This window comes from Bradyrhizobium sp. PUT101 (genome assembly GCF_052043945.1).
Taxonomy (GTDB): domain Bacteria; phylum Pseudomonadota; class Alphaproteobacteria; order Rhizobiales; family Xanthobacteraceae; genus Bradyrhizobium.
The window spans coordinates 3,736,532-3,847,149 of the sequence record NZ_CP197207.1 but is presented as its reverse complement, the minus strand read 5'-3'; the positions used below and the strand labels follow the sequence as shown (position 1 = coordinate 3,847,149).

General features: G+C 65.3%; 107 protein-coding genes, 1 tRNA gene, 1 other RNA gene, 1 pseudogene and 1 riboswitch (2 of these 111 running past the window's edge). Of the genes and pseudogenes, 66 read left to right on the top strand and 44 right to left on the bottom strand.

Annotation, left to right across the window (positions count from 1 at the left end; all coding sequences use genetic code 11):
* The 3 genes from ACSHT2_RS18800 to ACSHT2_RS18790 form a co-directional block, all read right to left on the bottom strand.
* Window positions 1–328, bottom strand: partial view of a hypothetical protein gene (locus ACSHT2_RS18800; protein ID WP_440635669.1) — the 5' portion only. It extends 62 nt beyond the left edge of the window; 328 of the gene's 390 nt are visible here — the first part of the coding sequence; the start codon lies at window positions 326–328; its stop codon lies off the left edge, out of view.
* A 348-nt stretch (window positions 329–676) separates the two neighbouring features.
* Window positions 677–2,113 (bottom strand): glutamine synthetase family protein, encoded by a 1,437-nt coding sequence (locus tag ACSHT2_RS18795; RefSeq protein ID WP_440635667.1) that lies wholly within the window; start codon window positions 2,111–2,113, stop codon window positions 677–679.
* A gap of 136 nt (window positions 2,114–2,249) precedes the next feature.
* Window positions 2,250–3,608 carry an aromatic ring-hydroxylating dioxygenase subunit alpha gene (locus tag ACSHT2_RS18790; protein WP_440635666.1) on the bottom strand — a complete coding sequence of 453 codons (1,359 nt, stop codon included), beginning with the start codon at window positions 3,606–3,608 and terminating at the stop codon, window positions 2,250–2,252.
* 111 nt (window positions 3,609–3,719) lie between these two features.
* Between ACSHT2_RS18790 and ACSHT2_RS18785 the strand changes: the two genes are divergently transcribed.
* Both ACSHT2_RS18785 and ACSHT2_RS18780 read left to right on the top strand, forming a co-directional pair.
* A complete protein-coding gene (locus ACSHT2_RS18785) occupies window positions 3,720–4,505 on the top strand; it encodes an IclR family transcriptional regulator domain-containing protein (RefSeq protein ID WP_440635664.1) in 786 nt (261 codons plus the stop codon).
* A gap of 67 nt (window positions 4,506–4,572) precedes the next feature.
* Complete coding sequence (locus ACSHT2_RS18780; protein ID WP_440635662.1) at window positions 4,573–4,905, top strand: PRC-barrel domain-containing protein; 333 nt, start codon at window positions 4,573–4,575, stop codon at window positions 4,903–4,905.
* 91 nt (window positions 4,906–4,996) lie between these two features.
* Here the strand turns inward: ACSHT2_RS18780 and ACSHT2_RS18775 are convergent, their stop codons facing one another.
* The 5 genes from ACSHT2_RS18775 to ACSHT2_RS18755 all read right to left on the bottom strand — a co-directional run bounded on the left by ACSHT2_RS18775 (window position 4,997) and on the right by ACSHT2_RS18755 (window position 8,570).
* The gene (locus tag ACSHT2_RS18775) at window positions 4,997–5,431 is read right to left on the bottom strand and encodes a VOC family protein (RefSeq protein ID WP_440635661.1); all 435 of its coding nucleotides are present in this window, start codon (window positions 5,429–5,431) and stop codon (window positions 4,997–4,999) included.
* Between the two features lie 130 nt (window positions 5,432–5,561).
* The gene (locus ACSHT2_RS18770; RefSeq protein ID WP_440635659.1) at window positions 5,562–6,389 is read right to left on the bottom strand and encodes a helix-turn-helix domain-containing protein; all 828 of its coding nucleotides are present in this window, start codon (window positions 6,387–6,389) and stop codon (window positions 5,562–5,564) included.
* A gap of 61 nt (window positions 6,390–6,450) precedes the next feature.
* Entirely contained in the window at window positions 6,451–7,146 is a 696-nt protein-coding gene (locus ACSHT2_RS18765; RefSeq protein WP_440635657.1) for a transglutaminase-like domain-containing protein, read from the bottom strand.
* A 106-nt stretch (window positions 7,147–7,252) separates the two neighbouring features.
* Window positions 7,253–7,648: a group II truncated hemoglobin gene (locus tag ACSHT2_RS18760; protein ID WP_440635655.1), complete on the bottom strand. Its 396-nt coding sequence runs from the start codon at window positions 7,646–7,648 to the stop codon at window positions 7,253–7,255.
* Between the two features lie 13 nt (window positions 7,649–7,661).
* A complete protein-coding gene (locus tag ACSHT2_RS18755; protein WP_028179034.1) occupies window positions 7,662–8,570 on the bottom strand; it encodes a helix-turn-helix transcriptional regulator in 909 nt (302 codons plus the stop codon).
* A 121-nt stretch (window positions 8,571–8,691) separates the two neighbouring features.
* Here ACSHT2_RS18755 and ACSHT2_RS18750 point away from each other — a divergent pair, with 121 nt between their 5' ends.
* The 4 genes from ACSHT2_RS18750 (at window position 8,692) to boxB (ending at window position 14,585) form a co-directional block, all read left to right on the top strand.
* Window positions 8,692–10,233 (top strand): benzoate-CoA ligase family protein, encoded by a 1,542-nt coding sequence (locus ACSHT2_RS18750; RefSeq protein WP_440635653.1) that lies wholly within the window; start codon window positions 8,692–8,694, stop codon window positions 10,231–10,233.
* A gap of 108 nt (window positions 10,234–10,341) precedes the next feature.
* A complete protein-coding gene (locus tag ACSHT2_RS18745) occupies window positions 10,342–11,163 on the top strand; it encodes an alpha/beta fold hydrolase (protein WP_440635651.1) in 822 nt (273 codons plus the stop codon).
* Between the two features lie 132 nt (window positions 11,164–11,295).
* Window positions 11,296–12,984, top strand: coding sequence for a 2,3-epoxybenzoyl-CoA dihydrolase (gene boxC / locus ACSHT2_RS18740; RefSeq protein WP_440635649.1), 1,689 nt, complete (start codon window positions 11,296–11,298; stop codon window positions 12,982–12,984).
* Window positions 12,985–13,133: 149 nt separating this feature from the next.
* Window positions 13,134–14,585: a benzoyl-CoA 2,3-epoxidase subunit BoxB gene (gene boxB, locus ACSHT2_RS18735; protein WP_440635647.1), complete on the top strand. Its 1,452-nt coding sequence runs from the start codon at window positions 13,134–13,136 to the stop codon at window positions 14,583–14,585.
* Between the two features lie 194 nt (window positions 14,586–14,779).
* On the opposite strand, the gene ACSHT2_RS18730 is transcribed toward boxB, so the two are convergent.
* Together ACSHT2_RS18730 and ACSHT2_RS18725 are read right to left on the bottom strand one after the other, a co-directional pair.
* Window positions 14,780–15,592, bottom strand: a complete 813-nt coding sequence (locus tag ACSHT2_RS18730; protein WP_440635645.1) for an SDR family oxidoreductase — start codon at window positions 15,590–15,592, stop codon at window positions 14,780–14,782.
* 92 nt (window positions 15,593–15,684) lie between these two features.
* Window positions 15,685–16,743, bottom strand: coding sequence for a polysaccharide deacetylase family protein (locus ACSHT2_RS18725; protein WP_440635643.1), 1,059 nt, complete (start codon window positions 16,741–16,743; stop codon window positions 15,685–15,687).
* 164 nt (window positions 16,744–16,907) lie between these two features.
* Here ACSHT2_RS18725 and ACSHT2_RS18720 point away from each other — a divergent pair, with 164 nt between their 5' ends.
* The 10 genes from ACSHT2_RS18720 (at window position 16,908) to phoB (ending at window position 26,906) form a co-directional block, all read left to right on the top strand.
* Window positions 16,908–18,302: an OmpA family protein gene (locus ACSHT2_RS18720; RefSeq protein WP_440635641.1), complete on the top strand. Its 1,395-nt coding sequence runs from the start codon at window positions 16,908–16,910 to the stop codon at window positions 18,300–18,302.
* A gap of 2 nt (window positions 18,303–18,304) precedes the next feature.
* Complete coding sequence (locus ACSHT2_RS18715; RefSeq protein ID WP_028179026.1) at window positions 18,305–18,607, top strand: hypothetical protein; 303 nt, start codon at window positions 18,305–18,307, stop codon at window positions 18,605–18,607.
* Window positions 18,608–19,062: 455 nt separating this feature from the next.
* The gene (locus ACSHT2_RS18710) at window positions 19,063–20,118 is read left to right on the top strand and encodes a lysylphosphatidylglycerol synthase domain-containing protein (protein WP_440635639.1); all 1,056 of its coding nucleotides are present in this window, start codon (window positions 19,063–19,065) and stop codon (window positions 20,116–20,118) included.
* Between the two features lie 46 nt (window positions 20,119–20,164).
* The gene (locus ACSHT2_RS18705) at window positions 20,165–21,457 is read left to right on the top strand and encodes an ATP-binding protein (protein ID WP_440635637.1); all 1,293 of its coding nucleotides are present in this window, start codon (window positions 20,165–20,167) and stop codon (window positions 21,455–21,457) included.
* A gap of 149 nt (window positions 21,458–21,606) precedes the next feature.
* Window positions 21,607–22,620: a phosphate ABC transporter substrate-binding protein PstS gene (gene pstS / locus ACSHT2_RS18700; protein WP_440635635.1), complete on the top strand. Its 1,014-nt coding sequence runs from the start codon at window positions 21,607–21,609 to the stop codon at window positions 22,618–22,620.
* A gap of 178 nt (window positions 22,621–22,798) precedes the next feature.
* Entirely contained in the window at window positions 22,799–23,788 is a 990-nt protein-coding gene (pstC, locus tag ACSHT2_RS18695) for a phosphate ABC transporter permease subunit PstC (RefSeq protein ID WP_271527466.1), read from the top strand.
* A gap of 4 nt (window positions 23,789–23,792) precedes the next feature.
* On the top strand, window positions 23,793–24,638 hold the full coding sequence (gene pstA, locus ACSHT2_RS18690) for a phosphate ABC transporter permease PstA (RefSeq protein WP_271527300.1): 846 nt from the start codon (window positions 23,793–23,795) through the stop codon (window positions 24,636–24,638).
* Window positions 24,635–25,456: a phosphate ABC transporter ATP-binding protein PstB gene (gene pstB, locus ACSHT2_RS18685; protein WP_440635632.1), complete on the top strand. Its 822-nt coding sequence runs from the start codon at window positions 24,635–24,637 to the stop codon at window positions 25,454–25,456. Before pstA ends, pstB begins: the two co-directional genes overlap by 4 nt.
* 11 nt (window positions 25,457–25,467) lie before the next feature.
* Window positions 25,468–26,184, top strand: coding sequence for a phosphate signaling complex protein PhoU (gene phoU, locus ACSHT2_RS18680; protein WP_124161718.1), 717 nt, complete (start codon window positions 25,468–25,470; stop codon window positions 26,182–26,184).
* Between the two features lie 14 nt (window positions 26,185–26,198).
* Window positions 26,199–26,906 (top strand): phosphate regulon transcriptional regulator PhoB, encoded by a 708-nt coding sequence (gene phoB, locus ACSHT2_RS18675; protein ID WP_008143479.1) that lies wholly within the window; start codon window positions 26,199–26,201, stop codon window positions 26,904–26,906.
* Window positions 26,907–27,140: 234 nt separating this feature from the next.
* On the opposite strand, the gene ACSHT2_RS18670 is transcribed toward phoB, so the two are convergent.
* The gene (locus ACSHT2_RS18670; RefSeq protein ID WP_024337097.1) at window positions 27,141–27,653 is read right to left on the bottom strand and encodes a GcrA family cell cycle regulator; all 513 of its coding nucleotides are present in this window, start codon (window positions 27,651–27,653) and stop codon (window positions 27,141–27,143) included.
* Between the two features lie 458 nt (window positions 27,654–28,111).
* On the opposite strand from ACSHT2_RS18670, the gene ACSHT2_RS18665 reads away from it, so the two are divergent.
* The 3 genes from ACSHT2_RS18665 (at window position 28,112) to ACSHT2_RS18655 (ending at window position 31,547) form a co-directional block, all read left to right on the top strand.
* Complete coding sequence (locus ACSHT2_RS18665) at window positions 28,112–29,320, top strand: aspartate aminotransferase family protein (protein WP_440635629.1); 1,209 nt, start codon at window positions 28,112–28,114, stop codon at window positions 29,318–29,320.
* Window positions 29,320–30,255: an ornithine carbamoyltransferase gene (gene argF, locus ACSHT2_RS18660; RefSeq protein ID WP_319326686.1), complete on the top strand. Its 936-nt coding sequence runs from the start codon at window positions 29,320–29,322 to the stop codon at window positions 30,253–30,255. Before ACSHT2_RS18665 ends, argF begins: the two co-directional genes overlap by 1 nt.
* Window positions 30,256–30,539: 284 nt before the next feature.
* Window positions 30,540–31,547, top strand: a complete 1,008-nt coding sequence (locus ACSHT2_RS18655; RefSeq protein WP_440635626.1) for an Hsp33 family molecular chaperone — start codon at window positions 30,540–30,542, stop codon at window positions 31,545–31,547.
* Between the two features lie 23 nt (window positions 31,548–31,570).
* Here ACSHT2_RS18655 and apaG read toward each other — a convergent pair whose 3' ends face one another.
* Window positions 31,571–31,963 (bottom strand): Co2+/Mg2+ efflux protein ApaG, encoded by a 393-nt coding sequence (gene apaG, locus ACSHT2_RS18650; protein WP_440642874.1) that lies wholly within the window; start codon window positions 31,961–31,963, stop codon window positions 31,571–31,573.
* Window positions 31,964–32,159: 196 nt separating this feature from the next.
* Here apaG and ACSHT2_RS18645 point away from each other — a divergent pair, with 196 nt between their 5' ends.
* The 3 genes from ACSHT2_RS18645 to ACSHT2_RS18635 are packed head-to-tail and all read left to right on the top strand — an operon-like array spanning window position 32,160 to window position 35,200.
* Window positions 32,160–33,416: an OpgC domain-containing protein gene (locus ACSHT2_RS18645; RefSeq protein ID WP_440635624.1), complete on the top strand. Its 1,257-nt coding sequence runs from the start codon at window positions 32,160–32,162 to the stop codon at window positions 33,414–33,416.
* Window positions 33,416–34,195 carry an SGNH/GDSL hydrolase family protein gene (locus tag ACSHT2_RS18640; protein ID WP_440635622.1) on the top strand — a complete coding sequence of 260 codons (780 nt, stop codon included), beginning with the start codon at window positions 33,416–33,418 and terminating at the stop codon, window positions 34,193–34,195. Before ACSHT2_RS18645 ends, ACSHT2_RS18640 begins: the two co-directional genes overlap by 1 nt.
* A gap of 12 nt (window positions 34,196–34,207) precedes the next feature.
* A complete protein-coding gene (locus tag ACSHT2_RS18635) occupies window positions 34,208–35,200 on the top strand; it encodes an SGNH/GDSL hydrolase family protein (protein ID WP_440635620.1) in 993 nt (330 codons plus the stop codon).
* A 50-nt stretch (window positions 35,201–35,250) separates the two neighbouring features.
* On the opposite strand, the gene ACSHT2_RS18630 is transcribed toward ACSHT2_RS18635, so the two are convergent.
* Window positions 35,251–36,438, bottom strand: a complete 1,188-nt coding sequence (locus ACSHT2_RS18630) for an O-succinylhomoserine sulfhydrylase (protein ID WP_440635618.1) — start codon at window positions 36,436–36,438, stop codon at window positions 35,251–35,253.
* Window positions 36,439–36,513: 75 nt separating this feature from the next.
* Window positions 36,514–36,593: riboswitch (SAM riboswitch) on the bottom strand.
* 80 nt (window positions 36,594–36,673) lie between these two features.
* Here ACSHT2_RS18630 and ACSHT2_RS18625 point away from each other — a divergent pair.
* Entirely contained in the window at window positions 36,674–37,810 is a 1,137-nt protein-coding gene (locus ACSHT2_RS18625; RefSeq protein WP_440635616.1) for a 2'-deoxycytidine 5'-triphosphate deaminase, read from the top strand.
* A 31-nt stretch (window positions 37,811–37,841) separates the two neighbouring features.
* On the opposite strand, the gene ACSHT2_RS18620 is transcribed toward ACSHT2_RS18625, so the two are convergent.
* Window positions 37,842–39,146 (bottom strand): cytochrome-c peroxidase, encoded by a 1,305-nt coding sequence (locus ACSHT2_RS18620; RefSeq protein WP_440635614.1) that lies wholly within the window; start codon window positions 39,144–39,146, stop codon window positions 37,842–37,844.
* Window positions 39,147–39,427: 281 nt separating this feature from the next.
* Here ACSHT2_RS18620 and ACSHT2_RS18615 point away from each other — a divergent pair, with 281 nt between their 5' ends.
* Both ACSHT2_RS18615 and ACSHT2_RS18610 read left to right on the top strand, forming a co-directional pair.
* Window positions 39,428–40,480 carry a hypothetical protein gene (locus tag ACSHT2_RS18615; protein WP_440635613.1) on the top strand — a complete coding sequence of 351 codons (1,053 nt, stop codon included), beginning with the start codon at window positions 39,428–39,430 and terminating at the stop codon, window positions 40,478–40,480.
* Between the two features lie 166 nt (window positions 40,481–40,646).
* Window positions 40,647–42,089: an MATE family efflux transporter gene (locus ACSHT2_RS18610; RefSeq protein WP_440635612.1), complete on the top strand. Its 1,443-nt coding sequence runs from the start codon at window positions 40,647–40,649 to the stop codon at window positions 42,087–42,089.
* On the opposite strand, the gene ACSHT2_RS18605 is transcribed toward ACSHT2_RS18610, so the two are convergent.
* The 5 genes from ACSHT2_RS18605 to ACSHT2_RS18585 all read right to left on the bottom strand — a co-directional run bounded on the left by ACSHT2_RS18605 (window position 42,086) and on the right by ACSHT2_RS18585 (window position 45,052).
* The gene (locus ACSHT2_RS18605; RefSeq protein ID WP_440635610.1) at window positions 42,086–42,559 is read right to left on the bottom strand and encodes a hypothetical protein; all 474 of its coding nucleotides are present in this window, start codon (window positions 42,557–42,559) and stop codon (window positions 42,086–42,088) included. The two genes, ACSHT2_RS18610 and ACSHT2_RS18605, sit on opposite strands and share 4 nt — an antisense overlap.
* 100 nt (window positions 42,560–42,659) lie before the next feature.
* Window positions 42,660–43,061: an SRPBCC family protein gene (locus ACSHT2_RS18600; protein ID WP_440635608.1), complete on the bottom strand. Its 402-nt coding sequence runs from the start codon at window positions 43,059–43,061 to the stop codon at window positions 42,660–42,662.
* Window positions 43,062–43,208: 147 nt separating this feature from the next.
* A complete protein-coding gene (locus ACSHT2_RS18595) occupies window positions 43,209–43,568 on the bottom strand; it encodes a VOC family protein (protein ID WP_440635607.1) in 360 nt (119 codons plus the stop codon).
* 56 nt (window positions 43,569–43,624) lie between these two features.
* On the bottom strand, window positions 43,625–44,464 hold the full coding sequence (locus tag ACSHT2_RS18590) for a helix-turn-helix transcriptional regulator (RefSeq protein ID WP_440635606.1): 840 nt from the start codon (window positions 44,462–44,464) through the stop codon (window positions 43,625–43,627).
* Between the two features lie 9 nt (window positions 44,465–44,473).
* Window positions 44,474–45,052: a methylated-DNA--[protein]-cysteine S-methyltransferase gene (locus ACSHT2_RS18585; protein WP_440635604.1), complete on the bottom strand. Its 579-nt coding sequence runs from the start codon at window positions 45,050–45,052 to the stop codon at window positions 44,474–44,476.
* Between the two features lie 172 nt (window positions 45,053–45,224).
* On the opposite strand from ACSHT2_RS18585, the gene ACSHT2_RS18580 reads away from it, so the two are divergent.
* Window positions 45,225–45,298, top strand: a tRNA-Gly gene (locus tag ACSHT2_RS18580).
* Between the two features lie 5 nt (window positions 45,299–45,303).
* On the opposite strand, the gene ACSHT2_RS18575 is transcribed toward ACSHT2_RS18580, so the two are convergent.
* Window positions 45,304–46,296 (bottom strand): alpha/beta fold hydrolase, encoded by a 993-nt coding sequence (locus tag ACSHT2_RS18575; protein WP_440635603.1) that lies wholly within the window; start codon window positions 46,294–46,296, stop codon window positions 45,304–45,306.
* Window positions 46,297–46,470: 174 nt separating this feature from the next.
* Here ACSHT2_RS18575 and ACSHT2_RS18570 point away from each other — a divergent pair, with 174 nt between their 5' ends.
* The 10 genes from ACSHT2_RS18570 (at window position 46,471) to ACSHT2_RS18525 (ending at window position 56,406) form a co-directional block, all read left to right on the top strand.
* On the top strand, window positions 46,471–47,052 hold the full coding sequence (locus ACSHT2_RS18570) for a helix-turn-helix domain-containing protein (RefSeq protein ID WP_239627932.1): 582 nt from the start codon (window positions 46,471–46,473) through the stop codon (window positions 47,050–47,052).
* 24 nt (window positions 47,053–47,076) lie between these two features.
* The gene (locus ACSHT2_RS18565; protein ID WP_440642873.1) at window positions 47,077–47,550 is read left to right on the top strand and encodes a GNAT family N-acetyltransferase; all 474 of its coding nucleotides are present in this window, start codon (window positions 47,077–47,079) and stop codon (window positions 47,548–47,550) included.
* A 93-nt stretch (window positions 47,551–47,643) separates the two neighbouring features.
* Window positions 47,644–48,717, top strand: coding sequence for a LacI family DNA-binding transcriptional regulator (locus ACSHT2_RS18560; protein ID WP_440635602.1), 1,074 nt, complete (start codon window positions 47,644–47,646; stop codon window positions 48,715–48,717).
* 81 nt (window positions 48,718–48,798) lie between these two features.
* Window positions 48,799–50,256 (top strand): xylulokinase, encoded by a 1,458-nt coding sequence (xylB, locus tag ACSHT2_RS18555; RefSeq protein WP_440635600.1) that lies wholly within the window; start codon window positions 48,799–48,801, stop codon window positions 50,254–50,256.
* Complete coding sequence (gene xylA / locus ACSHT2_RS18550) at window positions 50,253–51,575, top strand: xylose isomerase (protein WP_440635598.1); 1,323 nt, start codon at window positions 50,253–50,255, stop codon at window positions 51,573–51,575. The genes xylB and xylA overlap by 4 nt, the downstream gene beginning before the upstream one ends.
* Window positions 51,576–51,587: 12 nt before the next feature.
* Window positions 51,588–52,346, top strand: a complete 759-nt coding sequence (locus ACSHT2_RS18545) for an ATP-binding cassette domain-containing protein (protein ID WP_440635596.1) — start codon at window positions 51,588–51,590, stop codon at window positions 52,344–52,346.
* A complete protein-coding gene (locus ACSHT2_RS18540) occupies window positions 52,346–53,428 on the top strand; it encodes an ABC transporter permease (protein ID WP_440635595.1) in 1,083 nt (360 codons plus the stop codon). The genes ACSHT2_RS18545 and ACSHT2_RS18540 overlap by 1 nt, the downstream gene beginning before the upstream one ends.
* Before the next feature lie 94 nt (window positions 53,429–53,522).
* Window positions 53,523–54,455 (top strand): sugar-binding protein, encoded by a 933-nt coding sequence (locus ACSHT2_RS18535; protein WP_440635594.1) that lies wholly within the window; start codon window positions 53,523–53,525, stop codon window positions 54,453–54,455.
* Window positions 54,456–54,573: 118 nt separating this feature from the next.
* Window positions 54,574–55,551, top strand: coding sequence for an aldo/keto reductase (locus ACSHT2_RS18530; RefSeq protein WP_440635592.1), 978 nt, complete (start codon window positions 54,574–54,576; stop codon window positions 55,549–55,551).
* 3 nt (window positions 55,552–55,554) lie between these two features.
* A complete protein-coding gene (locus ACSHT2_RS18525) occupies window positions 55,555–56,406 on the top strand; it encodes an amidohydrolase family protein (protein ID WP_440635590.1) in 852 nt (283 codons plus the stop codon).
* Window positions 56,407–56,481: 75 nt separating this feature from the next.
* Here ACSHT2_RS18525 and ACSHT2_RS18520 read toward each other — a convergent pair whose 3' ends face one another.
* Together ACSHT2_RS18520 and ACSHT2_RS18515 are read right to left on the bottom strand one after the other, a co-directional pair.
* Window positions 56,482–57,711 carry an ABC transporter substrate-binding protein gene (locus tag ACSHT2_RS18520; protein ID WP_440635589.1) on the bottom strand — a complete coding sequence of 410 codons (1,230 nt, stop codon included), beginning with the start codon at window positions 57,709–57,711 and terminating at the stop codon, window positions 56,482–56,484.
* Window positions 57,712–57,827: 116 nt separating this feature from the next.
* The gene (locus ACSHT2_RS18515; protein ID WP_440635588.1) at window positions 57,828–58,754 is read right to left on the bottom strand and encodes a methyltransferase domain-containing protein; all 927 of its coding nucleotides are present in this window, start codon (window positions 58,752–58,754) and stop codon (window positions 57,828–57,830) included.
* 190 nt (window positions 58,755–58,944) lie between these two features.
* On the opposite strand from ACSHT2_RS18515, the gene ACSHT2_RS18510 reads away from it, so the two are divergent.
* The 5 genes from ACSHT2_RS18510 to ACSHT2_RS18490 all read left to right on the top strand — a co-directional run bounded on the left by ACSHT2_RS18510 (window position 58,945) and on the right by ACSHT2_RS18490 (window position 64,242).
* Window positions 58,945–59,982, top strand: coding sequence for a ligase-associated DNA damage response exonuclease (locus ACSHT2_RS18510; protein ID WP_440635587.1), 1,038 nt, complete (start codon window positions 58,945–58,947; stop codon window positions 59,980–59,982).
* A complete protein-coding gene (locus ACSHT2_RS18505; RefSeq protein WP_440635586.1) occupies window positions 59,979–61,640 on the top strand; it encodes an ATP-dependent DNA ligase in 1,662 nt (553 codons plus the stop codon). Before ACSHT2_RS18510 ends, ACSHT2_RS18505 begins: the two co-directional genes overlap by 4 nt.
* Window positions 61,641–61,853: 213 nt before the next feature.
* Entirely contained in the window at window positions 61,854–62,159 is a 306-nt protein-coding gene (locus tag ACSHT2_RS18500) for a DUF6460 domain-containing protein (protein ID WP_440635585.1), read from the top strand.
* A gap of 21 nt (window positions 62,160–62,180) precedes the next feature.
* On the top strand, window positions 62,181–62,915 hold the full coding sequence (locus ACSHT2_RS18495; RefSeq protein ID WP_440635584.1) for an MBL fold metallo-hydrolase: 735 nt from the start codon (window positions 62,181–62,183) through the stop codon (window positions 62,913–62,915).
* A gap of 1 nt (window position 62,916) precedes the next feature.
* Complete coding sequence (locus ACSHT2_RS18490; RefSeq protein ID WP_440635583.1) at window positions 62,917–64,242, top strand: MATE family efflux transporter; 1,326 nt, start codon at window positions 62,917–62,919, stop codon at window positions 64,240–64,242.
* Window positions 64,243–64,382: 140 nt separating this feature from the next.
* Here ACSHT2_RS18490 and ACSHT2_RS18485 read toward each other — a convergent pair whose 3' ends face one another.
* Both ACSHT2_RS18485 and ACSHT2_RS18480 read right to left on the bottom strand, forming a co-directional pair.
* Complete coding sequence (locus ACSHT2_RS18485; protein WP_271527265.1) at window positions 64,383–65,480, bottom strand: quinone-dependent dihydroorotate dehydrogenase; 1,098 nt, start codon at window positions 65,478–65,480, stop codon at window positions 64,383–64,385.
* A complete protein-coding gene (locus tag ACSHT2_RS18480) occupies window positions 65,477–65,821 on the bottom strand; it encodes a DUF952 domain-containing protein (protein ID WP_440635581.1) in 345 nt (114 codons plus the stop codon). The genes ACSHT2_RS18485 and ACSHT2_RS18480 overlap by 4 nt, the downstream gene beginning before the upstream one ends.
* Before the next feature lie 294 nt (window positions 65,822–66,115).
* Here ACSHT2_RS18480 and ACSHT2_RS18475 point away from each other — a divergent pair, with 294 nt between their 5' ends.
* On the top strand, window positions 66,116–66,772 hold the full coding sequence (locus tag ACSHT2_RS18475) for a S24 family peptidase (RefSeq protein WP_440635579.1): 657 nt from the start codon (window positions 66,116–66,118) through the stop codon (window positions 66,770–66,772).
* A gap of 140 nt (window positions 66,773–66,912) precedes the next feature.
* Window positions 66,913–67,665 (top strand): carbonic anhydrase, encoded by a 753-nt coding sequence (locus tag ACSHT2_RS18470; protein WP_440635578.1) that lies wholly within the window; start codon window positions 66,913–66,915, stop codon window positions 67,663–67,665.
* A gap of 63 nt (window positions 67,666–67,728) precedes the next feature.
* Here the strand turns inward: ACSHT2_RS18470 and ACSHT2_RS18465 are convergent, their stop codons facing one another.
* The 5 genes from ACSHT2_RS18465 to ACSHT2_RS18445 form a co-directional block, all read right to left on the bottom strand.
* On the bottom strand, window positions 67,729–69,369 hold the full coding sequence (locus ACSHT2_RS18465) for a lysine--tRNA ligase (protein ID WP_440635577.1): 1,641 nt from the start codon (window positions 69,367–69,369) through the stop codon (window positions 67,729–67,731).
* 227 nt (window positions 69,370–69,596) lie between these two features.
* On the bottom strand, window positions 69,597–70,532 hold the full coding sequence (locus ACSHT2_RS18460; RefSeq protein ID WP_319326613.1) for a transporter substrate-binding domain-containing protein: 936 nt from the start codon (window positions 70,530–70,532) through the stop codon (window positions 69,597–69,599).
* Window positions 70,533–70,746: 214 nt separating this feature from the next.
* Window positions 70,747–71,337 (bottom strand): SCO family protein, encoded by a 591-nt coding sequence (locus tag ACSHT2_RS18455; protein ID WP_440635575.1) that lies wholly within the window; start codon window positions 71,335–71,337, stop codon window positions 70,747–70,749.
* A gap of 24 nt (window positions 71,338–71,361) precedes the next feature.
* Window positions 71,362–71,556 carry a hypothetical protein gene (locus ACSHT2_RS18450; protein ID WP_319326610.1) on the bottom strand — a complete coding sequence of 65 codons (195 nt, stop codon included), beginning with the start codon at window positions 71,554–71,556 and terminating at the stop codon, window positions 71,362–71,364.
* A 111-nt stretch (window positions 71,557–71,667) separates the two neighbouring features.
* The gene (locus ACSHT2_RS18445) at window positions 71,668–72,189 is read right to left on the bottom strand and encodes a hypothetical protein (RefSeq protein ID WP_440635574.1); all 522 of its coding nucleotides are present in this window, start codon (window positions 72,187–72,189) and stop codon (window positions 71,668–71,670) included.
* A gap of 263 nt (window positions 72,190–72,452) precedes the next feature.
* Between ACSHT2_RS18445 and ACSHT2_RS18440 the strand changes: the two genes are divergently transcribed.
* The 7 genes from ACSHT2_RS18440 to ACSHT2_RS18410 all read left to right on the top strand — a co-directional run bounded on the left by ACSHT2_RS18440 (window position 72,453) and on the right by ACSHT2_RS18410 (window position 80,245).
* Window positions 72,453–74,111, top strand: coding sequence for an FAD-binding dehydrogenase (locus ACSHT2_RS18440; RefSeq protein WP_440635573.1), 1,659 nt, complete (start codon window positions 72,453–72,455; stop codon window positions 74,109–74,111).
* 3 nt (window positions 74,112–74,114) lie between these two features.
* Window positions 74,115–75,032 (top strand): alpha/beta hydrolase family esterase, encoded by a 918-nt coding sequence (locus tag ACSHT2_RS18435; protein ID WP_440635572.1) that lies wholly within the window; start codon window positions 74,115–74,117, stop codon window positions 75,030–75,032.
* 133 nt (window positions 75,033–75,165) lie between these two features.
* A complete protein-coding gene (locus tag ACSHT2_RS18430; protein ID WP_027575148.1) occupies window positions 75,166–75,516 on the top strand; it encodes a RidA family protein in 351 nt (116 codons plus the stop codon).
* Between the two features lie 154 nt (window positions 75,517–75,670).
* Window positions 75,671–76,036 carry a nuclear transport factor 2 family protein gene (locus ACSHT2_RS18425; protein ID WP_440635570.1) on the top strand — a complete coding sequence of 122 codons (366 nt, stop codon included), beginning with the start codon at window positions 75,671–75,673 and terminating at the stop codon, window positions 76,034–76,036.
* Between the two features lie 254 nt (window positions 76,037–76,290).
* Window positions 76,291–78,879 (top strand): ligase-associated DNA damage response DEXH box helicase, encoded by a 2,589-nt coding sequence (locus ACSHT2_RS18420; protein ID WP_440635569.1) that lies wholly within the window; start codon window positions 76,291–76,293, stop codon window positions 78,877–78,879.
* A 119-nt stretch (window positions 78,880–78,998) separates the two neighbouring features.
* Complete coding sequence (gene pdeM, locus ACSHT2_RS18415; RefSeq protein ID WP_440635567.1) at window positions 78,999–79,697, top strand: ligase-associated DNA damage response endonuclease PdeM; 699 nt, start codon at window positions 78,999–79,001, stop codon at window positions 79,695–79,697.
* A gap of 116 nt (window positions 79,698–79,813) precedes the next feature.
* Window positions 79,814–80,245 (top strand): hypothetical protein, encoded by a 432-nt coding sequence (locus ACSHT2_RS18410; protein ID WP_440635565.1) that lies wholly within the window; start codon window positions 79,814–79,816, stop codon window positions 80,243–80,245.
* A gap of 130 nt (window positions 80,246–80,375) precedes the next feature.
* Here ACSHT2_RS18410 and ACSHT2_RS18405 read toward each other — a convergent pair whose 3' ends face one another.
* Window positions 80,376–81,125 (bottom strand): DUF2865 domain-containing protein, encoded by a 750-nt coding sequence (locus ACSHT2_RS18405; RefSeq protein ID WP_440642872.1) that lies wholly within the window; start codon window positions 81,123–81,125, stop codon window positions 80,376–80,378.
* A 245-nt stretch (window positions 81,126–81,370) separates the two neighbouring features.
* The gene (gene pyrE, locus ACSHT2_RS18400) at window positions 81,371–81,934 is read right to left on the bottom strand and encodes an orotate phosphoribosyltransferase (RefSeq protein WP_100234702.1); all 564 of its coding nucleotides are present in this window, start codon (window positions 81,932–81,934) and stop codon (window positions 81,371–81,373) included.
* A 171-nt stretch (window positions 81,935–82,105) separates the two neighbouring features.
* Here pyrE and ACSHT2_RS18395 point away from each other — a divergent pair, with 171 nt between their 5' ends.
* Window positions 82,106–82,732, top strand: coding sequence for a glutathione S-transferase family protein (locus tag ACSHT2_RS18395; RefSeq protein WP_440635562.1), 627 nt, complete (start codon window positions 82,106–82,108; stop codon window positions 82,730–82,732).
* Between the two features lie 53 nt (window positions 82,733–82,785).
* On the opposite strand, the gene ACSHT2_RS18390 is transcribed toward ACSHT2_RS18395, so the two are convergent.
* The 3 genes from ACSHT2_RS18390 to ACSHT2_RS18380 all read right to left on the bottom strand — a co-directional run bounded on the left by ACSHT2_RS18390 (window position 82,786) and on the right by ACSHT2_RS18380 (window position 87,831).
* A complete protein-coding gene (locus ACSHT2_RS18390) occupies window positions 82,786–83,421 on the bottom strand; it encodes a LysE family translocator (protein WP_440635561.1) in 636 nt (211 codons plus the stop codon).
* A gap of 104 nt (window positions 83,422–83,525) precedes the next feature.
* Window positions 83,526–86,606 (bottom strand): DNA polymerase I, encoded by a 3,081-nt coding sequence (gene polA, locus ACSHT2_RS18385; protein ID WP_440635560.1) that lies wholly within the window; start codon window positions 86,604–86,606, stop codon window positions 83,526–83,528.
* A 157-nt stretch (window positions 86,607–86,763) separates the two neighbouring features.
* A complete protein-coding gene (locus ACSHT2_RS18380) occupies window positions 86,764–87,831 on the bottom strand; it encodes an acyltransferase family protein (RefSeq protein WP_440635559.1) in 1,068 nt (355 codons plus the stop codon).
* A gap of 192 nt (window positions 87,832–88,023) precedes the next feature.
* On the opposite strand from ACSHT2_RS18380, the gene ACSHT2_RS18375 reads away from it, so the two are divergent.
* From ACSHT2_RS18375 to ACSHT2_RS18360, 4 genes are all read left to right on the top strand, one after another.
* Window positions 88,024–89,340, top strand: a complete 1,317-nt coding sequence (locus tag ACSHT2_RS18375) for a UDP-glucose dehydrogenase family protein (RefSeq protein WP_440635557.1) — start codon at window positions 88,024–88,026, stop codon at window positions 89,338–89,340.
* Between the two features lie 184 nt (window positions 89,341–89,524).
* Entirely contained in the window at window positions 89,525–91,999 is a 2,475-nt protein-coding gene (gene hrpB / locus ACSHT2_RS18370) for an ATP-dependent helicase HrpB (protein WP_440635556.1), read from the top strand.
* A 160-nt stretch (window positions 92,000–92,159) separates the two neighbouring features.
* On the top strand, window positions 92,160–92,672 hold the full coding sequence (locus ACSHT2_RS18365) for a TIGR02281 family clan AA aspartic protease (RefSeq protein WP_440635555.1): 513 nt from the start codon (window positions 92,160–92,162) through the stop codon (window positions 92,670–92,672).
* Between the two features lie 192 nt (window positions 92,673–92,864).
* Window positions 92,865–94,364 (top strand): phosphomannomutase/phosphoglucomutase, encoded by a 1,500-nt coding sequence (locus ACSHT2_RS18360; RefSeq protein ID WP_440635554.1) that lies wholly within the window; start codon window positions 92,865–92,867, stop codon window positions 94,362–94,364.
* Window positions 94,365–94,378: 14 nt separating this feature from the next.
* Here ACSHT2_RS18360 and ACSHT2_RS18355 read toward each other — a convergent pair whose 3' ends face one another.
* The 3 genes from ACSHT2_RS18355 to ACSHT2_RS18345 form a co-directional block, all read right to left on the bottom strand.
* Window positions 94,379–95,218 (bottom strand): sterol desaturase family protein, encoded by an 840-nt coding sequence (locus ACSHT2_RS18355; protein ID WP_440635552.1) that lies wholly within the window; start codon window positions 95,216–95,218, stop codon window positions 94,379–94,381.
* 9 nt (window positions 95,219–95,227) lie between these two features.
* Complete coding sequence (locus tag ACSHT2_RS18350) at window positions 95,228–95,536, bottom strand: cysteine rich repeat-containing protein (protein WP_440635550.1); 309 nt, start codon at window positions 95,534–95,536, stop codon at window positions 95,228–95,230.
* Between the two features lie 73 nt (window positions 95,537–95,609).
* Window positions 95,610–95,831, bottom strand: a complete 222-nt coding sequence (locus tag ACSHT2_RS18345) for a hypothetical protein (protein WP_440635548.1) — start codon at window positions 95,829–95,831, stop codon at window positions 95,610–95,612.
* Between the two features lie 184 nt (window positions 95,832–96,015).
* Between ACSHT2_RS18345 and ACSHT2_RS18340 the strand changes: the two genes are divergently transcribed.
* Together ACSHT2_RS18340 and ACSHT2_RS18335 are read left to right on the top strand one after the other, a co-directional pair.
* Window positions 96,016–96,738: a response regulator gene (locus tag ACSHT2_RS18340; protein ID WP_440635547.1), complete on the top strand. Its 723-nt coding sequence runs from the start codon at window positions 96,016–96,018 to the stop codon at window positions 96,736–96,738.
* Complete coding sequence (locus tag ACSHT2_RS18335; protein ID WP_440635545.1) at window positions 96,738–98,087, top strand: sensor histidine kinase; 1,350 nt, start codon at window positions 96,738–96,740, stop codon at window positions 98,085–98,087. The genes ACSHT2_RS18340 and ACSHT2_RS18335 overlap by 1 nt, the downstream gene beginning before the upstream one ends.
* 64 nt (window positions 98,088–98,151) lie before the next feature.
* Here the strand turns inward: ACSHT2_RS18335 and ACSHT2_RS18330 are convergent, their stop codons facing one another.
* From ACSHT2_RS18330 to ACSHT2_RS18315, 4 genes are all read right to left on the bottom strand, one after another.
* On the bottom strand, window positions 98,152–98,661 hold the full coding sequence (locus tag ACSHT2_RS18330) for an Lrp/AsnC family transcriptional regulator (RefSeq protein ID WP_370135990.1): 510 nt from the start codon (window positions 98,659–98,661) through the stop codon (window positions 98,152–98,154).
* Between the two features lie 67 nt (window positions 98,662–98,728).
* Window positions 98,729–99,676: a sugar kinase gene (locus tag ACSHT2_RS18325; RefSeq protein WP_440635544.1), complete on the bottom strand. Its 948-nt coding sequence runs from the start codon at window positions 99,674–99,676 to the stop codon at window positions 98,729–98,731.
* Window positions 99,677–99,689: 13 nt separating this feature from the next.
* Window positions 99,690–100,634 (bottom strand): NAD(+) diphosphatase, encoded by a 945-nt coding sequence (gene nudC, locus ACSHT2_RS18320; RefSeq protein ID WP_440635543.1) that lies wholly within the window; start codon window positions 100,632–100,634, stop codon window positions 99,690–99,692.
* Between the two features lie 11 nt (window positions 100,635–100,645).
* Window positions 100,646–101,065 carry an HIT domain-containing protein gene (locus ACSHT2_RS18315; protein ID WP_440635541.1) on the bottom strand — a complete coding sequence of 140 codons (420 nt, stop codon included), beginning with the start codon at window positions 101,063–101,065 and terminating at the stop codon, window positions 100,646–100,648.
* Between the two features lie 200 nt (window positions 101,066–101,265).
* On the opposite strand from ACSHT2_RS18315, the gene ffs reads away from it, so the two are divergent.
* The 6 genes from ffs (at window position 101,266) to ACSHT2_RS18285 (ending at window position 105,252) form a co-directional block, all read left to right on the top strand.
* Window positions 101,266–101,362, top strand: an RNA gene (ffs, locus tag ACSHT2_RS18310) — signal recognition particle sRNA small type.
* 94 nt (window positions 101,363–101,456) lie between these two features.
* A complete protein-coding gene (locus ACSHT2_RS18305) occupies window positions 101,457–103,277 on the top strand; it encodes a DNA polymerase III subunit gamma/tau (protein ID WP_440635540.1) in 1,821 nt (606 codons plus the stop codon).
* A gap of 112 nt (window positions 103,278–103,389) precedes the next feature.
* A complete protein-coding gene (locus ACSHT2_RS18300) occupies window positions 103,390–103,710 on the top strand; it encodes a YbaB/EbfC family nucleoid-associated protein (protein ID WP_028176358.1) in 321 nt (106 codons plus the stop codon).
* Between the two features lies 1 nt (window position 103,711).
* On the top strand, window positions 103,712–104,314 hold the full coding sequence (gene recR / locus ACSHT2_RS18295; RefSeq protein WP_271527231.1) for a recombination mediator RecR: 603 nt from the start codon (window positions 103,712–103,714) through the stop codon (window positions 104,312–104,314).
* A 27-nt stretch (window positions 104,315–104,341) separates the two neighbouring features.
* Window positions 104,342–104,776: a hypothetical protein gene (locus tag ACSHT2_RS18290; RefSeq protein WP_440635538.1), complete on the top strand. Its 435-nt coding sequence runs from the start codon at window positions 104,342–104,344 to the stop codon at window positions 104,774–104,776.
* Window positions 104,752–105,252 (top strand): hypothetical protein, encoded by a 501-nt coding sequence (locus tag ACSHT2_RS18285; RefSeq protein WP_440635536.1) that lies wholly within the window; start codon window positions 104,752–104,754, stop codon window positions 105,250–105,252. Before ACSHT2_RS18290 ends, ACSHT2_RS18285 begins: the two co-directional genes overlap by 25 nt.
* Window position 105,253: 1 nt before the next feature.
* Here the strand turns inward: ACSHT2_RS18285 and ACSHT2_RS18280 are convergent, their stop codons facing one another.
* From ACSHT2_RS18280 to ACSHT2_RS18270, 3 genes and pseudogenes are all read right to left on the bottom strand, one after another.
* The gene (locus ACSHT2_RS18280) at window positions 105,254–106,609 is read right to left on the bottom strand and encodes an AmpG family muropeptide MFS transporter (RefSeq protein WP_440635535.1); all 1,356 of its coding nucleotides are present in this window, start codon (window positions 106,607–106,609) and stop codon (window positions 105,254–105,256) included.
* A 180-nt stretch (window positions 106,610–106,789) separates the two neighbouring features.
* A pseudogene (locus ACSHT2_RS18275) lies at window positions 106,790–107,023 on the bottom strand (GIY-YIG nuclease family protein); the annotation flags it as partial.
* Between the two features lie 71 nt (window positions 107,024–107,094).
* A complete protein-coding gene (locus tag ACSHT2_RS18270) occupies window positions 107,095–108,294 on the bottom strand; it encodes a DNA recombination protein RmuC (protein ID WP_440635534.1) in 1,200 nt (399 codons plus the stop codon).
* 173 nt (window positions 108,295–108,467) lie between these two features.
* Here ACSHT2_RS18270 and def point away from each other — a divergent pair, with 173 nt between their 5' ends.
* The 3 genes from def to truA all read left to right on the top strand — a co-directional run.
* On the top strand, window positions 108,468–108,995 hold the full coding sequence (def, locus tag ACSHT2_RS18265; RefSeq protein ID WP_440635533.1) for a peptide deformylase: 528 nt from the start codon (window positions 108,468–108,470) through the stop codon (window positions 108,993–108,995).
* Between the two features lie 136 nt (window positions 108,996–109,131).
* A complete protein-coding gene (fmt, locus tag ACSHT2_RS18260) occupies window positions 109,132–110,067 on the top strand; it encodes a methionyl-tRNA formyltransferase (protein ID WP_440635532.1) in 936 nt (311 codons plus the stop codon).
* A gap of 114 nt (window positions 110,068–110,181) precedes the next feature.
* Window positions 110,182–110,618, top strand: the 5' portion of a protein-coding gene (gene truA / locus ACSHT2_RS18255) for a tRNA pseudouridine(38-40) synthase TruA (protein WP_440642871.1). It continues 301 nt past the right edge of the window; 437 of the gene's 738 nt are visible here — the first part of the coding sequence; its start codon is at window positions 110,182–110,184; its stop codon lies beyond the right edge, outside the window.

The window sequence follows — 110,618 nt, the reverse complement described above, 5'->3', positions numbered from 1 at the left end:
GGCGCTTCGGCTTGGCGATCTCGGTCTTGGTTGCTTCCCGTGTGGCGGCGGGCCGGGCGGGCGATATAGAGGCGGGAGCTGCTGCGACCGGCGCGGTCGATGCCGCCGGAGCCGTCGTGGCAGTCGCTGCTGACGTTGGCGCTGTCGCCGCCGTCTGCACATTCGTCGATTGCGGGGCCGGCGGGGCTTGGGTGGTCTGTGGCGTCGTCGCCGGCTGCTCCGCCTGTTGGCTCGTGCCGCTCGCCGCCAGGCTCAGGCCCCGCGGACCGCCGGCATGAACCTCCGTTGCGAGCAGCAGCAACGCAGCGATCAGGATCAGCTTGCGCATGACAATCCCCGTCATCCGGTCAATTTATCTTACCCAATTCGCCTGCAGCGCCGACTAACGTGGGAGGCGGTGCATGCCGATCTCGATCAGGGTGGTCCGACAGGACAAGCGATAGATCAGGCTGAAAAATTGATCCCACATGACCTAACTCCGCTGTTGATCATGGAACGCAGTTATAGGCCGCGTGTCTTTCCGGCGGTTTTCGCGGGATGAGGAAAATGGCTTCGTCCGGAATGGCGCGATGTCGTCGGAACATTCCGGAAGAAGTCGCCTCACGGGAGCGTGAAGCAATGCACCGGTTCGAGCTGGCTGAAGTAGGCCATCGGTGCCGGATCGAGCCGGACTTGCTCAGAACACCTCGAAATACTCGCGATGCTCCCAGTCGGTCACCTCGGACAGGAAGCGATCGATCTCGGCGTTCTTGATGTGGGTGTAGTAGTCGACGAATTCGGCCCCGAGCTTCTCGCGGAAGAAAGGGTCATCCTTCAGCGCGGTCACCGCATCGCGCAGCGATTTCGGCAATGGCGGCGCTTTGGTCTCGTAGGGCGTGTCGGCCGAGGGGCCGGGATCGAGCTTGCGGTCGACGCCGTCGAGCCCTGAGAGAATCTGCGAGGCCATGTAGAGATAGGGATTGGCGGCGGGCTCGCCGATGCGGTTCTCAAGGCGCGTTGCGGCATCATTGGGCCCGCCCAGCACGCGGATCATCACGCCGCGATTGTCGCGGCCCCAGATCGCACGGTCCGGGGCCAGCGAATAGGAGCGGTAACGCTTGTAGCCGTTGATGGTCGGGGTGGTGAACACGGTCGATGCGCGGGCGTGATCGAGCAGGCCGGCGAGATAGGCCCTGCCAAACGCGCTGAGGGGTTCGCCGCCGTCTTTCGCCATGAACAGGTTGTCACCGCTCGCACGCGAGACGATCGACTGATGCAGGTGCCAGCCGCTCGCGAACATGTTCGGCAGTTTCGGTCGGCACATGAAGGTGGCGTGATAGCCGTGGCGGCGCGCGATCTGCTTCACGGCGCTACGAAACAGCACCATGTTGTCGGCGGCCTCCAGCCCCTTCTTCGGCGCGAAGGTGAACTCGCACTGACTCGGGCCGAACTCGACCTCGACCGACCGCAAGGGAAGCCCGAGCGCTACGATGTCACGCCGCAAAATCTCCAGCACCGGCTCCATCTGATCGAAACGCTGCTCGGTGAGATATTGATAGCCGTGGCTGAGCAGGCTGACCGAGGGCGGCGTGCCGGGCTGGCCGGCATCCTCGGCACGCATATGCGGGTCGTCGAGCTTGAAGATGTGGAACTCCACTTCGAGGCCCGCAATGAAGTCGCAACCGCGTGCGCCGAGTTCATCGAGTACGCGCTTGTACAGCCCGCGCGTCGCGAACGGCACCGGGCGGCCATCGTTGAAGTAGAGATCGCACAGCACCCAGCCCGTCGTGGGCGCCCAGGGCAAGACGCGAAAGGTGGCGGGATCGGCGACCATCAGCACGTCGGCGGCGCCCTCCATCTCCTTCATGCCGAAGCCGCCGCCCGCCGTGAACACGGGGAATACGGTGCGGTGCGAGGTGTCCTTGGCGAGCATGGTCGTGGTGATGGAGCAGCCGCTCTCCAGCGAGGCGATCGCCTCGGAGGCGACGATCGTCTTGCCGCGCAAGATGCCGTGCTGGTCGGGGAAGGCGAGGCGGATGACCTCGAGGCTCCTCTCCTCGACGATGCGGCGCATGCGCTGAGCTGCGTCCCTCTGCTCATCCGACCACAGCCTATGACGCGCGACGAAAGTCACTCGACTACTCCCCCGATAGCTGGCGTTCCGGGATGGTCCGAAGGACCGGGCCCGGAACCTCGAGATTCCCAGGTGCGCAAGTGCGCCCCATAGTTCGATCCTATTGCATCGCCCCGGAATGACGATGCTTCAAAAATCACTCTGCCGCAGTCAGCCGATGCACCTTGCCAGCGATCTCCTTCGGCACCGGTGCGGTCCAGGGCGCGCCGCGGCGGCGCTTGACGTCGACCTCCATCCAATAGGTCTCCCAGCCCCGCGTCGGCCCGATGCCGTCCATGGTCGCCGGCCCCTGGATGCTGCGCGCATTGGCCTCGTCCAGGAACAGCATCGGCTTCTCGCCGCCGGAGACCTTCTCGATCTCCTGGCGGAGCAGGCGGCGGTATTGCACGATCGCCTTGTCGCTCTGGCCGAGATGCTCCTTGGTGCGGTCCTGGATCGCGCCCATCGATTCAACCGCCCACTGGTCATGGACGTTGATGTCGTTGCCCATGCCGGTATAGGTCGCGGTCTGCTGCTCGTGCGGATCGAAACCGTAATCGTTGCTGCGGTTCTTGCGCGATTTGTAGTCCGGCAGCTCATAGAGCTCGAGCCGCTGGTCGCGCATCTTCTGCTTGTCGACCGGGCTCGTGTAGCTGGTGAAGATCGCGTACCAATAGCAGTTCTCGTCGTCGACCGGCACGTGCCATTGCGTGATCGTCATCTCCGTGCTCATGGGGATGACGAAGCCGTGCGGGAAGAGCTGGTTGGTGACGCGCACATGCGTCCGCTCCTCGTCGATCTCGCGCAGCGCGATCAGCCTGAGACCATATTCGGTGTGCTCGACATTGATGATCGGGCGGTCGTATTCGCGCAGGATTTTCGTCATCGGCAGATCGCTGCCGGCGGAGGCACCGCGGAATTGCTTGCCGTACGCCGTGGACGTGTCCTCGTCCTCGAAGAAGCGGTGCAGATAGGAAGCGTGCGCCGGATCGATGCCGACCTCCAGCGCCTGCAGCCAGTTGCACGCCATGTGGCCCTTGAACGCAAAGGTATGCGTGCCGGGCGCGACGAAACAGTCGATCTCGGGGAATGCCGGCGGTTCGCCTTCGCCGAGATAGGCCCACAGGATTCCGCTCTTCTCGACCACGGGGTAGGAGCGCTGGCGGATATTCTGGCAGAGCTTCGAATCCTTCGGCTCGGCCGGCGTATCGATGCACTGGCCGGTGGCGTCGAACAGCCAGCCGTGAAAGGCGCAGCGCAGGCCGCCGTGCTCGAGCCGTCCGAAGGCGAGGTCGGCGCCGCGATGCGCGCACTGGCGGTCGATCAGGCCGTAACGTCCAGCCTCGTCGCGGAACAACACCAGATTCTCACCGAGCAGTTTTACGGGACGGATCGGCCGCGCCCCCTCCAACTCGTCGACCAGTGCCGCCGGCTGCCAATAGCTCCGCATCAGCTTGCCGCAGGGGTCCTTCGGCCCGGTGCGGGTGATCAGGTCGTTCTGCTCCTGGCTCATCATGGCGCGTGCATCCTTGTGGAGTGGCGTTTGTTCGCCTATTGAACGAATGGGCGAATTATGACATGTCTTGGAACGGCAGCAAGCACTATTTTGCAGGATTGTCCCTCACCCATGCCCAAGCTGAAGCGAAACGAGAGCGAGGAGCGCGCGACGGACTTTGTCGAGAGCCTCGATCGCGGGCTGCGCCTGCTTCAGTGCTTCGGCACGACGGCCGGGCCGATGACGTTGAGCGATCTCGCCCGGGCTGCGGAGCTTCCGCGCGCCACAGCGCGGCGCATGCTGTTCACGCTCCAGCGCGGCGGCTTCGTCGCCGGTGACGGAAAGCTGTTCTCGCTGACGCCGCACGTGCTGACGCTGGCAGCGTCTTACCTGCGCTCAAACCAGCTCGTTGCGGTGCTGCAACCCGTGCTCGACCGCATCGCAACCGCCGCGCAGGAGATCTCCTCGCTTGCCGTGCTCGACGGCGACGACGTCGTGTTCATCGCCCGCGGCGGTCCGACGCGGGTCTTCTCGGGTGGCCTGGAGATCGGCTATCGCCTGCCGGCCTTCTGTACCTCGGTTGGCCGCGCCATGCTCGGTCAGCATGACGATGCCGAGCTCGCCGCGCGGCTGAACGCGATGACGCGCGAGGCGCTGACGCCGCAGACGGTGACGGATCCCAAGGCGCTGCTCGCGCGCATCAGCGCCGACCGCGCGCAGGGCTATTCGCTGGTCGATCGGGAGGCCGAACCGCATTTCCGCTCGATCTCGGTTCCGGTGCGCCGCTATGACGGCGTCATCGTCGCCGCCGTCAACATGGGCGCCCATGTCGATCGCGTGCCGGCGCAGGAATTGATCGATCGTTTCCTGCCGTTGCTGCAGGAGGGGGCGACGTCGCTGCGGTCGCAACTTCTGTAGTTGCATTCCCGTTGTCTCGAAGCCGGTGCTATAGTGGATCGAGGCATGAGAGAACAGGGAGGACGCCATGCATCATACCATGGTTCCCAGTGATCGCGTGGAGCGTGTCGCCGTCTATGGACGCGACGGTACGAAGCTCGGCACGATCGAACGGCTGATGCTCGACAAGATCAGTGGAATGGTTGCCTATGCCGTGATCAAGACCGGTGGACTGCTTGGCACCCATCATCACTACCCTCTCCAGTGGAGCGCGCTGAAATACGACCCAAGGCGCGAGGCGTTCCAGATCGAGTTGACGCTGGACGAACTCAGTAGCGGCCCGTGCGAGTTCGACGGCGATGCGTTCGACTGGGGCGACCGTTCGCGGTCCTACCCGCATCCGCACTACTGGTCGGTCTAGCGAGTAAGCCGGCCTGGCAGCCCGCTCTCGGCACCGGACTGGCCTGGGCCCGAGCCGCGGCCGCCGAGCCGCGTCTGACGTGATCGTCCGGCTATCCGGCGAGCGGCTGTTCGCCGACTTTGGGCCAATAGGTGCCAAAGCTCCAGAGGCCGCCCTCCGGATCGCGCGCGGCGAAATCGCGGCTGCCATAATCGGTCGTGTAGGGCTCCATTTCGATCTTTGCGCCAGCGGCTTTCACCTTCTCGTAGAGCGCGTCTGGATCATCAACGGCCAGATAGACGGCATCTGTCCGCCGGCCGCTGATGTCACCAACCCGCTTGGCGTAGGCGTCGTCGCGATGCGCGCCCAGCATGAGGATCGACGATCCGAACGCCAGCTCGGCGTGAATGATCGTGCCCTCCTTGCGGTACACCAAGTGTTCAGCGAAGCCGAGAACGTCCTTCAGCCAGGCGATCATCGCCTCCGCATCCTTGCAGCGCATCGTGTGGTAGAGGCGCGGCGCTTCGTAGCCGTTCGGCTGGTTCATGAAACCCTCCAAGTCCGGTGCAAGTTCGGCGCAAGTCCTGGCAAGCTTGTTGCGACGCCGACCCTAGTTCGAATCATGGCGGCCGGCTTGAACAAATGGGACTTGACCGTTGCCTCGCGCTGTCCTGGCGCTAGCCCCCGCCGTCCCGCATCAGGCGTAGATCGACGACATCGAGCCGCGCGGCCCATCCGGTCGGCGTCTCGCCGCTGAATATCCGGAAATCGCGAGCAAGATGCGCCTGGTCGGCATAGCCGGCGTCTGCTGCAATTGCGGCCCAGCCGCCTGTGCCGTCCGTCCGGGCAAGCGCACAGGCCCGATGAAAGCGCAGCATCTGGGCCAGCGTCTTCGGCGGAACGCCGATCTCGTTGTGGAAGCGACGCGTGAGATGCTTGCGGCTCCAGCCGATGTCGGAGGCGATGTCGGCGATCCTGATCGCGCCTGCGCGTCCCCAGAGCGTCTCCAGGGCGAAAGCTACCGCTGGCGAAGGCTCGTGGACGGCGCGGCGAAGCACGAAGTCTTCCACGATCTCGAATCGTCGCTGCCAGCCGACCGCCTCGGCCACCCTGGCGCGGAGGTTCTCACCATCGCGTCCCAGAATGTCGTCAAGGCCGACCATGCGGGCGGTCAGATCGGGCACGGCTCCTCCGAAGAAGCGATACGCCCCGAGCGGCGTGAAATCGACCTGAACGCATTCGGCGCGGCCGTCGGATTCGATCAGGACCGGCCCGGGAAAGAGTCCCGCCGCGAAACTCGGTCGAGCGTCGGCAGCATCCGGTTGGTACCCGAGCGCGATACGGAAGGGCGTTCCCAAGTTCACCAGCAGAGGAAGCGCAAGCGGCGCGGCGTGGCGGAAGGCGGCCAGGCCGAGGCCGCGCTCGCGGTAGAACGAGATGCTGGAGACCAGCCGCGCAAGGCGCGGGGAGGCAGATCGACGGATGACATCGGCAGGTGCGTCCATCGCGCGTCTCGCTCGTTCGCGCGCAGCATAGCGTCGCGACGGCGCCCGTCCAGGTGTATCGCTACGGCACCGTGCTCTGCCGCGCTTCCGCCTCACGCTCCATGTCGCGGCCGGACAGATCCTCGCCCTGCATGTTGGCATAGTCACGTGCCATCTCGCGCATCAGGAACTTTGCCGGGACGTCGTGATAGCTGCCGCGGTCGTTGACGTATTGCATGTAGGCACGGCCTTCGCCGTCGAAGGGGTGCAGCAGCGCGTCGGTGTGGCCGTCGAAATCGAGCGGCGCCACGCCGACCTTGGCGCAGAGCGTGTCGTTGAACGTCGGCGTCGCCTTGCGCCAGGCGCCGTCGACGAACACTTCCGTGAAGCCGTGCCAGGTGAAGATGTCGGTGCCCATGCTCGCGCGCAGCTTCTCGGTGGTGAGATGGTTCTTCACGTCGGCAAAGCCGACACGGGCGGGAATGCCGTGGACGCGGCAGGCGGCCGCATAGAGCGCAGCCTTGCCGACGCAATAGCCTTGACCGGCGGCGAGGACGCTCGATGCGCGAAAAGTCTCGGCGACGCGCATGCTGACATAGGGGTTATAGCGAATGCCGTCGCGCACCGCCTTGTAGAGCACGCTGGCCTTTTCGCGCGCGCTCGCATCCGCGCGCACCGCGTCTTTCGCGAATTGTTGCACCGTGGGATGATCGCTGTCGATGTACTCACCGGGATCGGTGTAGAGACGGCGGATGGTATCGGGGAGGGTGTCGGTCATCTCGATAGCTTAGCAGGCGATTTGTCCGGAATTCAATTCAAGCAATGCATGGCGCATTGCGCGAGAGCATGGGCGCATCCTCGATTTGCGTCGAGGCGCTGCCGTATCAAGGCCGGTTGCGCATCCAGTCGGCGAGGCCCGACATTGCGCGATCGAGATCCTGGCGCGCGGCGATATCAATCACCGTCTCCTCCAGCGCTCCACGCATGCAGAGCATCCACGCATCGCGCTCGGCATCGCCGATGGCAAAGCCGATGTGCCGCTGCCGCAATCGCGGATGGCCCTTCTCGGGGGAATAGAGCTTCGGGCCGCCCGTCCATTCGGTGAGATAGCGCTTCAAGACGTCCCGGATCAGGCCGAGATCGTCCGCATGCATGGCGCGGATGACTTTCGCTTCCGGCAGCGTGTCCATGCGCTCGTAGAAGCGGTCGACCAGACGATCGATCGTGGCGCTGCCGCCGATCCGATCGAACAGGGAGACGGTCGCGTCGATATTGGTCATACGAGGACGGAGCTCAAAGCGCGACGCTGCGCAGGCCGAAGCTGCGGGCTTCGTTCTGCAGCACGGGCCGCACCGCGTCGATCAAGCGCGCGGCAGCGGCATCGACGCTCAGTCCTGCCGTGTCCACGACCGCAGTGGCGCGCGAATACAGCGGCTCGCGGCTGAGCAGGATGTTGCGCAGCTCCGCCATTGCGGAGCGATCGTCCGCCATCGGGCGCAGATCGCCCTGGCGGCGGACGCGAGCCATGTGCTCCTCGGGCTCGGCCTTCAGCCAGATCGTGTAGAACGAGGTCAGGACCTGGTCGAAGGTCAACGGCTCGGAGACGATGCCGCCGCCGGTTGCCAGCACCATCAGCTCGTTGCGCGCAAGCAGCTGTTGCAGCGCCGCCTGCTCCATGCGGCGAAAGCCTTCCTGGCCGTAGAGCGCGATGATCTCGGCGACCGAGAGGCCGTTCTGCTGCTCGACCTCCTTGTTGAGCTCGACGAAACTCCAGCCGATCTTTTTCGCCAGGATCTTGCCGAGCGTGGACTTGCCGGCGCCGCGCAGGCCGATCAGCGCGATGCCGCAGAATGGCGCGCGCCGCGGCGCGGAGGCGCTGCCGCCGGCGAGCAGATCCTTGGCCTGCGCGATCTGCGCCGGCGTCGCCTTGCGCAAGAGGTCGCGAAACATCTGCCAGTCCGGCGTCGGATCGGCCGAGGGGAGCAAATCTTCGAGGTGTGCGCCCATCGCGTCCGAGACGCGGCGCAGCAGCACGATGGAGACATTGCCCTTGCCGCTTTCGAGCTGCGCGATGTAGCGCTCCGAAATCCCCGATACCTTGGCGAGCACCTTGCGCGACATGCCGCGCAGTGCGCGCATGGTGCGCACGCGCTGACCGAGCTGTTCAAGAAATCGGGATTCGGCGTCGGGACTTTCGGTCATGTTCCTTCTTTACGGATGTCCTGCGGCGCGTTTTAATGAAACATAATGCCTGATGGCATTGACAGCAAGCCGCCGCGGTGTCTTTCTATGAATTATAATTCTAAATTCGGGGGAGATGTCTGTGAGCGAGGGATCCTACAACGCGGTGACCTGGCTGCTCGACCGTAACGTCGAGGAAGGCCGCGCCAGCAAGCTCGCCTTCGACGACACCGTCTCGCGGCTCACCTATGGCGAGCTCTCGCGCGAGACCCGGCGCGCCGCCAACATGCTGCGCCGGCTTGGCGTTCGCCGCGAGGAGCGCGTGGCAATGATCATGCTGGATACGGTCGATTTCCCGATCGTGTTTCTGGGCGCGATCCGCGCCGGCGTCGTGCCGGTGCCGCTCAACACGCTTTTGACCGCCGACCAATACGCCTACATCCTCGCCGACTGCCGCGCACGCGTGCTGTTCGTGTCCGAAGCGCTCTATCCCGTCATCAAGGACGTCGTCGGCCGCATGCCCGATCTCGAGCATGTCGTGGTCTCCGGCGCCAAGCAGAACGGCCACAGGCAGCTCGCCGAGGAGCTCGCTGGCGAGAGCGACCGGTTCACAACCGCGGCGACGCATCCGGACGAGCCGGCGTTCTGGCTGTACTCGTCCGGCTCGACCGGCATGCCAAAGGGCGTGCGCCATCTGCATTCGAACTTGCAGGCGACCGCCGATACCTATGCGAAGCAGGTGCTCGGCATCCGCGAGAGCGATGTCTGTCTGTCCGCGGCAAAACTGTTCTTCGCCTATGGTCTCGGCAACGCGCTGACCTTCCCGATGTCGGTCGGCGCCAGCGTCGTCCTCAACAGCGAGCGTCCGACGCCGGCGCGCATGTTCGACCTGATGAACCGCTACAATCCTTCGATCTTCTACGGCGTGCCGACGCTGTTCGCAGCGATGCTCAACGACGAGGCGATGAAAGGCGAGCGCTGCGGCAAGAGTTTGCGCATCTGCACCTCCGCCGGAGAGGCGCTGCCGGAATCGGTCGGCAACAGCTGGAAGGCGCGCTTCGGCGTCGACATCCTCGACGGCGTCGGCTCGACCGAACTCTTGCACATCTTTCTCTCGAATGCGCCCGGCGACATCAAATACGGCTCCTCCGGCAAGCCGGTGCCGGGCTATGCGGTGCGGCTCGTCAACGAGGCCGGGCAGGACGTCGCCGACGGCGAGGTCGGCGAGCTCCTGGTCGACGCGCCGTCCGCCGGCGAAGGCTATTGGAACCAGCGTCACAAAAGCCGCCGCACGTTCGAGGGACCATGGACCCGCACCGGCGACAAATATGTCCGCGACTCGGAGGGCCGCTATACCTTCTGCGGCCGCGCCGACGACATGTTCAAGGTCTCCGGTATCTGGGTCTCACCGTTCGAGGTCGAGAGCGCACTGATCACGCATCCGGCCGTGCTGGAAGCCGCCGTGGTGCCCGAGGCCGATCCGGAGGGGCTGTTGAAGCCGAAGGCCTTCGTCGTGCTGCGGCCGGGCGCGACAACGACGGACTTGCAGGAGACGCTCAAGGAACACGTCAAGCAGAAGATCGGCCCATGGAAATACCCGCGCTGGATCGACGTGGTGGAGTCCTTGCCCAAGACCGCGACGGGGAAGATCCAGCGGTTCAAATTGCGGGAGGGCGCAAACTAGCAATAGGTCATCATGGCCGGGTTTGACCCGGCCATCCACGCGCAGCCGAGATTGACGACCGACATGGATGCCCGGGTCAAGCCCGGGCATGACGACCGAGAAGGACGAATGAACATGACCCTCACCCCCACCGGCTTCCTCAGCATCGACGGCGCCAGCCTCGAATACAAATGGCTCGCTCCGCAGGCCGCCGACGCGCCGACCATCGTGATGCTGCACGAAGGTCTCGGCTCGGTCGGCCTCTGGGGCGACTTCCCGGAGAAGCTCCAGCAAGCCACCGGCGCCGGCATTTTCGCCTATTCACGCGCGGGTTACGGCCAGTCCAGCCCGGTCGCGCTGCCGCGGCCGCTCGACTACATGCAGCGCGAGGCGCTGGACGTGCTGCCGAAGCTGCTTGATGCGATCGGCTTCAAACGGGGCCTCCTGCTCGGCCATTCTGACGGCGCCTCGATCGCGACGATCTATGCCGGGGCACATCAGGATCATCGCCTGAACGGTCTCGTGCTGATCGCGCCGCATTTCATCGTCGAGGACATCTCGATCAAATCCATCGCCGCGATCAAGACGACGTTCGAGACCACGGACCTCAAGGCAAAACTGGCGCGCTGGCACAAGAACATCGACAACGCCTTCTATGGCTGGAACGGCGCCTGGCTCGATCCGAAGTTCCGCGACTGGGACATCTCGGAATACCTGGCTTATATCCGCGTCCCCATCATGGTCCTGCAAGGCGCGGACGACCAATACGGCACCCTGCGTCAGGTCGAGATCGCGCAGGAAGAGTGCTACTGCCCGGTCGATCCGAAGATCATTCCAGGCGCGGGACATTCTCCGCATCGTGAAGCGCCCGGGCCGACGCTCGAGGCGATCGAGCAATTCGCACGAGCGACCCTTCGCGACGATCAGGGCCTGCAAGGACGCGCCGCGTGATGGCGGCCGAGAGTGGCGGCCATGAAACAAAGTGCATGCTATAGCTGCTGAGGGCTAGACTCATCCAAAAAGATGCACTATTGTGCATCCAACGCTCAAGCCAGAACGCATAATCAAACTCAGGGATGACCCATGGCCGGGGAAGATCGGCGCCTTGCAGGCGGCGCGACATTCATCGATTTCCAGACCGAACCGTCCCGGTACAAGCACTGGAAGCTCGCGGTCGAAGGCGACGTTGCGACGCTGACCATGGATGTCGACGAGAACGGCGGCCTGTTCGAGGGCTACCTGCTCAAGCTCAACTCCTATGACCTCGGCGTCGACATCGAGCTTGCCGACGCGCTCCAGCGCCTGCGCTTCGAGCATCCCGAGGTGAAGGTCGTGGTGATGCGCTCGGCCAAGAACCGCGTGTTCTGCGCCGGCGCCAATATCCGCATGCTGGCGGGCTCGACCCACGCTCACAAGGTCAATTTCTGCAAGTTCACCAACGAGACCCGCAACGGCATGGAAGACTCCTCGGAGAATTCCGGCCAGCGCTTCATCACCGTGGTGAACGGCTCCGCCGCCGGCGGCGGCTATGAGCTGGCGCTTGCGACCGATCACATCATTCTCGCCGATGACGGATCGTCCGCCGTTGCACTGCCCGAAGTGCCGCTGCTCGCGGTGCTGCCAGGCACCGGCGGTCTCACGCGTGTGGTCGACAAGCGCAAGGTGCGCCGCGACCACGCCGATTTTTTCTGCACCATCGAGGAGGGTGTGAAGGGCAAGCGCGCGGTGCAGTGGCGTCTCGTCGATGAGATCGCGCCGAATTCCAAATTGGAAGCCAAAATCGCCGAGCGCGCCAAGGAATTCGCGGCAGCCTCGAAACGCACCGGCAGCGGCAAGGGCATCGCATTGGCGCCGCTCAAGCGCGTCATCGACGAAAACAGCATCCGCTACGGCTTCGTCACCGTCGATATCGATCGCGCTGCCCGCATCGCCACCATCTCGATCAAGGCGCCGGAGGCCGCGCCGCCGGCCGACATCGACGGCATGATGGCGCAGGGCGCGTCGTTCTGGCCGCTCCAGGTCGCGCGCGAGCTCGATGACGCCATCCTGCATCTGCGCATCAACGAGCTCGAGATCGCCATGCTGGTGTTCAAGAGCCACGGCGATCGTGCCCATGTGCTCGCTTGCGATGCTTTCCTCGAAGCCAACAAGGCGCACTGGCTGGTCAACGAAATCCGCCACTACTGGAAGCGCGTGCTCAAGCGTATCGACGTCACCTCGCGCACGCTGGTGACGCTGGTCGAGCCCGGCTCCTGCTTTGCCGGCACGCTGGCCGAGCTCGTCTTCGCCGCCGACCGCTCCTACATGCTGATCGGCACGCGCCAGGGCGACAACCGTCCGCCGCCGTCGATCGAGCTGTCCGCGATGAATTTCGGCCCGTATCCGATGAGCCACGGCCTGACGCGGCTGCAGTCGCGCTTCCAGGCCGATCCGTCCGATGTGGAGCGCGCGGAAGCCACTCTCGGCACCGCGCTCGACGCGGAGCAGGCCGAAGAGCTCGGCCTCGTCACCTTCGCGCTCGACGACATCGACTGGGACGACGAGGTCCGCGTGTTCCTCGAGGAGCGCGCCAGCTTTTCGCCCGACAGCCTCACCGGCATGGAAGCGAGCCTGCGCTTCGCCGGCCCCGAGACGATGGAATCAAAGATCTTCTCGCGTCTCACCGCATGGCAGAACTGGATCTTCCAGCGTCCGAACGCCGTCGGCGAGGAAGGCGCGCTGCGCCGCTACGGCAGCGGCCAGAAGCCGAAATTCGATATGACGCGGGTGTGATGATTTTCGTGTCCCGGGCGCGGCGCAGCGCGAAGCGATGCGACGCAGAACCGGGACCCAGACGGACCAGACAATAGGTCCCGGCTCAGCAGTGCAGCACTTCGCGCTGCACTGCGTCCGGGACACGAGACCGATCAAGGAGCACGGCCATGAACATGAACATCATGAACGTCGACTACTCGACCAAGATTCCGAACAACGTCAACCTCGCCGAAGACCGCCAGGTTCTGAAGGCGCTGGAAGGCTGGCATCCCGGCTACATGGATTGGTGGAGCGACATGGGTCCGGAAGGCTTTCAGGAGTCGCTGGTGTATTTGCGCACCGCCTACTCGGTCGATCCGCGCGGCTGGGCCAAGTTCGATTACGTCCGCATGCCCGAATATCGCTGGGGCATTCTCCTTGCGCCGCAGGAAGAGAACCGCGTCGTGCCGTTCGGTGAGCACTACGGCGAGCCGGCCTGGCAGGAGGTCCCGGGCGAGCATCGCGCCATGCTGCGGCGCCTGATCGTGATCCAGGGCGACACCGAACCGGCCTCGGTCGAACAGCAGCGCCATCTCGGCAAGACCGCGCCCTCGCTCTACGACATGCGCAACCTGTTCCAGGTCAATGTCGAGGAAGGCCGTCACCTCTGGGCGATGGTGTACCTGCTGCAGAAATATTTCGGCCGCGACGGCCGTGAAGAAGCCGACGATCTCCTGCGCCGTCGCTCCGGCGATGCCGACGCGCCGCGCATGCTGGGCGCATTCAACGAGGCGACGCCGGACTGGCTGTCATTCTTCATGTTCACGTATTTCACGGACCGCGACGGCAAGATGCAGTTGCACTCACTGGCGCAGTCCGGCTTCGATCCGCTGTCGCGCACTTGCCGCTTCATGCTGACGGAAGAAGCCCACCACATGTTCGTCGGCGAGACCGGCATCACCCGCGTCGTGCAGCGCACCTGCGATGCGATGAAGGCGGCCGGCATCACCGACCCGACCGACATCGCCAAGGTCCGCGCGTTGGGGGTGATCGACCTGCCGACCATCCAGAAGAAGCTGAACCTGCACTATACGCTGTCGCTCGACCTGTTCGGCTCGGAAGTCTCGACCAACGCGGCCAACGCCTTCAACGCCGGCATCAAGGGCCGCTATCACGAGACCCAGATCGAGGACGACCACCAGCTCAAGAACTCCACCTATCCGGTGCTCAAGCTGATCAACGGCGAGATCAAGCTGGTCGATGAACCGGCGCTGACTGCGCTCAACATGCGCCTGCGCGATGATTACAGCCAGGATTGCGTCAAGGGCATGCTGCGCTGGAACAAGGTGATCTCGAGCGCGGGCTACGATTTCAAGCTCGCTCTGCCCAACGTCGCCTTCCACCGCCACATCGGCGAGTTCAAGGACGTTCACGCGACTCCCGACGGCATCCTGATCGACGATGCCACCTGGGCGAAACGACGCGACGAATGGCTGCCCTCGGCGAGCGACGGCGACTTCATCACCTCCCTGATGCAGCCCGTCACCGAGATCGGCCAGTTCGCCTCCTGGATCTCGCCGCCCAAGGTCGGCATCGACAACAAGCCCGGCGATTTCGAGTATGTGAAGATCGAGTCCTAAGCAACGGGAGCCGCTCCCGCAACACAAATGGCGTCATCACCCGCCCCGGTGCGCAATGGCGCAGCGGGGCGGGTGATCCTGTCTTCCAGAGGCGTAAAAAAATCCCTTATTAATCAAGGGGCATTCTACTGTGCATGGGGTTGTTTTCGACATTTTGTTTGGAGCCCCCCTGCGGGTGACGTGAGATCGCCCGATCAATCACTGTCCCACCCGCTGCCCTTGATCCCCGGATTCGCATACACGATGCCGCCATCCACCGCGATGGTGGCCCCCACCACATAGTCGCCGGCGCGCGAGGCGAGATAGATCGCGGCGCCCGCCATGTCCTCGTCGGTGCCGATGCGGCCTACGGGGACACGCGTCGCGACCTCGTCGGCGTGGTCGCGGGCGGCGCGGTTCATGTCGGACTTGAACGGGCCCGGCGCGATCGCCGTGACCACGATGTGGTCGGGGATCAGCTTCACCGCCATGCGCCGGGTCAGGTGGATGAGCGCGGCCTTGCTGGCCGCGTAGGAATAGGTCTCGCCCGGATTGACGAAGATGCCGTCGATCGAGGCGATGTTGATCACTTTTGCCAGCCGCTCGACAGTTGCCGATGCGCGTAGCGTGGGCGCCAGCGCCTTGGTCAGGAAGAACGGCGCCTTGACGTTGAGGTTCATCACCTTGTCCCAGCCGCTCTCCGGAAATTCGTCGAACTCCGCGCCCCAGGCCGCGCCTGCATTGTTGACGAGGATGTCGAGCCTGGATTCGCGTTTCTTAAATTCGCTCGCCAGCAGCTCGCAGCCGGCGAGCGTGGACATATCGATCGGCAGCGCGATGCATTCGCCGCCAGATTGCGCGGTGAGCTCTTTCGCGGTGGCTTCGCACGGTCCGGCCTTGCGCGCGGTGATGTAGACCTTGGCCGCGCCGGCGCTGAGAAATCCCGCCGCTATCATCTTGCCGATGCCGCGCGAGCCGCCGGTCACCAGCGCGATGCGGCCTTTGAGCGAGAACAGATCGTTGAACATGGTGCCTCCCTTGGTTGGGAGGCTGTGTGAGCCGGGGGAGGGGTGGGAGTCAAGGAATGTGCCCGGCTTGGCGCGACAGCCGACGGCGAGGCCTACGCCGCCGCGATCCGGCGAAAGCCGTTCCACATCGCGGTCGCGGCGCCCGAGGTCAGCACCGGCAGGATGCGCGCGTCCTGGTAGTTGCCGTTGAGCGAGACGCGGGGCAGTGCCGTCATGTGGCCGGCATTCTCCGCGAACAGCATGCCGGGCCGTGTCGTCACCGCGGTCTTGAAGCCGGCGGATGCGGCAAGGGCGAATTCGCGCATCCCCGCGGCCTCGCGATCGCCATAGGGATAGGCGAGGTGCAGCACGGGGCGCTCCAGCACCCGCTCGATCCGTGTGCGGCTGGCGGCCATCTCCTGCGCGGCGATGTTTTCCGCCTGCTTGGCGAGGTTGCAATGGCTGACGCTATGCGCGCCGATCGTGACCAGCGGATCGGCGGCAAATGTCTTCACCTCGGCCCAGGACAGGCACAGGCTCCGGCACAGCGCTTCCATGTCGATGTCGTATGTCGTGCAGAGCGCTTCGATCTCGCGTTTGAGGTCGTGCTCGCCCGGCAGTGCGCGCAGCCAGTCGTGCAGGCGGTCGAACGCCGCCTGCTTGGCCGCGGGCGTCGTCGCATCGAGCCGCAGAGCGGAATTGCCGATTCTGACGTCGATCTGCTCGGCTTTGGCGATCACGGCCTCCAGCGCCGCCCACCACAATCGTCCGGTGCCCTCGGCAAAATCGCTCGCGACATAGACCGCCAAAGGCGCGTCAAATTCGCGCAGCACCGGCAGAGCATAGTCGAGATTGTCGCGATAGCCGTCGTCGAGGGTGAAGGCGGCGAAGCGGCGGTCGAACCGGCCCTGCACCAGCCGCTCATGCAGCTCGTCCATGCTGACGATGTCGATGTCGCGCGAACGCAAATGGCGCAGCGTCGCGCGCAGGAATTCGGGCGTGACTTCGAGATGCCGGTTCGGCTGAAACGCGGCCTCACGGGCCGGCCGCACGTGGTGCAGCATGAAAATGGCGCCGACGCCCGACAAAAGTGGGCGCAGCAGGTGGTGCGCTCCGCTGAAATAGAGTGCTCCCAGCCCGGCGCGGATGACGTTGTTACGCAGTTGTTTCATGACCGGCTGGGGGACTCTGGCATTCCGCATTCAACTTACGGAAGAACCCTTGAAGAAAAAGTTATTCCGATTGTCCAGGCGGGGCCGTCGGAACGGCCGCATTTCCGGTTTGACAGCCTGCCAAGGGTTTGTTTTGTCTCCGTTTCCAGAGTTCGGGTCGTCGAATGCAGAAACTTTACAGGTGGGCCAGCAAATGGTGGCTAGGGCTGATCCCCCTGGCCGTCATGTGGGGATTTGCGGCCTGGAATAACACCTTACCGGTCGAGGCCGATCTGTCGGCCCGCAGCTCGGCTGCGCTGAAGGATACTGTTCTGGACAAGACACGGATCGTGGTCGATGGCCGCGATGTCAGCCTGGCCGCGGACGCCTTCTCCGAGGCGGGGCGCCGCGACGCCGTGGTGGCGGTCGAGACCGTCCCCGGCGTGCGGCTGGTCGACGACCGGACCCGCCTTGTTCCTGAGGCCAAACCCTTCGTCTGGACCGCCGAGCGCGACGTCGTGCGGGTGACTCTGTCAGGCTCGGCGCCCCTGCCCTCGATGAAGGGCCGGCTGACCGAGGCCGCCCGCAAGGAGGTCGGGGGCGTCGAGGTGGCCGACCAGATGGGGCTCGCGCGCGGCGCGCCGCCGCGGTTCGAGGCTGTTGCGATGCTGTTGCTGGATCAGATCGGCAAGCTCAAGGATGGCAAGATCACGATAACGGACACCAAGGTCAATCTGTCGGGCATGGCGCGCGAGCTCGGCGGCCGCGAGGCGATCGCGGCCGCGCTCAAGAACCTGCCTGAGGGTTTTTCTATTGCCGCCAACGAGATCAAGGCGCCGCCCTACATCTTCCAGGCCTACAAGGATCCGGTGGCCGCGACGGTGACGCTGACCGGCTATGTTCCCGACAACAATGTCCATGCGGCGATCGCCACCAGCGCCTCGCGAAAGTTCTTCACCGAGAAGGTCGTCGACAATCTCAAGGCCAGCGTCGGCGCACCCGGCTCCTTCAGCGCGGCCGTGGTCGCAGCGCTTGGCGCGCTGTCGCGGCTGTCGACCGGTACGCTCGTCGTCTCCGACCGCGAGGTGAAGCTGTCGGGCGATGCGCTGTACGAGGGTGCCGCCAACGACATCCGCGCAGGCCTCGGCAAGGACTTCCCGAAAAACTGGCAGTACAAGCCGGAGATCACGGTAAAGCCCGCGGCAGGCCCCGTCGATGGCACCGTGTGCCAGCAATTGTTCTCGGAGCTCCTGACCAAGAGCAAGATTCGCTTCGCGACCAGGCGTGCCGACATCGATCCTGACTCCGCCGGCATCCTCGATCGTCTCATCGAGACGGCGCTGCGCTGCCCCACCACCAATATCGAGGTTGTCGGGCATACCGACGCCGACGGCGAGGACTCCTTCAATCAGGCTCTCTCGGAAAAGCGCGCGCAGGCGGTGATCGACTATCTCGTCAAGGCCGGCCTGCCCGCCAGCCGCTTCGCCGCGGTCGGCCATGGCAGCACGCAGCCCGTCGCCGGCAACGACACCGACGAAGGCAAGGCGCAGAACCGCCGCATTGAGTTTCTGGTGAGGTGACGATGCCCTATCTCGTCTCGTTCCATCTGGGCTGGCTGATCGGCTCGCTGCTGCTGGGCTTCTGCATGGGCTGGATCTCGGTGGTCCAGCGCGGCAACGGCACCTCGAAGGTGACGGCGCGCTGGCTCGCCGCGCTCGCCGCAGCGCTGGTCGCGGCCTCGCTCGCCCATGTGGTCCCCGGCCGCTTCGGCTACTGGCTCGATCTCGGCCTGATCATGTTCGCCTGCTACCTCGTCGGCTGCACCATCGGTGCGTGGCTGCGCGACCGCGTGGTCTCGCGCACCGCACCTCCAGCCGCTCTGTGATGTTGCCGTGCCCCCTCACTGAAGGGACGGGGTGCGCGCGTCCGCCGCGGCCTTCCGGCGCGCCAGCATCCCGTCAACTGGCCGCTTCGATCGCCCTCTTTCAACAGGCAGGCCTGCCCCATAGATTGACGTCGGCTTAAGGCGTGACGGAACATTGTGCGGCCGAAATCATCAAAACTTCATGGCGTCTGCGCAGGATTGCCATGGAGATTCGCGTCGAGCCCTTGCCGCCGAAAGCGCCAAATTGCGCACCAGGAGCCGCAACCCTGCCTAAAATATTGAACGCACGTGTTTTTGTTCGAATTGGCGAATTCCACTCCGCCCGAAAACGCGCTAGTGGAGGGGCGGGGGGCATCCGCGATGCCGGAGCCGGCGGCGAGGATTCGTTGATTGCCTGTGCGTCGTCCGCCTGTCCGCCGGCCACCCTGGCCGCCGAAGTGTTGTTCGAGGTCTAGATGCTGGAAGCCATACGCAGGGCGATGTCGTTTCTGCGCCAGAAGCAAGTCCTGCATAAGCTTGGAGTTGTGATCAGCATCGCGGTCATCGGCATCGCTTGCTATGTGCTCTACCACATGCTGCGAGGCATCGATTTCAACGAGGTCCTCGAGGCGATCAAGAGCACCGAGCCGAGTCAGATTGCGATGTCGGCGCTGTTCGTCGCTGCGGGCTATTTCACCCTGACCTTCTACGACCTCTTCGCCACGCGCGCGATCGGCCATGCCCAGGTGCCCTATCGCATCAACGCGCTCGCGGCCTTCACCAGCTATTCCATCGGCCACAATGTCGGAGCCAGCGTCTTCACGGGCGGTGCGGTGCGCTACCGCATCTATTCGGCTTATGGGCTGAACGCGATCGACGTCGCAAAAATCTGCTTTCTCGCCGGCCTGACTTTCTGGCTGGGCAATGCCGCCGTGCTCGGTCTCGGCATCGCCTATCACCCGGAGGCCGCCGCCTCGATCGACCAGCTTCCGCCCTGGCTGAACCGGACGCTGGCGCTGATGATCATCGCGGCACTGGTCGGCTACGTGGTCTGGGTCTGGACCCAGCCGCGGGTGGTCGGCCGCGGCCCCTGGACCGTGGTGTTGCCGGGCGGCCCGCTGACGCTGCTCCAGATTGCGATCGGCATCATCGATCTCGGCTTCTGCGCGCTGGCGATGTATGTCCTGGTCCCGGACGAGCCCAATGTCGGCTTCGTCGTGGTCGCGGTCATCTTCGTCTCGGCCACCCTGCTCGGCTTCGCCAGCCATTCGCCCGGAGGCCTCGGCGTGTTCGACGCCGCCATGCTGGTCGGTCTCTGGCAGATGGACCGGGAGGAGCTTCTGGGCGGCATGCTGCTGTTCCGCGTCCTCTATTATCTGTCTCCCTTCGTCTTATCTGTAATCTTGCTGACGCTTCGCGAAGTTATCATCGGCGCGCGATCGAAGCGCTTGCAACAGGCGGCGCTCAAGCTGGATCCCGGCCCGGTGCGTGAAGCCGCCTATGTGAGAGAGCGCAGCGACGGCGGCGCCTGACCGGTGCCAGAGTCCTTAGGACAGTCCCCAGGAGAAGCCCGTCCCGATGGCGATCGACGCCCCATCTTCTCCCCCCGCCCAGCCCTGGTCCGACCGGCTCCGGCACTCGACCATCATCCTGATTGCCGCGGCGCTGGCGCTGTCCGTCGTGGCCTCGCTCGGCGAATTGTCGGCGCTGCACGCCGCGATCGTGTTCCTCTGCATCGCCGCGGCTGCCCTGATCCCCTGGCGGCTGCATGATCGCGCCGCTTCGCGCGACGACGTCAGGCGCATCAACCCGGTCGAGAGCGCGGCGGTGGCTGCGGTGGTCGCCGGCATGCCGGATCCGGCGGTGCTGCTCGACCGCGCCGGCCGCGTCATCCACCTCAACGCCGCGGCCGCCCAGCTCGCGCCGGCGCTACGCAGGAACGAGCTCGCCCAGTTCGCGCTGCGCTCGCCGGAGATCATCACGGCGCTGCGCGAGGCGATCGCCACCACCGAGCCGCGGCGCGCGACCTATCTCGACCATGTTCCGGTCGATCGCTGGATGGAGCTCATGATCACGCCGGTGCCGGTGCCGACCAGCTTCGGCGGCGCCGACAAATGCATGCTGATGACCTTCCACGACCAGACGCCACTGCGCCGGGTCGAGGAGATGCGCGCCGACTTCGTCGCGAATGCCAGCCACGAGCTGCGTACGCCACTGGCCGCGCTGTCGGGCTTCATCGACACGCTGCAGGGCCAGGCCAAGGACGATCCCAAGGCGCGCGAACGCTTCCTCGGCATCATGCACAACCAGGCCACGCGCATGGCGCGCCTGATCGACGATTTGCTGTCGCTGTCGCGGGTCGAGCTGTCGGCTCATGTCCGGCCCGACACCCTGGTCGACCTCATACCGATCATCCGCCAGGTCGCCGACGGGCTCGAGCCGCTGGCGCGCGAGCGCCAGGTCGAGGTGGAGATCGATCTGCCGGAGCTGCCGGTGATGATCGCGGGGGACCGCGAGGAACTGCTCCGCCTGTTCGAGAACCTGATCGAGAACGCGCTCAAATACGGCGCCTCCGGCGGACGCGTCATTGTGTCGCTGACACCAGGCATCGCCGCTGATGGAACTCAGGAAATCCGGGTCTTGGTCCGCGATTTCGGCCCCGGCATCGCACCGGAGCACCTGCCGCGGCTGACCGAGCGCTTCTACCGGGTGGACGTCGGCGACAGCCGCTCGCAAGGCGGGACCGGCCTCGGATTATCGCTGGTGAAACATATTCTTAACCGCCATCGCGGCCGCCTTCTGATTGAAAGCGTGCCCAAGCAGGGCGCCACTTTCACCGCCTGTTTTCCCCAGGTGAAGACTTCGGCTTGACCTGAAATTCAAGCAATTTCAATCGCTTGTCGGTGTCATCCAGCTGTCACGAAACCTTCGTAAAAGCACAGCCGACCGCCCCTAAACGAGCGGCGCGGGGAGCGCGATCGGGCGCGGATGGCGCTTCGCTCCCCTGTATGGAGACCAGCATGAATTTCATCAAAACTATGGTTGCTGCGGGCTTGGTCGCCGCAACGACGACGGCGGCCTTCGCAGCCGATATCACCGGTGCCGGTGCGACCTTCCCGTTCCCGCTCTATTCCAAGTGGGCTGACGCCTACAAGAAGGAGACCGGCAACGGTCTGAACTACCAGTCGATCGGTTCGGGCGGCGGCATCAAGCAGATCCAGGCCAAGACCGTCACCTTCGGCGCGAGCGATATGCCCCTCAAGCCTGAGCAGCTTGAAAAGGACGGAATGATCCAGTGGCCGCAGGCGATGGGTGCCTTGGTGCCGGTCGTCAATCTCGAAGGGATCAAGTCGGGCGAACTGGTGTTTTCTGGCGAGTTGCTGGGCGACATCTATCTGGGCAAGGTCAAGACATGGAATGACCCGGCGATCGCCAAGCTTAATCCCAAGGTGAAGCTCCCCTCGGACGCCATCACCGTCGTGCGTCGGTCGGACGGCTCCGGCACCACGTTCATCTGGACCGATTTCCTTACGAAGACGAATGCCGAGTGGAAGACGAAGGTCGGTGCCGGTACCGCGGTCGAGTGGCCAACGGGTGTTGGCGCCAAAGGCAATGAAGGCGTCGCGGGCAATGTCAGCCAGACCAAGAACTCGATCGGCTATGTCGAGTATGCCTATGCCAAGCAAAACAAGCTGACCTACGGTGCCCTGATCAACAAGTCTGGCAAGACCGTGCAGCCGACCGTTGCGGCCTTCCAGGCTGCGGCCGCCAACGCCGACTGGGCCGGCTCCAAGAACTACTATGTGATCCTGACCGACCAGCCCGGTGAAACGTCGTGGCCGATTACCGGCGCGACCTTCATCTTGATGCACAAGGATGCGACCGACAAGGCGGCGTCCCAGGAAGCCATCAAGTTCTTCAAGTGGGCGTTCGAGAAGGGCGACAAGATGGCGGAGGAGCTCGATTACATCCCGATGCCCGACACGGTCGTGAAGCAGATCGAGAAGACGTGGGCTGCCGAGATCAAGAGCTGATTGCAGCGTACTGAAACTCGCGCTCCGCCTCGGCGGGGCGCGAGTGAAAGAACGGCCCGGAATCCCAGGATTCCGGGTCCTTGAGACCACCCGGAACGACGCGGCAAACCGTCGAAAACGACCGCCTTTGGCGGCATGCAGATGGCGTAAGGCAAAACAGGGGATCGGCGTGGCAGAGATGGCCGTTCAGAGCGATGCAATCGACGACGCCGGACCGTATGATCGCGCCAAGGCCTTGGGCGCGTTCAAGCTCGGTGACGTCACCTTCTACTGGGTCACGCGGCTTTCCGCGATCTCGGTGCTGCTGATCCTCGGCGGCATTATCATTTCGCTGATCGTGGGCGCCTTCCCGGCGATCAAGGAATACGGCCTGTCGTTCCTGTGGACGCAGCGCTGGGCCCCTTCGGCCGATCCGCCCGTGCTCGGCGCGCTCGGGCCGATGTACGGTACGCTCGTCACCTCCTTCATCGCGATGCTGATCGCCATTCCCGTCGGTCTCGGCATTGCGATCTTCCTCACCGAGCTCTGTCCGCAATGGTTGCGCCGCCCGATCGGCATGGCGATCGAACTGCTCGCCGGCATTCCTTCGATCATCTACGGCATGTGGGGCTTCTTCGTGCTGGGGCCGTTCCTGGCCAACACCTTCCAGCCCTTCATGATCAGGGTGTTCGACGGCGTGCCCGTGCTCGGCGCGATCTTCGCAGGTCCCCCGTCCTATCTCAGCCTGTTCAATGCCGCGCTGATCCTCGCCATCATGGTGCTGCCCTTCATCACCTCGATCTCGGTCGACGTGTTCAAGACGGTGCCGCCGGTGCTGAAGGAAGCCGCCTACGGTGTCGGCTGCACCACGTGGGAAGTCGTGCGCAGCGTAGTGATCCCGTATACCCGCGTCGGCATCATCGGTGGCGTCATGCTGGCGCTGGGTCGCGCGCTCGGCGAGACGATGGCCGTGACTTTCATCATCGGCAACTCGTTCCGCATCTCTTCATCGATTTTCGCCCCGGGCACCACGATCTCGGCAGCGATCGCATCCGAGTTCGCCGAGAGCGACGGCTTGCACCAGTCCGGCCTGATCCTGCTCGGCCTGCTCCTGTTCGTGCTGACGTTCTTCGTGCTCGCGGCCGCGCGGCTGATGCTGATGCGCCTGGAAACCAAGGCCGGAAAGTGAAGCCATGAACCCGATCTATTCGCGCCGCCGCCGCTGGGACATCGTCATCCGCGGCCTCTGCATCGCAGCCGCCGCCTTCGGCGTCACCTGGCTCGCGCTGATCCTGGTCACGCTGCTCTACAACGGCTTGGCCGGGCTCAACCTTCAGGTCTTCACCGCAGACACGCCGCCGCCCGGATCGACCGAGGGCGGCCTGCGCAACGCCATCGTCGGCTCGCTGATCATGACCGTGATCGGCGTCGGCATCGGCGCGCCGCTCGGCATGTTCGCCGGCACCTATCTTGCCGAATACGGACGCAACGACAGGCTGACCTCGGTCATCCGTTTCATCAACGACATCCTGCTCTCGGCGCCCTCGATCATCATCGGCCTGTTCATCTACGGTGCGGTCGTGGTGCCGATGCGAGGCTTCTCGGCAATCGCTGGCGCGCTGGCGCTCGCCGTGATCGTGATCCCGGTCGTGGTGCGCACCACGGAGGACATGCTGCTGCTGGTGCCGAACCCGCTGCGTGAGGCGGCCTCCGCGCTCGGGCTGCCGCGTTCGCTGGTGATCAAGCGGATCGCCTACCGTGCGGCGCGCTCGGGCCTCATCACCGGCGTGCTGCTGGCCACGGCTCGCGTCGCGGGCGAGACCGCGCCGCTGCTGTTTACGGCGCTGTCGAACCAATTCTTCAGCCTCGGCCTGGACAAGACGATGGCCAACCTGCCGGTGACCATCAACAACTTCGTGCAGAGCCCCTACGCCTACTGGAAGCAACTCGCCTGGAGCGGTGCGCTGCTGATCACCCTGACTGTGCTTGCCCTGAACATTGGCGCCCGCATCCTTGGTGCCGAGAGGACCGCAAAATGAGTGAAATGTCTGTTTCCGTAAGCGCGCCGACCGTTCACCCCGGCTCGCATCCGCTGCCCGAGGCGCCTGCCAAGGTCACGGCGCGCAACCTCAACTTCTACTACGGTGAGCACCATGCGCTGAAGAACATCAATCTGGCGCTCGGCACCAATCGCGTCACGGCCTTCATCGGCCCGTCCGGCTGCGGCAAGTCGACCCTGCTGCGTATCTTCAACCGGATGTACGACCTCTACCCGGGCCAGCGCGCCACCGGCCAGCTCATGCTCGACCACACCAACATGCTCGACCCCAAGCTCGACCTCAATCTGCTGCGCGCCCGGGTCGGCATGGTGTTCCAGAAGCCGACCCCGTTCCCGATGACGATCTACGAGAACATCGCCTTCGGGATCCGCCTCTACGAGAAGATCTCGAAATCGGAGATGGACGATCGCGTGGAGAAGGCCCTGCGCGGCGGCGCGCTGTGGAACGAGGTCAAGGACAAGCTCAACGCCTCCGGCCTGTCGCTCTCCGGCGGCCAGCAGCAGCGCCTCTGCATTGCCCGTACCGTCGCGGTGCGGCCCGAGGTGATCCTGTTCGACGAGCCCTGCTCGGCGCTCGACCCGATCTCGACCGCCAAGGTCGAGGAGCTGATCCAGGAATTGTCCGAGAACTACACGATCGCGATCGTCACCCACAACATGCAGCAGGCGGCCCGCGTCTCCGACAAGACCGCCTTCATGTATCTCGGCGAGCTGATCGAGTTCGACGACACCAGCAAGATCTTCACGTCGCCGACCGACCGGCGCACGCAGGATTACATCACCGGCCGGTTCGGCTGAGGAGACGGAACATGGGTTCTGAACATACCGCAAAGGCTTTCGACACCGACCTGCAGGAGCTCACCCGCCTGGTCGCTGAGATGGGCGGCATTGCCGAGCGCATGATCGTCGATTCCGTCGACGCGCTGATCCGCCGCGACGTCACGCTCGGTCAGCGCGTCGTCACCACCGACGCCGAGCTCGATATGCTGCAGAAGCGCATCGAGGAGCGCGCCGTGCTCACCATCGCCCGCCGCCAGCCGATGGCGGTCGATCTGCGCGAGATCGTCGGCGCCATGCGCGTCGCGACCGATCTCGAGCGCATCGGCGATCTCGCCAAGAACATGGGCAAGCGCGTCGCGGCGCTGGAGACCGACTTCCACCCGCTCAAACTGTTCCGCGGGCTGGAGCACATGACCGACCTCGTGCAGCAGCAGGTCAAGTCGGTGCTGGACGCCTATGCCGCGCACGATCTGCCGGCGGCGATGGCGGTGTGGAAAGGCGACGAGGAAGTCGACGCCATCTGCACCTCGCTGTTCCGCGAACTCCTCACCTACATGATGGAGGATCCGCGCAACATCTCTTTCTGCATCCATTTGATGTTCTGTGCCAAGAACATCGAGCGGATCGGTGACCACGCCACCAACATCGCCGAGACCGTGTTCTACATGATCGAGGGCCAGGCGATCACCGACAAGCGGCCGAAGGGCGACATGACGACCTTCGCCACGACGGTGCCGAATACCTAAGGAGCGACGACAACATGGGCGCACGCATTATGGTGGTTGAGGACGAGGAAGCTCTCACCGAGCTTCTCCGCTACAACCTCGAAGGCGACGGCTATGACGTCGAGACGGTTATGCGCGGCGACGACGCCGACACCCGCCTCAAGGAGCACATTCCCGATCTGATCGTGCTCGACTGGATGCTGCCGGGCCTGTCGGGCATCGAGCTGTGCCGGCGGCTGCGCACCCGTCCCGAAACCAAGCAGCTGCCGATCATCATGCTTACCGCGCGCGGCGAGGAGAGCGAGCGGGTGCGGGGACTTGCGACCGGTGCCGACGATTACATCGTCAAGCCGTTCTCGGTGCCGGAGCTGCTGGCGCGCGTGAAGGGTCTGCTCAGGCGCGCCAGCCCCGAGCGGCTCGCCACCGTGCTCGCCTATGGCGACATCGAGCTCGACCGCGACAAGCGCCGCGTGGCGCGCTCGGGCCGGCCGATCGATCTCGGCCCGACCGAATATCGTCTGCTGGAGTTCTTCCTGGAGCATCCCGGCCGCGTGTTCTCGCGCGAGCAGCTGCTCGACAGCGTCTGGGGCCGCGACATCTACATCGACGAGCGCACTGTCGACGTCCACATCGGCCGCCTGCGCAAGCTGCTCAATCTCGGCCGCGAGCAGGATCCGATCCGCACCGTCCGTGGCGCCGGCTATGCGCTGGACGATCGGTTCGCGAAGGCGGAGCAGACCTGAGTTTTGTGAATGTCGAATTAGCGAGCCGCGGCAACAATCTTGGCCGTCATCCCGGGGCGCGCGTAGTGCGAGCCCGGGATCCAAAACCACAGGACGTGGTTTGGCGAAGACTCGCAGTAGCCATCTCGCGCAATCACTGCGCCCTGTGGTTATGGATCCCCGCCTCCGCGGGGATGACACCGAGTAAGTCGAGCCGTCATCATGTGACGGCTGCAATCAGCCAGATCTATAAGCTCACCGCGTGCCCGGCTTCGCCGGTGCGCGCCGCCGATCCGCTGCGGGCTGATACGCCACGCGCGAATGCTGCGCGCAGTAGGGCAGGCCCGAGAGCGCCTTGCCGCCGCAGAAGAAGAAATCCGGGCTGGAGGGATCGCCGACCGGCCAGTGGCAGGTTGCCTCGTTCAATTCCAGCAGCGACAGCCGCTGGCTCATCGGCACCACGTTGTCGTAGGTGACGGGCTCGGCCTCCACCTCGACCTCGAAGGCCTGCGCCAGCGCGGTGTTGCCGCGGGCGACGGGGCGGGTCACCCGCATCATGTGCTGCGCAGGCCGGGCCTTGCGCGGCCGGGGCGCTGCCGATGAAGGGCTCTTGGCGCGGCCGGACAAGCCGAGCCGGTGCACTTTGCCGATCACGGCATTGCGGGTCACATTGCCGAGCTCCGCCGCGATCTGGCTGGCCGAAAGTCCGGCCTCCCAAAGCTTTTTCAGCTGCTCGACGCGATCATCGGACCAGGTCAAAACCGTCATTGCACCCTTTCCCTCGCTGCGCGCCTGCCATCCTGGGGCCTTCGCAGCGATTGCCTAAGCCTTGAAAAACCCGTGCCGCCAGAATCCCCTAAGGCTCGCCGGGCGCGCTCAAGACGCCCGAACGTTTACGCCGGTACATGAGGACTTAGAGGATCAGAACTGCTGCACGAGATGTCGTATCTGACAGTCCAAACGCTACAATATGGCGTGACTCCCGCGCAAGAGTCCGCCGACTCGCGTCCACATGTTCCGTGGTGAAAATCCCGCAAAATCGGCACCGCAAGACTACGGATTCAGCGTTTCGCGAGGCTTTCCAGGCGGCATTGACACCCGTCTTGTCAGGCATAAGATAGCCCCACGTGCCGCCCTTAAAAGGCGGCACGTTTCGTTTTCCGGGCCGGTCAATGGTGCGTTGCGCAATGCACGCGTCACACCGTCCGCAACATTCAAGTGACGTCATGACTAACAGCGCCGCGCCGCATTTGCTCCCCGTTTTCGCCAGGGCCGACCTCGGTTTCGAGCGCGGCGAAGGCTGCTGGCTGATCGCGACCAATGGGGATCGCTATCTCGATTTCACCTCCGGCGTGGCGGTGAATGCGCTCGGCCATGCGCATCCCACTCTGGTCAAGGCGTTGCAGGAGCAGGCGACGAAGCTCTGGCACATGTCGAACCTGTTCCAGAGCCCGGACGGCGAGAAGCTCGCGGCGCGTCTGTGCAACGAAAGTTTTGCGGACTTCGTGTTCTTCTGCAATTCCGGCGCCGAGGCGCTGGAAGGCGTGATCAAGCTGGTGCGCCACCATCACTTCTCCAAGGGGCATCCTGAGCGCTATCGCATCATCACCTTCGAGGGCGCCTTCCATGGCCGCACGCTGGCGACGCTGGCTGCCACCGGTTCTGCAAAATATCTCGAGGGCTTCGGTCCACCGATGGACGGCTTCGACCAGGTACCGCATGGCGACCTCGAAGCCGTCAAGAAGGCGATCGGCCCGCACACCGCCGGCATTCTCATCGAGCCGATCCAGGGCGAGGGTGGCGTTCGTTCTGCGCCTCCCGCCTTCCTGAAGGCGCTGCGCGAGCTCTGCAACGAGCACGGCCTATTGCTCGCCTTCGACGAGGTGCAGACTGGCATGGGCCGGACCGGCGAACTCTTTGCCTACAAGCGCACCGGCGTCGTGCCCGACGTGATGTCGCTGGCGAAGGCGCTCGGCGGCGGTTTCCCGATCGGCGCGGTGCTCGCCACCGCCGACGCTGCGCGCGGCATGGGGCCGGGCTCGCACGGTTCGACCTTCGGCGGCAATCCGCTCGCGATCTCGGCTGCGAACGCCGTTCTCGACGTCATGCTCAAACCCGGCTTCTTCGGTCACGTGCAGAAAATGTCGCTGCTGCTGAAGCAGAAGCTCGCCTCCGTGATCGATCGCCATCCCGAAGTCGTCAGCGAGGTGCGCGGCGAAGGCCTCCTGATCGGCATCAAGGCCGTGGTGCCCTCGGGCGATCTCGTCGCGGCGCTGCGTACCGAAAAATTGCTCACCGTCGGAGCCGGCGACAATGTCGTGCGCTTCCTGCCACCCTTGATCGTTACCGAGGCGGAGATCGAAGACAGCGTCGGGCGGCTCGAACGCGCCTGCACCGCAATCTCTTCCAGCCAGACCAAGCGGGCGGCAAGCTGATGAGCAAGACGCCCAATAAGACTCCAAAGCACTTTTTGGACATCAACGAGCTGCCGCTGTCGGAGCTCAAGAGCATGCTCGCCGCCTCGTCGGCCATGAAGGCGAAGCAGAAGGCGCACCAGCCTGTCAGGCCGCTTGAAGGCAAGACGCTGGCGATGATCTTCGAGCGGCCCTCGACGCGGACGCGGGTGTCGTTCGATGTCGCCATGCGCCAGCTTGGCGGCGAGCCCATCATGCTCACCGGCGCCGAGATGCAGCTCGGTCGCGGCGAGACCATCGCCGACACCGCGCGGGTGCTGTCGCGCTATGTCGACGCCATCATGATCCGCATCCTCAATCACGAGGCGCTGCTGGAGCTTGCGGCCTATGCGACCGTGCCCGTGATCAACGGCCTGACGCGGCGGTCGCATCCCTGCCAGGTGATGGCCGACCTCATGACCTATGAGGAGCATCGCGGCCCGATCGAGGGCAAGACGGTGGCCTGGACCGGCGATGACAACAACGTGCTGGCGTCCTGGGCGCATGCCGCCGAGCGCTTCAAGTTCCAGCTCAACGTCGCAACACCTCCTGAACTCGCGCCGAAGAAGGCAATGCGCGACTGGATCAAGACGTCAGGCGCGCCGATCGTGCTCGGCACCGATCCGGAAGCCGCTGTGCGCGGCGCCGACTGCGTCGTCACCGACACCTGGGTGTCGATGGGCGACAAGGAGGGCGAGCACCGCCACAACGTGCTCAAGCCCTACCAGGTCAATGCCAAGCTGATGTCGCTGGCCAAACCCGATGCGCTGTTCATGCACTGCCTGCCAGCGCATCGCGGCGAGGAGGTCACCGACGAGGTGATCGACGGTCCGCAATCGGTCGTGTTCGACGAGGCCGAAAACCGCCTGCACGCGCAGAAGGGTATTTTGGCCTGGTGCTTTGACGCGGTGAAGTAGCGGGCGCGATGGAGCGGTGGCTGCGCCACGCTCCACTGTCGTCCAAGCGTGCCAGAAGCACGCGCCGATCCGGGGTCCATACCGCGGAATCTCTCTTGTGGCGGATGGCCAGAGGCCGACAGTTTTCGCCAAACCGCAGCCTGTGCCTATGGGTCCCGGATCGGCGCTCACGCTTGTCCGGGACGACACCAATTTGAGGCGGCATGGCACAGCTCAACTTGCATCCGGAACATGCCGCCCCACGCCCCTTCCATTCTCAGCCCTCCGACCCCAGATAACGGCCCATGGTTTCCCAATCCCCTGACATGAAAACCGGGCCAGAAGGCCCGGTTCGCGCACCATCGGCGGTTCCGATCGATGACGCCGTGCTGCCCTACGAGGTCGACGCGCTCGATGTGCGCGGGCGGCTGGTGCGGCTCGGCCCGGAGCTGGATGATATTCTGACCAAGCATGATTATCCCGCACCCGTCGGCAAGCTGCTCGGCGAGGCCATCGTGCTGACGACGTTGCTCGGCAGCGCGCTGAAATTCGAGGGGCGCTTCATTCTTCAGGCCCAGACTGACGGTCCGGTCTCGTTCCTGGTCGTCGACTACATGGCGCCCGATCGCCTGCGCGCCTATGCGCGCTTTGACGCCGCGCGTCTTGACGAAGCCAAAGATTCCGGCGCGCTGCTCGGCCGCGGCCATCTCGCCATGACCATCGACCAGGGCCCCGACATGAGCCGCTACCAGGGTCTGGTTGCGCTCGACGGTGGCAGCCTGGAAGACGCCGCGCACGAGTATTTCCTCCGCTCCGAGCAGATTCCGACGCGCGTGCGCCTTGCGGTCGGCGAGGAGTGGCGCTCGAGCGACGGCGGCAAGCATCGCTGGCGGGCCGGCGGCATGCTGATGCAGTTTCTGCCGAAGGCGCCGGAGCGCGCCCGGCAGGCCGATCTGCATCCCGGCGATGCGCCTGAAGGTGTCGAAGTGCACAGTGTCGCCGAAGACGACGCCTGGGTCGAGGCGCGTTCACTGATCGAGACCGTCGAAGACGTCGAACTGATCGATCCCGAACTCTCGGGCGAGCGGTTGCTCTACCGTCTCTTCCACGAGCGCGGCGTGCGCGTGTTCAATCCGCAGGTCCTCAAAGCGCAGTGCTCCTGCTCGCGCAATGCGGTCGCCGCGATGCTCAAGAGCTTTTCGCCGGACGATCGTGCTGCAATGGTCAAGGACGACAAGGTCGTCGTCACCTGCGAGTTCTGCTCATCGGTGTACCAGTTCACGCCGCACGAGGCGGGCGTAGAAGACGCCTAAGGCGCTATCCGCCGTCATCGCGGCTAATTCAACACCCGCTTGTTGTCGGGACTGTCGAGCGAGAACGTCGGCACGTCGATCTCGAAACGCTCGCCGGTTTCGCTGACCATCTGGTAGCTGCCGGTCATGAAGCCCGAGGCGGTCGAGAGCGGCACGCCGGAGGTGTATTCGAAGCGCTCGCCGGGGGCCAGGATCGGCTGCTCGCCGACCACGCCCTCGCCCTTCACCTCCTGCTGGCGGCCGGAGGCATCGGTAATGATCCAGTGCCGCGTCTTGAGCTGCACGGTTTCCTCGCCGGAATTGGTGATTACGATGGTGTAGGACCAGAAATAGCGCGAGCGGTCGGCCGACGACTGCTCCGGAACAAAGTTCGGCTCGACGGTCACTTCAATTCGGCGGGTCACGGCGCGGTACATGGCTGCCATAATAGCCAAATCCGTCCCGGGAACCAAACGCTGCAGACGGCTTTGGCGACATCGTCCCGCCAGAATTCGAAGGGAAGGACACCCCAAAGGGAGATTCCCTTATATGATCCGGGCCGCTTTGCGAGACGACGGCGGGACCCTTACATTCTTTCAACGTCGCGTTTTGCGGAAGGGTTTTTAGGCCCCGATGACCATTGCCGACCAAGTGACGGGATCGACGATCGCGGGGACCGCGGAGGCCAGACCCGCAGGGACCAAGCCGCGCGCCGCCGCGCCGGCCATCACGCTGCCCGCCATCGGCGAGCGCGAGCTCCGGCTCGATCTGTTCCGCGGGCTCGCGCTTTGGCTGATCTTCATCGACCACCTGCCGCCGAGTCTGTTGACCTGGTTCACGATCCGCAACTACGGCTTCAGCGACGCTACGGAGATCTTCATCTTCATCTCCGGCTACACCGCCGCCTTCGTCTACGGCCGCGCGATGCTGGAGAGCGGCGTCGTCATCGCCACCGCGCGCATCCTGCGCCGGGTCTGGCAGATCTACGTCGCCCACGTCTTCCTGTTCACGATCTTCCTTGCCGAAATCTCCTACGTGGCGACCAGGTTCGAGAACCCGCTCTACACCGAAGAGATGGGTATCATGGACTTCCTCAAGCAGCCGGACGTCACCATCGTGCAGGCGCTGCTCTTGCGCTTCCGTCCCGTCAACATGGACGTGCTGCCGCTCTACATCGTGCTGATGCTGGCGCTGCCCTTGATCCTGTGGTCGATGAAATGGCGACCCGACGTCACTCTCGGCCTTTCAGTCGTACTCTACGCGGTTACCTGGGAGTACGATCTATATCTATCGGCCTACCCGAACGGCTTCTGGGCCTTCAATCCCTTTGCCTGGCAATTGCTGTTCGTGTTCGGTGCATGGTGTGCGCTCGGGGGTGCGCGCCGCATGTCGCGTATTCTGTCGTCGCGCGTCACGATGTGGATGGCGATCGCCTATCTCGCCGCGTCGTTCTACGTGACGCTGACCTGGTACGTCCCGCAGCTCTCCCAGTTCATGCCGAAGCTGATCGAGCAATGGATGTATCCGATCAACAAGACCGATCTAGACGTGCTGCGCTTCACGCATTTCCTGGCGCTGGCCGCGCTGACGGTGCGCTTCCTGCCGCGGGACTGGCCGGGCCTGAAGTCTCCCTGGCTGCGGCCGCTGATCCTGTGCGGCCAGCATTCCCTCGAGATATTCTGTCTCGGCGTCTTCCTTGCTTTCGCCGGCCACTTCATCCTGGCCGAAGTTTCCGGCGGCGCAGCCATGCATGCCTTGATTAGTCTCTCCGGAGTCCTGATCATGTGGGGGGTGGCCTGGGTCATTTCGTGGTACAAGCGCGTGGCTGACAAGAGCGGTGCGAAAATCAAAAACGCCGTCGGCAACGCCGATCTGGCGGGAGGGGGCTGATGAAGGCGAAGGTTCTCCTGAGCCTGATCCTGCTATGCGGTGGCCTCACCGCGCCCGTGGCGCGTGCGGACGATGCTGCGCCCACGGCTTCCCCTGCGCCCGCTTCCTGCGAATTGCCCGCCTATCTGCTGACCAGCGAAAGCCCGCTGCCCAAGGTCGCCGCTGCCGTCAAGACCGGCAAGCCGCTCGAGATCCTGGTCATCGGCAGCCGCTCGACGACCATTCCATCTTCGGAGAACAGCTCGTACCCGGCGCGCATGGAGGCGATCCTCAAGGAGAAGCTGCCGCCGTCTGAGGAGGTGCATGTCTCCGTAGAAATACAGAGCAAGAGAACGGCGGAGGAGGCCGCCTCCACTTTCGTTAAGCTGATGGAAGCAAAAACGCCTACGTTGGTCATCTGGCAGACCGGGACCGTGGATGCTATCCGAGCCATCGATCCCGACGAGTTTCGCAGTGCCGTCACCGAAGGGGTTGCTGCCTTGCAGAATGCAGGAGCTGACGTCGTCTTGATGAATCTGCAGTACAGTCCACGCACCGAAACCATGATCTCGGCGCAACCTTTTCTCGATAATATGCGGGTGGTGGCGCAGGAGCACGACATCCCGCTTTTCGATCGTTTCGCGATCATGCGGCAATGGAATGATCAGGGTCAGTTTGACCTGTTCAGCCCCTCCCGCGGGCCCGAGCTGGCGAAACGGGTCCATGATTGCCTTGGCCGGGCGTTGGCACGGTTCGTGATCGACGCAGCCCATCTCGAGCCGGCCCAGCAGCAGAATTGAGGTCTTGCGTTAATGAGTTCTCTCCGCCCTTTTTGCCTGACGACATGGCTGGCCGCGCCTGCAGCCGCAGCGCTGTTGTTGTTGACGCCGGCCTCGCAATCGCATGCCCAGACGCCAGCCGCACAGACGACAACCGCCCCCGCGCAGTCGGCTGATCCCGCTGCCGCTTCGCCCTCCCAGACCACCGTCGCTGCGACCTCGCCCGAGCAGCGCGGCATCGCGGCGCGCGCCATAGACAAGGTGAAGCAGGCCGCCAAATCCGCCAGCGACATCTTCAACCGTGTGCCCTGCCTGCCGCCGAAGGGCGGCTCGAAGGCGATGGGCTCGCTGCCGCATGTTGCCGGCAAGCTCGTCGCCGGCAAGCCCGTCGTCATCGTCGCGTTCGGCTCGTCGTCGACACAGGGATTCGGCGCGAGCTCGCCGGAGTTCAATTACCCCAACCGTCTCGCCGCGCAGCTGCGCCGGCACTATCCGGCCGCCGACATCAGCGTCATCAATGCCGGCATCGGCGGCGAGGACGCCCCCGAGATGATGAAGCGCCTCCAGACGCAGGTGATCGACGTGCATCCGGACCTCGTGATCTGGCAGGTCGGCACCAACGCCGTGCTGCGCAATCTCGATCCCGGCGAAACCGCCAAGATGGTGGAGGACGGCATCAGCCGCATCCAGGCTGCGGGCGGCGCCGACATCGTGTTGGTCGATCCGCAATATTCGCCGGCCGTCAACCAGCGCGCCGAGAGCGCCGGCAAGATGGTGACGCTGCTCAGCAAGGTCGCCGAGCTCCGTCACGTCGGAATCTTCCCGCGTTTCGAGGTGATGCGCGACTGGCACGAGAAGCAGGCCATTCCGGTCGAGGGCTTCGTCATCGCCGACGGCCTGCACATGAACGATTGGGGCTATGCCTGCTTCGCCCAGCTGCTGGGTGACGACATCATCCGTTCAGTCGGCCAGATCAGGCTCGGGGTGAACGTGCCGCCGGATGTGCGGACGTACCGGCCGATGTAGGGCTTCGCTTACCCTCCCCTGGAGGGCCCCTCCAGGGGAGGGTGAGAAGCTCACGCCTTCTCCAGTGCCGCCATCAGATCCTCGATCAGGTCGTCGGCATGTTCGAGCCCCGCGGAGAAGCGAATGAACCCCTCGCTGATCCCGAGCGTGGCACGATCCTCCGGCTTGAGACGCTGATGCGTCGTCGTCGCCGGATGCGTGACGAGGCTCTTGGCGTCGCCGAGATTGTTCGAGATCTTCGCAAGCTTCAATTCGTTGAGCACGCGGAACGCCGCCGCCTTGCCGCCCTTGACCTCGAAGCCGACCAGCGTCGAGCCGCCGCGCATCTGCTTTTTTACCAGCGCCGCCTGCGGATGATCGGCGCGGCCGGGATAGACCAGCCGCGAGATCTTCGGATGGCTCGCCAGCACGTCGGCGATGCGCGCCGCGGTATCGGTCTGCGCGCGCACGCGCACGCCCAGCGTCTCGAGGCCCTTGAGCAGGACCCAGGCATTGAACGGCGAGATCGAGGGGCCGGTCTGGCGCATGAAATTGTGGATGTGCTCGGCGATGAAGGCTTCCGACGACAGGATGATGCCGCCCAGGCACCGGCCCTGGCCGTCGATATGCTTGGTCGCGGAATAGACGACGACGTCGGCCCCTAGCGCGAGCGGGCTCTGCCAGATCGGAGTTGCGAACACGTTGTCGACCACGAGCCGCGCGCCGCCCTTGTGCGCGATCTCGGCGATCCCGGGGATGTCGAGCACGTCGAGGGTCGGATTGGTCGGGCTCTCCAGGAAGAACGTCTTGGTGTTGGGCTTCAGCGCGCGCTGCCATTGGTCGAGATCGAGCCCGTCGACCAGCGTGGTTTCGATGCCGTAGCGCGGCAACAGGTCCTGGATGACGTAGAGGCACGAGCCGAACAGGGCGCGCGAAGCCACGACGTGGTCGCCGGCCTTGAGCGGTGCGAGGATCGCGGTCGTCACCGCGGCCATGCCTGTTGCCGCCGAGCGGGCGGCTTCGGCGCCTTCGAGCTCGATCATGCGGCGCTCGAACATCGCGATGGTTGGGTTGGAGTAGCGCGAATAGATGAAGCCGGGGTCCTCGCCCTTGAACCGCGCCTCGCACTCCTCGGCGCTGTTGTAGACGTAGCCTTGGGTGAGGAACAGTGCCTCCGATGTCTCGCCAAATTGCGAGCGCAGGGTCCCGGAATGGACCAGGCGGGTTTCGGGACGGTAGTTGGCAGACGACTTCGACATAGGACCCTCCGACATGACCATTCGATACGCAAACGGTCACAAAAAAACCGGCCTGGATATCTCCACTGGCCGGGATCACAGAGGTCCCCGGCCTGTTTAGCGACTTATTTAACGTGGCTGCAAGCCGGCCGGCTCAAATCACCACGGGATAAGTGATGCTCATATTCCGCAATGCCCTTTCCGTCAAGGCGTCCATCGGCTAGCCGTAAAAGGCTGATATTTCCCGCATGTCGGGATGCAAGCGAGCCCTGATGAGGACCCCCGGTTGACGTTCACGGTCGCCGCCGACGCCAATGGTATCCTGCCCGACCGCATGATCGCGGCGATGGCGGAAGCGGGGCTCATCCTGCCTGCATACGACTTCGTCGAGAGCCAGATCCAGCCGGCGAGCCTCGATTTGCGTCTGGGCGATATCGCCTATCGCGTCCGCGCCAGCTTCCTGCCAGGTCCCGGCGCCACGGTCGCCGAACGCATTGACGAATTGAAGCTGCACGAGTTCGGCCTCGCCGACGGCGCGGTGCTGGAGACCAACTGCGTCTATATCGTGCCACTGCTGGAAAGCCTGGCGCTGCCGCCGGAAATCGTCGCGGCCGCAAACCCGAAGAGCTCGACCGGCCGGCTCGACGTCTTCACCCGCGTGATCGCCGACGGCACCCGCCGCTTCGATATGATCGGCGCCGGCTATCATGGCCCGCTCTATGCCGAGATCAGCCCGAAGACCTTTCCGGTGCTGGTGCGCGAGAGCTCGCGCCTGTCGCAGGTGCGTTTCCGCACCGGTGACGCGATCCTCAACGCGGACGAGCTCGAAGGCTTGCATGCCGCCGAGCGCCTCGTCGATATCGACGATGCCGACCTCTCCGGCGGCGTCGCTGTATCGGTGGATCTGTCGGGCGAGAAGGCGAGCGGTTTCGTCGGCTATCGCGCCAAGCGCCACACCGGTGTCGTCGACGTCGATCGCCGCTCCGGCTATGCCGTGGAAGATTTCTGGGAGCCGATCTCGGCGCGCCCCGACGGCAGCCTGATCCTCGATCCCGGCGAGTTCTACATCCTCGCGTCCAAGGAAGCCGTGCAGGTGCCGCCCGACTACGCCGCGGAGATGGTGCCGTTCGATCCCCTGGTCGGCGAGTTCCGCGTGCACTATGCCGGATTCTTCGACCCGGGCTTCGGCTATGCCGGCGCCGGCGGGCAGGGCGCACGCGCCGTGCTTGAGGTGCGCTCGCGCGAAGTGCCGTTCATCCTCGAGCACGGCCAGATCGTCGGCCGCCTCGTCTATGAAAAGATGCTCGCCCGCCCTGACGCCATGTACGGCCAGCGCATCGGCTCGAACTACCAGGCGCAGGGCCTGAAGCTGAGCAAGCATTTTCGGGTGTAAGTGTCAGCAAGCGCTGCGCGTGAAGCATGGCTCAAAACGGCGGCTTCGGTCGTGGCGGCTTCGGACCAAAGGCGCGTGCCGTATCGCGCTGCGGACGGCTCACCTTGGATAGTGCGAGCTGTCGCGCATACTCCTTATCGCCGGCGTCCTTGTATTGCGGACTGGTCAGTGCCGCCATCAACGCCACCACGTCGTCGATCTCGGGCTCCGTCAGCGCCAGCGGCTGGATGTCCTCATCGAGCCATGCGTCAGCGACGCCGTCGCCCTTGTTGTAGTGGTCCATGACGTCCCACAGCGTCCCTATCGATCCGTCGTGAAAGTAGGGCGCGGTCACCAGGATATTTCGCAGGCCGGGCGTCTTGAAGGACGCAATGTCGCCCGGCCGCTTGGTGATCAGGAAGCGCCCCAGAACCGACATTTCGTTCGCGATCGCCGCGTTGTCGACATCCGGTGCACGTCCCTGCGCCAGTTCGCGCTCGGCCTGCTCCGCCAGCGCACCGACGCGATGTCGAAGGATGCCGATGCCGATGTTGTGAAAATCGTGATCGGTGAAGACAGTTGGATCGCGCTCTTTATCCGTCAGCGCATGGCAAAGATTGCAGCGTGCCTTGTTGTTGAACAATTCCCAACCACGTTTGGCCGAATCGCTGATCGCATTCGCATCTCCAGCGATGAAATGATCGAAGGGCGAATCGAAGGACGCGAGCGTCCGTTCATAGGCTGCAATGGCGCGCAACATGTCCTGTTCGTTGACGCCGCGCCCGAAGGCCTGCATGAACTGGGCCTGATAGTCCTTGTCGCCGGCGATCCTGGATACGGCATCGCCGATGCTGGCCGAGCCCATCTCGAGAGCGTTGGTGATCGGAAGCGCCGCCTGCTGCTCCAGCGTGTCGACGCGGCCGTCCCAGAACTGCGACTTGTTGTAGAGCGCATTCAGCACGGTCGGGGCGTTGCGTTGGCCGGCGCGCCCATCGATGCCGATCGACACCGGCCTGCCGTCGGTGAAGGCGCGTGCCGGATCGTGGCACGTGGCACAGGCGATGGTGCCGTCGCCCGAGAGCTGGGCGTCGAAGAACAGCTTCTGTCCCAACGCAACCGTCGCAGGTGCAAGCGGCGTTGCCGGCGGGATCACCGACGCTGTCAGCGCCGCGGGAAAACCGACCTGATCCCGCGAGCGCGGCTCGGCGAGTGGCCCTTGCCTGGGCAGCGGCGGCGGTTGCCCCGGCGCCAGTGCTGGCGGTGGACCGGCGGCGCTGTCTTCGTCCGCCGCCGATGCGGGAAGCAACGGCAAGATCTGCGACAGAAGCAGGAGAACTGCCAGCGATATAGCGCGCATCCGATAGCCTTTGTTCTCGGGACAAGTAAGAAATCTAACACGAAAGGTCCTGAACGTCATGCCGAGCGAATCGATGAAAGCGTATCGAGATTGCCCCAAGCCGTAGACGAGCGAAGCGATATCCGGGATGATCAGAGGAGGGATCCGGATATGGCGTCGCTCATCCGGCAACTTTTCTGGATCGCCGATCTGGTCGGGCATGACGGCCGCGCACGTGGCTCGGTTGCGTCGCCTCTCGCGTAATGACACAGTCCGTCACAACAAATCCATCGGGAGCAAGCATGAGGAGCGAAACAGAGACCGCGCAGGAAGCGCAATGGCGACGCTGGCGGGCGGTCGCCGACCTCTACCACGCCTATTTCACCGGCCTGATCCTCACCGTAGTGACGCGGCGCGGCACGGCGGATGCGGCGGAGTTCGTTTTCCGCGTGTTCCGCCGTCAGCAGCAGGAGCGCTTTCTGCCTGGCTTGCAAAAGCTCGGCCTCAGCCATCTGCCGCTGGCGGTGGCCGCCGCGCAATATCATTATCTCTCCAACTGGATCGGCGGCGTGCATGTCGAATACATGTATGAGAGCGACACCAAGGCCTGGATCCGCTATCCGCCGCCGCGCTGGATCTGGAAGGGCACCGCGATCTGCGGCGTGCCGGGCGAGGTCTCCCGCGCGATGCTGCGCGGCTGGCACGCCAACAACGGCGTTGCGCTTGGTGATCTCAGGCTCGGCTTCGTCTGCACCAAGCAGAGCGTCGATGGCCAGGACGGGCTTGAGGGCTATTATCATCAGTACGACCATCCGCTCGAGCTCGACCAGCGTCTGGTGTTCGCACGGCACTTGGAAGCCCCTATGTTCGATGCGAAGACCGCGCCGGCGCTGCCGGTCGCGAGCTGGCCGAAGCCGCGTCTGGAAAAAGCCTATCGCAACTACGCGATGGAATATGTCCGCACCGCCGCACCCGTGATGGTGCAGCTGTTCGGTCCGGAGGATGCCGGCTATCTGCTGCATCTCACCGGCAAGCTGATCGGCATGCAATATTTCGACGAGGTTGCCTCGGCGCTGGCGATGACCCGCGGCGGCGCGAGCGAGTTCGCATCGTTCCTGGGCGCGTTGTTCGCCGCGCAGGATGATGCGGCCGAGATGACGCAATCCGAAGGCACGTTCGAAATGCGCCAGCAGAGCTGGAAGCTGATGGACGATGTCGCCGACCATCACCCCGCCTGTGCCAGGGTGCTGGTGGGATTGTTCGAAGGGCTCGCCGCGGGCTGCGGCCGGCACATCGGCGTGCAGATGCGCTCCGCCGTCGGCGGACGTCCGCCACTGGTCTGGACGATCGGGTAAGTTCACCCATCGGAATGCGCCGCCGCAGGGCACGCCTGCACCCGACGCAGGAGGAATCGGCGCGCGCCGTGCTAACAAGCCCCCGCCGCGCCCTGCGCGCGAATAGATTGATTGACACACCTGTTCATTGCCGCGCCGCAAATGGCGCTCGTGCCCGGGAGAGGACATGTCGGACATCGCCGAAATCCCGGTCGATGAACAGGAGCGTCCGTTGCCGCCCCCTCCGCGGCCGGTGCGTAACGCGCTGACCGACGGGCCGATCCTGCGCACGTTGCTCTCCCTCGCCTGGCCGAACGTGATCGGGTTGTCGGCCGGCATCTGCGTCGTGATCGCCGAGACCTCCTATGTCGGCCGGCTCGGTGTCGAGGCGCTGGCGGCGATGGCGCTGGTGTTTCCGACCGTGATCCTGACCATGACGATGTCGGGCGGCGCCATGGGCGGTGCGGTGGCCTCGGCCATCGCGCGTGCGCTCGGCGCCGGTGATCGCGAGCGCGCCGGCACGCTCGCCGTGCATGCGATGCTGATCGGCATCAGCTTCGGCCTCGTCTTCATGCTGGGCATGCTGATCTTCGGGCCCAGGGTGCTCGAAATGCTTGGCGGCCGCGGCAATGTGCTCACGCACGCGATCGCCTACACGCAGGTGTTTTTCGGCGGCGCCGTTCTGCCCTGGTTGCTCAACACCATGGCGGGCGTCTTGCGCGGCACCGGCAACATGAAGCTGCCATCATTTCTCATCCTCAACTCCGCGGCCTGGCAGATCGTGCTCGGCGGCACGCTGGGCCTCGGGCTTGGCCCCGTTCCGCAGCTGGGCATGCGCGGCGTCGCGGCCGGCGCGCTGATCGCCTACTCCATGAACATTTGCGTCATGGGCTGGTACCTGTTCTCCGGCCGCGCGGGGATCGTGCTGAGACTGCGCGGCTTGCGCATCCAATGGGCGATGTTCCTCGACATCCTCAAGGTCGGCGCCATCGCCTGCTTCTCGCCGCTGCAATCGGTACTGACGATCTCGATCTTCACCCACATGCTGGCGAAGTTCGGCACTGCGATCCTCGCCGGCTACGGCATCGGCGCGCGGCTCGAATTCTTGCTGACCTCGATCGCGTTCTCGTTCGGCATCGCCTGTGTGCCAATGGTCGGGATGGCGATCGGCGCAGGCCGCATCGCACGCGCCCGGCGCATAACCTGGACCGCCAGTGCCGCCGCCTTCGTGGCGGTCGGCGCGCCGGCGTGCCTCGTTGCGATCTTCCCCGATCTCTGGGTCAACATCTTCACCGACAGTATGGCCGTGCGCGCGGCGAGCCATCAATACCTCTCGACGGTGGGACCGTTCTACGCCTTCTTCGGCCTTGCAACGACGATGTATTTTTCGTCGCAAGGCGCGGCCAAGGTGATCGGGCCGGTGCTGGCGCAGACGGCGCGGCTGATCTACATCGCGGCTGTCGGCTGGTGGCTCTCGACGCACGGCGCCAGCGCGCAGAGCTTCTTCTGGCTGGCCGCGAGCTCGATGGTCGTGCTCGGCGTGCTGTCGTGCTCCAGCGTGGTGCTGACACGCTGGGGGCCGCGCGCGACGAAAGCTGCGATCAGGCCGGCGTTTTCGACTGCCGACTAGCGGTGCTTGTGGCGACGGTGGCCGCCACCGCCGCCGACATTGGCAAGCCGCATCAGTTGCGGGATCATCGCCATCATGTCGCCGCCGCCTGAACCGCCGAGCATGCCCATGATGTCGCCACCGCCCATGCCGCCGATCCCGACTGGCACATAGTTGCCGCCCATCGGCGTGTAACCGCCGTAGCTCGGCGCACCGAATCCGCCGCCAAAATTGCCGCCGCCGAGGCCGCCGCCGTTTTCCATCATGCGGCTCATCATCGGGCCCATCGTCTGCATCAACATGGCGAATCGGCGCTTGCCCATCTTGGCTTTCATCATCTCCAGCATCGGCGCCATCTGGGTCATCATGTCCTCGCCGCCGGCGCCTCCGCCGCCGAAGCCCGCGAACTGCGCCTTCGCCGGCGTGCTCGCGACGGAAAGCAACAGCAGCACGGCGGCTGCCTGGCAGATCACCTTGTCCGCACCTCTCATGGCATGCTCCTCGCGTGCGTGGCGCCGCCGGGAGAGCGGAGCCAACCGGACGCACGCCGCCATGGTTACGGCCGGCGAGGGCGCGGCTCTGTGAAGAAGATCACGCAGCCGCGGGCGGGAATGCCCTGTGGATGGCGCCGACGGCCTCCTTCGTTTGCCCCTGAATGTAGGCCGCGAGCTCGTTCGGCAGCACGTCGATGATCCAGACCAGCCGGCAGCGCGCATCGCTCTCGGCGATCACCTGCACGGAGGCGCTGTAATGCTTCAGCCGCTCGTTGTTGATCGCATAGACGAGGCGCTGTCGCTCATCGTCGCAATCGACCAGCACCTCGCGCGCGACCGAACCATTGGCAAAGGTGACGATGCGCGCATCGTCGTCGAGCGTGCAGGCGGTGACGAAGCCGGGCGCCAGCCGTTCATGCAGCGCGCCGAAATCGCGCACCGCGTCCCACACTTTGTCTGCGGGCGCGCTAATGGGAATGTCGTTGCGGATGGACGCCATGAAGGTGCCTCCTCGATTCGATAGGTGAATGTAAGAACCACCGTCATTGCGAGCGCACCGAGGCAATCCAGAAATATCTTCGCGGAGAACAGTCTGGATGGCTTCGTCGCAAGGGCTCCTCGCAATGACCGAGTTCGTGGCTGCTGATCAGCTACAAACCGCCTCGACATTGTTGCCGTCAGGGTCGATCAGGAATGCGGCGTAGTAGGTCGGGCTGTAGTCCTTGCGCGGCCCGGCGCCGCCATTGTCGCGGCCGCCGTTCTTCAGCCCTTCGCTATGGAACGCCTTGACCGCGTCATGATCCTTGGCGCGGAAGGCGATGTGGGCACCGTCGGCCTTCCGGCCCTTGTTCAGGTGCAGCCACAGCGCCGGCTCGCCCTTCGGCCCGAAGCCGGCATAGCCGTCGCCGCTGGAGCACAGGACGTAGCCAAGCGGCGCCAGCACCGCGCCGTAGAAGCGCGTGGCGGCGTCGAGATCGGCAACGCGAAGTCCGATGTGGTCGTACATGCTCGTCTCCATTTCCAAAGCGCGCCGCCAATGGCGCGCACCGGAGACGAACCTAGTCAATTGAGGGTGAGCTGCTCTTGGAGAATCTTGCGCTCGCCCCTGGAGGCCTGGCGGAATTTGGTCGGCGAGACCCCGGCAGCGCGGTGGAAGGTGCGGACGAAATTCGAGAGGTCGCCGAAACCGACGTCATAGGCGATGTCGGTGACCGCGATGTCGTCGTCAGTGAGCAGCCGCGCCGCGTGTCGCAGCCGCGAGCGTACGAGATATTGATGCGGGGTGACGCCGAGCACGCTCGAGAACAGCCGCAGGAAATGGAACGGGCTGAGGCCCGCCTGCCGTGCAGCCCGCTCGAGGTCGAGCTCGGCATGCGAGTTGTCGTCGATCCACAGCGCGGCCTCCACCGCGCGGCGACGGTCGCGCGCGGTAGGCGTCGCCGGCCTGCGCTCCTTGCCGGAGACGACATCCACAAAGCGGCCGGCCAGGATCTGGCCGACTTCGTCGAGGCCGAGGTCGCTGTTGCCATCTGCTGCCGTCTGGGCGAGCTCGCCCAGCACCATCAGCTCGGGCAGCGGCGGCGTCGCGCCGACCTGCCAGACCTCACGCCGCCCGCCGAGAGTCTCGACGAGGTCCTCGCTGAGAAAGAACGACAGGCAGACGTCGCCGGACACGTGCTCATGCGTGCAGGTGTATTCCTCGCCGGGGGCACCGACCAGCATCGAGCCCGCCACCAGCTCGAAGAAACCGGCGCGGCAATGGCAGCCGAAGCTGCCAGCGCGGACATAGGCGATGGAATGGCCGGTGCGGCATTCGGGAAACGGCGTATCGTCCGGTCCCGCATCGCAGCGAAATTCGGAGACCGTCATTGATGGCGTCGTCAGCAGCGTGGTCGCATCCATCCGGCCTATCTAGGTAGGCGCGCGGGGTGGAGCAACGGGCAGCAGCACCTCGAACAGGGTCTTGCTGGCGATGGGGTGCGCGCCTTCGAGCGCCAGCAGCCGCCGCTTGGAGATCACGCCGCCATGGCGCGAGAGCCCGTCGGTGTAATTGCCGGCCTCGAGCACCCGGTGACAGGGCACGATCAGCATGAAAGGATTTTTCGCGATCGCCTGCGCCACCGAATACGCCGCGCCTGAGGCACCCAGCGCCTTGGCGACCTCGTGATAGGTGCGCGTTTCCCCGCGCGGAATGGTGCAGGCGAACTCGTAGACGCGCCGGTTGAAGCCGGGCACCCCGCCGGCGTCCAGGCTGACGTCGGAAAAATCGGGGTCGCTGCCTTGCAGCAGCGCCGCGATGCCCTCGATCGCGAGTTCGGCATTTTCGCACGGCCGCTGCTCGCGCGCGTCAGGATAGGCCTGGAAGATCCGGCGGCGGGTATCGATCTCCCGTGCCTCCGGCAGTTGCACGGCGACCACGCCGGTGCTGCTCCAGATGATGCCGCAGCGCCCCAGCGCCGTGTCGAATATCGCGTACTCACGCTCCACCATGCACACGCCCCACTCAGTGCACGTTTCTCCCGGAAATGTGATCATAACACCGCCACAATCCGGCGCACCTGGAATCTCATCAGGACGTTAAGAACCGTCGGGCCGGGCGCGCCAAACCGCTTGGCGGGAGGCGCCGTCTCGGCTAATCAGGAGGGGCGCGAAGCGCGCATAAGCGGGCGTAGTTCAATGGCAGAACGGCAGCTTCCCAAGCTGCATACGAGGGTTCGATTCCCTTCGCCCGCTCCAAGCCTTTAGCCCGGCAAGCTTCGCAGAAATTCCACGATCGCCGCGTTCACCTCCGCCGGCCGCTCCTGCTGCGTCCAGTGTCCGCAGCCGGGCAGCATTATGATCTCGCGGAGCTGGGGCACCCATTGCTTCATGTTGGCGAGATGATCGGCCGCACCGGGGAAGGCGATGACCATGTCGTGGTCGCCTGCCATGAAAAGCGAGGGCACCACCACCTTCACGCCCTCGAAGGCTCCCATCAATTCCCAATTTCGATCGATGTTGCGGTAGTAATTGAGTGGCCCGCGAAACCCGCTGCGCGTAAATTCGGCGCCGTAGTAGTCGAGATCGGCGGCGTTCAGCCACGACGGCAGCGGCACCTGCATCTTCGGCAACATTCCGTCCTTCCGCGAGACCATGCCGACGCCAACGGTCCGCCCCTGACGCTCGGCATTGGCGCGGATCGCCGCGGCTCCTTCGCCGGAACCGCCAAAGAGCATGGCACGGAGCGTTGCGCGAGGATCCCGTTCGAACTCCGCTTCGGCGATACCCGGCTCCTGGAAGTACAGCTGATAGAACTGCGCATCCGCCGTCTGCGGCATGACGCTCGTCGGCCGCACCGGACTGCGCGGTCGATAGGGCACGCTGAGGATAGCGGCGGCGCGGAAGCGATCGGGCCGCAGGCGCGCCGTGTGCCAGGCGATCGTCGCGCCCCAGTCATGGCCGACGATGACGGCGTCCTTCGCCTCGAAGGCGTCGAGCACGCCGACGAGGTCGCCGACCATGTGGAGGATCGTGTATTGATCGATTGCTTCGGGCCGGTCGCTCTTTCCATATCCACGCATGTCGGGCGCAACCGCGTGGTAGCCGGCCGCTGCCAACGCGTCGAGCTGATGGCGCCATGAGTACCAGCCTTCCGGAAAGCCGTGGCAGAGCAGAACCATTGGCCCCTCACCCTGCTCGGCGACATTGAGGCTGATGCCGTTGGCCTTGATCGTCCGCTGCGTCGGCTCGCCCATATCGTCGCCTCCGATTGGTTATTGTGGTTGGGGCCCATCCTAATCGGCCCTACGTGCTCAGAAAAGATTCTAATATACTAGACTTCCGCTCCCGGCGTTTGCCTCTGTGCGCGCTAGGCTGCTCTCGCTCTGATGGGTGCGGTCCTCGTATGGGGCGATGTTTTGATGAAAGCCATGGACCAGCAGAAACTCGATCGCGCCATCGGTCGGCGCCTGAAAACGCTGCGGACGCAGGCGGGCATGACGTTGAACGAGCTTGCAGGCCGCTCCGGCGTCAGCCGGGCCATGATCGGGCGGGTGGAGCGGGCGCAGAGCAGTGCGACGGCGGCGCTGCTCAACAAGCTTTGCGCGGCGCTCGACGTCACGCTCAGCGACGTCGTCGCGCTCGCCGAAAAGCCGCCGGAGCGCCTGGTGCGACTTGCGGACCAGCCGCTCTGGCGCGATCCCGACAGCGGCTATCGCCGGCGTCATGCCTCGCCGCCGGATGCGGCCAGCGGCATCGAGATCATCGTCGTCGACCTTCCGGCCGGCGCCCGCGTCTCCTACAGCCCCTGGGGCCGCAACGCCTTCACCCAGCAGCTGCTGATGCTGGAGGGCGCGATCGCCGTGCATATCGATGCCAAGGCCGTGCGGCTGCGCGAGGGCGATTGTCTGGATTTCGACGTGATGCGCGCTGTGATCTTCGAGAACGAAACGAAGCAGGACGCGCGCTACGTCATCATCATCAGGCGCGGCGCGTCCTACGGCAAGATGTGAGGGCAGGACATGGAGACGAGCACGATGCAGATCCGCACCGGCGACACCTATGATCCCCGCGTCGTCGCGCTGCTCGATCACCACGTTACGGCCGCGCGGGCGCAGACGGCGTCGGGCAGCGCCCACGCGCTCGATCTTGCGGGCTTGCGTGCACCCGACGTCGCGTTCTGGACCGGCTGGGACGGCGAGACGCTGGTCGCCACCGGGGCGTTGAAGACGCTTTCGGCGAGCCACGGCGAGGTCAAGTCGATGCACACGCTGCAGACCGCGCGGCGGCGCGGCTATGGCGGCCGGATGCTGCGTCACATCATCACGGAGGCTCGTGCGCGCGGCATGACGCGGCTCAGCCTCGAGACCGGCTCGTGGGACTATTTCAAGTCGGCCCACGCGCTCTACCTTGCGCACGGCTTCATCGTCTGTGGCCCGTTCGAGGGCTATGTCGAGGATCCCAACAGCCTGTTCCTGGCGCTGGACCTGTCGGCGCCGGCGCGTCGGTAGCTCAGGAGCGCGTCTCCACGCAAGGCACGCAAATCAGCGAGGTCGCCTCAAAATGAGTTGCGTACCTCAAAAAACCTCTGCTAGCCTTCAGCCATGGCCGAGACGCTCACCCCGACCGCGCTGACGCTGAAGGACATCGCCCGCGAGGCAGGCGTCAGCCTCGCGACGGTGGACCGCGTCCTGCACAATCGCCCGGGCGTGCGGCCGGACACGGTGCGCCGCGTCAAGGCGGCGATCGAGCGCAATGCGTTCCAGCCGCATGTGGCCGCCGCCGAGCTCGCCCGCGGCCGCGCCCGCCGTTTCGCCTTCGTGATGCCGTCGGGGCCAAACCCGTTCATGCAGCAGATCGAGGCCTATCTCGGCGAGATGTCAGCCTGGCTGGCGGCCCGCCGCCTCAGCGTCGAGACGGTCGCAACCGACGTGTTCGACCCTTCCGCGCTCGCGGCCTCGCTGGAGGCATTGTCGGGCGATTGCGACGGGGTTGCCGTGGTGGCACTGGATCATCCCGGCGTGCGCGCTGCCATCAACGATCTCGTCGATGCCGGCACCAAGGTCGTGACGCTGGTCTCGGACGTACCATCCTCGCGCCGGCACCATTATGTCGGCATCGACAATATCGCGGCGGGGCGGACCGCCGGCGCGCTGGTCGGGCGGCTGGTTGGCCAAAGGTCCGGCAAGGTCGCGATCGTCGCGGGCTCGCAGGGCCTGCGCGATCATGCCGAGCGCATCTTCGGCTTCAACCAGGTGATGGCGACGGAATTCCCCGATCTCGGCGTGTTGCCGGTACTGGAAGGGCGCGACGAGGACGACCGTTCGGAGCAGCTGCTGGGCCGGCTGCTTCGCAGCCACGCCGACATTGTCGGCCTCTATAACGTCGGTGCCGGCACGCAAGGCGTCGCCAAGGCACTCAACGACAAGGTACTGAACGACAAGGTGTTGAACGAAGTCGGTCGCGACAAGCAGGTGGTGTTCGTCGGACACGACGTCACGGCGCTGACGCGCCGATTGCTGCTGCAGGGCGTGATGGATGCTGCGATTTCGCAGAACCCCGGACATGAAGCGCGCGCGGCCGTGCGCGTGCTGCTGGCGCTTGCCCGCGGCGAGCCGATCTTGCGCGAACAGGAGAAGATCAGGATCGACATCGTGATGCGGGACAATCTGCCCTAGCGGCAGGTGGATTTCGGAAGGGCCCGTTGCGGGGAAAGCGACGCAAGATCGCGCACCGCAGCAGGCGAAAGGGAGGATAGCGTGTATCTCGGGATCGACATCGGCACATCCGGTGTGAAAGCGGTGCTTGTGAACGAAGCCGGCGCGGTTGTCGCGACGGCGGCGCGTGAGCTTGCGCTGTCGCACCCTGCGCCGCTGTGGTCCGAGCAGGATCCCGACACCTGGGTCGATGCGGCCATCGGCGCAATCGACGATCTCGCCGTGCGCCAGCCGCGCGAGGTTGCGCAGGTTCGTGGCATCGGGCTGTCAGGCCAGATGCACGGCGCGACGCTGCTCGGCAAGGACGGCCGGCCGCTGCGTCCGGCCATCCTCTGGAACGACGGTCGCTCGCAGGCCGAATGCGCCACGCTGGAGCGGCGCTGTCCCTCGCTGCACACGATCACCGGCAATCTGGCGATGCCCGGTTTCACCGCCCCGAAATTGTTATGGGTCGCGCGGCACGAACCCGAAATCTTCGACCGCGTCGCAAAGGTGCTGTTGCCGAAAGCCTATGTCCGCTATCGGCTCACCGGCGAGATGGTCGAGGACATGTCGGATGCGGCCGGCACGCTGTGGCTGGATGTCGGTCTGCGTCGCTGGTCGGCCCTGCTGCTGCATGCCACCGGGCTCGATCTGCACCACATGCCACGCCTGGTCGAGGGCAGTGAGGTGAGCGCAGTGCTCGCGCCGGACTACGCGCGGCGCTGGGGCATGCAGAAGGATGTCGTGGTCGCGGGCGGTGCCGGCGACAATGCGGCCAGCGCGATCGGGCTCGGTGCCATCGTGCCGGGCGATGCCTTCCTGTCGCTGGGAACGTCGGGCGTCCTGTTCCGCGTCACCGATCGCTTCGCCCCGGCGCCGGCTTCGGCCGTGCATGCCTTCTGTCACGCGCTACCCGGCCTCTGGCACCAGATGGGCGTAATGCTGTCGGCGGCGGCCTCGCTCGCGTGGCTCGCAGGCGTGATGGAGACGCCGGCTGGAGCGCTGCTGGCGCCGCTCGGCGAGCGCGTCGATGGACCAAGCCCGATCAGATTCCTGCCCTATCTCGATGGCGAACGCACGCCGCACAACGATGCCGCTGCCAGCGGCGCCTTTGTCGGCTTGCGCGGTGCGACCGGCCGGAGCCAGATCGTCCAGGCCGTGCTCGAAGGCGTCGCCTTTGCCGCGCGCGACAATCTGGCGGTGCTGAGCGCGGCGAGTGGGGCGATTGCCGAGGTCGATCTCGTCGGCGGTGGCTCGCGCTCACCGCTGTGGGCGCAGATCTGCGCCGACGTGCTCGGCATTCCCGTCCACCGCGTCGAGGAAGGCGAGGTCGGGGCCGCGCTCGGCGCCGCGCGGCTCGCCCGGCTTGCCGCGACCGGCGAAGATCCCGCGGACGTCTGCACCCGTTCGCGCCGGCTTGCGAGCTTCATGCCCCGTGCATCCGTCGCTTCGGCCTATGACGAGACCTATCGGCGATGGCGCGCGCTTTATCCAGCACTGAAGGAGTCCGTTAAGTGAACGCGTCAGCCAAGTTCTTCGATGCCAGCGCACCCGTCGCCTTTGCCGGCAGGGATGCCGCAAGCGCGCCCGCCTTCCGTTGGTACGACAAGGACCGGCTCGTGCACGGCCGCAGGCTCGAGGATCATCTGCGCTTTGCAGTCTGCTATTGGCATTCCTTCTGCTGGCCCGGCGGCGATCCCTTCGGTGGAGAGACGTTCCTGCGGCCCTGGCACCACGGCACCGACGCGATGGCGATGGCGCGCGCAAAGGCTGACGTCGCCTTCGAGCTGTTCCGCCTGCTCGACGTGCCGTTCTTCACCTTCCACGACGTCGATGCGGCGCCGGAAGGCGCCACGCTCGCGGAGTCCGTTGCCAACCTCAACGCGATCGCCGATCTGTTCGAACAGAAGATGGCCTCTGCAAAAGTGCGCCTGCTCTGGGGCACCGCAAACCTGTTCTCACACCGCCGCTACATGGCGGGCGCCGCGACCAATCCGGACCCTGATATCTTCACCTATGCCGCGGGCCAGGTCCGCGCTGCGCTGGAGGTGACGCACAGGCTCGGCGGCGAGAACTACGTGCTGTGGGGCGGGCGCGAGGGCTACGAGACGCTGCTGAACACCGATCTCAAGCGCGAGCTCGACCAGCTCGGCCGCTTTCTCTCGCTCGTCGTCGAGCACAAGCACAAGATCGGTTTCAAGGGACCGATCCTGATCGAGCCGAAGCCGAAGGAGCCGACCAAGCATCAGTATGATTTCGACGTCGCCACCTGCTACGGCTTCCTCGAACGCTACGATCTCCTGAACGATGTCAAGCTCAACATCGAGCAGAACCACGCGATCCTCGCCGGCCATTCCTTCCATCACGAGGTCGCGCTCGCCGAGGCGCTCGGTGTCTTTGGCTCGCTCGACATCAACCGCGGCGACGATCTGCTCGGCTGGGACACCGACCAGTTCGCAATGAACGTGGGCGAGCTCGCGCTGGTGTTCCACGAGGTCCTGAACCGCGGCGGGTTCACCTCGGGTGGGCTCAATTTCGACGCCAAGATCCGCCGTCAGTCCATCGATCCCGACGATTTGATCCATGCCCATGTCGGTTCGATGGATGCTTGTGCGCGTGCCTTCCTCGCCGCCGCCGACATGATCGATGCCGCCGTCCTCACTGAGCCGCTTGCCAAGCGTTACGAAGGGTGGGCCGGCCCCGAGGGTCGCGCCATTCTCGGCGGCCATCGCTCGCTCGCCGATCTCGCCGACCGTGCGATAAGTCCCGGCTTCGACCCGCAGCCGCGCTCGGGCCGGCAGGAATATCTGGAATCCCTCGTCAACCGCTATGTCTGAGGAAGACCGTCGATGGCAAAGACCGACGCAACACCGGTCCTCGAGCTGACCGGCATCGGCAAGGAGTTCGGCGCGATCCGCGCGCTGCACGATGTCGACATGCAGATCCTGCCTGGCGAGGTGGTCGGCCTGATGGGCGACAACGGCGCGGGCAAGTCGACGCTGGTCAAGATCATTGCCGGAAATTTTCGTCCCACGCACGGCGAGATGCGCTTCGCCGGCAGCGCAGTGCATTTCAATCGTCCCGTCGATGCCCGCGCTGTCGGCATCGAGGTGGTCTATCAGGACCTCGCGCTATCGGACAATCTGACGGCGGCAGCCAACGTCTTTCTCGGGCGCGAGCTGAAGCGCAAGTTCGGACCCATCGCCTTGCTCGACCACAAGGCGATGGCGGCGCGCGCGCTCGAGCTGTTCGGCGAGCTGCGCTCGGAGACGCGCCCCGACGATCTCGTCAAGCAGATGTCGGGCGGCCAGCGCCAGGCGGTCGCGATCGCGCGGACGCGGTTGTCCAACGCCAGGCTCGTGATGATGGACGAGCCGACCGCCGCGATCTCCGTGCGCCAGGTCGAGCAGGTGCTCGGCCTGATTCACCGGCTGAAGGAGCAGGGCGTCGCCGTCATACTGATCTCGCATCGCATGCCCGACGTGTTCGCGGTGTGCGACCGCGTCATCGTCATGCGCCGTGGCGAGAAGCGGGCCGACAAGCCGATCCACCAGACATCGCCCGAGGAAGTCACCGCTCTCATCACCGGTGCGAAGGAGGCAGCGTGATGGCTATGCCCTTGGAATCCCCGGTCACCTTCTCCAATGTCGGCAAGATCAGATGGTGGCAGCGCGGCCTCTTCGCCTCCCAGACCGGCTACGTGCTGCTCGCGCTGGCGGGGCTGCTGGTGATCATGAACTTCGCCAGTCCCTACTTCTTCACCGAAGGCAACATGCAGAATGTGGCGAAGAACTTCTCCTTCATCGCCATTGCGACGCTCGGCGTCACCTTCGTGATCATCACCGGCGGCATCGACCTCTCGGTCGGCTCGATGATGTGCTTCTCCGCCATGATCACCTCGATGGTGATGACCGAGCTGTCGACGCCCGGCTCGCCCGCGGGCTCGCTGTTCGTGCATATGGCGGCCGACGGCAAGACCGTGCTCGCCAATGTGCCCGGGCTGATCCTGCTGGTCTCGATCCTCGCCGGCCTCGGCGTGGCGCTGATCGCCGGCCTCGTCAACGGGCTTTGCATCGCCGTGCTCGGCCTGTCTCCCTTCGTGACCACGCTCGGCATGCTCTCGATCGTGCGCGGCCTCGGCTACGTCGTCTCCAACGGCCGTGGCAGCTTTCCGGGCGGACCGGACGCCGATTTGTTCTACGCAGCGACCTCGGGCGATGTGCTCGGCGTACCCGTACCTTTCATTTATCTCGTGATCCTCGCGCTGGCGATGGCCGTGGTGCTGCATCACACCGCGTTCGGCCGCCACGTCTTCGCGCTCGGCGGCAACGAGAAGGCGGCCGAGCTCACCGGCATTCCGGTGGTGCGGGTGAAGATCGAGGTCTACGTGATCTGCGCGCTCGCCGCGGGGCTCCAGGGCATCATCATCTCCGGTTGGCTCGGGTCGGCGCCGGCCAACATGGCGACATCCTACGAGCTCAACGTGATCGCGGCGGCAGTGATCGGCGGCGCCAACCTCGCCGGCGGTATTGGCGGCCCGCTGGGGGCCATCGTCGGCTGCGTGCTGCTGGAAGTGATCCGCAACGGTCTCGTGCTGGCGCAGGTCAGCTCCTACTGGCAGCAGACGCTGGTGGGCGTGATCATCATCCTCGCCGTGCTGGTCGACCGTATCCGCTCGCGGATGACCTGACGTGACGTCGTTCCGGGAGGGCAACCAAGATGCCGCCCGTCCGCTTCCCGGGCGCTTTCGACAGGATGGGCATCAAACAAGGGTGGAGGAGACAATGAGGAAACTTCTGCTTGCCGGCATCGCGGTTGCGATGATGGCGACGCCGGCGTTCGCCGCGAACTACCGCTTCGTCATCGTGCCCAAGGCGATGAACAATCCGTTCTTCGACTTCGCGCGCGATGGCTGCCTCAAGCGCGCCAAGGAGCTCGGCAACATCGAGTGCATCTACAAGGGGCCGGTGGAGCATGAGCCGGCGACGCAGGCCCAGATCATCCAGGACTTCATCACCCAGAAGGTCGACGGCCTCGCGATCTCGGTTGCCGACGTCGCAGCCATGACCAAGTCGATCGAGGCGGCAACCGCCGCCGGCATCCCCGTCATCACCTTCGACGCCGATGCCCCGGGCTCCAAGCGCATCGCCTATATCGGCACCAACAACAAGGAGTTCGGCCTGGCTCTCGGCAAGCAGCTCCTGAAGATGCGGCCCGATGGCGGCAAATACGCCATGGTCTCGGGCGGTCCCGGCGCCAAGAACCTCGCCGAGCGCGTCGATGGCGTGCGCGAGGCACTGAAGGGCTCGAAATGGACCGAGGTCGCGGGTTCCCCGACCTTCTGCAACGACGATCCCGCGCTGGCGGTCCAGCAGATGACGGACATGCGCACCGCAACGCCTGACTTCGCCGCCATCGTTCCGATCGGCGGTTGGCCGATGTTCGCTCCTGAGGGTTTCAAGGCCTTCGCGTCCAGGAACAAAAAGGACATCGATTCCGGCAAGTTCACGCTGGTCGTAGCCGATACGCTGAAGATGCAGCTCGAGCTGCTGCGCGACGGCTATGCCAACGCGCTGGTCGGCCAGCGTCCGTTCGAGATGGGCGAGAAGGCCATGGACACGCTGCTCGCGATCAAGAAGGGCGAGAAGGTGCCGGAGATCGTCTACACCGGCCTCGATCTCGTCACCAAGGACAACGTCGCGCAGATGTTGAAGTAGGAGCGCCCCAGCCCCGTGCTCCCACATGTCTATCCCGCTTGCGGTTTGCGCAAGCGGGAGAGATGATTTGGGCTGTTGGAAGAAGACTGTGGAAGAAGACTGCTGGAAGGCAATGGGAATGAAAATGTCGCGGCTCGGCGCTCTCGACGTCACCTCAATCGGCCTTGGTTCCGCCCCGCTCGGCGGATTGTTCTCTCCCGTCAGCGATGCCGATGCGCAAGCGACGATTGAAAGGGCCTGGTCGCTCGGCGTCCGCTTCTTCGATACCGCGCCGCTCTATGGCTTTGGCCTTGCCGAGCGGCGGCTGGGTGCATTCCTGCGGCAACAGCCGCGCGACTCCTACGCCATCTCGACCAAGGTTGGCCGTCTGCTGCGCGCACCGGATGGCAATGCCACGGAGGACGAGCACTACAAGGGCACGCCGCGCGAGCGGCCGGTGTTCGATTTCAGCCATGACGGCGTGATGCGATCGGTCGAGGAGAGCCTGGCGCGCCTTGGGCTCGACCGCGTCGACGTCCTGCTCGTGCATGATCCCGACGACCACTATGACGACGCCGTCACCGGCGCCTTCCGTGCGCTCCAGCGCCTGCGCAGCGAAGGCACGGTCAAGGCGATCGGCGCCGGCATGAACCAGTCGGAGATGCTGGTTCGCTTCGCCGAGGCCGTGCCGGTCGACTGCTTCCTGCTCGCCGGCCGCTACACGCTGCTCGACCAGGGCGCGCTGGATGCGCTGTTTCCGGTCTGTCGGGCGAAGCATATCGGCATCCTGCTCGGCGGCATCTACAACAGCGGCGTTCTGGCCAATCCGCGGACCTCCGCGAAGTTCAACTATCAGGACGCCGATCCGGCGCTCGTCGCGCGTGCGCTCGAGCTCGACGCGCTCTGCCGCAGGCACGGCACCGAGCTGAAAGCCGCCGCGCTCCAGTTCTGCATGGCGCATCCGGCGGTGACGGTCGCCGTGATGGGCGCGCGCAATGCCGTGGAAGTGGTCGACAACATCGCGATGTCGGAGAAAGCGGTGCCGCCCGCGTTCTGGCAGGAGTTGCGCGCACGAAAGCTCGTCGATGCGCGGGCGCCGTTGCCGGGCGGAGTGTAAGGCATGATCATCGACGGCCACCAGCATTTCTGGGACCCGGCACGCGCCGACTATCCCTGGATGGAGGCGGACGAACTCGGCCCGATCCGCCGCGCCTTCGGTCCCGCCGATTTCGCGCCGCTCATGAAGGCCAACGGCATCGACGCAAGCATCCTCGTGCAGTGCCGCTCCGCGCTGGAGGAGACCGAGGAGTTCCTGCACATCGCGCACGAGAATCCCTTCGTCGTCGGCGTCGTCGGTTGGGCTGATCTGACGGATGGAGCCGTCGACGAAACGCTTGATCGCCTGCGCGCTTTGCCCGGCGGCGGCAAGCTGGTTGGTATCCGCCACCAGGTCCACGATGAGGCTGATCCGGATTGGCTGCTCCGCGAGGATGTCCAGCGCGGTCTCACGGCCGTTTTCGCTCGCAATCTCGCCTACGATCTCCTCGTTCGCACCCGCGAGCTGCCGGCCGCGATCGCGACTGCGCAGGCCTTTCCGCAAGCGCGCTTCGTGCTCGATCACGCCGCCAAGCCGCCGATCGCCGACGGCGGGAGCACCGAATGGGCCGACCGCATCGCAGCGTTAGCTGCCTGCGGCAATGTCTGGTGCAAGATCTCAGGTCTGGCGACCGAGGCGGTCTGGAATGACTGGGATGTGGAACGGCTGCTTCCGTTCGTCGAGCACGCCGCAGAATGTTTTGGCGAGGACAGGCTGATCTTCGGCTCGGACTGGCCAGTGTGCCTGCTTGCGGGGAGTTACGGCGAGATCAAGACCGCGCTGGAGGCCTGCCTGGCGAGGCTTGGCCCGCGTGTGCGGGACAAGGCTCTTGGTGTGAATGCGACGCAGGCGTATCGGCTGGGCATCCTAGGTTAGCGCGAAGCGCCGGCGTCGTCCTGCCTCTCCTGACAGAGCAGGAGAGGGGAGGCCAGGCGGATTTCGTCCCGCCACCTACTCCGACATCGGCTTGTCGGAAATGTCCCAGTCCTTGCCGGTGAAGGTGGAGATGAACAGCGTCTTCATCGGCGTGTAATTCTCGGGCGTGTAGCTGTAGGTGACGCCGTCGAGGAAGTAGGGCGAGTGAAAGCCAGCGAGCGTCGATGCCTGCTTCAGCACGTTGGCGCGGGTGAGCTCGTCGCCGCAGCGGCGCAGGATCTCGCCCATGGTCACGGCCTGGCCGTAGCCAGCAAAGGCGATGGTGTTGTCAGGGTCGATCGCCGGCGTGTACTTCTTGCGCAGTTCCTCGAACGCCATCACGTCGGGGTCCTTCTCCCATTTGGGCAGGCCGACCTCCTTGTTGTAGCGGATAGCGACGATGCCGGCGGCGTTCTCGAGGCCGGCGGCGCTGAGGATGGAACGGCCGGTCGAGCCCGCCGACAGCAGCTGCAGCGGCTTCCAGCCGAGCTCGGCCACCTTACGAATCGACTGCGACGACGCCTTGCCGGTTGAGATGTTGTAGAAGACGTCGGCGCCTGACTTCGAGAGATTGATGAGCTGGGAATCGACGGTCGGCTCGGTGAGATCGTAGGTCTGCTCCATGATCACCTGCGCGGTGCCGCCGGCATCGGCCAGCACCTTCTTGAAGGGACCCAAGAAGTCGCGGCCGAAATCGTCGTTCTGGTAGAGGATGCCGATCTTCGCGTTCGGCTTCACGCTGACGACGTGCCGGGCCAGGATGCGCGCCTCGGTCGGATAGAGCGGCAGCCCCGCCATCGTCCATTTGAACTCTTTTGGGTTGTTCCACTTCGATGCGCCGGTGTTGAGCAGCAGCTGCGGCACGCCCTTGGAGTTCAGGTATTTGTGCACGGCGGTCTGCGGCGCGGTGCCGAGCGAGCCATAGAGCGCCAGCACTTCCTCCTGCTCGACCAGGCGCCGCGTCGCCTCGACGCATTTCGGCGCGCTGTAGGCGTCGTCCATGGTGAGGAATTTGACCTTGCGTCCATTGATGCCGCCCTTCTCGTTCAGCATCTGGAAATAGGCTTCGCCGATGCGCCCGAGCACGCCGTAGAGCGAGCCGGGGCCGGAATGGGGCACGGTCTGTCCGATCTTGATCTCGGTGTCGCTGGCGCCCGCATCGTATTTCTTTTCCGCAGCCCAGACATGAGGTGCGGGCAAGGTGGATGCAGCGATGGTGGCGAGCGCGGCGGCGCTGAAATCGCGCCGCGATGGATTCTTCGTCATTATTTGTTTCTCCCTAGCGAGAGCATTGTGCTGGCATCGCAGCTCGGCTCGCAAGTGGGAAGTCGCAGCTTTGCGACGCAATGACGCTCAAATCGCTGCGGATCCAGCGCCTAGACTCAAGTTTTCTCGGCAACGACGACGAGACCGCGGACCGGCTCGTTGTTCTCGATGCGCGGCGAGGCCGGCTCCAGTGTCAGCAGCTTGAGGTTCGCCTTGGCGATCGCGGCGCGGACATATTCCGCTGAGTGGGCATAACGCAGGCGTTCACCGAGAACGACACCGCTGCCATCGTGCGTCTCCAGCGTGCAGGCGAGCACGCCGCCGGGCGCGAGCACGCGCTTCGCTTCATTCAGCAGCGGCGCAAGATCGGCGACGTAAACGAACGCATCCGCAGCGACGATGAGGTCCGCGCTCGCATCCGTCTTGCCGCGCAGGCCTTCGATCATGTCGGCGACCTCGAGCTCGGCATAGAGCTTCGTGGCGCGCGCCTCCTTGATCATGCCAGACGACAGATCGATGCCGACGAAATGATCGACCTGCTTGGCGAACGCGACAGCCGCAAGCCCGGTGCCGCAGCCGAGATCGATGGTCCGCTTGAAGTAGGCCGGCTTCTTCGCCGCGCCGCGCGCGGCGAGCACAGCCTTGAAGATCAGCGCCGGAGCGCGATAGCCGAGATCGTTGACCAGCGTGTGCTCGAAGCGTGGCGCGTACTGGTCGAACAGGGTCTGCACGTAAGCCTTGGGCATCTCCGCCATCTCTGCGTCGCCGAGCCGCACCAGATGCAGACCGGCGCCGTGCCGGTCCGCGGGATCGCATCGGCGCGCTTCCCGAAACGCCGCGATCGCCTTGTCGCGCTCGCCGAGTTGCTGGCGGATTTCGCCGAGCGTGAACCAGGCGGAGGTGAAGTTCGGCGCAAGCTCGATCGTCTGCTCCAGGAGGTCTGCGGCGGCCGCCAGGTCGCCCTTGAGCTGGAGGTCGCGCGCGAACTCGAAGCGGCGGTCGGCCATGAGATCGCCGGAGGACAGGAACAGGCGCAGGGGCATTCGGAACTACTCGTCATTGCCAGGCTTGACCCGGCAATCCATCAAAAAATCGACTGTTCAGGAGGATGGATGCGCGGGGTCCCGCCTCCGCAAATTGGCTTTCGGCGGGCTTTTACACTGCCAGGCCGGCGAAGCCTAGCGCCAGCGCAAGACCGGTTAATTTGAAGCGTCCGCTCCCTATATGAATCCCATGCGTCCGCGAGACATCCTGCTGCCAACTGCTGCCGGCCTGTGCTGCAAGCCCGGCGGCTTTCATATCGATCCTGTCCGCCCGGTCGAGCGGGCCGTGATCACCCACGGCCATTCCGACCACGCCCGTGCCGGCCATGGCGCGGTGCTGGCGACGCAGGAAACGCTCGACATGATGAGGCTGCGCTACGGCGAGAACTTTGCCGGATCGACGCAAGTCATCCGCTATGGCGAGGAGATCCGGCTCGGCGACGTCCGCGTCAAATTTCACCCGGCCGGCCATGTGCTGGGCTCGGCGCAGATCGCGGTGACGTGCAAGGACACCTGCATCGTCGCCTCCGGCGACTACAAGGACGCGGCCGATCCGACCTGCGCGCCGTTCGAGCTGGTGCCCTGCGACGTTTTCATCACCGAGGCCACTTTTGGCCTGCCGGTATTCGGGCATGGCGATGCCGCGGACGAGGTGAAGAAGCTGCTGGCCTCCGTCGCGCTGTTTCCGGAGCGCGCCCATCTGGTCGGCGCCTATTCGCTCGGCAAGGCCCAGCGCGTGATCGCGCTGCTGCGGCAGGCCGGCTATGACGCGCCGATCTACCTGCATGGCGCCATGGAGACGATCACGCACTACTACCAGAGCCGCGGGATCGCGCTCGGCGAGCTGAGGCCGGTGAAGGGCGTGAAGAAAGCGGTGCTGGCCGGCACCATCACACTGGCGCCGCCCTCGGCGACTTCCGATCTCTGGACGCGGCGCTTTCCCGATCCCGTCACCGCCTTCGCGTCGGGGTGGATGCGCGTGCGCGCCCGGGCGCGGCAGCGCGGCGTGGAATTGCCGCTGGTCATCTCCGACCACGCCGATTGGGATGGCCTTACCGCTACCATCGGCGCGACCGGCGCGGGCGAGATCTGGGTCACTCACGGCCAGGAAGATGCGCTGGTGCATTGGTGCCGGAGCAAAGGCCTGAAAGCGCGGCCGCTCGATCTCGTCGGCTATGGCGACGAGGAGGAGAGCGAGGCGCCGATTCCGGACGAGGCCGAAGCATGAACCGCTTCGCCGAACTGCTCGACCGCCTCGCTTACGAGCCCGGCCGCAACAACAAGCTGCGGCTGATCACCGGCTATTTCCGCGAGGTCGGCGATCCCGACCGCGGCTATGCGCTGGCCGCGCTGACCGGCGCGCTCAGCTTCAAGCATGCCAAGCCCGCGCTGATCCGCGAGCTCATCGCGGCGCGCGCTGACTCGGTGCTGTTCGGGCTCTCCTATGATTATGTCGGCGATCTCTCGGAGACGGTGGCGCTGATGTGGCCGAAGGCCGCGCTGGCCGCCCACAACAACCCACCACCCCCATCCCTCACCGATGTCGTCACCACGCTGCGCACGCTCGGAAAGACCGAGTTGCCGAAGCAGCTCGAGCGCTGGCTTGACGAGCTGGATGAGACCGGCCGCTGGGCGCTGCTCAAGCTCGTCACCGGCGCCCTTCGGATCGGAATTTCCGCCCGCCTCGCCAAGACCGCGGCTGCCGCACTCGGCGACAAGGATCCGCATGAGGTCGAGCTGATCTGGCCGGGCCTCTCGCCGCCCTATCTCGACCTGTTCGCCTGGCTGGAGGGACGCGCCGAAAAGCCGGTCAATCGCGATCCAGCGCCGTTCCGGCCCGTGATGCTGGCGCATGCGATCGAGGATGCGGATTTCGCCGCGCTCGATCCCGGCGACTACATTGCCGAATGGAAATGGGACGGCATCCGCGTGCAGGCGGTGGCGGGGCGGGACGATCGCGGCCACGTCACGGCGCGGCTCTATTCGCGCACCGGCGAGGACATCACGGGAAGCTTTCCCGACCTCGTGCCGTCGCTGCACCTGCCCGGCGCCATTGACGGCGAGCTCCTGATCCTGCGCGAGGGCCGCGTGCAGAGTTTCAACGTCCTGCAGCAGCGTCTCAACCGCAAGGTCGTCTCGCCAAAGCTGATCAAGGAGTTTCCGATCCACCTTCGCGCCTACGATCTGCTTGGCGACGACGAGAATGATTTGCGCGAGCTGCCTTTCGCCGAGCGACGTGAACGGCTGGAGAGATTTGTCAAGAAGCTCGACGATCCTCGCATCGACCTGTCGCCCACCGTCCCCTTCACAAGCTGGGACGCGCTGACCGCCGCGCGCGCCGATCCGGCGAGCGTAGGTGCCGGCGAGAATGCGGACGCCGTCGAGGGCGTGATGTTGAAGCGGCGCGATGCGCCTTATTTGCCCGGGCGGCCGAAGGGCCAGTGGTGGAAGTGGAAGCGCGATCCGCACATCATCGACGCCGTGCTGATGTATGCGCAGCGCGGCCACGGCAAGCGCTCGTCCTATTATTCCGATTATACGTTCGGCGTCTGGACCGGGGGCGAGGGCGGCGACGAGCTGGTGCCGGTCGGCAAGGCCTATTTCGGCTTCACCGACGAGGAGCTGCTCCAGATCGACCGTTTCGTCCGCCGCAACACCACGGAGAAGTTCGGCCCCGTGCGTCATGTCGTGCACGAGGGCGACAAGGGGCTCGTGCTGGAGGTCGCGTTCGAGGGTCTGCAACGTTCGCCGCGACACAAGTCCGGCGTCGCCATGCGCTTTCCCCGCATCAGCCGCCTGCGCTGGGACAAGCCGCCGCGGGAGGCCGACCGGCTGGAAACGCTGGAGAAGATGCTGAAGGCGGAAGCGGCGGAGATTGACGTTTGAGGCGTGAGGCTCGATGTCGCCGCGACGGCAGTCCGCTCCCTCTCCCGCAAGCGGAAGAGGTTAAGGAGCCCGCGGCCGGCGGCGCGCCACGACGGGAAGCTCCGGCGGCACGCCCCGAATTAAACTCCAGTAACCCGATTGACGCCTCGTTGCGGGTTCCCCATGTGCCTCGCCGTGCCCTATAATGGGGTCGAATCCCCTGAGGAGTTTGCGATGGTCCAAGACGTCAGAGATTTGCCGGCCGGCCGCAGCGACGGCCTGCACCGCTTTCTCGGCGGCTCCCCGCTGGCGGTCGCGTTCCGACTGGTCCTGCTCTCGATCCTGGTTGGCGTCGTGCTGGCCGCGATCGGCTTCGACCCCTGGAACATCATCCAAAGCATTCGTCTCTTGTTCCAGCGTCTCTGGGATCTCGGCTTCGATGCCGTGAGCTGGCTGTGGCGCTACTTCCTGCTCGGCGCCGTCATCGTGATCCCGATCTGGCTGCTCTCGCGTGTCTTCGGCGCGCCGCGCGGCCGGTGAGATTTTGAGGGCTCGCTGCCGATGCAATTGCGCTTTGTCGGCTGCGGCGATGCTTTCGGCTCTGGCGGCAGGCTCAACACCTGCTTCCATGTCTCGGGGCGCGAGGCCAACTTCCTGATCGATTGCGGCGCGTCGGCTCTGCCGGCGCTGAAGAGGCTCGAGATCGACTGCAACGAGATCGATCTGATCCTGATCACGCATTTCCACGGCGACCATTTTGCCGGCCTGCCGTTTATCCTGCTCGACGCGCAATTCTCACGGCGGACGCGACCGTTGACGATCGCGGGTCCGCAAGGCATCGCGGCGCGGCTCGCCCAGGTGATGGAAGCGCTGTTCGAGCATTCCTCGAAGACCAAACAGCGATTCGAGCTGAACGTGGTCGAACTCGCCCCCGAGCAAAGCCAGAGCTTCGGCGCGGTGACGGTGACACCCTATCCGGTCGTGCACGGCGAATCCGGCGGGCCTTTCCTGGCCTATCGCGTCGAGGCCGAGGGCCGCACGCTCGCCTACAGCGCCGATACCGAATGGACGGAGACGCTCATTCCGCTGGCGCATGGCGCGGACCTTTTCATCGCGGAAGCCTACATGTACGAGAAGGTGGTCAAGAACCATCTCAGCCTGAAGACCTTGGAACAGCACCTGCCCGCGATCGGCGCCAAGCGGCTCGTCCTCACCCATATGAGCGACGACATGCTGTCGCGTCTGGGCGAAGTGCCGCATCTCGCTGCAGAGGACGGCATGGTGCTCGTGTTCTGACATGCACGCACCGGTTCATCCCAGGATCAGCTCCCGACAGGTGTTCTCCATCGCGGGTCCGGCGATGGTCGCGAACCTGACCACGCCGCTGATCGGCGTGGTCTCGACCACCGCGATCGGACGGCTCGACGATGCCGCGCTGCTCGGCGGCGTCGCGATGGCCTCCGTCATCTTCGACTGCCTGTTCTGGCTGTTCGGCTTCCTGCGCATGAGCACGCTCGCCTTCACCGCACAGGCGCAGGGCTCTGGGGAGACGCGCGAGCAGACCGCGATCCTGGTGCGCGGCTTCGTCGTTGCCGGCCTGATCGGCACCGCGCTGATCGCGCTGCAACTGCCGCTGACCTCGGTGCTGTTCGACCTGATGGGCGGCAGCGAAGGCGTGACGCGCGCGGCGAAAACGTACTTCATGGTGCGGATCTGGTCATCGCCATTCGCCTTCGCCAATTACGTGGTGCTCGGCTGGCTGGTCGGGCAGGCCCGCGCCAATCCCGCCCTTGCGCTCCAGGTCGTCATCAACTTCATCAACATGGTGGCGACGATCCTGCTGGTGCTTGTCTACGACACCGGTATTGCGGGCGCGGCGATCGCCGCGCTGCTTTCGGAGACGATCGGATTCGCGCTGGGCGTGATCGTCTGCCGGCGCTATGCCGCCGGAGGCTTCAGGGTGCCCCGCGCAACGCTGTTCAATCGCGCAAAACTGATGCGTCTGCTGGCGGTGAACTCCGACATCATGATCCGCACGGCGGCGCTGATCGCCGTGTTCCTGTTCTTCACCGCCAAGGGCGCGCGGGCCGGCGACGTCACGCTCGCCGCGAACTCGGTGCTCAACAATTTCCTCCTGGTCAGCGCCTTCTTCCTCGACGGCATTGGCAACGCGGCCCAGCAACTCTGCGGCCGCACCTTTGGCGCACGCGACGCAAAAGGTTTCCTGGATTCCACCCGGCTGGTGCTGCTGTGGGGCCTCGGCTTCGCGCTGGTCGTTGCGGTGCTATTCGCGCTGTTCGGCCCGGCCCTGATCAATTTCATGACAGCGAGTGAAGATGTCCGCCGCGCAGCGCGCGACTTCCTGCCGTTCATCGTGCTTGCGCCATTGCCGGGCGTGTTCGCCTTCGGCTTCGACGGCATCTATGTCGGCGCGACCTGGGCGCGCGAGATGCGCAATCTGATGCTGGTTTCGCTCGCGATCTTTTTCGGCGTCTGGCTGGCGCTGCAATCCTTCGGCAATGCAGGACTATGGAGCGCGCTGATCGCGTTCTACGTCGCCCGGGGCGGCTTGCAGGGTGCGCGCTATCCGGCGCTGTATCGGGCGACGTTCCCGAAGCTGTAGCTCTCGTGTCCCGGACGCGCTGCAGCGTGAAACGCTGCTGCGCAGAGCCGGGACCCAGAGCGCCGCCACATGGGCCCCGGCTCTGCAGCGCACCACGCCGAAGTCGGCGCGCTGCGCTGCGTCCGGGGCACGGAAGGGCATCACATCCCCGGCCAGTCTTCCGCCGTAAGCGTCGCCGCATCAGCACCGACGATATCGGAGAGCGAATCCCGTCCCGTGCGGAGCAGCGTCGAGGTCAGGTCGCGCTTGATCTCGTCGACGAGGCCGAGACCCTTGTAGACCAGCGACGAATAGAGCTGGATCAGGCTGGCGCCGGCGCGGATCTTCGTCAGCGCGGCGCCGCCCGAATCCACACCGCCGACGCCGATGAGCGGGAAAGCACCCTCGACACGCACATAGGTTTCCGCGACCATGCGCGTCGACAGACGGAATAGCGGACGGCCGGATAGGCCGCCTTGCTCCTTCGCCCGCACCTGCTCGCGCAACGTGCTCGGCCGCGCGACCGTGGTGTTCGACACGATCATGCCGTCGACCCGGCGCGAACGCGCGACCTGCACGATGTCGTCGAGCTGGGCAAGGCTCAAATCCGGCGCGATCTTGAGCAGCACCGGCGTGTCGCCCGCCTTCTGGCGCACCCGCTCGCGGGCGTCGATCACGTGTGCGAGGAGATCGTCGAGCAGCGCGCCTTCCTGCAGATTGCGCAGGCCGGGCGTGTTCGGCGAGGAGACGTTGACGGTGAAATAGCTCGCCACCGGCGCAAAGGTTTCGATCAGCTTGACGTAGTCGGCGACGCGGTCCGGCGAATCCTTGTTGGCACCGACATTGACGCCGACGATGCCGCCGTGCTGCGCGCGCGCGGCAAGCCGGCGCAACGCAACCTCCGCACCGTCATTGTTGAAACCCATGCGGTTGATGATCGCCTCGTCGCGCTCGAGCCGGAACAGCCGCGGTCGCGGATTGCCTTCTTGCGGCTTCGGCGTCACCGAGCCGATCTCGACGAAGCCGAAGCCGAGTCGCAGCAGCGCGTCCGGAACCTCGGCGCTCTTGTCGAAGCCCGCGGCCATGCCGATCGGATTGGGAAAGTTCAGCCCGAAGGCGCGCACCGCGAGCTTGGGATCATCGGCACGCGGCTTCGCCGGTGGCAGGAAGCGCAGGCCCTGGATCGCGAGGCGATGCGCATCTTCGGGGTCGAGCCAGCGCAGCACCGGCAGCGAAAAGGCGTCGAACGCGCGGATCACGGCAACAGCTCCGGAACATCGTGACCGCCGTCGGAGCGCATGTTGAGGTTGATCACCGCGATCACCGCACCGATATCGAGGTCGCCATAGAGATGCGGAAACAGCTCGTCATTGCGCGAGCGCTCCCAGCGCAGCTCGCTGCCGAGCACGTCGCCGTCGACCTCGACCAGGAACAGCGCACGCTGCCCGAAATAGTGTTTGCGCAGGGTCTCGGGAACCTGGCCAGCGGTCGAGAAATGGATGAATCCGTCGCGCGCGTCATCCGCGCTGCCCCGGTAGGCACCCTGTCGTTCCGCCTCGCGCCAGGCCGAGGCCGGACAGATTTTGTAGATCTTGACCACCGCTTCCGCAGCCTTGTTTGTTCTTTGAGTTTTTTGGGTTTTTTCGTCTCTCGCGGGTCCGCAAAACCCGGACGCGACCGTAAAGGCCGTCCCTTCCGAACTCAAGACTTAGAGTCCTTTCCGTTCCGATGAAATCGGAGCGGGGTCCCAGATTCCTGTTTTGACGCGTTTTCGTGACGCGAACCGGTACCCACTTCGCTTGGAAACGCTGTCCACCGCCGCCTCTTGCGCGAAAAACGGAAAACCGGTTGATTTGAGGACAGTTTTCCTGAGTTGCGACGGGCTGGGCCTTCCATGGTCAGACAAGCCAAAGCGCAGAGGATGCTGACCCACGACCAGATCTGGGCCGCGCTGGATCGGCTGGCGGCGCGTGCCGGACTGTCGCCATCGGGGCTTGCCAAGCGTGCCGGGCTCGACCCCACCACCTTCAACAGGTCCAAGCGCGTCACCGCCGACGGCCGCGAGCGCTGGCCGTCGACCGAATCGATCGCAAAGGCGCTGGCCGCAGCCGGCGCCTCGATCGACAGCTTTGCGAAGTTGGTCGACAATGACGACGCGGGCGACGGCCGCTCGGTGCCGCTGCTCGGCTTCGCGCAAGCCGGGACGAGCGGCGCGTTCGACGAGGCCGGCCTTCCATCCGGCAGGGGCTGGACCGAGATCGCGCTTCCCACCACTGAGGACAGCCACACCTTTGCGCTGGAGATTTCCGGCGATGCGCATGCACCCGTCTATCGCGACGGCGACATCGTTCTGGTCTCGCCCGGCGCGCCGATCCGCAAAGGCGATCGCGTGGTGGTGAGGAGCAAAGCGGGTGAGGTGACGGTCGCGACGCTGAAGCGCCGCACTGCAAAGGCGTTGGAGCTTGAGCCGATCGATGGGACACAGGCCGAACGCGCGATGGCGGCGAGCGATGTGGCGTGGATTGCGCGCATCCTGTGGGCGAGCCAGTGATCGCCTTTCGTCGGTATGGTGCCGGGCGCGGTGACACCACCGCGCCGCGGCCCGCAGCGAGCGATCTTGCGACTCACCGCTCCTCTTGCATAGGCTGCAGCCGATATTGTCGATCCAGTTTGTCTTTTGGGGGAATAAAGATGAATCGCCGTCACGCATTGAAGGCCCTGGCGGGTCTTGCGCTATGTCCGCTCTGCAAGCCGGCTTTCGCCGCCGAAGGCACGCATTGGAGTTATGAGGGCGCCGGGGGGCCGGCCAAATGGGGCGATCTCGATGCGGCCAACAAGGCCTGTGCGGTCGGCCTGCAACAGTCGCCGATCGACATCGAGGCGACGATCAAGTCGCAATTGCCGGTTCTGAAGCTGAACTGGAGCAAGAGCGCCGACACCATCGTCAACAACGGGCACACGATCCAGCTCAACTTCGCCGAAGGCAGCACGCTCACGCTTGGCGACGTCAAGTACAAGCTGCTTCAGGTGCACTTTCACCGGCCGAGCGAGCACATGATCGGCGGCAAGAATTTTCCGATGGAGGCGCATTTCGTCCATCGCAACGAGGCCGGCGGGCTCGCCGTGGTCGGCGTGCTGATGACCGAGGGCAGGCCGAACGCAGCGTTCGGCAAGATCGTGAAGACCATGCCGAAGGCGGAAGGACCGGCGGTGAAGGCCGACGCGACCATCGATCCTCACGCCATGCTGCCACAGAAGCTCAGCTATTTCCGCTACCCGGGCTCGCTGACGACGCCCCCCTGCTCGGAGGTCGTCGAGTGGCTGCTGCTGACCGACCCGATCCAGGTCGCCAGCGCCGACGTCGCCGCCTTCGCAAAGCTCTATCCGATGAACGCGCGCCCGGTGCAGAAGGACAACCGCCGCTACGTGCTGAGGTCGACCTGAGGCATCACGCCGGGGCCGTGAAGCCCCGGGTGGCGCGCGCTCTCCATCCGGGCCGCACGCGCCTTAGGCGCTCCGCGCCAGCGCGCCGTCGATCATGTTGACCGCGTTCTGGATGCCGTACACCGCGACGAAGGAGCCGAAGCGCGGCCCTTTCTCCTGGCCGAGCAGGACCTGGTAGAGCATGTTGAACCAGTCGAGCGTGACGCCGGGGCGTCCGTCTTTGCCCTTCTTGACCTGGTCAAGGAACGGCTCGCGGCGGCCGACCTCGTAGACGACGTTCTGGATGTCCTCGGCCGAAGCGTCCGGCGCCAACTGCGACAGCGCATCGCGCAGATCCTGGAGCGCGGCGCGCTCGACGTCTGTCGGCACCCGGAACTGCTTCGTCGGCGCGACGAAATCGCGATAATAGTTGATGGCGTAGCCGACCATCGCGTCCAGCTTCGGATGCGTCTGCGCCGTCACGCCGGGGCGATAGCGGCCGATGAAACCCCACAGCGTCTCGGCATTCTCCGCGTTCGAGGACGACACCAGCGTCAAGAGCAGCTGGAAGGTGACGGGCATGTCACCCTTTGGCGGCTTGCCGTTGTGGATGTGCCAGACCGGATTGCCGAGCTGCTGCTTGCCGTCCTGCTTCGGAAAGCCGTCGAGGAACTGCTGGTAATCGTCGACATTGCGCGGGATGACGTCGAAATAGAGCCGCTTGGCCGCCTTCGGCTCGCGATACATGAACAGCGTCAGCGATTCCGGCGAGGCGTAGCGCAGCCATTCGTCGATGGTGAGGCCGTTACCCTTCGACTTCGAGATCTTCTGGCCCTTCTCGTCGAGGAAGAGCTCGTAGTTGAAGCCTTCGGGCGGTGTGCCTCCGAGCGCCCTGGCGATCGCGCCGGAGAGCTTGACGGAATCGATCAGATCCTTGCCGGCCATCTCGTAGTCGACGCCGAGCGCGACCCAGCGCATCGCCCAGTCGGCCTTCCACTGACACTTGACGTTGCCGCCGGTGACGGTCGTTTCGACTTCTTGATTGGTATCGGGGTCGACATAGGTGACCGTGCCCGCGGCGACGTCGCGGCGGATCATCGGCACCTGCAGCACGACGCCCGTGGTCTTGCTGATCGGCAGGAACGGCGAATAGGTCGCGCGGCGATCGGGACCCAGCGTCGGCAGGATGATCGCCATGATCTTGTCGTAGGCGGCGAGCATCTTCAGCAGCGTCGCGTCGAAGCGGCCCGACGTGTAGTAGTCGGTCGAGCTCGCGAACTCGTAGTCGAAGCCGAAATGGTCGAGGAAGGCGCGAAGCCGCGCATTGTTGTGCGCGCCGAAGCTGTCATGCGTACCAAAGGGATCGGGCACGCGTGTCAGTGGCTTGCCGAGATTGGCTTCCAGCGGCGCTCTGTTCTGCACGTTGTCGGGCACCTTGCGCAGGCCGTCCATGTCGTCGGAGAAGGCGAGCAGGCGGGTCTTGATCTTGTCCTCGGTCAGCACACGGAAGGCATGGCGAACCATCGAGGTGCGCGCGACCTCGCCGAACGTGCCGATATGCGGCAGTCCGGAGGGCCCGTACCCGGTTTCGAACAGCACCTCGTCCTTCGGGCTTTTCTTCAGCCGCGCGACAATGGCCTTCGCCTGCTCGAACGGCCAGGCGTTGGATTGTTCGGCGAGCGCACGCAGGTCGCTCGGGCTCGCGGCAAGATCGATAACGGACATCAGGGGCCTCCGGGCCGCGGAAAATAGCGATTTCCGGGCAGAATGCAAAAGAACGGTTGTTGTCATTCCGGGGCGATGCGACAGCACCGAACCCGGAATCTCGAGATTCCGGGTCTGGTCCTTCGGACCATCCCGGAATGACAATTCAACAATCTCGAGATTCTCAGGTGCGCAATTGCGCACCAGAGTTCGCGCTTCGCGCGTCCCGGATTGACGGGGTTGGTTGGCTAAAACGGGCTCACCGAGAAATACCGTAGCCACAGATCGGTATAGCGGCCTTTTTCCCAGACGCGGAACATCGCCCAGTTCAGGGCCTGGCGCAGCACGTCGTTGCCCTTGCGCACGGCAATGCCGATGCCTTCGCCGAAGAAACGGCTCTCGACGAAGGGGCCGCCGGAAAAGGCGCAGCAATCGCCGGAATCCGTGCCGTTGATCCAGAACGCCAGCGAGATGGCGTCGCCGAAGATGAAATCGACCTCGCCCCTGCGCAAGGCGGCGCGCATCGCGTCGTCATTGGGATAGGCATGCAGTTCGGCGTCGGTGAACATCGCCTTGAGATACGCCTCATGCGCGGAGCCGGCGATGACGCCGACCTTCTTGCCCTCGAGATATTCGGGCCGGATCTCCGGCATCACCGCGTCCTTGCGCGAGACGAAGCGCGCCGGCACGCGGTAATAGGGGTCGGTGAAATCGACGCGGGCGCGGAGCTGCGGGCTCACCGCCATCGAGGCGATGATGGCATCGCCCCGGTTGGAGGTGAGCGCGTCGACCAGCGTCTCGAAACGGCGCATTTGCACGGTGCAGGTGACCTTGATCTCCTCGCAAAGCGCGCGGGCGAGATCGACATTGAAGCCGGCCGGATTGCCGTCCGCGCCGGTGAAGTTGAACGGCGGATAGTCGGTCTCGGTCAGGAAGCGGATCACGGTCAGGCGCGACAGGTCCGGCCGCTCCGGTCGCCGGCGCGGGTCCCAGAAGCCGGGCACGGCCTGCGGGGCTGCCTGGGGGGCGACCTGCGGCGTGGCCTGGGGCGCCGCTGGGGGCCGCTTGGCGGGAGCCTGCGCCTCGGCGCCGGGCAGTCCCGTGAGCAGGCAGGCGCCGATGGCCAGTCCCGTCAGCAAGCTACGGGCAGATTTAGACGATTTCGCCTGTTGCGATGGAGCCATCGGCCGGAATGAACGAATTTCGTTGGGATCGGAGGGCCTTATAGACCATCCGGACGGGAACGCGAGCCCGGAATGCGCGATGGTAAAAGGTCTCTCGGCCCGTCTGCCCGGGCTTGTCCCGGGCATCCACGAACTTTCTCACCCAGCCCAAGAACGTGGATGGCCGGGACAAGCCCGGCCATGACGACGTGGAAGCACTGCCTAAATCGGGCCTTCAGAGATACCGTTTCAACTCCGCCGCGGCCTCTTCGGGGGGCCGCTTCAAGTTGAACGGTGAGACGAACCTCCCGTCGCGGTCCATCAGATAGATCAGCGCGGTGTGGTCCATGGTGTAGTCGCCGTCCTTGGTCGGGACCTTCTTGGCATAGACCCGGTAGGAGGTGATGACCTTGGCGGTCTCGGCGGGAGCGCCGGACAGGCCCTCCAGGTGCGGATCGAAGCTCGACAGATAATCCTTCATCGTCGCCGGCGTATCGCGCTCGGGGTCGACCGAAATGAAGACGGCATTGACCTTGTCGGCATCCTTGCCCATTACGCGCAGCACTTCCGAGATCTCGAACAGCGAGGTCGGGCAGACGTCGGGGCAATGGGTGTAGCCGAAGAAGATCAGGGTCGGCTTGCCCTTGAGGCTCTTGTCGGTGACGGCTTTGCCGTTCTGGTCGGTCAGCTGGAACGGGCCGCCGATCGCGGCCGGCTGCGCCACCTTGCTGAGCCCGCCCATGGCCCAGAACATGATCAGCAGCCCGACAATGAGGCTTGCGGCGAAGGCGGTCGCAATCACCAGCGGGCGGGTGGCGGAGCTCATGGGCGGAAAACTTCCTGTCGCAGGTCAGAAGCAGGCGGCAAAGCCGGTCCTGATCATTTCGAAGAACACCTGGCTGCCATAGTGGAACCACAGCGCCAGTGCGCCGATCACGACGAGGCCGCCGATTGCCGCGCCAACCCACAGCAGCACGGATGGCATCCGGCCGGCAGTGGGCGAATTGTCCGATAGCCGATGCGCTGGATGCAGTGGTTGAGCCATGACAACGATCGGGACGAAGGCCCCGGTTCCCAGGCTTTCAGATAGGCTTTGTGCCGCCTGCGGGCAAGACGCCGCCGGCGGCGCAGAAGGATCCGCGTCAGGCTGCGAATATCAGTGAAGGAGCTGGCCCCGAGCGGTTTCGAGTTGATCCGCTTTTGGGAGCGATCGGCGCGACGGCTTGGCCGTCGAGGCCTGCGCGTCCAGGTAGCAGGGCTTGTACATGGCTTCGAGCTGCTTGCCCCTCAGGAAGAGCATGCGTGGGGTAAGCCCGCCCCGCTGGCCGATCCAGCGCTTCACCTGCGAGGGATACATCGCATAGAGCATCTGGGTTGCTTCAGGATTGGTGATGGCGCGGCCGTTGGAGCCGAAATCCCAGGCGGCGTGGAAGCCGAGTGTCGCATGCGAGGTCACGCAGATCCGGTCGTGCGGGATTGCGCCGAGGACGATGGTACAGGCGGAGGCGCAGAGGCCGTCGATGATGACGGTCTCGCCCGATTGCCTGAGGTCCTGGTATTTGTCGACGTAGGTTCCAATCCGGCCACCGCGGTCATCCGCGATCCGAACCACCGCGTGAGAAGCCCCCATGCCCGCGAACAGGAGAACCGCCGCAAGCAATCCCGTCAGAAACTTCATTGTCCCCCGCCCCAGCGAATTCGAATCTGCGTGTCAGGTGGTGATGCACAGCTAGCGTCTGTCGTAACCAAGGTTTTGTCTAGGCAGGCCGGCTCGATCGAAACAAATTCAAATCCAGTGTTGCGTCCGCGCTGCACTCGCGCCGGCCTCTCACCCAAAGTGGAACAACTTAATGAGGTCTTACGCGCCACACCCTTGATCTCGGTTACAACCGCTGGCTTCAATCCGGGCAATTACAGGGGAACTCATGGAGGGGGAAACGCATGGCTGAGGAAACAGACGTCATCGTCGTCGGCGCGGGACTGTCGGGCCTCGTTGCCGCCACCGAGATCGCCGACGCGGGCAAGCGCGTGATCGTCGTGGACCAGGAGGGCGAGCAATCGCTCGGCGGACAGGCGTTCTGGTCGTTCGGCGGATTGTTCCTGGTCGATTCGCCGGAACAGCGCCGGCTCGGCATCAAGGACTCCTTCGACCTGGCCATGCAGGATTGGCTCGGTACCGCCGGCTTCGACCGCGACGAGGATTTCTGGCCGCGCCAATGGGCCGAGGCCTATGTGGCGTTCGCGGCTGGCGAGAAGCGCAACTGGCTGCGCGCCATGGGCCATCGCATCTTCCCCGTGGTCGGCTGGGCCGAACGCGGCGGCTACGACGCGATGGGCCACGGCAATTCGGTGCCGCGCTTCCATGTGATCTGGGGCACCGGCCCCGGCCTCGTCGAGCCGTTCGAGCGCCGCGCGCGCGAGGCCGCCGAAAGCGGCCGGCTGAGCTTCAGGTTCCGCCATCGCGTCGATGCCCTCTCGATCACGAATGGCACCGTGGACGGCGTCAGCGGCGCCGTCCTCGCGCCCGACACTATCGAGCGCGGCAAGAGCTCCTCCCGCAACGTCGTCGGCGAGTTTGTGTTGAAGGCGCAGGCCGTGATCGTCGCCTCCGGCGGCATCGGCGGAAATCACGAGCTGGTGCGGCAGAACTGGCCGAAGCGGCTTGGCGAGCCGCCGAAATTCATGATCTCCGGCGTTCCCGAGCATGTCGACGGCCGCATGATCGGCATCACGGGCAAGACCGGTGCGCGGCTAATCAACCGCGACCGGATGTGGCACTACGTCGAGGGCATCCAGAACTGGTCACCGATCTGGCCGCGCCACGGTATCCGCATCCTGCCCGGCCCCTCCTCGATGTGGTTCGACGCCACGGGCACGCGGCTGCCGGCGCCGCTGTTCCCGGGCTCCGACACGCTCGGCCAGCTCAAATACATCATGTCCACGGGATATGATTATTCCTGGTTCATCCTGACCCAGAGCATCATCAAGAAGGAGTTTGCGCTGTCGGGCTCGGAGCAGAACCCCGATTTGACCGGCAAGAGCTGGCGCATGACCTTGCGCCGTGCCACCAACAAGGGCGCGCCGGCGCCGGTGGAGGCATTCAAAAGCCATGGTGTCGACTTCATCGTCCGCGACAAGCTCGATGAGCTCGTTGCGGCCATGAACAAGCTCGCCGGCAGCGATCTCCTCCAGCTCGAGCACATCAGGATGCAGATCGAGGCGCGCGACCGCGAGATTGCCAATCCCTACGTCAAGGACGCGCAGGTCATGAACATCCACAATGCGCGCCGCTACATCGGCGACAAGTTGATCCGCACCGCCTCCCCGCACCGCATCCTGGATCCCGCGCATGGGCCGCTGATCGCGGTGAAGCTCAACATCCTCACCCGCAAGACGCTGGGCGGCTTCGAGACCGATCTCGACTCCCGCGTGTTCGGGGAGGAGGGCCGCGTCATTCCCGGCCTCTACGCCGTCGGCGAAGCCGCCGGCTTCGGCGGCGGCGGCATGCACGGCTACCGCTCGCTGGAGGGCACTTTTCTTGGCGGCTGCCTGTTCTCGGGCCGCAATGCGGGCCGTGCCGCCGCCAAAGCGGTGGGTTAGATCATGCTGCGATGGATGCGCATCGCGGCGCTGGCCGCTTCATTGGCGGCAGCTTCAGCTGCATCCGCCGTTACGATCGACGTCAACGGCGTGAAGCGGTCCTACACCGCGCAACTGCCGGCCAAGAGGCATGCACCGCTCGTGATCGTGCTGCATGGCAAGACCCAGCGCGGTGCCGACATGATCACGCGGACGGCCTGGCCGCAGGTTGCAAAGCGCGAGGGCCTGGCCGTGGTCTTTCCGGACGGGCTCAACAATGCATGGGCGGACGCGCGAACGAAGGCTGGGCCTGCCCTGCGTGGACCACCGGCAGGTACCGACGACGTCGCCTTCATAGCAAAGCTCGTCGAGAAGCTGGTGGCCGACGGCACGGCCGATGCAAGGCGCGTCTTCATCGCGGGCATCTCCAATGGCGGCGCCATGGCGATGACGATGGCCTGCGCGCGCGCCGATTTGTTCGCGGCAGCTGCGAGTGTGATCATGAATCTCACCGACGAGGCCGCCGTCACGTGCCACCCGTCACGGCCGCTCCCGATGCTGCTCATGAACGGCACGGCCGACCTGCTGGTCCCCTACGCCGGCGGACGCGGAGCGAGCTATTTTGCCGCGGACGGGTTCTGGTCCACCGACGAGACGCTGGCATTCTGGCGCAGGCTCAATGGCTGCGAGACCGATGACGCCGAGACGACTGATTTGCCAGACAGGGCGCCCGCAGACCATTCCACGGTCACGCGGATCTCCTCACGCTGCCCCCGGGGACACGACGTTGTGCTCTACCGTGTCAACCATGGCGGCCATCGCGTGCCCGGATTTTCTCCGGATGCCCGCTTTCCGAAGGTCGCCGCCGGCCTGCTGGGGCCGCAGAACGCTGATATCGACGGTGCCGAGACGATCTGGACGTTCTTCAGCCAGTTTCCGTAAAGCGACGCATGCATCGGCGGGCACGCATCCGCCGCAGGCGACGCATGCGTGCCCGGCAACGCATGCGTGCCCGGGGTGGCAGAGCGCGAGGTGCTGGGCTAGACAGGGCCGCCATTCCACCAGGAGATCCCCAATGAGCATTCAGCGTTTTGAAACCGGTCCGCGCATGAGCCAGGTCGTCGTGCACGGCAACACCGTCTATCTCGCCGGCGTCGTCGCGAACAAGGCGGCCGGCGAAAGCGTGACGAAGCAGACCCAGGACATCCTGGCGACCATCGATGGCCACCTCGCCAAGGCCGGCACCGACAAGTCGAAGCTGCTGTCGGCAACGATCTATATCACCGACATGAAGACCTTCGGCGAGATGAACGCGGTGTGGGACGCCTGGGTCTCGCCCGGCAACACCCCGGCGCGCGCCACCGTCGAAGCCAAGCTGGCCGCCCCGCAATACACTGTCGAGATCATGGTGACGGCGGCGAAGTAATTTTCGCGGCACTAGGATGCGGCAGAAGCGCGATGAGGACATCATCGCGCTTCTGCTTTTTTGTGGGCGCATGATCTCCGAGGTAATCGATCGGCGCGCGCGAACCTTCGAGAGTGACGGTCGGCCAGATACGGCACCATCGAAGGAGAGCACCATGACCGACCCCACCACCATCGCCCACCGCTACATCGAGCTCTGGAACGAGCGCACGGCCGGACGACGTCGCGAGCTGCTCAGCGAAAGCTGGACGACGGATGCGAGCTATGTCGATCCCTTGATGAAGGGCGACGGCCAGGACGGCATCGAGGCGCTGATCGCGGGCGTGCAGCAGCGCTTTCCCGATTTCAAGTTCAGGCTGATCGGCGAGCCCGACGGCTACGGCGATCACGTCCGCTTTTCGTGGGGACTTGGTCCCGATGGCGCCGATAGCCCGATCAAGGGCACCGATTTTGCCGTGCTGAAGGACGGGCGCATCAGCCGCGTGACCGGATTTCTGGACCAGGTGCCGACGGGCGTGTGAGATCTCTTGCCCTTCTGGCCGCAGGCGGATGGGGAATTGTATTTGGACTTTCACAGGAGGTCGTCATGCCCGGGCTTGTCCCGGGCATCCACGTTCTTTGTGCTGTGTGCAAGGCGTGGATGGCCGGGACAAGCCCGGCCATGACGATGTGGAGACTATCGTGTCTCAAATGGACAGCGCATCTACGATTGCCCTGCCGCAGGCGGGGAGGCCACCCCTCGACGAATCCGCTCCTGCGGCTTACCTGTCATGCCGTGCCGCCCCGTATCCTCCAAACATCGGCCGAGCCGGCCGCGCTGCTGCCGGATCGCTTTCAGGCGTGGTTCGCAGCCCGCGGCTGGTCGCCGCGCGCGCATCAGTTGGCGCTGCTGGAGAAGGCACGCGAGGACCGCTCGGCGCTCCTGATTGCGCCGACCGGCGCCGGCAAGACGCTCGCCGGGTTTCTGCCGACGCTGGTGGAGCTGTCGGCGCAGTCGGTCAAACGAGACGCTGGCGCGAAGAAGAACCTCGTCTCCACCGGCCGCAGCGTGCAGCGCGCCGGCGGCCTGCACACCCTCTATATCTCGCCGCTCAAGGCGCTTGCCGTCGACATCGCGCGCAATCTGGAGCGGCCTCTCGCGGAGATGGCGCTGCCGATCAAGGTCGAGATCCGCACCGGCGACACGCCGGTATCGCGGCGGCAGCGGCAGCGGCGCTATCCGCCGGACGTGTTGCTGACGACGCCCGAGCAGCTCGCACTGCTGCTCTCCTCCGACGACGCACCGTTCCTGTTTTCCTCCCTGAAGCGCATCGTGCTCGACGAGCTGCATGCGCTGGTGACGTCCAAGCGCGGAGATCTGCTCTCGCTCGGGCTCGCGCGGCTCTGGCGCCTCGCGCCGCAGATGCGCGCCATCGGCCTGTCGGCGACCGTGGCTGAGCCGGATCAGCTCGCGCGCTTCCTGGTGCCGCAGCCCGACGGCAAGGAAGCCGCTGCCGACCTCGTCGTCGCCGGCGGCGCCGCGCCGCCCGTGGTCGAGATGCTCGATACGCGCGAGCGGCTGCCCTGGGCCGGCCACAGCGCGCGCCACGCGCTTCCCGAGATCTACGAGCTGATCAAGGCGAACAAGACCACGCTGGTCTTCGTCAACACCCGCAGCCAGGCCGAGATGCTGTTCCAGAATCTCTGGAGCATGAACGACGACGGCCTTGCCATCGCGCTGCATCACGGTTCGCTCGACGTCGCCCAGCGCCGCAAGGTCGAGGACGCCATGTCGGCAGGCAGACTGCGTGGCGTGGTCTGCACCTCCTCGCTCGACCTCGGGGTCGACTGGGGCGATGTCGATCTCGTCGTCAATATCGGCGCGCCAAAGGGCTCCTCGCGCCTGATGCAGCGCATCGGTCGTGCCAATCATCGCCTCGACGAAGCCTCGCGCGCGGTGCTGGTGCCGGCCAATCGCTTCGAGGTGCTTGAGTGCCGCGTCGCCATCGATGCCATTGCGGAGAACGCGCAGGACACGCCGCCGCTGCGCCAAGGGGCGCTCGACGTCCTCGCCCAGCACGTGCTCGGCTGCGCCTGCGGCGAGCCGTTCCTCTCCGATGATCTCTACCGCGAGGTGCGCACCGCCGCGCCCTACGCCGACCTGTCGCGGCAGGATTTCGACGACGTCGTCGATTTCGTCGCCTCCGGCGGCTACGCACTGAAGACTTATGAGCGCTTCGCCCGCATCAAGCAGGACAAGGAGGGCCGCTGGCGCGTCGCCAATCCAAAGGTGCGGCAGAGCTACCGCATGAATGTCGGCACCATCGTCGAGGACGACATGCTGAAGGTGCGGCTGGTGCGCTCGCGCGGCGGCGGCCAAGGAAAGGCAGGCGGCTCGACCGGGGTGATCGCGCGCGGCGGCAGGCTGCTCGGCGAGATCGAGGAGGCCTTCATCGAGGGCCTCAGCCCCGGCGATACCTTCGTGTTCTCAGGCGAGGTGGTGCGCTACGAGGCCCTGGTCGAGGACCAGGTCTATGTCTCGCGCGCGCATGACAAGGACCCGAAGGTGCCGTCCTATATGGGCGGGAAATTTCCGCTCTCGACCTATCTCGCCGAGCGCGTGCGCCGCCTGCTCGATGATGGCCGCGCATGGGGCGGCTTGCCGGAGCAGGTGCGCGACTGGCTATCGCTGCAGAAGGACGTCTCGCGCGTGCCGGCGGTGCGCGAGCTCCTGGTCGAGAGTTTTCCGCGCGCCAACAAGCACTATCTCGTCTGCTATCCCTTCGAGGGCCGTCTCGCGCACCAGACCCTCGGCATGCTGCTGACGCGGCGTCTCGAGCGCGCCCGCGCGCGGCCGCTCGGCTTCGTCGCCAACGAATATGCGGTGGCGATCTGGGCGCTCGGCGATCTATCCTTCATGATCCGCGACGGCCGGATCGACCTCAACGCCCTGTTCGATCCCGATATGCTCGGCGACGACCTCGAGGCCTGGCTCGCCGAATCCGCGCTGATGAAGCGCACCTTCCGCAACTGCGCGATCATCTCCGGCCTGATCGCGCGCCGCCACACCGGCGAAGAGAAGAGCCGCCGTCAGGTGCTGTTCTCGACCGATCTCGTCTACGACGTGCTGCGCAAGCACCAGGCCGACCATGTGCTGCTGCGCGCAGCGCGTGCCGATGCCGCCACCGGCCTGCTCGACCTGCGCCGCCTCGGCGACATGCTCGCCCGAATCCACGGCCGCATCACGCACCGGGAACTCGACCGCGTCTCCCCGCTGGCGGTCCCCGTGATGCTGGAAATCGGCCGCGAGTCAGTCTATGGCGAAGCTGCAGACGAGCTCCTGGCGGAAGCCGCCGACGAACTCGTCAAAGAGGCGATGTCGTAAACGGCAAGAATGCATTTTCGGGGCGCAACTCTATCTACATCGTCATGCCCGGGCTTGTCCCGGGCATCCACGTCCTTTTCGCCGCAGCAAGAACGTGGATGGCCGGGACGAGCCCGGCCATGACGGAACATTTGGCGCTATCCCTAACTTCTACACGCACTCTGGATGTTTCCACCGCGACCTTCGCCGCCGATCTCTCCGGCGCGCTGTTCTGGGAAGAGCAGCGCCTGCTCGTCGTCTCCGATTTGCATCTGGAAAAGGGTTCGAGCTTCGCTACGCGCGGCGTGCTGCTGCCGCCTTACGATACCATCGCGACGCTCGGCCGGCTCGCTGCCGTCATCGCCCGCCATAATCCGCGAACCGTCATCGCGCTCGGCGACAGCTTTCACGACCGCACCGCGCATGAGCGCCTGTTGCCGGACGATCGCAATGCCGTTGCGGCGCTCCAGAGCGGCCGCGACTGGATCTGGGTCTCAGGCAATCACGATCCCATGCTGCCGCGCGATCTCGGCGGCACCGTCGCGGACGAAGTCACGATCGGCCCGATCACCTTCCGCCACGAGCCGACCGGTGCAAGCGGCGAGATCGCCGGCCATCTGCATCCGAAGGCGCGCGTCTCCGCGCGCGGTCGCTCGATGGAGCGCCGCTGTTTCGCCAGTGACGGGATGCGTGCCGTGATGCCCGCCTTCGGCGCCTATGCCGGCGGCCTCAGCATCCGCGACGCTGCCTTCGCCAAGATCTTTCCGAAGAACGGCTTCGTCGCCCATCTCCTCGGCGACCGCCGGGTCCACGCCATCGCGGCCTCGCGCTGTTATTGACGTCGGCTGCACCTCAGAACAAATTAAGAACAATTTAGCAAGTCTTTGATATATCATTGTGATTCGGCGCTTTGCCGACACAATATCTAGCGTCTGTCCGACTTTGCGAGGACTACATGTCCACCGTTGCCTTCGACCAATTTGCCCTTACCCGGGTCGCCGATTTCGCGCGCTCGCTGTCGCGGCTGCATCAGGCGGCCCGGCGCTACGCCGTCGATGACGACCAGTTCGACCGCGAGTTCAACGCGGTGTGCCAGTCGATCTGGGGCTACACCATCGACGACATCAGCGACGATCTGTTCTCGACCGAGGACCATTTGTTTCTCGACACGCTGGACGAGGCCCATGCGCGCATCTTCGCGGCCGAGCAGGGTTACGACCTTGTCGACGAAGCGGGCATGCTGACCGATTGGTGGGGCTTTTGCTGGATGATTTTGGCCGAGAAGCGCGGCCTCCTGACGCCGGAAAACCGCGCGGCTGCGCGCGCGGCGATCGAGGAGAAATATCTGGCAGCGCCGAACGTGATCGGGGTGATTATCGGGAGGTGACCGCCGTGCCCCGGACAAAGCGCAGCGCGCCAAGCGATGCGCTGCAGAGCCGGAGCCCATCTCGCGGCATTCTGGGTTCCGGCTCAGCGTCGCATCGCTTTCGCGCTGCGCCGCCGTCCGGGACACGAGATCAATCCAGCCCCGCTCGCTTCGCCGGCTTCGCGGCCGTTTTCGGCACCGTCACATCAGGCAGCGTCTCGCGCACGATCTCGGCCGGGGCCGGGGCATCTGCCGACACCGCATCTGCCCGCACCGGCGCCACCTTCATCTCGCCGAGGCGCGCGCGGACCTGGGCGGTGAGGCCGGGATAGGAGGCAACCGGCGTGAAGTCCGCAGCCTGGTCGTTGCCGACCCGGATGCCGGTATAGGCAACGAGGCCGTCGGTGGTGGCGATCACGTCGCCGGCCTTCAGCGAGGAGTCCAGCGCGAGATCGACCGGGGCGAGGCCGACCGGCTCACGGCCGTTGCAGGTGCAGTCGGCGCGCAGTGCCTTGCGATAGGCGAACGCGTTTTCGCTGTCGGCGTAGCGCTCGCCGGTCTGCGAATAGGCGCCGTCGATGCTGGACCCAAAATAGACCTTTGTGGCGGTGGCGGGGCAGAAGGCCTGACACATCTGCGCCGGTGAGACGGCGCCTCGCATCAACGGAAAATATTTACCATCGCAGCTGCGCACGCAGAAAGCCGGGCCCGAGCCGCCGGCCGCGCGTGTCGGCGGTACATATTGCGGATTCTGCTGGCCTGTGAAGGGATCGGAGGAGGAGTTCGGCTGCTGTGGCTGCGGCCGCTGCATTCCGCCGAACAGGAAGTCGAACAGGCCTTCGGCCGAAACCGGGGTCGGGGCCGCGAGCATGGGAACCGCAACCATGACGGCTGCGAACATTGCGCGACGCTGCGTATGGAACAACTCTGTACGCACGGCTCACTCCACCCGACGCTACGGAACCGGCCAGGACCGTTCGAGGTCTCCAGCGCACGGTTCACCCTAATGCGCGATGGTAAATGAGCGGTTGCGTGGCGGCGGTTTCAAGACGAGGCGGTGATCTCTTTATGGCCGTGCGCAGCTTTCACGGACGGCGTTGCTCCCGGGGCACGCTCAGGCATGTCGACGGAGAATGTCTCGTCCTCTTACGCCTTCAAGAACTCCGACGCCTTGTACAGCGAGCGGAACGGCAGGCCGGCCGCACCGAAGGTGTCGGTGGCGCCTTCCTCGCGGTCGACCATGGTCAGCACCAGCACGACATCGGCGCCGGTCTCGCGCACCGATTCCACCGCCTTCATCGCCGAGCCGCCCGTGGTGGTGACGTCCTCGACGATGACGACGCGCTTGCCCGCCAGCGTTTCGCCCTTGGGCAGGCCCTCGATCGCGAGCTTGGCGCCGTGCTCTTTCGGCTTCTTGCGCACGAAGAAGGCCGCGATCGGATGGCCCTTGATCCAGGAGATCTGCGCCAGCGCGCCGGCGAGCGGCACGGCGCCCATCTCGAGCCCGCCGATGAAATCGAGCTGATCGTCCTTGAGCGCCTCATAGGTCAGCTCGGCGAGCAGCGTCGCGCCTTCAGGGTCCAGCATGGTCGGCTTGAGGTTGAAGTAGAAATCGCTCTTGCGGCCCGACGCGAGCGTCACCTCGCCGCGGCCGAATGAGCGCCGTCGGATGATTTCGAACAGGCGGGCGCGGGAGGCGGATTTCGACACGACGGACCCTCGAACAGCGTTTTGGTGGAGGCGGAATTTATCCGGCACGGCCGCGACATTCCAGAGGGGGCGTCTCCCGTCAACAGGGATCGGCCATCCCGGGCCGCCGGTTGTGAGGGTGCAACCATCTGGAGTAGTTGAGGGGGCAAGCCTTTTGGGGAAGGAAACGGGATGACCATCGAGCTGTACACCTGGAACACGCCGAACGGCCGCAAGATCTCGGTCGCGCTGGAGGAGATGGGGCTGCCCTACAAGGTGATCCCGGTGAACATCACCAAGGGCGAGCAGATGGCGCCCGACTTCCTCAAGCTCTCTCCGAATAACAAGATCCCCGCGATCGTCGATCCCGAGGGGCCCAACGGCAAGCCCGTCAGCATCTTCGAATCAGGCGCGATCCTGCTTTATCTCGGCGAAAAGACCGGCAAATTCCTGCCGAAACCGCTGAGCGAGCGGGTCCCCGTCTACGAATGGCTGATGTGGCAGATGGGCGGATTCGGGCCGATGCCGGGTCAGGTGCACCATTTCATCGCGCTGGAGAATGAGCAGGATCGCGCTTACGGCCTGAAGCGCTTCATGGCGGAGACGCGCCGGCTCTACGGCGTACTGGACCGTCGGCTCGAGGGACGCGACTTCGTCGCCGGCGAGCTCTCGATTGCCGATTTTGCTATCCTGGGCTGGGCCTGGCGCTACCCTCGCCACAAGGTTGATCTGGCCGACTTCCCCAACGTCCAGCGCTGGTACGAGGCGCTGATTGCGCGCCCGGCGGTGAAGCGCGGGATGGAGGCGAAGCTGGATTGATCTTCTCTTACCCTGCCCTGGAGGGCCCTGCAGGGGAGGGTGAAGAGCGAGCCTCACACCTTCTTCGCTTCCACCGCCATCCGCACCGCGAGCCCGGCCAGCACCGTGCCCATCAGCCAGCGCTGCACCAGCATCCAGCTCGGCCGTTTGGCCAGGAACAACGCGATCGATCCCGCCGCGAGCGCGATCATCGCATTCACGCTGACGCTGATCGCGATCTGGATTGCCCCTAACGCCACCGACTGCGCCAGCACGCTGCCGGCGGCGGGATCGATGAACTGCGGCAGCAGCGCCAGATAAAGCATCGCGATCTTCGGGTTGAGCAGATTGGTGACGAAGCCCATCGCGAACAATTTGCGTGGGCTGTCGACCGCGAGCTTCTTCACCTGGAACGGCGAGCGTCCACCCGGCTTCACCGCCTGCCAGGCGAGCCACAGCAGATATCCGGCGCCGGCAAAACGAAGCGCGTCATAGGCGAACGGAATGGTGAGCAGCAGCGCCGTGATGCCGAACGCCGCGCACAGCATGTAGAACACGAAGCCGAGCGCCACGCCGCCGAGCGACACGATGCCCGCCGCCGGCCCTTGCGTGATCGAGCGCGAGATCAGGTAGATCATGTTCGGCCCGGGCGTGAGCACGAGGCCAAGGCTGACCAGGGCAAAGCCGAGCAGGGCGGAGGTATGGGGCATGGACGAACCCGTGCGGAGGACGCAAAGGTTCTAATATGCGCGGCGGTCCGGATGCCATCACGCAATTGCTCGGAGGACAATTGAGTTCGGCTAGGCGAAGCGCTTCAATGCGCCTCGTCCCAATTGTTCGCCGCGCGCGCATCGACATGGAGCGGTACCGAGAGCAGCACGGCCGGGAACGGCGCGTCCTGCATCACGTGCTGCACGACGGGGAGCGTCGCCTCGACCTCGGCGTCGGGCACCTCGAAGATCAATTCGTCATGCACCTGGAGCAGCATCTGCGCCGACAGCTTCTTTGCGGCCAGCGCATCCTCCACGCGCGTCATGGCGCGGCGGATGATGTCGGCGGCGGTGCCCTGGAGCCGCGCGTTGATCGCGGCGCGCTCGTTGAAGGCGCGTACCGAAGCGTTGGAGGCCTTGATGTCGGGGTAGTGGCACTTGCGGCCGAACAGCGTGGTGACGTAGCCGTGATTCCGGCAGAAGTCGCGCGTCTCGTCCATGTAGGCGCGGATGCCGGGGAAGCGCTCGAAATACTTCTTGATATAGGCCGAGGCTTCCTCGCGGGCGATGCCGAGCTGGTTGGCGAGCCCGAACGCCGAGATGCCGTAGATGATGCCGAAATTGATCGCCTTGGCGCGACGGCGGATCTCGCTCGGCATGCCCTTGATCGGCACGCCGAACATTTCCGATGCCGTCATGGCGTGAATGTCGAGGCCGTCGCGGAACGCCTGCTTCAGCACGGGAATGTCGGCGATCTCGGCGAGCAGCCGCAGCTCGATCTGCGAATAGTCGGCGGAAACCAGCTTGTGTCCCGGCGCGGCGATGAAGGCACGGCGGATCTTGCGGCCGTCCTCGGTGCGCACCGGAATGTTCTGAAGGTTCGGCTCGTTGGACGACAGCCGGCCCGTCGTCGTCGCGGCCAGGGCGTAGGTCGTGTGAACGCGATGGGTCTGCGGGTTGACATAGGTCGGCAGCGCATCGGTGTAGGTCGATTTCAGCTTGGAGACCTGGCGCCACTCCAGAATCTTCTTCGGGAAGTCGTGGCCCTGCTCGGCGAGCTCGTCCAGCACCTGCGCGGTGGTCGACCATGCTCCGGTCTTGGTCTTGGTGCCGCCGGGCAATCCCATCTTGCCGAACAGGATGTCGCCGATCTGCTTGGGGCTGCCGACATTGACCGGCTCGCCGGCGATCCCCTGGATCTCGGCTTCGACGCGGGCCGCGGTCTGGGCAAAGTCGCCGGAGAGGCGGGACAGGACCTGACGATCGATCGAGATGCCGCGCCGCTCCATGCGTGCGAGCACCGCGACCAGCGGTCGCTCCAGGGTCTCGTAAACGGCGGTCATGTGCTCGGCGACGAGGCGCGGCTTCAGCACGCGCCAGACGCGCAAGGCGACGTCGGCGCCTTCGGCCGAAAGTGGCGCGGCCTTGTCGATCGGCACCTGGTCGAAGGTGATCTTGCCCTTGCCGCTGCCGAGCAGCTCGCTTTCCTTCAGCATGGCATGGCCGAACCAGCGCTCGGACAGCGATTCCAGCGCGTGCGAGCCGCGGCCCGCGTCGAGCACGTAGGAGATCAGGAGCGCATCGTCGGTGTTGCGCAGGGTGATGTCGTGCTGCGCCAGCATCACGGCGGTGAATTTGACGTCGAAGCCGATCTTGAGGATGCCTGATGATTCCAGCACGGGCCGCAGCGCCTCGAGCGCTTCCGCATGCTTGACCTGGTCCGGCGCGAGGCCGGCGTCGAATAGGCCGGCGCCCCCGCCGGATTGCTTGTGCGCCAGCGGAACATAGCAGGCCTCGTTCGGCGCCAGCGCCAGCGCAATACCGCAGAGATCGGCCTGCATCGGATCGATCGAGTTTGCTCTCGTCTCGATCGCGACATGGCCGGCATCATGGATGCGCGCGATGAAGGCGTTGAGCTCCTTGAGGGTCTTGATCGTCTGGTATTTGCCGCGGTCGACCGGAAGCTTGCGCAGCGCCTCTTCGCGCGCGGCGGCGAGCGAGATCGTTGCACCCTTCGGGCTCGCAGCCTTGTCCTCCTTGCCCGCCGACTTGTTGCGTGCGCCCGGCGCGGCTTGCGCCGGTGCGCCTGTCCCCGGTACGGGTACGACGTCCGAGGGCGGCAGCGGCGAGAAGACGCTGGCGCCGCTCGCATAGCCGGGATCGGCATCGACGTTGGCTGGATCGATCTGCGCATATTCGGCGACGCGCCGCGTCAGCGTCGTGAACTCCATCGCCTTCAGGAAGGCGATCAGCTTGCGCGCGTCCGGCTCGCGGACGGCGAGGTCGTCCAGCGGCACCTCCAGGTCGACCTTGTCGTCGAGCAGCACGAGTTGCCGCGAGATCCGCGCCTTCTCCGCATTCTCGAGCAGCGCCTCGCGCCGCTTGGGCTGCTTGATCTCGCCGGCGCGGAACAGCAATTGATCGAGATCGCCATATTCGGTGATCAGTTGCGCTGCGGTCTTGATGCCGATGCCGGGCACGCCGGGCACGTTGTCGGTGGAATCGCCGGCCAAAGCCTGCACCTCGACCACCTTGTTCGGCGGCACGCCGAACTTCTCGATCACCTCGGGGATGCCGATGCGGCGATCCTTCATGGTGTCGTACATGGTGACGCAATCGGTGACGAGCTGCATCAAATCCTTGTCGGAGGACACGATGGTGGCGCTGGCGCCCCGCTCGCAGGCCTGTCGCACATAGGTCGCAATGAGATCGTCGGCCTCGAAGCCGGTCTGTTCCAGACACGGCAGGTCAAAGGCGCGCACGGCTTCGCGGATCAGCGCGAACTGCGGGATCAGATCGTCAGGAGCCGGCGGCCGGTGCGCCTTGTACTCCGGATAGATCTTGTTGCGAAAGGTGATCTCTGACTTGTCGAAGATGATCGCCAGATGCGTCGGCCGGTTGTCCTCGGGCATCTCGCGCAAGAGCTTCCACAGCATGTTGCAGAAGCCGAGCACGGCATTGACCTGGAGCCCGTCGGATTTCCGGTTCAGCGGCGGTAGCGCGTGATAGGCGCGGAAGATGTAGGAGGAACCGTCGACCAGGAACACATGATCGCCCCTGCCGGCCGCCTTCGCCGCAACCGGCTTGGCAGCAGCTTTGGCAGCAGCGGGCTTGGTGTCGGCGGCCGCGTTGGGCGCGGCCTTGGGGTCGGCTTTGGCGGTGGTCTTCGGCGATGTCTTGGGCATGGCCGCAATGTATGGGTTTTTGCGGAGTTTGACAGCCTCGGGAGGCGGATTTTTGCCGCGATTCCCACACCTCTCGTCGTCCCGGACAAGCGCAGCGCAGCGGAGCGCCGATCCGGGACCGGCTCCCCGCTCTCGCGAGACGACACCGGGAGCGCAGCTACTCCGCCGCCTGCAACACCGGTCCCGTCTTTCTCGGCGCGATCCAGAATGCATCCGGCCGCTCGAACAGGAAGCGCGCATTGAGCCGCAGCGCCACCTGCCAGATCGCCAGCGCGCCGAGGACGCCGGCGATGGTGACGATTAGCGACACCGTGCCGATGTCGGGAATGACGCCCGTGCGCAGCAGCAGCGTGCGCGTCGCCGCCATCGGCAGGAAGAAGGCGAGGTAGATCACGATCGAATGCTCGCCGCAGAAACGGAGGAAATTGAGCCACTGCGCGCGCGCGAGCAGCGTGCCCATCGTGATGATGGCGCAGGCGCCGGCAAAGCCGAGCACGAGTGAGACGAGCTTCCATTCGCTGGCCCCAGACGCGACGAGGCCGGCATTGACCAGTGCCCAGGTTGCGAGCGCTGCGAGCGCTAGCGCGGGATGGCTGCGTGCGCGATCCGACAGGGCGAACACGTAAGGCGCGAACAGGTAGCCCGAATAGAAATAGACGAAGCGTGCGCAGAACTCGTCGATGACGGTCCAGCCGGTCGTGATCCGTGCTGTCTCCAGCGCGGCGGCGAGAAGCCAGATCGCGAGCGGCGGGAGTTTGCGTGTCAGTTTTGTGACGACGAAGAAGATCGGCAGCAGATAGATGAACCACAGCGTGCCGAACGGCTCGATGAAGGATTCGAGATACAAGAGGCCGACGTCGCGCCAGCTTGTCTCCGCCGCGAAGGCGGGCGCCTTGAAGCCGAACTGGATTGTCACCCAGACGACATAGAAATAAGCGAAATGCACCACCTTGCGGTCGAGATAGGTTCGCCAGTCCCGATCGATCACAAGAGACAGGAACAGGCCCGAAATCAGGAAGAAATCCGGCATCCGGAACGGCTTTGCGAAGGCCACGGCGACATGCATGAAACCGGTCTGCCCGGCGGCGAGCTCGACCCCCAGCACCGAATGCATCATCACGACCATGACGATGCAGATGCCCTTGGCGTAGTCGACCCAGTCGACACGCGCGGCAGAAGGGGCCCTGGAAAGCCCGGCCGCCGCGATTGTGCCTGATCGTGCCATGATGTCCCTTTTCGAGGCGTGTTCCGCCGTCCCTGTGTGGGTCTGGGGCAGTTTGGAGCCCAGTGGTTTCCGACTTCTTTACCGGTTCAAATCGCGGGCCGGTTTTTGCATCCGGGCTGTTCCATGACCTCGGGAAAATGCTAAACCGCCGCGAATTGGGCTTTCGTTAACCAAGCTGGGACAGGATTTTTCATGCGCATCGCGATGATCGGCACGGGCTATGTGGGACTGGTGTCCGGGGCCTGCTTTGCGGATTTCGGCCATGACGTCACCTGCGTCGACAAGGACGAGAAGAAGATCGCGGCGCTTCACCGCGGCGAGATCCCGATCTACGAGCCCGGCCTCGACGAACTGGTCGCGACCAACGTCAAGGCCAGGCGGCTGGACTTCACCACCGATCTCACCAAGCCGGTCGCGGGTGCCGATGCCGTGTTCATCGCAGTCGGCACGCCCTCGCGCCGCGGCGATGGCCACGCCGACCTGTCCTACGTCTACGCCGCCGCCCGCGAGATCGCGCAAGCGCTCACCGGCTTCACCGTCGTGGTGACCAAGTCGACCGTCCCGGTCGGCACCGGCGACGAGGTCGAGCGCATCATCCGCGAGACGAACCCCGCGGCCGACGTCGTGGTCGCCTCGAACCCCGAGTTCCTGCGCGAGGGCGCGGCGATCCGCGACTTCAAGTTCCCCGACCGCATCGTGGTCGGCACCTCCGACGAGCGCGGCCGCAAGGTAATGGGCGACATCTACCGCCCGCTATCGTTGAACCAGGCGCCGCTGATGTTCACCGAGCGCCGCACCGCCGAGATGATCAAATACGCCGCCAACGCGTTCTTGGCGACCAAGATCACCTTCATCAACGAGATCGCCGATCTCTCAGAAAAAGCCGGCGCCAACGTCCAGGAGGTCGCGCGCGGCATTGGCCTGGACAACCGCATCGGCACAAAATTCCTGCATGCAGGCCCCGGCTTCGGCGGCTCGTGCTTCCCGAAGGACACCAAGGCCTTGATCAAGATCGCGCAGGACTACGACGTATCCTTGCGCATCGTCGAATCAGTGCTGGCGGTCAACGAGAACCGCAAGCGCGCGATGGCACGGAAAGTGAGCCAGGCGCTCGGCGGCTCGCTACGCGGCAAGACCATCGCCGTGCTCGGCCTCACCTTCAAGCCCGACACCGACGACATGCGCGACGCGCCGTCGATCCCGCTGGTGACAGGCCTGATCGACATGGGTGCGACCGTCAAGGCGTTCGATCCCGTCGGCATGGAGCAGGCAAAGAGTGAGCTGCCCAACATCACCTACTGCGAAGACGCTTATTCCTGCGCGGAAGGCGCGGATGCGCTCGTCATCGTCACCGAATGGGTGCAGTTCCGCGCGCTCGATTTCGATCGGTTGAAGGCGACCATGGCGCAGCCCGTCCTCGTCGATCTCCGCAACATCTATCGCCCCGAAGACATGGAAGCCGCCGGCTTCACCTACGAGAGCGTCGGCCGGCCCCCTGTGCAGGGCTGACGATTCGCTGCCGCCAATAATTCCGTCATGGCCGGGCTTGCCGTCTTCGCCTATGCTTCGCCGCCCCAATACCTGCAAGCCCGGCCAAGCGTCCGCGGAGCCGGGTCCCGGCCGTCCACGTCTGTTTTCTAGTCCAAGACGTGGATGCCCGGCACGAAGGCCGGGCATGACGAGTGGATAGACCTTGCCCCGCAGCTTCGACACGCCCCTCCCGATCGACGCCGTGCTCGACGATTTGTCGCGCACGCTGGAGGCCAACAACGCCGCCGTGCTGGTGGCGCCGCCCGGCGCCGGGAAGACCACGCGGGTGCCGCTGGCGCTGCTGGATGCGCCCTGGGCGAAGGGTAAGAAGATCATCGTGCTGGAGCCGCGCCGCATCGCCGCGCGCGCCAGTGCCGATCGCATGGCCAAATCGCTCGGCGAGCGCGCGGGGGAGACTGTCGGTTATCGCGTCCGCTTCGGCTCGAAAATATCGCGCGCGACGCGCATCGAGGTGGTGACCGAGGGCATCTTCACCCGCCAGATCCTCGACGATCCCGAGCTGTCGGGTGTTGCCGCAATCCTGTTCGATGAATTCCACGAGCGCTCGCTCGACGCCGATCTCGGCCTCGCGCTTGCCCGGGATGCGCAAACCGGCCTGCGCGAGGATCTCCGCATCCTCGTGATGTCGGCCACGCTCGACGGCGCGCGCGTGGCCAAATTGCTCGGCGCTGCGCCCGTCGTCGAAAGCGAGGGCCGCGCCTTTCCGGTCGAGACGCGCTATCTCGGCCGCAAGACGGATGCGCCGATCGAGCGGCAGATGGCGGATGCGATCGCGTCCGCCCTCCGCGCCGATGGCGGCTCGGTGCTGGCGTTCCTACCGGGCGCCGCCGAGATCCGCCGCACCCAGAATTTCCTCGGCGAACGCGTGCAGGACGCCTCCATCGAGATCGTGCCGCTGTTCGGGGCGCTCGATGCCGCCGTGCAGGACCGCGCCATTGCGCCGGCGCCCAAGGGCTCGCGCAAGGTGGTGCTGGCGACCTCGATCGCCGAGACCTCGCTCACGATCGAAGGCGTGCGCATCGTGGTCGATTCCGGTCTCGCCCGCGTGCCGCGTTATGAGGCCGACATCGGCTTGACCCGGCTCGAAACCGTGCGCGCCTCGCGTGCGGCGGTGGACCAGCGCCGCGGCCGCGCCGGCCGCACCGAGCCCGGTGTCTGCTACCGGCTCTGGGACGAGCCGCAGACGGCCTCGCTTGCGCCCTACACCCAGCCGGAAATCCTCAGCGCCGATCTGTCCTCGCTGGTGCTCGACCTCGCGCAATGGGGCGTCACTGATCCCGGCGCATTGTCGTTCCTCGACCCGCCGCCGCAGCCGGCCTGGAAGGAGGCAAAAAGTCTGCTGTCCGAGCTCAACGCGCTCGACGGCGACGGTCGTATCACGGCCGAGGGCAAGAGCCTGCGCGCGCTGGCGCTGCCGCCGCGGCTGGCGCGCATGATCGTGGATTCGCATCGTGCAGGCAGCGGCGAGGACGCCGCCGAGATCGCCGCCATCATCACGGAGCGCGGGCTCGGCGGCGACAGTGTCGATCTCGAGCACCGGCGGGACCAGTTCCGCCGTGACCGCTCGCCGCGTGCGTCCAGCGCGCGCGATCTGGCGCGGCGCTGGGCCTCGCAGGTCGCGGCGTCGGAGAAGGCGGGGCAGCACGAGGATCTCTCGACCGGCCTGATGCTCGCCTATGCCTTTCCGGATCGTGTCGCGCGCAATCGCGGCAATGGCAGTTTCGTGCTGGCCAACGGCCGTGGCGCTTCCGTCGAGCAGACCTCCTCGCTCGCCCGCGCGCCCTACATCGCGATCGGCGAGATGACGGGGACGGCGGCGAGCGGACGCATCCTGCTCGCCGCGCAAATCACCCAGGACGAGATCGAGCGGCATTTCGCTGAGCATATCGAGACCGCCGACGAGATCTCCTTCGATCGCGGCGCGATGGCGCTGCGCGCGCGGCGCAGGCGCGCGCTGCATGCGATCACGCTGTCCGAGGCGACACTTGCCGTGTCGCCCTCCGAGGAGACCGCGCGCATCCTTGCCGATGGGTTGATCGCCGCAGGTCTCGACCGGCTGCCCTGGTCGAAGACCGCAAAACAATGGCGCGACCGCGTGATGTTCTTGCGCAAGGCCGAGGGCGACGGCTGGCCCGACCTCTCCGACGCGGGATTGATCGCGCGGCGCGAGGACTGGCTGGTGCCGGCGCTCTACGACAAGATCGCGCTCAAGGACATCTCAGCGGGCGATCTCTCCGACGCGTTGATGGCGCTGCTGCCTTGGGACATGCGCGCGCGGCTCGATCGCGAGGCTCCGACCCATTTCGAAGCGCCGACCGGAAGCGCGCTCGCGATCGATTACGAGGCCGAGCAGGGGCCGACCATCGCGGTGCGGCTCCAGGAATTGTTCGGCCTCAACACCCATCCCTCGATCGCCGCGGGCAAAGTGCCGCTGGTGCTGGAATTGCTGTCGCCGGCGCAGCGCCCGGTGCAGGTGACGCGCGATCTCCCCGGCTTCTGGCGCGGCAGCTACGCCGCCGTGCGTTCCGACCTGCGCGGCCGTTACCCGCGCCACCCCTGGCCGGACGATCCGGCGAACGCAGTGCCGACAAGGCGGGCGAAGCCGCGCGGGACGTGAGATGCCTTCTCGCTCGTCCCGGAGGCGGGGAGAAGTTCGGGCCATCGCATTAACCGTCCGCTCATCCTTTTCGTCAAAATGACACGAGCCCGGCCGCAGCCCCGCTCGCGGCCAGCCCTGTCGCGTGGTGAAATCGAGTTTTCGGCTCGGAAGTGGTGTGATGCGTAACATTATGATCATCGCGGCCGTCATGATCGGCCTCGGCACCTTCATGGCGCAGATGGCGGACAAGATGAGCTCTGCTTCGGCAACGTCAGCGCCGCGCACCACGGTCGCCGTTGCGGCCACGGTGCCGGCCGGCGGCCGCAGCCTCAGCATCCCGCGCGACGGCCGCGGTCATTTCCAGACCGAGGGCCGGATCGACGGCCAGCGCATCGGCTTCATGATCGACACCGGGGCCTCCGTCGTTGCGCTGAACGAGACCTCGGCCGCCCGCTTTGGCCTCCGTCCGTCGCGCGGCGAGTACAACGCCACCGTCTCAACGGCCAACGGCACCATCCAGGCCGCGCGCACGCGCATCGCCATGCTCGAGGTCGGCGGCCTCGTCGTGCGTGACGTCGATGCCATGGTGCTGCCGGACGCGGCGCTCTCCGAGAATCTTCTCGGCCTCTCCTTCCTGTCCCGCCTGAAGCGATTCGAATATTCCAACGGCCAGATGGTGCTGGAGCAGTAGGGCCAGCCCGCGCGATCGCACGACCGTCCATTTCGAGAAAATATCTTTGCTCTGGCCGCCCTCGCGGCAACGTCTCTTCGTTACCAATCTGCCGCAATTATCGGCCATAAGCCTTCATTCCCGCCTTTCGTTGCGGCCCGGCATTCGCTAAGGCTGCAGCAAATCCTGCCCCCATTTCACGAGACCGTCTCAATGTTCCCGAAGCCGAAATCCGTATTGTTGCCCAACACATACGCCTTCGAATCCGAGCCGATGGTGAAGCCGACGGGCTTTCGCGAATACGACGCGCGCTGGTTGTTCCAGAAGGAAATCAACCTGATGGGTGTGCAGGCGCTCGGCATGGGGCTGGGTGCGTTGATCGCCGAGCTCGGCGTCCGCCAGGAGATCGTCACCGGTCATGATTTCCGCGGCTATTCGGCCTCGATCAAATATGCGCTGATCTCCGGCCTCATGGCTGCGGGGTGCAAGGTGCATGACATCGGCCTTGCGGTGACGCCGATGGCCTATTTCGCGCAGTTCGACTTGGATGTGCCCTGCGTCGCCATGGTCACGGCCTCGCACAACGACAATGGCTGGACCGGCGTGAAGATGGGAGCCAACCGCCCGCTGACCTTCGGCCCCGACGAGATGACGCGGTTGAAGGAAATCGTTCTCAATGCCGAGTTCAAGAACAAGGCTGCCGGGTCCTACCAATTCCACGAGAATTATCCGGCGTGCTACATCGCCGATCTCACCTCTCGACCGAAGCTGACGCGCAAGCTCAAGGTGGTCGCGGCCTGCGGCAACGGCACCGCCGGCGCGTTCGCGCCTCAGGTGCTGGAGGCCATCGGCTGCGAGGTGATCCCGCTCGATACCGAGCTCGACTACACCTTCCCGAAATACAATCCGAACCCCGAGGACATGGAGATGCTGCACGCGATCCGCGACGCGGTGCTGCATCACAAGGCCGATGTCGGCCTCGGCTTCGACGGCGACGGCGACCGCTGCGGTGTCGTCGACAACACCGGCGAGGAGATCTTTGCCGACAAGGTCGGCGTGATGCTGGCGCGCGACATGTCGGCAATCCACAAGGACGCGCAGTTCGTCGTCGACGTGAAGTCGACCGGCCTGTTCGTCACCGATCCCGTGCTGCAGAAGCAGGGCGCCAAAACCGCCTATTGGAAGACCGGTCATTCCTACATGAAGCGCCGCACCAACGAGATGGGCGCGCTCGCGGGCTTCGAGAAATCCGGCCACTTCTTCTTCAACAAGCCGTTCGGCCGCGGCTATGACGACGGCCTGGTGTCGGCAATCGCCATCTGCGACATGCTCGACCGCGCGCCCGGCAAGTCGATGGCCGACCTGAAGAATGCGCTGCCGAAGACCTGGTCGTCGCCGACCATGTCGCCGCATTGCGCCGACGAGGTCAAATACGGCGTTATCGACAAGGTGGTGAAGCACTTCGAAGGCTTGCAGGCGAAGGGCGCAAAGATCGGGGGGCAGGCGATCCGCGATCTCGTTACCGTCAACGGCGTCCGCGTCACGGTCGAGGACGGCAGCTGGGGCCTGGTGCGCGCCTCTTCCAACAAGCCCGAACTCGTCGTCGTGGTCGAGAGCCCGGTCTCCGAGCAGCGCATGCACGACATGTTCGAGATGGTGAACATCGTGTTGCGCACGCATCCTGAAGTCGGCGAGTACAATCAGAAGATTTGAGCGCCGGCGCGCGCTCAGCCTCCGGGCGGGCCGAACAGGGCGCGGAGCTTCGCGCTCGCGCCCTGTGCCTTCCAGGCGTCGCCCAGCATCGCGATCCATTCGCCGAGCGCAATCCGGATCGGGTTGAAGGATTGCACGCCGCTGACTAGGCCGAACCGGAGCGGCTGGTCGGAGGGCCGTTCGGCAAAGGTCCCGAACAGGCGGTCGAACACGATGAGGATGCCGCCGTAGTTCTTGTCGAGGCACGGCTCATTGCAGGCATGGTGCACGCGATGGTGGCTCGGCGTGTTGAGCACCCATTCCAGGATGCCGAGCTTCGGCCCGAACTGGCTGTGGATGAAGAATTGATAGAGCAGGTTGATGCCGAGCATTGCCACGATCGCGAACGGATGAAATCCGATCAGCGCCAGTGGCAGGAAGAACAGGAAGTTGCCCGAGACGTTTCCGGTCCAGCCGAGCCGGATCGCCGCAGTCAAGTTCAGTCGCGTCGTCGAGTGATGCACTGCGTGCGTCGCCCACATCCAGCGGATGCGATGCGAGGCGCGATGCTGCCAGTAGTACAGGAACTCGCTGCCCAGGAATAATCCTGCGAGTGCAAGCGGACCGGTCTGCGCGAAGTCGAACAGGCGGTGCTCGTACAGGAACGCGAACGGCACGGCGAGAATTCCGGCCTCGATCGCACGCAGCAGGTTCTGTCCGAGGGCCACGCCGAAAGAGGCAACGCTCTCGCGCCAGTCGTGGGTGTCGCGATGGGCAAGCCGGCCGATGCCGTACTCGAGCAGCATCAGGCAGATCGCCGTCGCCAGGACCACGCGCCTGGGCGTCGGATCGAGCAGAAGTGAGGCGTAGCCCACGGCATCCTCCTATTTCGGTGCGGCGCCGGTGGCGGCGCTGTCCCCCGCTGCCTGCGCGCGAGGCAGCGTTTGTGCGCAGGTCGAGGTGAGCTGGCCGGCGTGGGATTGCAGGCAGGCGAGGATGCGTCCGCCACCCGGCGCGACGTCGCTGCAGAGGCGGCGATAGTCGGCGCGGCAGGCCTGCATGGTCGCTCGTGCTTCGCTGCGCATCTTCGGCGTGATCTGCGTTTGCAGCTGGCTCTGGGCGAACGCGGACGTCGAAGCGCCGAGGACGACGATGGCTGCAGCTTGCGGCAGGAAACGGAAAATCGATGGCACTGTGCTGATCCTTTCTGATTCGACGAGATCGGCCGTCGCCGCGCGGGGCTGACGCGGCGACGGCGGCGCGGCGTCAGCGCGAGATCGTGCCGGTGCGGGTGTAGGTGTTGCCGGCGGGACCGGTGCGAGTCGCACTGCGCGTGCAGCTTCCGTTGGCGCAGCTTCCCGTCGCGGTGACGTGGGAGGTGGCGCGCGGCCCGGTCGTCGTCGCCGACCGCGTCCAGGCATTGGCGTCGGCCGCCGCGGCGACCGACAGGGTGCCGATGACGAGGGAGGTGAGGAAAAGCTTGGTCATGGTCGTCGTCTCCTTCTGGGGGCTGCCGTCAGCGGGAGCCATGCGGAGGAGACTGGAGCTGCGGCGTCTGCGCCGCATTGCCGGGACGAAACGATTGTTTGGCCTTTGTCGGCACCATGTAACACTGTGTAACAACGGCGCCGCTGCCCTTGCGCGGAACGCGCGGTCGTCCAAAATGCGGGCGATGAACGCGCATTCGGCCACGATCCTCATGGTGGAGGACGATCCCGAGATCAGCCGCCTCGTTGCCGACTTCATGCGGCGCGAGGGGTTCCAGGTCGCTTGCGTCGCCGACGGCAAGGCGATGGATTCGATGCTCCAGCGCCTGCGGCCCGACCTCGTCATCCTCGACTTGATGCTGCCTGGCGAGGACGGGCTCTCGATCTGCCGTCGCTTGCGGGCCGACGACTCCCTCCCCATCCTGATGCTGACCGCCAAGAGCGACGAGATCGATCGCGTGGTCGGTCTCGAGATGGGCGCGGACGATTATCTCACCAAGCCGTTCGGGCCGCGCGAGCTGCTGGCGCGGGTTCGCGCCATCCTGCGCCGTGCCAGCGGGGCGCCGGCCAAGCCGCTGGTTCGGCGCTTCGCGTTCGACCGCTTCGTGATCGATCTCGATGCGCGCAGTGTCGAGACGGTCGAGGCCGAGACGCCGGCGCTGCAATTGACCAGCGCGGAGTTCGACCTGCTCGGCTGTTTCGTGCAGCGCCCGCGAAGGGTGCTCACGCGCGACCAGATCCTCGACTGGACGCGCGGCCGTTCGGCGGAGCCGTTCGATCGCACCGTGGACATGCTGATCTCGCGGCTGCGCCGCAAGCTCGACGGTGCAAGTCCCGGCTCCAGCCTGATCACGACGGTGCGCAACGGCGGCTATCTCTTCACCGCGACCGTCAAGCAGGTGTCGTGATGCTGCGCGTGACGCTTGCCGCCCGGCTGGCGCTGATCGGACTGGTCGGCTTCACCGTGGTGCTCACCGTGCTCGTGGGGATATTCTACCGCACGACGCTGCAGGAGAACGAACTCACGCGGCCGTCTCCCGCGCGGCTCGATGCGCTTGCAACGCTGCTCGAGCGCACGGCCGGCGACGCGCGGCAGGCCGTCCTCGACGCGGTGTCGTCGCCGCAATTCGTCGCGCGAATCGTGCCGTCGGGCGCACCGGTCGACGGCGAGACGCCGGAGCAGCAGCGACAATTGCGCGAGACCTATGCGGCCGGCCTTGCGGGCCGCCCGGTCGAGATCGTGTCGCCGCCCAATCATCGCGCCAATCGATTCTTTCCCCGCCTCGCGCGGCTGATGGCCAATGCGATCGAATTCCGCATTGGCCTGCGCAGCGGCGATCTGCTGGTCATTGACGCCTATACCCGCCTGCCGGTGACGCCGTTCGGCCTGCCCGTCGGCTTCGGTGCTGGCCTGTTCGGCTCGATCGTGGCGCTGCTGGCGCTTCTGGTCATGCAACGCGAAACGCGGCCGTTGGCGCAGCTCGCCGCCGCCGTCGATCGTGTCGACCTGTCGGCCGATCCGCCGCCGCTGCCGGATGCAAAACGCAGCGCGCCGGAGATCCGCGCCGTCGTCGCCGCGTTCAACCGCTTGCAGGGGCGGCTTGCCGAGATGCTGCGTGCGCGCATGACGCTGGTTGGCGGCATCGCTCATGACGTCAGGACCTTCGCGACGCGGCTGCGGCTGCGCGTCGAGCACATTCCCGACGACGCCGAGCGGCAGCGGGCGGTAGCCGATATCGACGACATGATCCGGCTGCTCGACGACGCGCTGCTGTCGACGCGGGCGGGTGTCGGCGGATTGTCGCAGGAGATGGTCGAGCTCGCCGCGCTGGTGGCCGTCGAGGTGCACGACCGGCATGTTCAGGGCGCAGCTGTCGATCTGGTCGCGGACGAGCGTGTGCGCAACGTCGTCGTCCTCGGCGACCGGCTCGCCCTGCGACGGGTCTTCGCCAACATCATCGACAACGCGCTCGCCTATGGCCATGCCGCGCATGTGCGCACGGCCCTGAAGGACGGTGCCGTCGTCGTGTCGATCGGCGACGAGGGATCGGGGATTCCGCCCGATCAGCGTCAGACCGTGCTTGAGCCGTTCCACCGGCTGGAGAAGTCGCGCAATCGCGCGACCGGCGGCGCCGGCCTGGGTCTCGCTGTCGTCCGCAGCCTGGTCGAGGCCCATGGCGGGACGATCGAGATCGGCGCAGCCCCGGGCGGAGGCACGCGCGTCAGCGTCACCCTGCCGGTGTTTCAGCCGGCGTGAAGCGTTTTCGAGCGAAGTGGATACCGGTTCGCGTGAAGAAAACGCGTCAAAATGAGAATCGGCGTCAGGCCGCCACCACCGCGGGAATCGGCAGCGCGGTGACCGACTTGATCTTCTCCATCGCGAAGCGCGAGGTGACGTTCTTCAGGGGCACCGCGCTGATCAGCTTCTTGTAAAACACGTCATAGGCCTGCATGTCTGCGACCACGACGCGCAGCATGTAATCGACGTCGCCGGCCATGCGATAGAACTCCATCACCTCGGGCATGGCGCTGACGGCTTCGGCGAACCGCTTCAGCCAGGCGTCCGAGTGATCGGCGCTCTCGACCGACACGAATACGGAAATGCCGAGTCCGATCTTGTTCTGGTCGACAAGCGCCACGCGCTTGATGATGACGCCATCGGCCTCCAGGCGCTGGATGCGCTTCCAGCAGGGGGTCGAGGACAAGCCGACGCGGTCGCCGATCTCGGCGACCGAGAGGGAGGCATCTTCCTGAAGGACCATCAGGATCTTGCGGTCGATGGCATCGAGGCGGCGGCTGGTCTCGGGAACCTGAGCGGCGACATCAGTCATTTGAAGAACTTTGTTTCATTTAATGGTCTGATTTTCCTGATATAGAGAAAATCCTTCCACGGCAAGCCTATAATCTTTGCGGAGCAGTGGAGCGGCTCCAGGGCCGGTCGCGTAAAAGCTCATCAACTTCAACACGTTGTGGGGCGGCAAGGCCGCCGCCATGGCGGGTGCATTTCAGTGCTGCTGCGGCCGCGGCGAATCGCAGTGCCTCCCGCGCCCCGTCGCCCTCGGCGAGGCGAAGCGTGAAGGCACCATGGAAGACGTCGCCGGCGCCAAGCGTATCGACCGCCTTGACCGGGAAGGCCGGAGTCTCTTCCAGCTGGCCCTTTTCGTTCAGCCAGGTCGTGCCATGCGGGCCGTTTGTGGCCGCGATGAAGGCCGGCGTCAGCCTGGCCAGAAGCTTCAGTGCCTCGCCGTCGCCGGCGATACCGGCCGTCTCCTGCAGCTGCGCGCTGGCGAACAGCAGATGCGAGGCGACGGTGAGCAGGCCGTCCTGCAACGACATCGCGCGTTCGACGCCGACGATGACGGGAATGCCGCGCTGCCGTGCCTCGGCGCAGAGGGAGGTTGCGAACGCAGCGCAGCGGCTTTCGACGAGGACCGCCCGGCAGTCGGCGAGCAATTCGTCGGTGTCGGGCAGCTTCGCGCGCCACAGGCCGGGGTCGCGAAAGATGGTGAGTGTCCGCTCGCCCGAGGGCTCGATCATGATCGCCGAGACCGGCGTGGTCAGGCCCGGCATGCGCACGATGTGCGCGATGTCGATGCCCTCCTGCGCCATCCGTTGAAGGATGAAGCCGCTCGACGTCTCGCCGGCATCGCCCATCGGCCCCGTGAACGCGACGCGGCCGCCGAGTCGCGCGATGGCGATCGCCGCATTGAGCGCGTTGCCGCCGCAAGTCTCCGAGAGATGGCTGGCGTTGGCCTTGCTGCCGGGCTCGGGCACGGCCTCGACGCGAAAAATCAGGTCCCGCACCGGCATGCCGATACAGAGGATACGCGGCGCGATCCCGTCCATCGACGGTCTCAGCTCAGGTGCTGCTCTTGTCGTGCACCCAGCGGCCGAGCAGATGATGAGCGATGGCGAAGGGATGCGGGCCGGCGAGCCCGTCGGGATGCGTCCGCGTCAGCATCAGGGCTGCCTCCTCGCGTGTGAACCAGCGCGCGTCTTCCAGCTCCATGCGATCGACGACGATGTCCTCGTTCAGCGCCCGTGCGCTGCAGCCGATCATCAGCGATGACGGATAGGGCCAGGGCTGGGTCATATAGTATTGCACGTCGGTGCAGCGAATGCCGGACTCCTCGAGGATCTCGCGGCGTACCGCGTCCTCGATGGTCTCGGCCGCCTCGACGAAGCCGGCGAGGCACGAATACATGCCGGGCGGAAACTGCTTCTGGCGGCCGAGCAGGCATTTGTCGCCGGAGGCGACCAGCATGATCACGACCGGGTCGGTGCGCGGAAAGTGCTCGGCCTTGCAGGCCGGGCAATCGCGCTTCCAGCCGCCTTCCTTCATCGCGGTACGCGTGCCGCAATTGGCGCAATAGCCGTGGCGCTGATGCCAGCTCACCATCGACTTCGCCATCGCGATCGCCGACAGTTCCTGTGGCGGAAGCGCACCCTGCATCGCCATGCCGCGCAGCTCGGTTATGGTGTAGTCCTCGCGGCCGACCAGCTTCTCGGCAGCGGCCTGCGATAGTCCCATCCCGAACACGGCCGCGCCATCGCGCAGGCCCAGAAAGATCGTACCGGGATTGGCGCCGCACTTCAGTGCCTCCTCGATCGAGAGCATCGCGCGCACCTTTTCGCCCTCGCGCTTCACCAGCAGCGAATCGCGATGGACCACATAGGCGCGCGATGACGGCTTCTGCTCCATCGCGAACAGCTTTTCGTCGTCGCGGCGCAGATGCGCGGCGCGGTCGAGAATGTTGGTGACGAAGGCCGGCTGCCCCAGCGGAAACGCATCGAATGCTGACATTTCTTGTTCTTTCAACCCAACCAGATCTTGCGGCGGAGCGCGCTGATGAAATTCTGCACTTCAGTGGCATCGTGCGCCAGCGGCTGCATCACGCCCCACACCGGCCGCGGCCAGGCCGCGTCACTGGTCCGGCGTGCGATGATGTGGACGTGCAGCTGCGGCACGAGGTTGCCCAGCGCGGCGATGTTGAGCTTGTCGCATCTGGTGATCTCCTTCAGCGCACGCGAGACGCGGGAGATCTCCGTCATCAGCTGCGCCTGCTGCACCTCGTCGAGATCGATGATCTCGACCGCGTCAGGGCGCCGGGGCACCAGCAGCAGCCAGGGATAATGCGCATCCTTGATGACCAGCACCTTCGACAGCGGCAAATCGCCGATGTCGATGGTGTCCTCTTTCAGGCGGGAGTGCAGCGACCAGACGGGTTCGGGCATGAGACCTTCTCGTGATGATTCCTACCGTCGCAGAGACCACGGCCCCGGACAATAACCGTGATACGCCGTTGCATCGGGGCGGGCATGCCAATCCGGCCGGGCCGGCCGCGATCGGCCAAGCCGCCCGTCTGTCCGGGGCCTTGGGGAACAGCGATACAGCCCGCTTGCTTTCCGCTCCCTTTGGCCCCAAATAGGGACCGGGAGATTGGCGGTGGACGAGCCACTCGCCAACCGGGTCAGGTCCGGAAGGAAGCAGCCCTAACGAGGTCCGGATCGGGTCGCTCGTCAGTCTCCTACCTGTTTTTTCGAGCGAATTGCGCCGGCGGGTCTCCCGCCAGCGCGCTCCTTTCCGCAAGAGCCGGCCGAGAGAGATTTCATTGCGGATCGACCGATGACCGACGCCGGCGCCCCTTCCAATCCCGACAGCGCCAGCCAGGCTGGCAATGCGCCCTACCGGGTGCTGGCGCGCAAATACCGCCCGTCCTCATTCGATGACCTGATCGGCCAGGAGGCCGTGGTCCGCACCGTCTCCAATGCCTTCGAGACCGGGCGCATTCCGCAGGCCTGGATTCTCACCGGCGTCCGCGGCGTCGGCAAGACCACCACCGCGCGCATCCTCGCCCGTGCACTCAACTACGAGATGCCCGATGGTTCGGTGAAGGGCCCGACCATCCACATGCCGACTTTGGGCGTGCACTGCCAGGCGATCATGGAAAGCCGGCACATGGACGTGCTGGAGATGGATGCCGCCTCGCATACCGGCGTCGACGACGTCCGACAGATCAATGACAGCGTGCGTTATGCCCCCGCCAGCGCCCGCTACAAGGTCTACATCATCGACGAAGTCCACATGCTGTCGACGGCAGCCTTCAACGCTTTCCTGAAGACGCTGGAGGAGCCGCCGGAGCACGCCAAGTTCGTGTTCGCGACGACCGAGATCCGCAAGGTTCCGGTCACCGTGCTGTCACGCTGCCAGCGCTTCGATCTGCGCCGGGTCGAGGCGGACGTGCTGATGAAGCACCTCGCCAGTATCGCGGCCAAGGAGAACGTCGAGATCGAGCCGGAGGCGCTCGGCATCATCGCGCGCGCCGCCGAGGGCTCGGTCCGCGATTCGCTGTCGCTGCTCGACCAGGCGATCGCGCATGCGGCAGGCACCGTCAAGGCCGATGCCGTCCGGCAGATGCTGGGCCTCGCCGACCGCACCCGCGTCATCGATCTCTTCGATTCGCTGGCGCGCGGCGACATCGCCGCCACCTTCAGGGAGTTCCGCGAGCAGTACGACGTCGGCGCCGATCCCATCGTCGTGCTCTCGGACCTCGCCGAGTTCGTCAATTTCGTCACCCGCGTGAAGATCGTGCCGGCGACCGCCGACAACGTCGCCTATGGCGAGACCGAGCGGGTCCGTGCAAGGGACTTCGCGTCCAAGATTTCCATGCGCGTGCTGTCGCGGATGTGGCAGATGCTGCTCAAGGGCATCACCGAGGTGCAGGGTGCGACGCGTCCTGCGGCCGCCGCCGAGATGGTGCTGGTCCGCATCGCCTATGTCGCCGACCTGCCGACGCCGGACGAAGCGATCAGGTTGCTGGAGCAGAACGGCGGCGGCTCACCGGTCGTGAGCGGCGGCAGTGCGGCGCGCAGCGCGCCTTCGGCGCCAATTGCGTCCGCGGCGCCTGTTCGCATGCCGACCTCCTCGCCCTCTTCGTTCGGCGGTGGCGCGGCCCGGCCGCAGATGGCGGCCCCCGCGCCGGATCCGCAAGCCGCGGCACCGCAGCTGCGCGTCACCAGCTTCATCCAGCTCGTCGCGCTCGCCGGGCAGAAGCGCGACATCATGACCAAGAGCGCGCTCGAAGGCGACATGCGCCTCGTTCGTTTCGAGGAGGGCCGGCTGGAAGTCGCGCTCGAGCCCAACGCCTCCAAGACCATGATCTCCGAGCTCGCGAAGAAGTTCGAGCTGTGGACCGGCCGCCGCTGGACCGTGATCGTCTCCAACGAGCAGGGCCAGCCGACGCTGCGTTCGGTAAACCAGGCGGCCAAGCAGCAGCATGCCCGTACCGCGGAAGCCGATCCGCGCGTGCAGGAGGTGCTGTCGCGCTTCCCCGGAGCAAAGGTCGTAGAGGTCCGCAGGCTTGCCCCCGAGGCGCCGGAAACCAATATTAACGCCGACTATGGCAGTGACGATCCGCCCGACGGTTCCGACGGCGACGATCTCTAGCGCACGATCCGGAAAAGTGCGAAGCGGTTTTCCGATAAGATCATGCGCAAACGATATGCTAAGGCGCGATGATGATTCATGGCGCCTTAGCCTCTTTCAAGGACACGCACCCATGGCTGATTTTCTCGGCATGATGAAGCAGGCGGCGCAGCTGCAATCCAAGATGCAGGAGATGCAGGAGCAGCTCGCCAACGTCGAGGTCGAAGGCATCTCCGGCGGCGGGCTTGTCGCCGTGCGCATGACCGCGAAGATGGACGTGAAGGGCATCAAGATCGATCCTTCGCTGATGAAGGCGGAAGAGCGCGAGGTGCTGGAAGACCTGCTCGTCACCGCGCTCAGTGATGCCCGCCGCAAGGCCGAGACAGCCATGCAGGAGAAGATGCAGGCCCTCACGGGCGGGCTCGGCCTGCCGCCGGGGTTGTTCGGCCAGTAATATGGGCGCGGTTGCAGGTCCTGAAATCGAGCGGCTGGTCCAGCTGCTCGCGCGGCTGCCTGGCCTCGGTCCGCGTTCGGCGCGGCGCGCTGCGCTGCATCTGATCAAGAAGCGCGAAGCGCTGATGATGCCGCTGTCTTCGGCCCTCCAGGTCGCGCTTGACAAGGTCCAGGTCTGCAAGACCTGCGGCAACATCGACACGCAAAATCCCTGCACGGTCTGCACCGATCCGAAGCGCGATCCCTCCATCATCGTCGTCGTCGCCGACGTCGCCGACCTCTGGGCGCTGGAGCGTGCCAATGCCACCCAGGGGCGCTATCATGTGCTGGGCGCGACATTGTCGCCGCTCGACGGCGTCGGCCCGCAGGACCTCACCATCGACGCATTGGTGGCGCGCGCGCATGATTCGCAGGTGCACGAGATCATCCTGGCGCTGAACGCGACCGTGGACGGCCAGACCACGGCGCACTACATCACCGACCTGCTTCAGGACGCCAATGTCAAGGTAACGCGGCTCGCCCATGGAGTTCCTGTCGGCGGCGAGCTTGATTATCTCGATGAAGGTACGCTATCGGCTGCGATGCGGCAGCGCACCCTGTTCTAGCCATCCAGACTTTACGGAACGGACGACATGACGAAACTTTTCGCCACACGACTGGCTTTGGTCGCGATGATGACGATGCTGGTGACCCCGGCCATCTCCGCGCAGCAGGGCGACGAGACGCCGCCGCCGTCCAAGCCCGGCAAGCCGATCAACACCGGCGACGTGCTCTCCGGCGAGTTGAATGCGATGAAGGTCCGCGACGTCAAGAACGGCAAGCGTGTCGCGACCTATCAGATCACCTCCGAGCCGCGCCGCCTGCCGCCGCCGAACGGGCTGTGCAATCTCGAGACCGGCCCGGAGACCTTCCAGCTCGTCACCTCCACCGATGCGCAGGCTGCACAGCTGAAATCGTTCGTCGGCAAGGAGATCTCGGTCAAGGTCGACGAGATCGCCTGCGCCAGCGATGCCGGCCAGATGAGCGAGGCCGTGATCACGAAGTGGAGCCTGATCAGGAAGCAGTAGGGCGATATCGCCTGGCCGGCGACGAGCACTGCGCCTTGATCTCCGGTTGTGCGTCGAGCATAGTGCAATCGATCGAGCTGCGGAGAGGTCGCTCAGCTGTGCGTGGAATAGCCCTTGCCGTCCTGCTGGTCTTCGCCGGCGCGACTCCTTGGCCAGTCTGGGCCGCCCCGGACGCCGCGTCTTATCCAACTGCCGCAGCTGCGCTTGCCTCGCTGCGCGCCAAGCCGGGGGTGAAGACGTCGGTTCGATCCGGCTGGACAGTGATCGAGGATGCGGCCACTCTGAGCCTGTGGTCGTTTCCGCCGACGGGACATCCGGCCTATCCGGCAGCCATTCAGCGGCGCGTCGTGCAGGAGGGAAGCGAAATCGTCATCCGAATGAACGTCCTGTGCGAAGCGTCCAAGGCCGCTTGCGATGCGCTGGTTGCCGATTTCGAGGTGCTCAACGGACGCGTTCGGAAAGAGATGCAGCGCTGAGCTACACCCGCGCCGGCTCCAGCGTCTCGAAATGGCCGCGCCTCTGCAAATACGCCAGCAGCATCAGGCTCGGGATCGCGACGAGAACGGAGATCGCGAAGAACATCGGCCAGCCCGTCGCTTTCGCCAGATAGCCTGCGCCCGACGACAAATAGGTGCGTCCCACGGCGGCGAGCGCCGTCAGCAGCGCATATTGGGTCGCGGTATGCAGCGGATTCTGGCACAGCGCCGAGAGATAGGCGACGAAGATCACGGTGCCGATGGCGTTGCAGAAATTGTCGGAGGTGATCGCGAGGGTCAGCGCCCATTCGTTGACGCCGACCAGCGCCAGCCATGAGAACGACAGGTTGGACATCGCCTGGATGATGCCGCCGATCCACAGGCTCGTCGCCAGCGAGTAGCGCCGGGCCACGAAGCCGCCGGCAAAGCCGCCGGCCAAGGTCGCCGCAATGCCGACGCCCTTGACGATCACCGCGTAGTCGTTCCGCGTAAAGCCGATGTCGATCACGAACGGCACGGTCATGTTACCGGAGAACGCGTCGGTGAACTTGAACAGCACCACGAAGGCGAGCACGACCCATGCTTCCTTGCGTCGCAGGAATTCCGAGAACGCCCCCAGCGCGGCATGGAACACGCGCGTGAGCGCGTCCTCGTCCCGCGTGGCGGCCTCGGCGCGCGCGGATTGTGCGGGCTCGGTGGCGGCGAGCGCAGTCACCGTGCCGATCAGCACCAGAGCCGCCATCACCACATAGCCCCACATCCAGGCGGCGCCACGCGGGACGATCGCCTCGAAGCCGGTGACGATGAACAAGGCGCCCGCTGTCGATATCAGCATGCCGACGCGGTAGGCCGCGACATAGGCCGCCATGCCGGCGGCCTGCTCGCTTTCAGGCAGGCTCTCGACGCGGAAGGCATCGACCACGATGTCCTGGGTCGAGGACATCGTCGCGACCAGCAGCGCGCCAAGCGCGACGAACAGCGGCGAGCGCGCCGGATCGGTCAGCGCCAACAGCAGGATCGCGCCGATCAGCAGCAGCTGCGAAAACACCAGCCACCCACGGCGGCGTCCGAAGGTGCGCGTGAAGAACGGCACGTGCAGCGCATCGACCAGCGGCGCCCACAGGAATTTCAAGGTGTAGGGCGTTCCGACCAGCGCAAACAGTCCGATCGTTCCGAGATCGACCCCGGCCTCGGCCATCCACACCAGCAGCGTCGATCCCGACAGCGCCAGCGGCAGGCCCGAGGAGAAGCCGAGGAACAGCACGATCAGCACCCGCGGTTGCAGGTAGACGGCAAGGCTGTCGCGCCATGAGGTGGTGGGAGCGCCGGCGGAGGAGGTCGCGTCGGGTGCGGTCATAGGGTGGTGTTAGCAGATTCTGTGGGAAAAGACTCTTGCGAGCTCGGTGGGGCGGATGCTCTCTCCACCTCTCGATGTCATCGTCCGCGAAGGCGGACGATCCAGTACTCCGCGGCGTCTCGGCTCAATCACACAGGCTGCGTAATACTGGATCCCCCGCCTTCGCGGGGCATGACGGCGTTATGGTGGTCCGGCTATCCCAGGATAGAGATCATCCCAGTTATGCTGCTCGATTAACCGAACCTTCCACGCCCTGTTCCACTTCTTCAGCCGCTTCTCCCGCTTGATCGCATTCTCGGGGTCATCGAACTGCTCGAAATAGACGAGCCGTGCGACGGCGTACTTCTCCGTGAAGCTTTCGATGACCTTTGATTTGTGCTCTGCGACGCGGCGAACAAGGTCATCACCAGCGCCTCGGTTTAATCGCGACCGCCGCGGCGTACTGGATGCCCCGCCTGCGCGGGGCATGACAGCGCGCTAGGATTCTACTCCCCAGCCTGGAGCTTCCGCGGGAATAGCTCGCCCGCCCCCGTCGCCACCAGCCGCGGTGCCTCCGGCGCATCGCTCTTGCTGAAATCGAGCTCCTCGATCCGGCCCGCGCGCTTCTCGATCTTGTCGGCGGAGATCAGCACCTGGCGGACGTCCTCGTTGACATCGGCAAAATGCTTTTGCAACTTCAGCACGCGATCGCGCAGGCGGCCGAGGTCGTCGCCGAGCTTGGTCACTTCGGTGCGGATCTGGTCGGCGGCATCGCGCATGCGCGCGTCCTTCATGATCTGCTGCATCACCTGGATCGCGAGCATCAGCAGCGACGGCGACACCAGCACGACGCGGGCACGATAGGCCTTCTGGATCACGTCGTCGAAACCATCATGGATCTCGGCGTAGACCGATTCCGACGGCACGAACATCAGCGCCATCTCCTGGGTCTCGCCGGCGACAAGATATTTTTCTGCGATGTCGCTGACATGCTTCATCACGTCGCCGCGCAGTCGTTGCGTGGCGATTCGCCGTTCCTCGTCGGTCCGGGCGTCGTGCAGCGCCGTCATCGCTTCCAGCGGAAATTTGGCGTCGATGCAGAGCGGACGCTGATCGGGCAGGAACACGACGCAGTCCGGGCGCTTGCCGGTGGAGAGCGTGAACTGGAACTCGTAGGCACCCTTCGGCAGCCCGTCCTGGACGATCGCCTCCATCCGCGCCTGGCCGAACGCGCCGCGCGACTGCTTGTTGGCGAGCACGTCGCGCAAGGTGGTCACCTGCGTGGTGAGGTCGGTGAGGTTCTTGTGCGCGCTGTCGATGATGCCGAGCCGCTCGTGCAGGGCGCGCAGGCTCTCCATGGTGTTGCGGGTGGAGTGTTCCATGGACTGGCCGACGCGGTGGGTTACCGAATCCAGCCGCTCGTTCACCGCCCGCGCCATCTCGGCCTGGCGGCCGGCCAGGGCCTGGGACATGGCATCGACCCGGCCCGACGACTCGCTCTGCGCCCGCAGCACCTCGCTCAGGCGCTCCTCGAGCTCGTCGGCCCGGATCGCGTGCGCCATCGCGAGTTCCGCGCCGCGGCGCCCGGAGCGCGCGATCACCACCGCAATCACCACAAGCAGGACGACGACGATGGCACCGAAGCCGATCAGCGCGTCAATGGTGCGCACCGGCCAGTCGCCCAGCATGAAAATGATCTCGTTCATACCCGCCCTTGTAGCCCGATTCGCGGGGGTTTAGCGAACGAAGAGGGAACATTTATCGTGAGTTGCTCTCTGATCATTATGGTTAACGAAACCTGAAGCTTTATGGTTAGCGGAGGGTTAACGGGGTTCCTGGCCGCATTGACCGCATCCGGCGCGCGGCTTAAATCGCGGCCATGGCCCTACGAGAAATCATCATCCTGCCGGACAAGCAGCTGCGCCTGGTCTCCAAGCCGATCGAGAAGGTCACGTCGGAGATCCGCAAGCTTGCCGACGACATGTTCGAGACCATGTACGACGCGCCCGGCATTGGCCTCGCGGCGATCCAGGTCGCGCAGCCCTTGCGCCTGATCACCATGGACCTCGCCAAGCGCGACGAGAGCGGCGAGACCAAGCGCGAGCCGCGCGTCTTCATCAATCCTGAGATCCTCGCTTTCTCCGAGGAACTCTCGATCTACGAGGAAGGCTGCCTCTCGATTCCCGAATATTACGAGGAGGTCGAGCGCCCCGCGAAGGTGCGCGTGCGCTTCACCGATCTCGACGGCAAGGTGCACGAGGAGGACGCCGAGGGCCTCTTCGCCACCTGCATCCAGCACGAGATCGACCATCTCAACGGCGTCCTGTTCGTCGACTACCTGTCGAAGCTCAAGCGCGATCGGGTGATGAAGAAGTTCGAGAAAGCCGCCAAGCGCGCGGTGGAGTGACGATTCCTCCTCCGTCATGCCCGGCCTTGTGCCGGGCATCCACGTTCTTTGCCGTCGCGAGCAGGAAGAACGTGGATGGCCGGGACAGGCCCGGCCATGACGAGTACATTGCTCGTTTCGAGGATTGTCTCGCCACATGCCCCTTCGCCTCATCTTCATGGGCACGCCCGATTTCTCCGTGCCGACGCTGCTCGAGCTCGTCGCGCACGGCCACGAGATCGTGGCGGTCTACACCCGCGCCCCGAAGCCCGGCGGGCGGCGCGGCCTGCAATTGCAGCCGACGCCGGTCGAGGAAGCCGCGCGAAGACTCGGCATTCCCGTGCTGACGCCGAAGACGCTGAAGACACCGGAGGCGCTGGAAGAATTTCGCGCATTTGAGGCCGATGCGGCCGTCGTCGTCGCCTACGGCATGATCCTGCCGCAGGCGATCCTCGATGCGCCAAAGCTCGGCTGCTACAATCTGCACGCTTCGCTGCTGCCGCGCTGGCGCGGCGCCGCGCCCATCAACCGCGCGATCATGGCCGGCGATGCCGAAAGCGGCGTGATGGTGATGAGGATGGATGTCGGCCTCGACACCGGCGACGTCGCAATGGCCGAGCGCATCGCGATCTCCGACAGCATGACCGCGCTCGATCTGCACGATCGGCTGTCCCGGTTGGGTGCCGATCTGATGGTGCGCGCGATGGCCGCGCTCGAACGCGGCGGGCTCCAGCTCAAGAAGCAGAGCGAGGACGGCGTCACCTATGCCGCCAAAATCGAGAAGGCCGAGGCGCGGATCGACTGGACCAGGCCCGCGCGCGCCGTGCTGCGCCACATCCACGGCCTGTCGCCGTTTCCCGGCGCCTGGAGCGAGCTCGCGAACGTCAGCGAAAACGCGCGCGTCAAAATCCTGCGCTGCGAACTCGCCAAGGGCACCGGCGCGCCGGGCGAGGTGCTCGACGATCAGCTCACCATCGCCTGCGGCGAGGGCGCGATCCGCATCCTGGAGCTCCAGCGCGAAGGCAAGGCCCGGGTGCAGGCGGGCGACTTTCTGCGCGGCATGCCGATGAAGGCGGGCGCGAAATTCACCTGATACTGTCGTACCGCCGCGAAGGCGGTATCCAGTATGACCGAGGCTCTTGAGACTGAACCGAACCGTCACGGCGTACTGGATCGTCCGCCTGCGCGGACGAAGACACCGGAAACGATGCCCCGCTACAAGCTCACCATCGAATATGACGGCGCGCCGTTCTTCGGCTGGCAGGTGCAGGAGACGCTGCCGTCGGTGCAGGGCGCGCTGCAGGCTGCGGTGAAGGCGATGACCGGGGCGGATTTGCGCGTGCACGGCGCCGGCCGCACCGATGCCGGCGTGCATGCGCGCGGACAGGTCGCGCATGTCGATGTCGACAAGCAGTTTCCGCCGGGCCGTTTTCGCGACGGGCTCAACGCGCATCTGCGCCCGCATCCGATCGCGGTGCTCGAGGCCGAGATCGTGCCCGACAGCTTCGAGGCGCGCTTCTCGGCGGTCAAGCGCCACTACCGCTATCGCATCGTCAACACCCGCGCCAACCTCGCGCTCGACATCGGCCACGCCTGGCGCGTGCCGCGCCGGCTCGATGCCGACGCGATGCATGCGGCGGCGCA

Excerpts from the sequence above, each read along its gene's own strand:
- ACSHT2_RS18790 (WP_440635666.1), bottom strand. The coding sequence starts at position 3,608 with ATGATGAGCCAGGAGCAGAACGACCTGATCACCCGCACCGGGCCGAAG.
- ACSHT2_RS18785 (WP_440635664.1), top strand. The coding sequence starts at position 3,720 with ATGCCCAAGCTGAAGCGAAACGAGAGCGAGGAGCGCGCGACGGACTTT.
- ACSHT2_RS18780 (WP_440635662.1), top strand. The coding sequence starts at position 4,573 with ATGCATCATACCATGGTTCCCAGTGATCGCGTGGAGCGTGTCGCCGTC.
- ACSHT2_RS18775 (WP_440635661.1), bottom strand. The coding sequence starts at position 5,431 with ATGAACCAGCCGAACGGCTACGAAGCGCCGCGCCTCTACCACACGATG.
- ACSHT2_RS18770 (WP_440635659.1), bottom strand. The coding sequence starts at position 6,389 with ATGGACGCACCTGCCGATGTCATCCGTCGATCTGCCTCCCCGCGCCTT.
- ACSHT2_RS18765 (WP_440635657.1), bottom strand. The coding sequence starts at position 7,146 with ATGACCGACACCCTCCCCGATACCATCCGCCGTCTCTACACCGATCCC.
- ACSHT2_RS18760 (WP_440635655.1), bottom strand. The coding sequence starts at position 7,648 with ATGACCAATATCGACGCGACCGTCTCCCTGTTCGATCGGATCGGCGGC.
- ACSHT2_RS18755 (WP_028179034.1), bottom strand. The coding sequence starts at position 8,570 with ATGACCGAAAGTCCCGACGCCGAATCCCGATTTCTTGAACAGCTCGGT.
- ACSHT2_RS18745 (WP_440635651.1), top strand. The coding sequence starts at position 10,342 with ATGAACATGACCCTCACCCCCACCGGCTTCCTCAGCATCGACGGCGCC.
- boxC (WP_440635649.1), top strand. The coding sequence starts at position 11,296 with ATGGCCGGGGAAGATCGGCGCCTTGCAGGCGGCGCGACATTCATCGAT.
- boxB (WP_440635647.1), top strand. The coding sequence starts at position 13,134 with ATGAACATGAACATCATGAACGTCGACTACTCGACCAAGATTCCGAAC.
- ACSHT2_RS18730 (WP_440635645.1), bottom strand. The coding sequence starts at position 15,592 with ATGTTCAACGATCTGTTCTCGCTCAAAGGCCGCATCGCGCTGGTGACC.
- ACSHT2_RS18725 (WP_440635643.1), bottom strand. The coding sequence starts at position 16,743 with ATGAAACAACTGCGTAACAACGTCATCCGCGCCGGGCTGGGAGCACTC.
- ACSHT2_RS18720 (WP_440635641.1), top strand. The coding sequence starts at position 16,908 with ATGCAGAAACTTTACAGGTGGGCCAGCAAATGGTGGCTAGGGCTGATC.
- ACSHT2_RS18715 (WP_028179026.1), top strand. The coding sequence starts at position 18,305 with ATGCCCTATCTCGTCTCGTTCCATCTGGGCTGGCTGATCGGCTCGCTG.
- ACSHT2_RS18710 (WP_440635639.1), top strand. The coding sequence starts at position 19,063 with ATGCTGGAAGCCATACGCAGGGCGATGTCGTTTCTGCGCCAGAAGCAA.
- ACSHT2_RS18705 (WP_440635637.1), top strand. The coding sequence starts at position 20,165 with ATGGCGATCGACGCCCCATCTTCTCCCCCCGCCCAGCCCTGGTCCGAC.
- pstS (WP_440635635.1), top strand. The coding sequence starts at position 21,607 with ATGAATTTCATCAAAACTATGGTTGCTGCGGGCTTGGTCGCCGCAACG.
- pstC (WP_271527466.1), top strand. The coding sequence starts at position 22,799 with ATGGCCGTTCAGAGCGATGCAATCGACGACGCCGGACCGTATGATCGC.
- pstA (WP_271527300.1), top strand. The coding sequence starts at position 23,793 with ATGAACCCGATCTATTCGCGCCGCCGCCGCTGGGACATCGTCATCCGC.
- pstB (WP_440635632.1), top strand. The coding sequence starts at position 24,635 with ATGAGTGAAATGTCTGTTTCCGTAAGCGCGCCGACCGTTCACCCCGGC.
- phoU (WP_124161718.1), top strand. The coding sequence starts at position 25,468 with ATGGGTTCTGAACATACCGCAAAGGCTTTCGACACCGACCTGCAGGAG.
- phoB (WP_008143479.1), top strand. The coding sequence starts at position 26,199 with ATGGGCGCACGCATTATGGTGGTTGAGGACGAGGAAGCTCTCACCGAG.
- ACSHT2_RS18670 (WP_024337097.1), bottom strand. The coding sequence starts at position 27,653 with ATGACGGTTTTGACCTGGTCCGATGATCGCGTCGAGCAGCTGAAAAAG.
- ACSHT2_RS18665 (WP_440635629.1), top strand. The coding sequence starts at position 28,112 with ATGACTAACAGCGCCGCGCCGCATTTGCTCCCCGTTTTCGCCAGGGCC.
- argF (WP_319326686.1), top strand. The coding sequence starts at position 29,320 with ATGAGCAAGACGCCCAATAAGACTCCAAAGCACTTTTTGGACATCAAC.
- ACSHT2_RS18655 (WP_440635626.1), top strand. The coding sequence starts at position 30,540 with ATGGTTTCCCAATCCCCTGACATGAAAACCGGGCCAGAAGGCCCGGTT.
- apaG (WP_440642874.1), bottom strand. The coding sequence starts at position 31,963 with ATGTACCGCGCCGTGACCCGCCGAATTGAAGTGACCGTCGAGCCGAAC.
- ACSHT2_RS18645 (WP_440635624.1), top strand. The coding sequence starts at position 32,160 with ATGACCATTGCCGACCAAGTGACGGGATCGACGATCGCGGGGACCGCG.
- ACSHT2_RS18640 (WP_440635622.1), top strand. The coding sequence starts at position 33,416 with ATGAAGGCGAAGGTTCTCCTGAGCCTGATCCTGCTATGCGGTGGCCTC.
- ACSHT2_RS18635 (WP_440635620.1), top strand. The coding sequence starts at position 34,208 with ATGAGTTCTCTCCGCCCTTTTTGCCTGACGACATGGCTGGCCGCGCCT.
- ACSHT2_RS18630 (WP_440635618.1), bottom strand. The coding sequence starts at position 36,438 with ATGTCGAAGTCGTCTGCCAACTACCGTCCCGAAACCCGCCTGGTCCAT.
- ACSHT2_RS18625 (WP_440635616.1), top strand. The coding sequence starts at position 36,674 with ATGCAAGCGAGCCCTGATGAGGACCCCCGGTTGACGTTCACGGTCGCC.
- ACSHT2_RS18620 (WP_440635614.1), bottom strand. The coding sequence starts at position 39,146 with ATGCGCGCTATATCGCTGGCAGTTCTCCTGCTTCTGTCGCAGATCTTG.
- ACSHT2_RS18615 (WP_440635613.1), top strand. The coding sequence starts at position 39,428 with ATGAGGAGCGAAACAGAGACCGCGCAGGAAGCGCAATGGCGACGCTGG.
- ACSHT2_RS18610 (WP_440635612.1), top strand. The coding sequence starts at position 40,647 with ATGTCGGACATCGCCGAAATCCCGGTCGATGAACAGGAGCGTCCGTTG.
- ACSHT2_RS18605 (WP_440635610.1), bottom strand. The coding sequence starts at position 42,559 with ATGAGAGGTGCGGACAAGGTGATCTGCCAGGCAGCCGCCGTGCTGCTG.
- ACSHT2_RS18600 (WP_440635608.1), bottom strand. The coding sequence starts at position 43,061 with ATGGCGTCCATCCGCAACGACATTCCCATTAGCGCGCCCGCAGACAAA.
- ACSHT2_RS18595 (WP_440635607.1), bottom strand. The coding sequence starts at position 43,568 with ATGTACGACCACATCGGACTTCGCGTTGCCGATCTCGACGCCGCCACG.
- ACSHT2_RS18590 (WP_440635606.1), bottom strand. The coding sequence starts at position 44,464 with ATGGATGCGACCACGCTGCTGACGACGCCATCAATGACGGTCTCCGAA.
- ACSHT2_RS18585 (WP_440635604.1), bottom strand. The coding sequence starts at position 45,052 with ATGGTGGAGCGTGAGTACGCGATATTCGACACGGCGCTGGGGCGCTGC.
- ACSHT2_RS18575 (WP_440635603.1), bottom strand. The coding sequence starts at position 46,296 with ATGGGCGAGCCGACGCAGCGGACGATCAAGGCCAACGGCATCAGCCTC.
- ACSHT2_RS18570 (WP_239627932.1), top strand. The coding sequence starts at position 46,471 with ATGGACCAGCAGAAACTCGATCGCGCCATCGGTCGGCGCCTGAAAACG.
- ACSHT2_RS18565 (WP_440642873.1), top strand. The coding sequence starts at position 47,077 with ATGCAGATCCGCACCGGCGACACCTATGATCCCCGCGTCGTCGCGCTG.
- ACSHT2_RS18560 (WP_440635602.1), top strand. The coding sequence starts at position 47,644 with ATGGCCGAGACGCTCACCCCGACCGCGCTGACGCTGAAGGACATCGCC.
- ACSHT2_RS18545 (WP_440635596.1), top strand. The coding sequence starts at position 51,588 with ATGGCAAAGACCGACGCAACACCGGTCCTCGAGCTGACCGGCATCGGC.
- ACSHT2_RS18540 (WP_440635595.1), top strand. The coding sequence starts at position 52,346 with ATGGCTATGCCCTTGGAATCCCCGGTCACCTTCTCCAATGTCGGCAAG.
- ACSHT2_RS18535 (WP_440635594.1), top strand. The coding sequence starts at position 53,523 with ATGAGGAAACTTCTGCTTGCCGGCATCGCGGTTGCGATGATGGCGACG.
- ACSHT2_RS18530 (WP_440635592.1), top strand. The coding sequence starts at position 54,574 with ATGAAAATGTCGCGGCTCGGCGCTCTCGACGTCACCTCAATCGGCCTT.
- ACSHT2_RS18525 (WP_440635590.1), top strand. The coding sequence starts at position 55,555 with ATGATCATCGACGGCCACCAGCATTTCTGGGACCCGGCACGCGCCGAC.
- ACSHT2_RS18520 (WP_440635589.1), bottom strand. The coding sequence starts at position 57,711 with ATGACGAAGAATCCATCGCGGCGCGATTTCAGCGCCGCCGCGCTCGCC.
- ACSHT2_RS18515 (WP_440635588.1), bottom strand. The coding sequence starts at position 58,754 with ATGCCCCTGCGCCTGTTCCTGTCCTCCGGCGATCTCATGGCCGACCGC.
- ACSHT2_RS18510 (WP_440635587.1), top strand. The coding sequence starts at position 58,945 with ATGCGTCCGCGAGACATCCTGCTGCCAACTGCTGCCGGCCTGTGCTGC.
- ACSHT2_RS18505 (WP_440635586.1), top strand. The coding sequence starts at position 59,979 with ATGAACCGCTTCGCCGAACTGCTCGACCGCCTCGCTTACGAGCCCGGC.
- ACSHT2_RS18500 (WP_440635585.1), top strand. The coding sequence starts at position 61,854 with ATGGTCCAAGACGTCAGAGATTTGCCGGCCGGCCGCAGCGACGGCCTG.
- ACSHT2_RS18495 (WP_440635584.1), top strand. The coding sequence starts at position 62,181 with ATGCAATTGCGCTTTGTCGGCTGCGGCGATGCTTTCGGCTCTGGCGGC.
- ACSHT2_RS18490 (WP_440635583.1), top strand. The coding sequence starts at position 62,917 with ATGCACGCACCGGTTCATCCCAGGATCAGCTCCCGACAGGTGTTCTCC.
- ACSHT2_RS18475 (WP_440635579.1), top strand. The coding sequence starts at position 66,116 with ATGGTCAGACAAGCCAAAGCGCAGAGGATGCTGACCCACGACCAGATC.
- ACSHT2_RS18470 (WP_440635578.1), top strand. The coding sequence starts at position 66,913 with ATGAATCGCCGTCACGCATTGAAGGCCCTGGCGGGTCTTGCGCTATGT.
- ACSHT2_RS18465 (WP_440635577.1), bottom strand. The coding sequence starts at position 69,369 with ATGTCCGTTATCGATCTTGCCGCGAGCCCGAGCGACCTGCGTGCGCTC.
- ACSHT2_RS18460 (WP_319326613.1), bottom strand. The coding sequence starts at position 70,532 with ATGGCTCCATCGCAACAGGCGAAATCGTCTAAATCTGCCCGTAGCTTG.
- ACSHT2_RS18455 (WP_440635575.1), bottom strand. The coding sequence starts at position 71,337 with ATGAGCTCCGCCACCCGCCCGCTGGTGATTGCGACCGCCTTCGCCGCA.
- ACSHT2_RS18450 (WP_319326610.1), bottom strand. The coding sequence starts at position 71,556 with ATGGCTCAACCACTGCATCCAGCGCATCGGCTATCGGACAATTCGCCC.
- ACSHT2_RS18445 (WP_440635574.1), bottom strand. The coding sequence starts at position 72,189 with ATGAAGTTTCTGACGGGATTGCTTGCGGCGGTTCTCCTGTTCGCGGGC.
- ACSHT2_RS18440 (WP_440635573.1), top strand. The coding sequence starts at position 72,453 with ATGGCTGAGGAAACAGACGTCATCGTCGTCGGCGCGGGACTGTCGGGC.
- ACSHT2_RS18435 (WP_440635572.1), top strand. The coding sequence starts at position 74,115 with ATGCTGCGATGGATGCGCATCGCGGCGCTGGCCGCTTCATTGGCGGCA.
- ACSHT2_RS18430 (WP_027575148.1), top strand. The coding sequence starts at position 75,166 with ATGAGCATTCAGCGTTTTGAAACCGGTCCGCGCATGAGCCAGGTCGTC.
- ACSHT2_RS18425 (WP_440635570.1), top strand. The coding sequence starts at position 75,671 with ATGACCGACCCCACCACCATCGCCCACCGCTACATCGAGCTCTGGAAC.
- pdeM (WP_440635567.1), top strand. The coding sequence starts at position 78,999 with ATGACGGAACATTTGGCGCTATCCCTAACTTCTACACGCACTCTGGAT.
- ACSHT2_RS18410 (WP_440635565.1), top strand. The coding sequence starts at position 79,814 with ATGTCCACCGTTGCCTTCGACCAATTTGCCCTTACCCGGGTCGCCGAT.
- ACSHT2_RS18405 (WP_440642872.1), bottom strand. The coding sequence starts at position 81,125 with ATGTTCGCAGCCGTCATGGTTGCGGTTCCCATGCTCGCGGCCCCGACC.
- ACSHT2_RS18395 (WP_440635562.1), top strand. The coding sequence starts at position 82,106 with ATGACCATCGAGCTGTACACCTGGAACACGCCGAACGGCCGCAAGATC.
- ACSHT2_RS18390 (WP_440635561.1), bottom strand. The coding sequence starts at position 83,421 with ATGCCCCATACCTCCGCCCTGCTCGGCTTTGCCCTGGTCAGCCTTGGC.
- polA (WP_440635560.1), bottom strand. The coding sequence starts at position 86,606 with ATGCCCAAGACATCGCCGAAGACCACCGCCAAAGCCGACCCCAAGGCC.
- ACSHT2_RS18380 (WP_440635559.1), bottom strand. The coding sequence starts at position 87,831 with ATGGCACGATCAGGCACAATCGCGGCGGCCGGGCTTTCCAGGGCCCCT.
- ACSHT2_RS18375 (WP_440635557.1), top strand. The coding sequence starts at position 88,024 with ATGCGCATCGCGATGATCGGCACGGGCTATGTGGGACTGGTGTCCGGG.
- ACSHT2_RS18365 (WP_440635555.1), top strand. The coding sequence starts at position 92,160 with ATGCGTAACATTATGATCATCGCGGCCGTCATGATCGGCCTCGGCACC.
- ACSHT2_RS18360 (WP_440635554.1), top strand. The coding sequence starts at position 92,865 with ATGTTCCCGAAGCCGAAATCCGTATTGTTGCCCAACACATACGCCTTC.
- ACSHT2_RS18345 (WP_440635548.1), bottom strand. The coding sequence starts at position 95,831 with ATGACCAAGCTTTTCCTCACCTCCCTCGTCATCGGCACCCTGTCGGTC.
- ACSHT2_RS18340 (WP_440635547.1), top strand. The coding sequence starts at position 96,016 with ATGAACGCGCATTCGGCCACGATCCTCATGGTGGAGGACGATCCCGAG.
- ACSHT2_RS18335 (WP_440635545.1), top strand. The coding sequence starts at position 96,738 with ATGCTGCGCGTGACGCTTGCCGCCCGGCTGGCGCTGATCGGACTGGTC.
- ACSHT2_RS18330 (WP_370135990.1), bottom strand. The coding sequence starts at position 98,661 with ATGACTGATGTCGCCGCTCAGGTTCCCGAGACCAGCCGCCGCCTCGAT.
- ACSHT2_RS18325 (WP_440635544.1), bottom strand. The coding sequence starts at position 99,676 with ATGGACGGGATCGCGCCGCGTATCCTCTGTATCGGCATGCCGGTGCGG.
- nudC (WP_440635543.1), bottom strand. The coding sequence starts at position 100,634 with ATGTCAGCATTCGATGCGTTTCCGCTGGGGCAGCCGGCCTTCGTCACC.
- ACSHT2_RS18315 (WP_440635541.1), bottom strand. The coding sequence starts at position 101,065 with ATGCCCGAACCCGTCTGGTCGCTGCACTCCCGCCTGAAAGAGGACACC.
- ACSHT2_RS18305 (WP_440635540.1), top strand. The coding sequence starts at position 101,457 with ATGACCGACGCCGGCGCCCCTTCCAATCCCGACAGCGCCAGCCAGGCT.
- ACSHT2_RS18300 (WP_028176358.1), top strand. The coding sequence starts at position 103,390 with ATGGCTGATTTTCTCGGCATGATGAAGCAGGCGGCGCAGCTGCAATCC.
- recR (WP_271527231.1), top strand. The coding sequence starts at position 103,712 with ATGGGCGCGGTTGCAGGTCCTGAAATCGAGCGGCTGGTCCAGCTGCTC.
- ACSHT2_RS18290 (WP_440635538.1), top strand. The coding sequence starts at position 104,342 with ATGACGAAACTTTTCGCCACACGACTGGCTTTGGTCGCGATGATGACG.
- ACSHT2_RS18280 (WP_440635535.1), bottom strand. The coding sequence starts at position 106,609 with ATGACCGCACCCGACGCGACCTCCTCCGCCGGCGCTCCCACCACCTCA.
- ACSHT2_RS18270 (WP_440635534.1), bottom strand. The coding sequence starts at position 108,294 with ATGAACGAGATCATTTTCATGCTGGGCGACTGGCCGGTGCGCACCATT.
- def (WP_440635533.1), top strand. The coding sequence starts at position 108,468 with ATGGCCCTACGAGAAATCATCATCCTGCCGGACAAGCAGCTGCGCCTG.
- fmt (WP_440635532.1), top strand. The coding sequence starts at position 109,132 with ATGCCCCTTCGCCTCATCTTCATGGGCACGCCCGATTTCTCCGTGCCG.